At 70.3% G+C, this 115343-nt stretch carries 87 protein-coding genes and 1 tRNA gene (1 of these 88 running past the window's edge); 50 read left to right on the forward strand and 38 right to left on the reverse strand.

Going from position 1 to position 115343, the window contains the following annotated elements:
- Nucleotides 1-384, forward strand: a 384-nt coding sequence (locus tag AAHG03_RS07040; RefSeq protein WP_342149774.1) for an IS5 family transposase, incomplete at its 5' end; no start/stop codon positions are given.
- Nucleotides 385-614: 230 nt separating this feature from the next.
- Here AAHG03_RS07040 and AAHG03_RS07045 read toward each other — a convergent pair.
- Nucleotides 615-1964 carry a dicarboxylate/amino acid:cation symporter gene (locus AAHG03_RS07045; RefSeq protein ID WP_342149777.1) on the reverse strand — a complete coding sequence of 450 codons (1350 nt, stop codon included), beginning with the start codon at nt 1962-1964 and terminating at the stop codon, nt 615-617.
- Between the two features lie 304 nt (nt 1965-2268).
- Here AAHG03_RS07045 and AAHG03_RS07050 point away from each other — a divergent pair, with 304 nt between their 5' ends.
- Nucleotides 2269-4113 carry a sensor histidine kinase gene (locus AAHG03_RS07050; protein WP_342149778.1) on the forward strand — a complete coding sequence of 615 codons (1845 nt, stop codon included), beginning with the start codon at nt 2269-2271 and terminating at the stop codon, nt 4111-4113.
- The gene (locus AAHG03_RS07055) at nt 4110-5459 is read left to right on the forward strand and encodes a sigma-54-dependent transcriptional regulator (protein WP_342149779.1); all 1350 of its coding nucleotides are present in this window, start codon (nt 4110-4112) and stop codon (nt 5457-5459) included. Before AAHG03_RS07050 ends, AAHG03_RS07055 begins: the two co-directional genes overlap by 4 nt.
- Nucleotides 5460-5466: 7 nt before the next feature.
- Here AAHG03_RS07055 and AAHG03_RS07060 read toward each other — a convergent pair whose 3' ends face one another.
- The 6 genes from AAHG03_RS07060 to AAHG03_RS07085 form a co-directional block, all read right to left on the reverse strand.
- Nucleotides 5467-8475, reverse strand: coding sequence for a bifunctional diguanylate cyclase/phosphodiesterase (locus AAHG03_RS07060; RefSeq protein WP_342149781.1), 3009 nt, complete (start codon nt 8473-8475; stop codon nt 5467-5469).
- A gap of 181 nt (nt 8476-8656) precedes the next feature.
- On the reverse strand, nt 8657-10129 hold the full coding sequence (gatB, locus tag AAHG03_RS07065) for an Asp-tRNA(Asn)/Glu-tRNA(Gln) amidotransferase subunit GatB (RefSeq protein ID WP_342149782.1): 1473 nt from the start codon (nt 10127-10129) through the stop codon (nt 8657-8659).
- A gap of 295 nt (nt 10130-10424) precedes the next feature.
- Nucleotides 10425-11201 (reverse strand): class I SAM-dependent methyltransferase, encoded by a 777-nt coding sequence (locus AAHG03_RS07070; RefSeq protein WP_342149784.1) that lies wholly within the window; start codon nt 11199-11201, stop codon nt 10425-10427.
- Between the two features lie 237 nt (nt 11202-11438).
- Nucleotides 11439-12326 (reverse strand): cation diffusion facilitator family transporter, encoded by an 888-nt coding sequence (locus AAHG03_RS07075; protein WP_342149786.1) that lies wholly within the window; start codon nt 12324-12326, stop codon nt 11439-11441.
- Between the two features lie 88 nt (nt 12327-12414).
- Entirely contained in the window at nt 12415-12618 is a 204-nt protein-coding gene (locus AAHG03_RS07080; RefSeq protein ID WP_342149788.1) for a hypothetical protein, read from the reverse strand.
- Between the two features lie 12 nt (nt 12619-12630).
- On the reverse strand, nt 12631-12879 hold the full coding sequence (locus AAHG03_RS07085) for a hypothetical protein (protein WP_342149789.1): 249 nt from the start codon (nt 12877-12879) through the stop codon (nt 12631-12633).
- Between the two features lie 162 nt (nt 12880-13041).
- On the opposite strand from AAHG03_RS07085, the gene queA reads away from it, so the two are divergent.
- Both queA and tgt read left to right on the forward strand, forming a co-directional pair.
- Nucleotides 13042-14148, forward strand: coding sequence for a tRNA preQ1(34) S-adenosylmethionine ribosyltransferase-isomerase QueA (gene queA, locus AAHG03_RS07090; RefSeq protein ID WP_342149791.1), 1107 nt, complete (start codon nt 13042-13044; stop codon nt 14146-14148).
- 4 nt (nt 14149-14152) lie between these two features.
- Entirely contained in the window at nt 14153-15304 is a 1152-nt protein-coding gene (gene tgt / locus AAHG03_RS07095) for a tRNA guanosine(34) transglycosylase Tgt (RefSeq protein ID WP_342149792.1), read from the forward strand.
- A 58-nt stretch (nt 15305-15362) separates the two neighbouring features.
- Here the strand turns inward: tgt and AAHG03_RS07100 are convergent, their stop codons facing one another.
- Entirely contained in the window at nt 15363-15614 is a 252-nt protein-coding gene (locus AAHG03_RS07100) for a hypothetical protein (RefSeq protein ID WP_342149794.1), read from the reverse strand.
- Between the two features lie 254 nt (nt 15615-15868).
- On the opposite strand from AAHG03_RS07100, the gene AAHG03_RS07105 reads away from it, so the two are divergent.
- Nucleotides 15869-15944, forward strand: a tRNA-Lys gene (locus AAHG03_RS07105).
- A 114-nt stretch (nt 15945-16058) separates the two neighbouring features.
- On the opposite strand, the gene AAHG03_RS07110 is transcribed toward AAHG03_RS07105, so the two are convergent.
- Nucleotides 16059-17060: a helix-turn-helix domain-containing protein gene (locus AAHG03_RS07110; protein ID WP_342149796.1), complete on the reverse strand. Its 1002-nt coding sequence runs from the start codon at nt 17058-17060 to the stop codon at nt 16059-16061.
- A 360-nt stretch (nt 17061-17420) separates the two neighbouring features.
- Between AAHG03_RS07110 and AAHG03_RS07115 the strand changes: the two genes are divergently transcribed.
- Together AAHG03_RS07115 and AAHG03_RS07120 are read left to right on the forward strand one after the other, a co-directional pair.
- Nucleotides 17421-19031, forward strand: coding sequence for a Hint domain-containing protein (locus tag AAHG03_RS07115; protein ID WP_342149798.1), 1611 nt, complete (start codon nt 17421-17423; stop codon nt 19029-19031).
- 605 nt (nt 19032-19636) lie between these two features.
- Nucleotides 19637-20152 carry a sigma-70 family RNA polymerase sigma factor gene (locus AAHG03_RS07120; protein WP_342149799.1) on the forward strand — a complete coding sequence of 172 codons (516 nt, stop codon included), beginning with the start codon at nt 19637-19639 and terminating at the stop codon, nt 20150-20152.
- 7 nt (nt 20153-20159) lie between these two features.
- Here AAHG03_RS07120 and AAHG03_RS07125 read toward each other — a convergent pair whose 3' ends face one another.
- Nucleotides 20160-21806, reverse strand: coding sequence for a cyclic peptide export ABC transporter (locus AAHG03_RS07125; protein ID WP_342149800.1), 1647 nt, complete (start codon nt 21804-21806; stop codon nt 20160-20162).
- A gap of 220 nt (nt 21807-22026) precedes the next feature.
- Here AAHG03_RS07125 and AAHG03_RS07130 point away from each other — a divergent pair, with 220 nt between their 5' ends.
- From AAHG03_RS07130 to AAHG03_RS07175, 10 genes are all read left to right on the forward strand, one after another.
- Complete coding sequence (locus tag AAHG03_RS07130) at nt 22027-23889, forward strand: non-ribosomal peptide synthetase (protein WP_342149801.1); 1863 nt, start codon at nt 22027-22029, stop codon at nt 23887-23889.
- A gap of 2 nt (nt 23890-23891) precedes the next feature.
- Entirely contained in the window at nt 23892-32006 is an 8115-nt protein-coding gene (locus AAHG03_RS07135) for a non-ribosomal peptide synthetase (RefSeq protein ID WP_342149802.1), read from the forward strand.
- The gene (locus tag AAHG03_RS07140; RefSeq protein ID WP_342149803.1) at nt 32006-36646 is read left to right on the forward strand and encodes an amino acid adenylation domain-containing protein; all 4641 of its coding nucleotides are present in this window, start codon (nt 32006-32008) and stop codon (nt 36644-36646) included. The genes AAHG03_RS07135 and AAHG03_RS07140 overlap by 1 nt, the downstream gene beginning before the upstream one ends.
- Before the next feature lie 76 nt (nt 36647-36722).
- Nucleotides 36723-38006 carry a lysine N(6)-hydroxylase/L-ornithine N(5)-oxygenase family protein gene (locus AAHG03_RS07145; protein WP_342149804.1) on the forward strand — a complete coding sequence of 428 codons (1284 nt, stop codon included), beginning with the start codon at nt 36723-36725 and terminating at the stop codon, nt 38004-38006.
- A gap of 233 nt (nt 38007-38239) precedes the next feature.
- Nucleotides 38240-40537 (forward strand): TonB-dependent siderophore receptor, encoded by a 2298-nt coding sequence (locus AAHG03_RS07150; RefSeq protein ID WP_342149806.1) that lies wholly within the window; start codon nt 38240-38242, stop codon nt 40535-40537.
- Complete coding sequence (locus AAHG03_RS07155; protein WP_342149808.1) at nt 40531-41577, forward strand: GNAT family N-acetyltransferase; 1047 nt, start codon at nt 40531-40533, stop codon at nt 41575-41577. Before AAHG03_RS07150 ends, AAHG03_RS07155 begins: the two co-directional genes overlap by 7 nt.
- 291 nt (nt 41578-41868) lie before the next feature.
- Nucleotides 41869-42858: a Bug family tripartite tricarboxylate transporter substrate binding protein gene (locus tag AAHG03_RS07160; RefSeq protein ID WP_342149809.1), complete on the forward strand. Its 990-nt coding sequence runs from the start codon at nt 41869-41871 to the stop codon at nt 42856-42858.
- A 144-nt stretch (nt 42859-43002) separates the two neighbouring features.
- Nucleotides 43003-43668, forward strand: a complete 666-nt coding sequence (locus tag AAHG03_RS07165; protein WP_342149811.1) for a tripartite tricarboxylate transporter TctB family protein — start codon at nt 43003-43005, stop codon at nt 43666-43668.
- Between the two features lie 16 nt (nt 43669-43684).
- Nucleotides 43685-45190, forward strand: a complete 1506-nt coding sequence (locus tag AAHG03_RS07170) for a tripartite tricarboxylate transporter permease (RefSeq protein WP_342149813.1) — start codon at nt 43685-43687, stop codon at nt 45188-45190.
- Between the two features lie 103 nt (nt 45191-45293).
- A complete protein-coding gene (locus AAHG03_RS07175) occupies nt 45294-46265 on the forward strand; it encodes a tripartite tricarboxylate transporter substrate-binding protein (RefSeq protein WP_342149815.1) in 972 nt (323 codons plus the stop codon).
- Nucleotides 46266-46423: 158 nt separating this feature from the next.
- Here the strand turns inward: AAHG03_RS07175 and AAHG03_RS07180 are convergent, their stop codons facing one another.
- Complete coding sequence (locus AAHG03_RS07180) at nt 46424-46687, reverse strand: hypothetical protein (protein ID WP_342149816.1); 264 nt, start codon at nt 46685-46687, stop codon at nt 46424-46426.
- Between the two features lie 294 nt (nt 46688-46981).
- On the opposite strand from AAHG03_RS07180, the gene AAHG03_RS07185 reads away from it, so the two are divergent.
- A complete protein-coding gene (locus AAHG03_RS07185) occupies nt 46982-49087 on the forward strand; it encodes a GAF domain-containing hybrid sensor histidine kinase/response regulator (RefSeq protein WP_342149818.1) in 2106 nt (701 codons plus the stop codon).
- Between the two features lie 7 nt (nt 49088-49094).
- Here AAHG03_RS07185 and AAHG03_RS07190 read toward each other — a convergent pair whose 3' ends face one another.
- From AAHG03_RS07190 to AAHG03_RS07210, 5 genes are all read right to left on the reverse strand, one after another.
- On the reverse strand, nt 49095-49781 hold the full coding sequence (locus AAHG03_RS07190; protein WP_342149819.1) for a response regulator transcription factor: 687 nt from the start codon (nt 49779-49781) through the stop codon (nt 49095-49097).
- A gap of 160 nt (nt 49782-49941) precedes the next feature.
- Nucleotides 49942-50922 carry an FAD:protein FMN transferase gene (locus AAHG03_RS07195; protein ID WP_342149821.1) on the reverse strand — a complete coding sequence of 327 codons (981 nt, stop codon included), beginning with the start codon at nt 50920-50922 and terminating at the stop codon, nt 49942-49944.
- Nucleotides 50919-52979, reverse strand: coding sequence for a 4Fe-4S binding protein (locus tag AAHG03_RS07200; RefSeq protein WP_342149823.1), 2061 nt, complete (start codon nt 52977-52979; stop codon nt 50919-50921). The genes AAHG03_RS07195 and AAHG03_RS07200 overlap by 4 nt, the downstream gene beginning before the upstream one ends.
- Before the next feature lie 209 nt (nt 52980-53188).
- On the reverse strand, nt 53189-54199 hold the full coding sequence (locus AAHG03_RS07205) for a YVTN family beta-propeller repeat protein (protein ID WP_412759723.1): 1011 nt from the start codon (nt 54197-54199) through the stop codon (nt 53189-53191).
- Nucleotides 54196-55428 carry an ABC transporter substrate-binding protein gene (locus AAHG03_RS07210; protein WP_342149824.1) on the reverse strand — a complete coding sequence of 411 codons (1233 nt, stop codon included), beginning with the start codon at nt 55426-55428 and terminating at the stop codon, nt 54196-54198. The genes AAHG03_RS07205 and AAHG03_RS07210 overlap by 4 nt, the downstream gene beginning before the upstream one ends.
- A 234-nt stretch (nt 55429-55662) precedes the next feature.
- On the opposite strand from AAHG03_RS07210, the gene pedF reads away from it, so the two are divergent.
- The 3 genes from pedF (at nt 55663) to AAHG03_RS07225 (ending at nt 59262) form a co-directional block, all read left to right on the forward strand.
- Nucleotides 55663-56082, forward strand: coding sequence for a cytochrome c-550 PedF (gene pedF / locus AAHG03_RS07215; RefSeq protein ID WP_342149825.1), 420 nt, complete (start codon nt 55663-55665; stop codon nt 56080-56082).
- A gap of 2 nt (nt 56083-56084) precedes the next feature.
- Nucleotides 56085-56942, forward strand: coding sequence for a substrate-binding periplasmic protein (locus AAHG03_RS07220; RefSeq protein ID WP_342149826.1), 858 nt, complete (start codon nt 56085-56087; stop codon nt 56940-56942).
- A gap of 526 nt (nt 56943-57468) precedes the next feature.
- The gene (locus AAHG03_RS07225; protein ID WP_342149828.1) at nt 57469-59262 is read left to right on the forward strand and encodes a PQQ-dependent methanol/ethanol family dehydrogenase; all 1794 of its coding nucleotides are present in this window, start codon (nt 57469-57471) and stop codon (nt 59260-59262) included.
- 112 nt (nt 59263-59374) lie between these two features.
- Here AAHG03_RS07225 and AAHG03_RS07230 read toward each other — a convergent pair whose 3' ends face one another.
- The gene (locus tag AAHG03_RS07230; protein WP_342149829.1) at nt 59375-59602 is read right to left on the reverse strand and encodes a hypothetical protein; all 228 of its coding nucleotides are present in this window, start codon (nt 59600-59602) and stop codon (nt 59375-59377) included.
- Between the two features lie 567 nt (nt 59603-60169).
- Between AAHG03_RS07230 and AAHG03_RS07235 the strand changes: the two genes are divergently transcribed.
- Nucleotides 60170-61096 carry a LysR family transcriptional regulator gene (locus AAHG03_RS07235; RefSeq protein ID WP_342149831.1) on the forward strand — a complete coding sequence of 309 codons (927 nt, stop codon included), beginning with the start codon at nt 60170-60172 and terminating at the stop codon, nt 61094-61096.
- Between the two features lie 101 nt (nt 61097-61197).
- Here the strand turns inward: AAHG03_RS07235 and AAHG03_RS07240 are convergent, their stop codons facing one another.
- From AAHG03_RS07240 to AAHG03_RS07255, 4 genes are all read right to left on the reverse strand, one after another.
- Entirely contained in the window at nt 61198-62496 is a 1299-nt protein-coding gene (locus tag AAHG03_RS07240; protein ID WP_342149832.1) for a Hint domain-containing protein, read from the reverse strand.
- Nucleotides 62497-62782: 286 nt separating this feature from the next.
- On the reverse strand, nt 62783-65947 hold the full coding sequence (locus tag AAHG03_RS07245; protein ID WP_342149833.1) for an error-prone DNA polymerase: 3165 nt from the start codon (nt 65945-65947) through the stop codon (nt 62783-62785).
- A gap of 259 nt (nt 65948-66206) precedes the next feature.
- Nucleotides 66207-67718, reverse strand: a complete 1512-nt coding sequence (locus AAHG03_RS07250) for a DUF6504 family protein (RefSeq protein WP_342149835.1) — start codon at nt 67716-67718, stop codon at nt 66207-66209.
- Entirely contained in the window at nt 67630-68355 is a 726-nt protein-coding gene (locus AAHG03_RS07255) for an ImuA family protein (RefSeq protein ID WP_342150280.1), read from the reverse strand. The genes AAHG03_RS07250 and AAHG03_RS07255 overlap by 89 nt, the downstream gene beginning before the upstream one ends.
- Nucleotides 68356-69002: 647 nt before the next feature.
- Between AAHG03_RS07255 and AAHG03_RS07260 the strand changes: the two genes are divergently transcribed.
- Entirely contained in the window at nt 69003-69398 is a 396-nt protein-coding gene (locus AAHG03_RS07260) for a response regulator (protein ID WP_056242755.1), read from the forward strand.
- A gap of 305 nt (nt 69399-69703) precedes the next feature.
- On the opposite strand, the gene gyrA is transcribed toward AAHG03_RS07260, so the two are convergent.
- From gyrA to AAHG03_RS07275, 3 genes are all read right to left on the reverse strand, one after another.
- Nucleotides 69704-72451, reverse strand: a complete 2748-nt coding sequence (gene gyrA, locus AAHG03_RS07265) for a DNA gyrase subunit A (protein ID WP_342149836.1) — start codon at nt 72449-72451, stop codon at nt 69704-69706.
- A gap of 331 nt (nt 72452-72782) precedes the next feature.
- Complete coding sequence (mobA, locus tag AAHG03_RS07270; RefSeq protein ID WP_342149837.1) at nt 72783-73385, reverse strand: molybdenum cofactor guanylyltransferase MobA; 603 nt, start codon at nt 73383-73385, stop codon at nt 72783-72785.
- Nucleotides 73382-74500 (reverse strand): Mrp/NBP35 family ATP-binding protein, encoded by a 1119-nt coding sequence (locus AAHG03_RS07275; protein WP_342149839.1) that lies wholly within the window; start codon nt 74498-74500, stop codon nt 73382-73384. The genes mobA and AAHG03_RS07275 overlap by 4 nt, the downstream gene beginning before the upstream one ends.
- A 224-nt stretch (nt 74501-74724) precedes the next feature.
- Here AAHG03_RS07275 and AAHG03_RS07280 point away from each other — a divergent pair, with 224 nt between their 5' ends.
- The 9 genes from AAHG03_RS07280 (at nt 74725) to AAHG03_RS07320 (ending at nt 82060) form a co-directional block, all read left to right on the forward strand.
- On the forward strand, nt 74725-75228 hold the full coding sequence (locus tag AAHG03_RS07280) for a pyridoxamine 5'-phosphate oxidase family protein (RefSeq protein WP_342149841.1): 504 nt from the start codon (nt 74725-74727) through the stop codon (nt 75226-75228).
- A 145-nt stretch (nt 75229-75373) separates the two neighbouring features.
- On the forward strand, nt 75374-75622 hold the full coding sequence (locus AAHG03_RS07285; protein WP_342149844.1) for a hypothetical protein: 249 nt from the start codon (nt 75374-75376) through the stop codon (nt 75620-75622).
- Between the two features lie 59 nt (nt 75623-75681).
- A complete protein-coding gene (locus AAHG03_RS07290; protein WP_342149846.1) occupies nt 75682-76980 on the forward strand; it encodes a nicotinate phosphoribosyltransferase in 1299 nt (432 codons plus the stop codon).
- A 56-nt stretch (nt 76981-77036) separates the two neighbouring features.
- Nucleotides 77037-77540: a pantetheine-phosphate adenylyltransferase gene (coaD, locus tag AAHG03_RS07295; RefSeq protein ID WP_342149847.1), complete on the forward strand. Its 504-nt coding sequence runs from the start codon at nt 77037-77039 to the stop codon at nt 77538-77540.
- Nucleotides 77541-77563: 23 nt separating this feature from the next.
- Nucleotides 77564-78100 (forward strand): peptidylprolyl isomerase, encoded by a 537-nt coding sequence (locus AAHG03_RS07300; RefSeq protein WP_342149848.1) that lies wholly within the window; start codon nt 77564-77566, stop codon nt 78098-78100.
- 67 nt (nt 78101-78167) lie between these two features.
- Nucleotides 78168-78599: a hypothetical protein gene (locus AAHG03_RS07305; protein ID WP_342150281.1), complete on the forward strand. Its 432-nt coding sequence runs from the start codon at nt 78168-78170 to the stop codon at nt 78597-78599.
- A 2-nt stretch (nt 78600-78601) separates the two neighbouring features.
- Nucleotides 78602-79063 carry a peptidylprolyl isomerase gene (locus AAHG03_RS07310; RefSeq protein ID WP_342149849.1) on the forward strand — a complete coding sequence of 154 codons (462 nt, stop codon included), beginning with the start codon at nt 78602-78604 and terminating at the stop codon, nt 79061-79063.
- 89 nt (nt 79064-79152) lie between these two features.
- Nucleotides 79153-79920: a LamB/YcsF family protein gene (locus AAHG03_RS07315; RefSeq protein WP_342149851.1), complete on the forward strand. Its 768-nt coding sequence runs from the start codon at nt 79153-79155 to the stop codon at nt 79918-79920.
- A gap of 121 nt (nt 79921-80041) precedes the next feature.
- Nucleotides 80042-82060: an AI-2E family transporter gene (locus tag AAHG03_RS07320; protein ID WP_342149852.1), complete on the forward strand. Its 2019-nt coding sequence runs from the start codon at nt 80042-80044 to the stop codon at nt 82058-82060.
- Here the strand turns inward: AAHG03_RS07320 and AAHG03_RS07325 are convergent, their stop codons facing one another.
- Together AAHG03_RS07325 and AAHG03_RS07330 are read right to left on the reverse strand one after the other, a co-directional pair.
- Nucleotides 82061-84517: an APC family permease gene (locus AAHG03_RS07325; RefSeq protein WP_342149854.1), complete on the reverse strand. Its 2457-nt coding sequence runs from the start codon at nt 84515-84517 to the stop codon at nt 82061-82063.
- Nucleotides 84518-84627: 110 nt separating this feature from the next.
- On the reverse strand, nt 84628-85266 hold the full coding sequence (locus AAHG03_RS07330) for a hypothetical protein (RefSeq protein WP_342149855.1): 639 nt from the start codon (nt 85264-85266) through the stop codon (nt 84628-84630).
- 514 nt (nt 85267-85780) lie between these two features.
- Between AAHG03_RS07330 and hisN the strand changes: the two genes are divergently transcribed.
- Nucleotides 85781-86572 carry a histidinol-phosphatase gene (hisN, locus tag AAHG03_RS07335; protein WP_342149857.1) on the forward strand — a complete coding sequence of 264 codons (792 nt, stop codon included), beginning with the start codon at nt 85781-85783 and terminating at the stop codon, nt 86570-86572.
- An 8-nt stretch (nt 86573-86580) separates the two neighbouring features.
- Here hisN and AAHG03_RS07340 read toward each other — a convergent pair whose 3' ends face one another.
- Together AAHG03_RS07340 and AAHG03_RS07345 are read right to left on the reverse strand one after the other, a co-directional pair.
- Nucleotides 86581-88260, reverse strand: a complete 1680-nt coding sequence (locus AAHG03_RS07340; protein ID WP_342149858.1) for a methyl-accepting chemotaxis protein — start codon at nt 88258-88260, stop codon at nt 86581-86583.
- Nucleotides 88261-88469: 209 nt separating this feature from the next.
- Nucleotides 88470-89456: an alpha/beta hydrolase gene (locus tag AAHG03_RS07345; RefSeq protein WP_342149860.1), complete on the reverse strand. Its 987-nt coding sequence runs from the start codon at nt 89454-89456 to the stop codon at nt 88470-88472.
- 170 nt (nt 89457-89626) lie between these two features.
- On the opposite strand from AAHG03_RS07345, the gene AAHG03_RS07350 reads away from it, so the two are divergent.
- On the forward strand, nt 89627-90097 hold the full coding sequence (locus AAHG03_RS07350; RefSeq protein ID WP_342149862.1) for an Hsp20 family protein: 471 nt from the start codon (nt 89627-89629) through the stop codon (nt 90095-90097).
- A 234-nt stretch (nt 90098-90331) separates the two neighbouring features.
- Here the strand turns inward: AAHG03_RS07350 and AAHG03_RS07355 are convergent, their stop codons facing one another.
- Genes AAHG03_RS07355 through AAHG03_RS07365 form a run of 3 tightly spaced genes read right to left on the reverse strand, consistent with a single transcriptional unit; the run spans nt 90332 to nt 91554 of the window.
- Nucleotides 90332-90628, reverse strand: a complete 297-nt coding sequence (locus AAHG03_RS07355) for a hypothetical protein (protein ID WP_342149863.1) — start codon at nt 90626-90628, stop codon at nt 90332-90334.
- 46 nt (nt 90629-90674) lie between these two features.
- Nucleotides 90675-91079, reverse strand: coding sequence for a cupin domain-containing protein (locus AAHG03_RS07360; protein WP_342149865.1), 405 nt, complete (start codon nt 91077-91079; stop codon nt 90675-90677).
- Nucleotides 91080-91083: 4 nt separating this feature from the next.
- On the reverse strand, nt 91084-91554 hold the full coding sequence (locus AAHG03_RS07365; protein ID WP_342149867.1) for an RNA polymerase subunit sigma-70: 471 nt from the start codon (nt 91552-91554) through the stop codon (nt 91084-91086).
- A gap of 227 nt (nt 91555-91781) precedes the next feature.
- Here AAHG03_RS07365 and AAHG03_RS07370 point away from each other — a divergent pair, with 227 nt between their 5' ends.
- Nucleotides 91782-92651 carry a Kdo hydroxylase family protein gene (locus AAHG03_RS07370; protein ID WP_342149869.1) on the forward strand — a complete coding sequence of 290 codons (870 nt, stop codon included), beginning with the start codon at nt 91782-91784 and terminating at the stop codon, nt 92649-92651.
- A gap of 12 nt (nt 92652-92663) precedes the next feature.
- Here the strand turns inward: AAHG03_RS07370 and AAHG03_RS07375 are convergent, their stop codons facing one another.
- Entirely contained in the window at nt 92664-93791 is a 1128-nt protein-coding gene (locus AAHG03_RS07375) for an AI-2E family transporter (RefSeq protein WP_342149871.1), read from the reverse strand.
- Between the two features lie 82 nt (nt 93792-93873).
- On the reverse strand, nt 93874-94986 hold the full coding sequence (locus tag AAHG03_RS07380) for a GGDEF domain-containing protein (RefSeq protein WP_342149872.1): 1113 nt from the start codon (nt 94984-94986) through the stop codon (nt 93874-93876).
- A 271-nt stretch (nt 94987-95257) separates the two neighbouring features.
- Between AAHG03_RS07380 and AAHG03_RS07385 the strand changes: the two genes are divergently transcribed.
- The 7 genes from AAHG03_RS07385 to AAHG03_RS07415 all read left to right on the forward strand — a co-directional run bounded on the left by AAHG03_RS07385 (nt 95258) and on the right by AAHG03_RS07415 (nt 100552).
- Nucleotides 95258-95737 (forward strand): hypothetical protein, encoded by a 480-nt coding sequence (locus AAHG03_RS07385; RefSeq protein ID WP_342149873.1) that lies wholly within the window; start codon nt 95258-95260, stop codon nt 95735-95737.
- A gap of 528 nt (nt 95738-96265) precedes the next feature.
- Entirely contained in the window at nt 96266-96577 is a 312-nt protein-coding gene (locus tag AAHG03_RS07390) for an acyl carrier protein (RefSeq protein WP_342149875.1), read from the forward strand.
- Between the two features lie 16 nt (nt 96578-96593).
- The gene (locus tag AAHG03_RS07395) at nt 96594-97058 is read left to right on the forward strand and encodes a 3-hydroxyacyl-ACP dehydratase FabZ family protein (RefSeq protein ID WP_342149877.1); all 465 of its coding nucleotides are present in this window, start codon (nt 96594-96596) and stop codon (nt 97056-97058) included.
- Nucleotides 97055-98185, forward strand: coding sequence for a beta-ketoacyl-ACP synthase (locus AAHG03_RS07400; RefSeq protein ID WP_342149879.1), 1131 nt, complete (start codon nt 97055-97057; stop codon nt 98183-98185). The genes AAHG03_RS07395 and AAHG03_RS07400 overlap by 4 nt, the downstream gene beginning before the upstream one ends.
- Nucleotides 98186-98229: 44 nt before the next feature.
- Nucleotides 98230-99516 (forward strand): beta-ketoacyl-ACP synthase, encoded by a 1287-nt coding sequence (locus AAHG03_RS07405; protein ID WP_342149881.1) that lies wholly within the window; start codon nt 98230-98232, stop codon nt 99514-99516.
- The gene (locus AAHG03_RS07410; RefSeq protein ID WP_342149882.1) at nt 99513-100265 is read left to right on the forward strand and encodes an SDR family NAD(P)-dependent oxidoreductase; all 753 of its coding nucleotides are present in this window, start codon (nt 99513-99515) and stop codon (nt 100263-100265) included. The genes AAHG03_RS07405 and AAHG03_RS07410 overlap by 4 nt, the downstream gene beginning before the upstream one ends.
- A gap of 2 nt (nt 100266-100267) precedes the next feature.
- Nucleotides 100268-100552 carry an SH3 domain-containing protein gene (locus tag AAHG03_RS07415; protein ID WP_342149883.1) on the forward strand — a complete coding sequence of 95 codons (285 nt, stop codon included), beginning with the start codon at nt 100268-100270 and terminating at the stop codon, nt 100550-100552.
- On the opposite strand, the gene AAHG03_RS07420 is transcribed toward AAHG03_RS07415, so the two are convergent.
- A complete protein-coding gene (locus tag AAHG03_RS07420) occupies nt 100534-103752 on the reverse strand; it encodes a PAS domain S-box protein (protein WP_342149885.1) in 3219 nt (1072 codons plus the stop codon). The two genes, AAHG03_RS07415 and AAHG03_RS07420, sit on opposite strands and share 19 nt — an antisense overlap.
- 379 nt (nt 103753-104131) lie before the next feature.
- Here AAHG03_RS07420 and AAHG03_RS07425 point away from each other — a divergent pair, with 379 nt between their 5' ends.
- A complete protein-coding gene (locus AAHG03_RS07425) occupies nt 104132-105154 on the forward strand; it encodes a zinc-binding dehydrogenase (RefSeq protein WP_342149887.1) in 1023 nt (340 codons plus the stop codon).
- 201 nt (nt 105155-105355) lie between these two features.
- Here AAHG03_RS07425 and AAHG03_RS07430 read toward each other — a convergent pair whose 3' ends face one another.
- Genes AAHG03_RS07430 through AAHG03_RS07440 form a run of 3 tightly spaced genes read right to left on the reverse strand, consistent with a single transcriptional unit; the run spans nt 105356 to nt 106987 of the window.
- Nucleotides 105356-105796, reverse strand: coding sequence for a cupin domain-containing protein (locus AAHG03_RS07430; protein ID WP_342149888.1), 441 nt, complete (start codon nt 105794-105796; stop codon nt 105356-105358).
- A gap of 13 nt (nt 105797-105809) precedes the next feature.
- Nucleotides 105810-106634, reverse strand: a complete 825-nt coding sequence (locus AAHG03_RS07435) for a hypothetical protein (protein WP_342149889.1) — start codon at nt 106632-106634, stop codon at nt 105810-105812.
- Nucleotides 106635-106636: 2 nt separating this feature from the next.
- On the reverse strand, nt 106637-106987 hold the full coding sequence (locus tag AAHG03_RS07440) for a hypothetical protein (protein ID WP_342149890.1): 351 nt from the start codon (nt 106985-106987) through the stop codon (nt 106637-106639).
- 166 nt (nt 106988-107153) lie between these two features.
- Here AAHG03_RS07440 and AAHG03_RS07445 point away from each other — a divergent pair, with 166 nt between their 5' ends.
- On the forward strand, nt 107154-110096 hold the full coding sequence (locus tag AAHG03_RS07445) for a phosphoenolpyruvate carboxylase (protein ID WP_342149892.1): 2943 nt from the start codon (nt 107154-107156) through the stop codon (nt 110094-110096).
- Nucleotides 110097-110230: 134 nt separating this feature from the next.
- Here AAHG03_RS07445 and AAHG03_RS07450 read toward each other — a convergent pair whose 3' ends face one another.
- Entirely contained in the window at nt 110231-110476 is a 246-nt protein-coding gene (locus AAHG03_RS07450) for a hypothetical protein (RefSeq protein ID WP_342149894.1), read from the reverse strand.
- 215 nt (nt 110477-110691) lie between these two features.
- On the opposite strand from AAHG03_RS07450, the gene AAHG03_RS07455 reads away from it, so the two are divergent.
- The 5 genes from AAHG03_RS07455 to AAHG03_RS07475 all read left to right on the forward strand — a co-directional run.
- Nucleotides 110692-110898 carry a hypothetical protein gene (locus AAHG03_RS07455; protein WP_342149896.1) on the forward strand — a complete coding sequence of 69 codons (207 nt, stop codon included), beginning with the start codon at nt 110692-110694 and terminating at the stop codon, nt 110896-110898.
- Between the two features lie 11 nt (nt 110899-110909).
- On the forward strand, nt 110910-111266 hold the full coding sequence (locus tag AAHG03_RS07460; protein WP_342150282.1) for a hypothetical protein: 357 nt from the start codon (nt 110910-110912) through the stop codon (nt 111264-111266).
- 583 nt (nt 111267-111849) lie between these two features.
- The gene (locus tag AAHG03_RS07465; protein ID WP_091947650.1) at nt 111850-112326 is read left to right on the forward strand and encodes a (2Fe-2S)-binding protein; all 477 of its coding nucleotides are present in this window, start codon (nt 111850-111852) and stop codon (nt 112324-112326) included.
- Nucleotides 112323-114674: a xanthine dehydrogenase family protein molybdopterin-binding subunit gene (locus AAHG03_RS07470; RefSeq protein ID WP_342149897.1), complete on the forward strand. Its 2352-nt coding sequence runs from the start codon at nt 112323-112325 to the stop codon at nt 114672-114674. Before AAHG03_RS07465 ends, AAHG03_RS07470 begins: the two co-directional genes overlap by 4 nt.
- A gap of 302 nt (nt 114675-114976) precedes the next feature.
- Nucleotides 114977-115343, forward strand: the 5' portion of a protein-coding gene (locus AAHG03_RS07475; RefSeq protein WP_342149898.1) for a methyl-accepting chemotaxis protein. It continues 1304 nt past the right edge of the window; only the first 367 of its 1671 coding nucleotides appear in the window; it begins with the start codon at nt 114977-114979; its stop codon lies off the right edge, out of view.

Here is a 115343-nt window from a genome sequence, read left to right on the forward strand (position 1 = left end):
ATCCACGCGCTGGTGGATGCCGAGGGCCGGCCCATCGCGCTCAAGATCACGGAAGGCCAAGCGCACGACGGTCGAGCGGCCGACGACATGCTCGGCGATCTGGGACCGGGGCAGACCCTTCTGGGGGATCGCGCCTACGATAGCGACGCGCGGCGCGACCGTCTGGCCGAGCAAGGCGCCTGGGCCAACGTCAAGCCGATGCCCAACCGCAAGAACGTCCCTGCGTTCAGTGCCTTCCTTTACAAGTACCGCAATCGGGTCGAGCGGTTCTTCAGCAAAATTAAGCACTTCCGTGCGGTCGCGACCCGATACGACAAGGACCCGGAAAACTTCCTTGCCAGCGTCAAGCTCGCCGCCGTCCGCATCTGGCTTCGGATTTTATGAGTCCGCGACCTAGAGCATCGGCCCGAAAGGTGGATACCGGCTTTCGGAAAAAAGCCGATGGGGCACATAAAGTTAGACAATCGTCCTGGATTTCATATCCAGGGCGATTGTCTAGCCTCCGGGCGGCTCTCGGAAAACAGGAAACCGCGACAACCCTTCGGTTGCCGCGGCTCCCTCACGGACGGGGCGTAAGGCGTGGGACGGTACCCGCCCGGAGCTGGGTGAGCCCGTTACTCGGCGGGCTGGAGGGCGGGAACCGGGGCGACCGGGGCGTCCTCGATCGGCTTGCCGCCGAGCGCGGCGTGGAGCTTGGCCTCGTCGACCTCACCCTCCCAGCGGGCGACCACGATGCAGGCCACCGCGTTGCCGATGAAGTTGGTGAGCGCGCGGCACTCCGACATGAAGCGGTCGATGCCGAGGATCAGCGCCATGCCGACGACCGGCACGGAGGGGACCACCGCCAGCGTCGCGGCGAGCGTGATGAAGCCCGAGCCGGTGACGCCCGCCGCGCCCTTCGAGGAGAGCATGGCCACGAGGAGGAGGAGGATCTGCTCGCCGAAGGTGATCGGGGTGTCGGTGGCCTGGGCGATGAACAGCGCCGCCATCGTCATGTAGATGTTGGTGCCGTCGAGGTTGAACGAGTAGCCGGTGGGGACCACGAGGCCGACGACGGGGCGCGAGCAGCCGGCCTTCTCCATCTTCTCGATGAGGGTCGGCAGGGCGGACTCGGAGGACGAGGTGCCGAGCACCAGCATCAGCTCTTCCTTGATGTAGCGGATGAGCTTGACGATGGAGAAGCCGTTGTAGCGGGCGACGGCGCCGAGGACGACGAAGACGAAGATCGCGGAGGTCAGGTAGAAGGCGCCGACGAGGTAGGCAAGGTTGGCGAGCGAGGAGATGCCGTACTTGCCGATGGTGAAGGCCATCGCGCCGAAGGCGCCGATCGGGGCGACCTTCATGATGATGTTGACGACGCCGAACACGGCTTCCGACATGATCTTGATGATGTCGAGGACCGGCTTGCCGCGCTCGCCGAGGAAGGCGAGGCCGAAGCCGAACAGCACCGAGAAGAACAGCACCTGAAGGATCTCACCGCCCGCGAAGGCGCCGACGGCGGTCGTCGGGATGATGTTCATCAGGAAGTCGCCGATGTTCTGTTCCTTCGCCTTGCCGGCGTAGGTCGCGACCGCCTTGGGATCGAGCGAGTTCGGGTCGATGTGCAGGCCGTGGCCGGGCTGGAGCACGTTGGCGACGATGAGGCCGACGATGAGGGCCAGCGTCGAGAACGTGAGGAAGTAGGCCAGCGCCTTGCCGCCGACGCGGCCGACCTTCTCGAGGTTGGTCATGCCGGCGATGCCGGAGACCACCGTGAGGAAGATCACCGGGGCGATGATCATCTTGACGAGCTTGATGAAGGCGTCGCCGAGCGGCTTCATGTCGGCGCCGAGCTTCGGATAGAAGTGGCCGAGCGTGATGCCGATCGCGACGGCGACGAGCACTTGGAAATAGAGCGTGCGATAGATCGGCTTGGGGGCGGACGGCGCGTGCGGCGCGGTCAGCGGGGACGGAACAGTACCCATGGGGCATCTCCCTGCGAGAACGTGGATCGGTCGGTGGGGTGCCTGCGGTCCCGCTGGGAATCCTCGTCGGCGTCCACTCTTGGTTTTGGCCTTCCGGCTCGCAGCTCTGCGGTTCGGGCATGGCTGCGTTTCGGGATATGAATGGCAACCCGCGTGCCAGCTCCGCGAGGCTCGTAACTTTTTGCTAACTTCTTGAAATGAGACTTATTTTTCACATTCCGGCCGGACGCCGGAAACCGGCCTCTGCGGCTTTCCGCAAAGGTCCCCTGGATTCGTTCCGGGATTCCGCACGGGGGTCCGGGCGATGAGCGGACCCGCCTCCGGGGAGGTGCGACCGCGCACCGGCCTGTTCGTCATCGCCGGGCTCGTCGCCATGGCGCTCGCGGTGTGGCTCAGCGGTCGCGTGGCGGAGCGCCTCGCGCTGACCGACCTGCGGCGCACGGCGCAGTCGGCGCTGAGCCTTCAGGTCGCGGCGCTCTCGGCCGAGATGCAGCGCCAGAGCGCGCTGCCCCTGGCGCTCGCCACCGATCCCGAGATCGTGCGCGCGGTCGGCCCCTCGCCGGACAAGGCGCTGATCGACAGCGTCAATGGCCGGCTCAATCAGATCGCCCGCGCCACGGGGGCGACGGTGATCTACGTCATCCGCGCCGACGGCGTGACCCTGCTGGCGAGCAACGCGGGCGAGCCGCGCAGCTTCATCGGCGCCGACTACACCTTCCGCCGCTACTTCCGGGACGCGATGGCGACGGGCTCTGGCGCGCAGTTCGCCCTCGGCACCGTCAGCAAGCGCCCCGGCTTCTACCTCTCCCGGCGCCTGCCCGATTCCGCGGGCGTGGTCGTGGTCAAGATCGAGTTCGACGCGGTCGAGGCGGCGTGGCAGGCCGGGCACGAGAGCGTGTTCGTCACGGATGCCCGCGGCATCGTGCTGGTGGCGAGCGAGCTGTCCTGGCAATTCATGGCGCTCCACCGCCTCGACGCGGGCGAGCGCGCGCGCATCGCCGCCTCGCGCGATTTCGGCGACGCGCCGCTCGCGCCGCTGCCGATCTATCGGGACGAGGACGAGGAGGATCTCGTGCGCGTCGGCAACGGCGCGCGGCCCGCTTGGCCCGCCCTGATGCTCGACGCCGCCGTCCCCGACACATCGTGGCGGCTCCACACGCTGACCCCGATCGCCGCCGCGGTCGAGCGCGAGCGGGTGCAGGGGCGGATCATCGCCCTGCTCGCCACCGGGCTGGCCTGGGGCGCGCTCGCCACATGGCTCGCGCGGCAGCGGCGCATCCGCAACCGCCTTTCCGAGGAAGCCTCCCGCCGGGGCGAACTGGAGCGGCGCGTCGCCGAGCGGACGCAGGCGCTGAGCGACGCCAACCGGCAACTCGTCGCCGAGATGGAGGAGCGCCGCCGCTCCGAGGCCGAGCGCGAGCGGCTGGGACGCGAACTCGCCCAGGCCGGGCGGCTCGCCGCGCTCGGCCAGTTCGCCGCCAGCATGGCCCACGAGATCAACCAGCCGCTCGCGGCGATCCGGTCCTATGCCGACAACACCGCGATCCTCGTGCGGCGCGGGCGGATCGAGGACGCCGCCGAGAACGTCTCGGCCATCGGCCGCCTGACCGAGCGGATCGGCGGGCTGACGCGCCAGCTCAAGGGCTTCGCGCGACGCGCCTCGGGCCGGCGCGAGCCGGTGCGGCTCGCCGAGATCGTCCGCGGCAGCCTGGAAGTGCTGGGCGAGCGGGCGCGCGAATCCGGCATCCGCTTCGACGTGGCGGTGCCCGGCCCCGATGTGGCCGTGCTCGGCGACGGGCCGCGGCTGGAACAGGTCGTGGTCAACCTCGTGCAGAACGCCCTCGACGCCGTGACCGGGCGGCCCGACCCGTGGGTCCGGCTCGACGTGGAGGCGGACGGGGAGCGGGTGGTGCTGTCGGTGGCGGACAACGGCCCCGGCATTCCGGAGGCCGTCCGCGCGCAGGTGTTCGACGCCTTCTTCACCACCAAGGCCGATGGGCTTGGCCTCGGCCTCGCCATCTCCCGCGGCATCGTCGAGGAATGCAACGGCACCCTGAGCGTGACTTCGGGGGAGGGCGGCACGGTGTTCCGCATGGACCTTTTGCGCGCGGACGCGTTCGTGCGAGAGGCCGTGCAGGAGGTCTCATGAGCGTGATCGAACCATCCGAGCGCATCGTCTTCGTCGACGACGAGGAGGACGTGCGCCGGGCCAACCGCCAGAGCCTCGAACTCGACGGATTCGCTGTCGAGACCTTCGAGACGGCGGAAGCCGCGCTCGCCGCCATCCGGGCCGAGCCGCCGGGCGTCGTCGTCACCGACGTGCGCCTGCCCGGCCTCGACGGACGCGCCCTGTTCGAGCGGGTGCGGGCCGACGATCCCGATCTCCCGGTGATCCTCATCACCGGCCACGGCGACATCTCCATGGCGGTCGCGGCGATGCGCGGCGGCGCCTACGACTTTTTGGCCAAGCCCTATCCGGCGGAAAGCCTGATGGGTTCGGTGCGGCGCGCCCTCGACCACCGCCGCCTCGTTCTGGAGAACCGCCGCCTGCACGCGCGCCTCGACGCCGCGATCGAGGCGGACCCGGCCTTCCTCGGCATCTCGCCGGAGATCGTGGCGCTCCGCCGCCTCGTGCGCGACGTGGCGAGCGCCGACGTGGACGTGCTGGTGCTCGGCGAGACCGGCTCGGGCAAGGAGGTGGTGGCGAGCGCGCTCCATCGCTGGAGCCGGCGCTCGGCCAAGAACTTCGTGGCGATGAATTGCGGCGCGCTGCCCGACAGCGTGGTCGAGAGCGAGCTGTTCGGCCACGAGGCCGGCGCCTTCACCGGCGCCCTCAAGCGCCGGGTCGGGCGCATCGAGCACGCCCAAGGGGGCACGCTGTTTCTCGACGAGATCGAGAGCATGCCGCTGGCGCTTCAGGTGAAGCTGCTGCGGGTGCTGCAGGAGCGCGTGGTCGAGCCGCTCGGCACCAACGAGCGCCGGCCCGTGGACATGCGGGTCGTCTCGGCCACCAAGGTCGATCTCGGCCAGGAGGCCGCCGCGGGCTCGTTCCGCGACGACCTCTATCACCGCCTCAACGTGGTGAGCATCGCGATCCCGCCCCTGCGCGAGCGGCGCGAGGATATTTTTTTGCTGTTCCAGCACTTCTTGGCCCGCGCGGCGGCGCGCTTCGGGCGCGAGCCGCCGCCCGTCACGTCGGCGATGCGCGACCACCTCACCCGCCATTCCTGGCCCGGCAACGTGCGCGAACTCGACCATTTCGCCGAACGCTGCGCGCTGGGCCTCGCCGGCCAGCCCGCCGCGGACGCGCCCGCCCCGGCCACCGCGCTCACGCTGTCGGAGCAGGTGGAGCGGTTCGAGCGCGGCCTGATCCGCGAGGAGCTGATCATGGCCGGCGGCGACGTGCGCGGCGCGGCGGAATCGCTCGGCGTCCCGCGCAAGACGCTCTACGACAAGATCGCCCGCTACGGGCTGACCCCGACGGATTTTCGCTGAGGGAGGCTCACGCCGCCGCCACGCTCCGGCCCCGCATGAAGGCGCGGGCGTCCTCCGTGGCCATCGGGCGCGACAGCAGGAAACCCTGGACCTCGGTGCAGCCCTTGTGGCGCAGGCGGCCCAATTGTTCCTCGGTCTCGACGCCCTCCGCCGTGATGGTGGAGCCGAGCCGCTCGCCGATGCCGACGATGGCCCGCACGATCGCCGCCGCCACCGGGTTGTCGAGGTCACGCACGAAGGAGCGATCGACCTTGATCTTGTCGAAGGGGAACCGGCACAGGTAGCTCAAGCTGGAATAGCCAGTGCCGAAATCATCGAGCGCGATCCGCACGCCGAGCGCGCGCAGGCGGTGCAGGCAGCCGATCACGGCGTCGGAGTCCTGCATCAGCACGCTCTCGGTGATCTCCAACTCCAGCCGCCGGGCGGGCAGGCCGGAGGCGGCGAGCGCCCGGATCACCGCCTGCTCCAGCCCCTGCTTGCGGAACTGCACCGCCGAGACGTTGACCGCCACCCGCATCTCGCCGGGCCAGGACGCGGCCTCGCGGCAGGCCTCGTTGAGCGCCCAGGTGCCCATCGGCGCGATCAGCCCGGATTCCTCGGCGACCGGGATGAACTCGGCGGGCGAGACCGGCCCGCGCACCGGATGGTTCCAGCGCAGCAACGCCTCGAACCCGCTCGGGGCGCCGTCGGCCACCGCGAAGATCGGTTGGTAATGCAGGGCGAAGCCGCCGGTGCGCATCGCCTCGCGCAGGTCGAGTTCCATGAGGTTGCGGGTCGCGACCGCCGCGTCCATCCCGCGCTCGTAGAAGCGGAAGGTGTTCCGGCCCGAATCCTTGGCCCGGTAGAGGGCGATGTCGGCGTTCTTGAACAGGGTCTCGGGGCCGTCGCCGTCCTCGGGGCCGATGGCGATCCCGATCGACACGCCGATGGCCGCGCTCAAGCCGTCGAGATCGATCGGGCGGGCGAGCGAGGTGATGATGCGCCGCGCAACGGAAGCGATGCGGCGGGCCTCGTCGGGGTCGGCCAGGATGATGGCGAACTCGTCGCCGCCCAGGCGGGCCACCGTGTCGCCCTCGCGGAGCGCCGCCCCCAGCCGCTCGGCGACGACGCGCAGCAGCGCGTCGCCCGCCGGATGGCCGAAGGTGTCGTTGACCGCCTTGAACCGGTCGAGGTCGCAGCAGAGCACCGCCACCCGGCCGCCGCGGCGGCGGGCGTCGGCGATGGTGCGGCCGAGCACCTCCTGGAACAGGCGGCGGTTCGGCAGGCCGGTGAGGGTGTCGTGGCGGGCCATGTGCTCGACCAGCGCCTCGGCCCGCTTGCGCTCGGTGGCGTCGGCGACCGTGCCCTCGTAGCCCGCGGGCGCCCCGTCGGCGCCGGGGATGAGCCACGCGGTTTCCGAGACCCAGATCGTCTCTCCCCCTGCGTGGCGGCGCACCTCCGAGACGAAGTCCTCGACCCGCCCGTCGCGGTGCAGCCGATCGAGGAAGGCGGCGTGGCGCTCGGGGTCCACGTACCAGTCGTGGCCGAAGGCGGTCCCGGGAACGAGCAGGCCGCTTCCCTCGCCGTAGCCGTGCAGGCGCACCAGCGCCCGGTTCGCCTGGACGATGCCCCCGTCGAGGCCGGCGCGGTAGACGCCGATCACCGCGTTGTGGAACAGCGATTGGTAGTCGGCCTCCGCCGCGCGCAGCGCCGCCTCGCCCTTTCGGCGCTCGGTCACGTCGGTATAGGTGCAGACAGTGCCGCCCGATTTCGTCGGAGCGATGTTGATCTCGACGACGACGCCGTTAGGGCGGGTGCGCTCGTAGCGGCTGATGGGGGGACGCGGAGTGTCGCCCATGAGCCAGTCGCGCACCTCCGGCGGGGCGTTGCGGAACTCGCCGGATGCCGCCTGGAAGCGCAGCACGTCGGCGTAGCGGGCGCCCTCGTGCAGCACCGTGTCCGGCAGATCGAGCAAGGTGCGGGCGCGCTGGTTGTGGACGCGGATGCGGCCGTCGGGGTCGATCATCATCAGGCCCTGGCCCATCGCCTCCAGGGTCGTGCGCAGCAACTCGCCGGCCTCGCGCTGCTGGCGCTCGGAGCGGGCGAGGTCGGTCACGTCGAGGCAGACGCCGTAGAGGGCGGTCAGCCGGCCCGCATCGTCGTGCTGGGCGATGCCGTGGACCGTGACGATGCGCTCCTCGCCGTCGGGCCGGATCACACGAGAGCGGTGATCGTAGCCGCCGGTGTCCCCGGTGCCGCGCCCGGCCAGCGCCTCGTAGACGGCTTGGCGGACCCCGGCCCGGTCGTCGGAGTGGTAGAAGCCGATATGCTCGTCGAGGGGGAGGGGGCGCAGCCCGTCGTTGCGCCCGAAGATGCGGGCGATGCCGTCCGACCACGCGATGGTCCGGCGCCGCACGTCGATCCGCCAATAGCCGAAGCAGGCGGTGCGCTCGGCCATGGCGTGGGCGGCCTGCGTCACGCGCAGCGCCGCCTCCCGCTCGACGAGGCGCGCCTCGGCCGCCGCGCGCGCCCGCGCCTCGGCCTCGGCGGCGTAGCGGCGTTCGTGCAGCTGGAGATGGGCCTCGGCCAGCAGCGCCAGCTCCTGCAGCGCGCGCACCTGCGCCGCCGAGAAATCCGGCCGCGGCTCGAGGTCGATGACGCAGAACGTGCCGATGGTCCGCCCGGAGATCGAGCCGATCGCCACGCCGGCATAGAACCGCGCCTGCGGCGCCCCGACCACGAGCGGCGTGTGGGCGAAGCGGGAATCCTGCGTCAGGTCGGGCACCACCAGCGCCTGCCCGCGGGCGCGGCGGATGGTGTGGTTGCAGAAGGCGCTCTCGCGGTCGGCGCCGTCCTCCTCGACGCCGCAGCGGGCGCGAAACCAGAACCGGTCCTCGTCGATGAGCGGGATCAGAGCGATCGGCGTGCCGAACAGGTCGGACGCCGTCCGGCACAGGGCGTCGAGATGCTCCTGCGGGTTCGCATCGAGGATGGCCCCGCGCGGCGGGGGGAGGGCGTCGTGATCGAAGCTCTGCACCGGTTGGGCCCAATGTCTTCGCTCGACGCCCCGCGGCGAAGCCGAGACCGGCCCCGGCCCGAGACGTCGATACGAAGCGGACCATTCCAGCCGAGCGTTAACAATTCCAGCGCTTGAGGCGGCAAAAGAGTATCCAAAGCCGGCGGTTGTATCGTGCCGGGTCGACGAACGGTCGGGGATGTCACTCGATCCCCAGCTTCTCCTTCAACAGCGCGTTGACCGCCGCCGGGTTGGCCTTGCCGCCGGTGGCCTTCATGGTCTGGCCGACGAACCAGCCGAGCAGGGTGGGCTTGGCCCGCGCCTGCTCGACCTTGTCGGGGTTCTTGGCGATGATCTCGTCCACCGCCGCCTCGATGGCGCCGGTGTCGGTGACCTGCTTCATGCCGCGGGTTTCGACGATCTCCCGCGGGTCGCCGCCCTCGGACCAGACGATCTCGAACAGGTCCTTGGCGATCTTGCCGGAGATCACGCCCTCGCCGATGAGATCGACGATGCCCCCCAGCTGCTCGGCCGAGACCGGCGTGTCCTCGATCGAGCGGCCCTCCTTGTTGAGGCGCCCGAACAGCTCGTTGATCACCCAGTTGGCCGCGGCCTTGCCGTCGCGGCCCCGCGCCACCGCCTCGAAGTAGTCGGCGGAGGGGCGCTCGGCCACGAGCACGCCCGCGTCGTAGGCGGACAGGCCGTAATCCTTGACGAAGCGGGCCTTCTTGGCGTCCGGCAGCTCCGGCAGGCCCTCGGCCAAGGCATCGACATAGGCCTGATCGAATTCGAGCGGCAGCAGGTCCGGGTCGGGGAAGTAGCGGTAATCGTGCGCCTCTTCCTTCGAGCGCATGGAGCGGGTCTCGCCCTTGCCCGGATCGAACAGGCGCGTCTCCTGATCGATGCTGCCGCCGTCCTCAAGGATCGCGATCTGGCGGCGCGCCTCGACCTCGATGGCCTGGCCGATGAAGCGGATCGAGTTGACGTTCTTGATCTCGCAGCGGGTACCCAGGCCCTCGCCGGGGCGGCGCACCGAGACGTTCACGTCGGCGCGCAAGGAGCCCTTCTCCATGTCGCCGTCGCAGGTGCCGAGATAGCGCAGGATCGTGCGCAGCTTCGTCACGTAGGCCTTGGCCTCCTCCGACGAGCGAAGGTCCGGCCGTGACACGATCTCCATCAGGGCGACGCCCGAGCGGTTGAGATCGACGAAGCTCTTGGTCGGGTCCTGATCGTGCAGCGACTTGCCGGCGTCCTGCTCGAGATGCAGCCGCTCGATGCCCACCGTGATCGAGGCGCCGTCGGGCAGATCGACCAGCACCTCGCCCTCGCCGACGATCGGGTCCTTGTACTGCGAGATCTGGTAGCCCTGCGGCAGGTCCGGATAGAAGTAGTTCTTGCGGTCGAACACCGAGCGCAGGTGCACCTTGGCCTTCAGCCCGAGGCCGGTGCGCACGGCCTGGGCCACGCATTCCTCGTTGATCACCGGCAGCATGCCCGGCATCGCCGCATCGACCAGCGAGACGTGGTCGTTCGGCTCGGCCCCGAAGGCGGTCGCGGCGCCGGAGAACAGCTTCGAGCGGCTGGTGACCTGGGCGTGGATCTCCATGCCGATCACGACCTCCCAGTCGTGCAGGCCGCCCTTGATCAGTTTTTTGGGATCGACACGCTCGGTCATGCTGTCTTTTCGCGATTCTTCAGTGCCGCGGCGCCGATCGGGCGCCTCTCATAGGGAGTGTGTAGGAAGAGCGCGCCGGACGGGTCAAGCGATTGGGTGGAACCCCGAACACGGATCAGGGCCTGCACGCTCTCGCCACGCACGTCATTCCGGGGCCGCGGAGCGGAACCCGGAATCCACGACTGGCCGCGACGGTTCGATTGCGACCGGGCACCGCGCATCACGGGTGGATTCCGGGTTCGCTTCGCGCCCCGGAATGACGGTGCAGAATCCAGCGACCGACCCGGATCGTTCGTCAGTCCGGTTTTGCCGGCCGCCGCGCCGCCAGCGTCACCGCCGGCCCGTTCACGAAGTCCGGGTCGTCGGTGATGATCGTGGTCTCGCTCAGGCCGTGATGGGCGAGCACCCGGATCAGGTCGGGCAGCTCCATCCAGCGGGTCTTTTCGCGATTTCCCCCCCAGAAGGTCGCGAGCTTGCGGTCCTCGTAGGTCAACTCGTGCAGCGACAGCCGTAGGCCCTCGTGGTCGACCTGATGGCTGACGTGGCGGCGCAACCGCCGCTCCTCGCGAAAATAGTGGGTCCAGATGAAGATGCGGTCGGTGCGCGCGGCGGCGAGCCGGATCAGCTCCAGCGGGTCGAGCATGTGGTAGAGGATGCCGCAGCAGAAGATCAGGTCGTAGCGCGGCCCCGGCGCCTCCAGATGCCGGCTGACGTCGCCGAGCAGGAAGGTCGAGCGGTTCAGCCCGGCGATGTTCTTGACGATCAGCGACTTGAGGAAGGCCTCGGAGTTCGACTCGACCGCCGTGATGCTTTTCGCCCCCAGCGCCTCCAGCTGGCAGGTATGGGCGCCCTCCAGCGGCCCGAGTTCGAGCACGTCGTAGCCGTCGAACCGCCCGTTCACTCCGAGATGCGCGGCGGCCTGCCCCGGCCGCGGATCGGCGCGGAAGCCCGGCAGCCCGCCGGACGGCAGGCCCGGTGCCAGCTCCGACAGGTCGCTCGCCCAGCGGTCGGCGAACAGATCGGTCGCGTTGCGGTGGCTCGGCGTGGTGGTGACGAAGACGCGGCGGCTCATCGGAGCGTGCTCGGGAACCGGAGGGCCCGCGTCAAGTGCAAAGGTTTTGGGAGAGGGGGTTCGATGCGCGCCGCAAGGGGGCCTGCAGCCCGAATCCCAACCCACCCCCCGTCATTCCGGGGCCGCGCAGCGGAACCCGGAATCCACGACTGGCCGCGACGGTGACAACAGCCGAGCATCACGGGTGGATTCCGGGTTCGCTTCGCGCCCCGGAATGACGGTGGCGGCAAGCGGCCCTCAAATCACCGGCACCCCCCTGGCCTTCGCCTTGTCCCCCGGCTCGACGTGGATCACCACCACGGCGCCCTCGATCTCGGTCTCGATGGCGGTCTCCAGCCGGTCGCAGATCGCGTGCGATTCCTTCACCGTCATCTCGCCGGGCACGACGAGGTGGAAATCGATGAAGGTGGCGCTGCCGGCGTGGCGCGTGCGGACATCGTGGGCCTCCAGCGCGCCCTCGCTGTGGGTCGAGATCAGGCCGCGGATGCGGGCGATCATTTCGGGCGAGGCCGCCTGATCCATCAGGCCGTTCACCGAATCGCGCACCATGGTCCAGCCCGACCACAGGATATTGAGCGCCACCAGCCCGGCCACCACCGGATCGAGCACCGGCGTCCCGGTGACGGTGACGAGGCCGACGCCGACGAGCACGCCGCCCGAGGTCACCACGTCGGCGACGATGTGGCGGGCGTCCGCGATCAGCGCGGGCGAACGCAGCGTCCTTCCCTGGCGGAACAGCGCGAAGGCCCAGGCGGCGTTGATCGCGGTCGCCACCCCGTTGACCGCGAGGCCGAGCGCCGGCGCGTCGAGGGGCTTGGGGTCGAGGATGCCGTGATAGGCCTCGCGCAGGATCAGCACCGCCGCGACGATGACGAGCGCGCCCTCGATCACCGCGGAGAAGTACTCGGCCTTGTGGTGGCCGTAGGGATGCTCGTCGTCCGCGGGCTGTGCGGCGACGCGCACGGCCAGAAAGGCACAGGCCGCCGCTACGACGTTGATGATGCTCTCCAGCGCATCCGAGTAGAGCGCGAGGCTGCCGGTGAGCCAGTAGGCGACGAATTTGAGCGCCGTCACGACGACGCCCACGGCGGCGCTCGCGAGAGCGGCTTTCTCGGTCCGGGTCATGGCGGTTTTTTGGGTGTGGCGGGGTGCCACGCCCTTAAGGCCGGGCCTACGGGAAGGCCACGGCAAAGGTCTTAGCCCGGGCTATCGGTCAAGCCTCCGCCGGCAGGCGACCGCGGGCGACCTCCTTGGCGCGGGCGCGTTCGGCCATGTCGCGGGCTCGCTTGGCCCGCCGGGCGTAGCCGCGGGCGAGCCAGCCGAAGCCGGCGCGCTCCGCCAGCCCGTCGAAGCGGGCCGCCTCCTTCTCCCAGTAGCGCATCACCTGCGCGTCGAGCGTCTCGTGCGGGGTGCCCATCCAATCCTCTCCTCACGCCTCGGGGGCGGGCGGGGCCTGCGTCTCCTCCACGAGGAGCGCGTCGTCGTCGCCGAGGAACGAGCCCGCGCCGCGGTTCGGCAGCGGCTGGCCCGGCGTGCCGAACGGCGCGCTCGGATAGGCCTGCGCGAAGCGGCGGCGCGCGTCGGCTTCATCCTCGGCCTTGAGGCTGACCTGCGGCGTCTCCGGCAGCGGCCAGCGCGGATCGGCCGGATCGCGCGGGCGCAGGGCGTACCAGTTCATGTTCGATCCTCGTGCAGGGGCGGCGGATCAACGCGCGAGCCGCATCCAGGCTGCATCGCGCGATTTGCCTCCCGGGCCCATCCGCGGCAAAGCCGCTCCGTTCCCGTGCCGCATCGGCTTTTCCCCACAAGCCGGCGGCCATCTCGTCAGCCCGATGCTCCGATGCGCGTGGACCTGTTCGATTTCGATCTCCCGGAAGAGCGCATCGCGCTGCGCCCCGCGAGCCCGCGCGACGCGAGCCGCCTGCTCGTGGTGCGGCCGGGCGAGCCCCCGCTCGACCGCGGCGTGCGCGATCTCCCCGATCTGCTGGCTCCGGGCGACGTGCTGGTCTTCAACGACACCCGCGTGATCCCGGCCCGGCTCGCCGGCATCCGCCACCGCCCCGGCGGCACCGGCCAGCGCTGCGAGGCGATGCTCCACCTGCGCGAGGCCCCCGACCGCTGGCTTGCCTTCGCCCGGCCGGCCAAGCGCCTCGCGGTGGGCGACCGCATCCGCTTCGGCCCCGCGGGGGAGGGCGCGGGCGAGGTCTGCGGCATGACCGGCCTCACGGCCACCGTCGAGGCCAAGGGCGAGGGTGGCGAGGTCTCCCTGCGGTTCGATCTCGCCGGGCCGGCGCTCGACGAGGCGATCATGGCGCAAGGCGCCCTGCCGCTGCCGCCCTACATCGCGGGCAAGCGCGCCACCGACGCGCAGGACACCACCGACTACCAGACCGTCTACGCCCGCGAGCCCGGCGCCGTCGCTGCCCCCACCGCCGGCCTGCATTTTTCGGATTCCTTGCTGGCTGCCGTCGACCGGGCCGGGATCGGCCGCGCCCACGTCACGCTCCATGTCGGCGCGGGCACCTTCCTCCCCGTGAAGGCCGACGACACCGAACACCACCGCATGCACGCCGAGATCGGCACCCTCGACGCCGCCACCGCCGAGCGCCTCAATGCGGCACGCGCCGAGGGCGGCCGGGTCGTCGCGGTCGGCACCACGGCGCTGCGCCTCCTGGAGAGCGCCGCCGAGCCGGACGGCACGATCCGCCCGTTCACCGGCGCCACCGACATCTTCATCACGCCGGGCTACCGCTTCCGCGCGGTCGATGCCCTGGTGACGAACTTCCACCTGCCGCGCTCGACCCTGTTCATGCTGGTCAGCGCCTTCTCCGGCCTCGACACCATGCGCGCGGCCTACGCGCACGCGATCCGCGAGAGCTACCGCTTCTACTCCTACGGCGATGCGAGCCTGCTGTTTCCGGCCCCGCCCCCGCTCCGTGAGCCTTGAGACGATGACAGACCCGCGCTCGACCAGCCCCGATTTCCGCTTCGCGGTCCACGCCCGCGACGGGCAGGCCCGCACCGGCGCCATCTCGATGCCGCGGGGCACCATCCGCACGCCGGCCTTCATGCCGGTCGGCACGGCGGCGACCGTCAAGGCGATGTACCCGGAGCAGGTGCGGGAACTGGGCGCCGACGTGGTGCTCGGCAACACCTACCACCTGATGCTGCGCCCCGGCCCGGAGCGGATGGAGCGCCTGGGCGGGCTTCACAAGTTCATGCGCTGGGACGGCCCGATCCTCACCGATTCCGGCGGGTTTCAGGTGATGTCGCTTTCCGCCCTCCGGAAGATCGATGAGGACGGCGTCACCTTCCGCTCCCACGTCGACGGCTCGTCGCACCGGATGAGCCCGGAGCGCTCCATCGAGATTCAGGGGCTTCTGGGCTCCGACATCCAGATGCAGCTCGACGAATGCGTGCGGCTGCCCGCCGAGCGCCCGGCGATCGAGAAGGCGATGCACCTCTCCCTCCGCTGGGCCGAGCGCTGCCGCGTCGCCTTCGGCGAGCAGCCGGGCAAGGCGATGTTCGGCATCGTCCAGGGCGGCGATGTGCCGGAACTACGGATCGAGAGCGCGCGGGCGCTGACCGATCTCGGCCTGAAAGGTTACGCCATCGGCGGGCTGGCGGTGGGCGAGCCGCAGGCGGTGATGCTCGCCATGATCGAGACGGTGGAGCCCCACCTGCCCCAGACCAAGCCGCGCTACCTCATGGGCGTCGGCACGCCCGACGACCTGATGCAGTCGGTGATGCGCGGCATCGACATGTTCGATTGCGTGATGCCGACGCGGGCCGGCCGCCACGGCCTCGCCTATACCCGGCACGGCCGGATCAACCTGCGCAACGCCCGCCACGCCGAGGATGGGCGCCCGCTCGACGAGGCCTCCGACTGCCCGGCCGCCCGCGACTATTCCCGCGCCTATCTCCACCACCTCGTCCGCTCGGACGAGATCCTGGGGATGATGCTGCTGACGTGGAACAACCTCGCCTATTATCAGGCGCTGATGGCCGGCATGCGCGCGGCCATCACCCAGGGGCGGCTCGCCGACTTCGTCGGTGAGACGAAGGAGGGCTGGGCCCGCGCCGAGGCCGCCGAGAAGGTCTGAGCATCGGCCCAAAAGGTGAAAACCGGCTTGTTAGAGAAAGCCGATGCGGCACAAGGACTCAGCGCAGGTCGGCGCGCTTCTGCGCCTTGGTGTAGCTCGTGATCGCCGCCTGACAGCCGGGCGAGAGCTTGGCCTTGTTGGTCTTGAAGCAGGCGCGGACTTCCGCGCTGTCGGGGGCGAGGTCGCCGCAGAAGCTGAGGTAATCGCCGGTGCAGTGCTGCCGCAGGGCGTCGCGGTCGGCCGGCTGGCTCGGGGCGGCGAGCGCCGCGCCGGAGGTGAGGGCAAGCGCGAGAAGGGTGCGTCCGATCATCAAGTCGTCTCCTGCGCCCGGTCGCGCCGGGCCGCGGAGGATAGACGCTCCGATCTGGACGAGAGTGCGACCACAGCATGGCAGCGCCTCCGCCACCCCCACGCCATGCCCGGAACGCCGATCCCCGAGCCCGCAGCAGACCTCGCACGCCGCGTCTGTGGGCGCCCTCACGCTTCGTGTTGACCCTCCCGCCCCGACCCCCTATTGCGAGCCACGCACGACGCCACCCCGGCCCCGCCGAACGGCCCCCGTGCGAGCGCGTAGCTCAGTTGGTAGAGCAACGGACTTTTAATCTGTAGGTCCTGGGTTCGAGTCCCAGCGCGCTCACCACATTTCATCAGTCTACACGAAGATCTGTTTGGACGTTCAGCGTCGAGGTCCGCCCGGAGTTCGGCACCCGCGCTTCTCGACACAGCCTGGATTGCCCGGTCGAGGCCGCCCGCGCTACGGCGCGACCGCCCGCATCCATTCCGAAAACAGGTCCGCCTCCGCCGTGTCGGCGAACGTCTCGGCCACTGGGCCGGTGGCGGCGGCCAGCTCGCTCGGGCGCAGGCCGTAGGCCTGCCGGAACGAGCGGCTGAAGGCGGCGATGTCGGTGAAGCCGTAAGCATAGGCGATGTCGGAGACGCGGCGCCGCCCGCCCGCCTGCGCCAGAGCCGCGCGGGCGGCGTGCAGCCGGCGCGCGCGGATGTACTGCGCCACGCCGCCGACCTCGGAAAACAGCCGGTAGAGCACCGAGCGCGACACCCCGACCCGGCGGCAGATCGTGTCGGGCGAGAGGTCCGGTGCGCAAAGCCGGCGCTCGATGTGGCGCTTGCACCGCAGCAGCATCGTCGCCTCCCGGGAGCGGGCGGCTTCCGCCAGCGAGGCCCGCGTCGGCGCGAGGGTGGCGGCCAGCATCTGGGCCGTCGCGCGGGCCAGCCCCTCGCCCTGCGCGGGTGCGATCCGGCCGGCGTGGCTGACGAGGCCGTCCATATGCGCGGCAAGCAGGGCGCCCGGCGGCAGGACGGCGCCGTGATACGCCTCCGGCTCCGGCAGCCACGCGCTGACGAGATCGCGCGATAGGCTGAGGATCGCCGAATCCCGCTCCGCCGCCGCCCCCCGCTCGAACGGCTGCGACAGCACGTTGACCGTGATCGCGCCCGCCGGCACGTGCCGGTCGCCGTGCTCGGTGCGGGCGTCGAACGGCGCGCTCGTCCGGTGCAGCACGATATGGTCGAGTCCGTCCGCGCGGATGCGCCGCCGCGAGCGCTCCACCGTCTGGGGCGAGGCCGACATCGACCGCACGACCATCCGGTCGAGCGTCGTGGAGACCACCCGCGCCGAGAAGTTGTCTTTCGGCGCAGCGATATCGTGGGTCATCCCGAGAAGAGCCCGCCACGCCTCGAAGCGATGCTCGGGCGCGACCAGCTCCGTATCGAACGCGAATTGTGGAACCGTCGTCACCGGCGAGCGGCTTTCTCGGTGAGGTCTTGAGCGATCAGTCGGGGAAAGCCGGGGAAGCGTCAAGCGCTGCGTCTACCGAGTCGATCCGGCACCGCACAGCGTCGTTCGGATTGGGAATATCAGTACGATAGCAGACGAAGCCTCCGGGGTTCCTGTGGACGGGGCCCCGATCTCTGTGCCGAGCGTCCCAATCTTCGCATCCGGGCGTCGCGGCTCTGGTCCGCGATGCTCGATCGCGTAAGCAGCTTGGCAGGCGACACGGCGTTCATCCGCGCGCCGGCTCATCACCACGGGGGGAATCGCCGTCGATTCCCGGGCGAAACGAAGCGCACGCCAACGGCGGAGCGTCGGGGGATCATCATGGCCACGACCGAGAATTTCGACAGCGGGCAGCAGACCGGCTGGACCCTGACGGGCGGGGGCGCCGCCCCGGTCGATACGACGGCCGGCGACAGCTTCACCAACTTCCTCGGTCGCTTCAGCGGTTCGAACGGCAACGAAGCGGTCTCGAAGACCTACACCTTCACACCCTCGTCGAGCACGACGACGATCTCGTTCGATTTCTACAAGATCGACAGCTGGGATCAAGGTTTCTACGGCGGTAATGACACCTTCACAGTATTTCTCAATGGATCGGCGGCGTTCACCTTCGCGCCCAAAGGGTATTCGGGAAATGACAATGCGCCCGGGGGGAACGATAGTGCGAGTGGGACCTTTACGGCAGGCTCCCTGAACGGTACCTACACCGTCACATCGAGCGGCCAGGACTCGAACCTCGGGTTCGGCCAGCAGAGCGGCCAATATGCGCAGGCGTTCAAGGATCGCATCTACCAAGTCTCGCTGACTCTCGGCAACACGCCGACCTCGGTCAAGCTCGGTTTCGGCTCGACCATCGACAGCGACATCAACGACGAATCCTACGGCATCGACAACGTCACGACCGACGCCGTGTGCTTTGCTCGCGGCACGGCCATCCGCGTCGTGCGCGACGGGACCGAGCGCGATGTGGCGGTCGAGCATCTCCGAGTCGGGGACGCGGCGGTCACGACCTCCGGGCGCCGCCGCCCGATCCGCTGGATCGGCCATCGCACCCTGGCCTGCCGCGGCCGCCGGGACGCGATGCCCGTGCGCATCGCCGCGCATGCCTTCGGCGAGGGTCGCCCGGCCCGCGACCTCCTCATCTCGCCGGCCCACGCCCTCGCGGTCGATCTGCTCGGCGAGGTGCTGATCCCGGCCGTGCGCCTCGTCAACGGCACCACGATCACGCAGGAAGACAGCGAGACGGTGAGCTACTGGCACGTCGAACTCGACGGCCACGACATCCTGCTGGCCGAGGGGCTGCCCGCCGAGAGCTACCTCGATTGCGGCAACCGCCGCTTCTTCGCCAACGCCGAGGCCACCGACCTGACGGCCGTCCCCGACGCCCGCTCCGTGGGCCCGCTGCCGTTCTGCCGCCCGTTCCACGAGGCCGGCCCGCTGGTCGAGCTGGTGCGCGACCGCCTGCGGGCGCGCGCGGAAGCACTCGGCTGGACCACCGTCGAGGAGCCGTTCGCCGGGCTGCACCTCGTCGCCGACGACCGCGTGATCCGGCCCGACATCGTCGGACTGACCGCCCGCTTCGTCCTGCCAGCCGATGCCCGCGACGTGCGCCTCGTCTCCGAGTCGAGCGTACCGGCCGATGTCGTCCCGGGTGCGAGCGACCGGCGCCGCCTCGGCCTGCCGCTCGCCGCCCTGACCCTCGACGACGGCCTGACCGGCACCCGCCGCATCGCCCTCGACGACCCGCGCCTCGGCCAGGGCTTCCACGCCGTCGAGGGCGTCGCCCGCTGGACCGACGGTTCGGCCCGGCTCCCCGCCGAGCTGTGGGCGGGCTGCCGCGGCACGGTGTTCGTGCAGGTGCAGCTCGCCGGCCCGGCCCTGCCGCGCTGGGTCGCGCCGCCCGCAGCCGACGAGACCCGCCGCCGCGCTTGAGCCGGCGCCCGCGCAAATCATGACGGCCCCGCGCGAGCGGGGCCGTTTTGCTTTGGCCGGCAGGATCTCGCGAGACGGCAGAATCCGCCGGCCGGAGCGAGGTTTTCCCCACCACCCCCCTCATCCTGAGGTGCTGCGTCAGCAGCCTCGAAGGAGGGCTCCAGACGGCACTGCGATCCCTGGAACCTTCCTTCGAGGGCGCCGCTCCGCGTCGCCACCTCAGGATGAGGGTAGCGATCGAAAAAGGCCGACTGCGACCGCAACCGGTGTCCGCCCCGAGCGCGCAACCTGAGATGTGATAGAGAACCGGCCGCCGCGACGGATCGCCGGATCGTGTCCGCCGACCCGGTGCGCGGCTTGGACGCGCGCCCCGGCGGCAAGTGCCTGCCCGGACTGTCTTCTCGACCCAAGTTTACATTCGTTCCAATCGGACGTTCGATCTATAATAATTCCATCCTGCACCCTCTTAGAGGAGTCTTCGTTGTCGGCCTGCAAGTCCGGTGCTAAGGGCCCTGAGTATAGGCGCCGGCGTTACGCTTGGGCGTGGGCACATTTCATTGGACGGCGGGAGCTCGAACCCCCGCCACGGGCACGGCAGGAAAACGATGCCGACGAGAACGAAGGACGGGGCCTCCGCCGTCTTGCTGGAGGTGCTGCTCCGCCAGCGGTCCGAGCTGGTGGAGACGGCGCGGCGCGTGGTGCGCTGCGGCGCGCGGGCCGAGGACGTGGTGCAGGACGTCGCCCTCAAGGTCTGCCAGGACACGGTCTCGGCCGACATCGCCGACGCCGCCGGCTTCCTGCGCCGCATGGTCCGCAACGCCGCCATCGACGCGGTGCGCCAGTCCGGCCGCGAATGCCGCCGCAGCGCCCCCTCGGAGGCCGGCGATGCGGTACCCGCCCCCTGCGACTGCCCGCTGCGCCATCTCGAAGCGCGCCAGTCGCTCCGGCTGGCGATCCGGGCGCTCGACGAGGCCCCCGCCCGCACCCGCGCGGCGTTCCTCGCCCACCGGATCGAGGGCGTGCCGCAGAAGGACATCGCCGCCCGCGCCGGCGTCTCGCCGACGCTCGTCAACTTCATGATCCGCGACGCCACCGCGCTCTGCCGGGCCGCCGCGGTCTGAGCCTCGCTCACGCGCTGACCTGCGCCGCCGGCCTGACCCCGGCCTCGACCAGCCGGCCGTTCTCCAGCTTCACGCAGCGGTCGGCGACGTCGAAGTAGCGGTCGTCGTGGGAGATCGCCAGCACTGCTTTTCCGCGTGTCCGCAGTTCGGGGAGCAATCTCCGGTAGAACACTTCGCGGAAGGCCGGGTCCTGGTCGGCGGCCCACTCGTCGAACAGGTAGAACGGCCGGTCCTCCAGATAGGCGACGACCAGGGCGAGGCGCTTGCGCTGCCCCTGCGACAGGGCGCGCGTCGAGAGCACCCCGTTCGTCACCGAGACCTTATGGCTCAGCTCCAGCTTGGCGATCAGCGCGTTGGCCTGCGCGTCGAGCGCCGCGCCGACGCTCAGGCCGTCGAGCGTCGGAAACAGGTGAAAATCGCTGAAAACAGCCGAAAACAGCCGTCGCAATCGGGCACGATCGAGTTCGGTGATCGCCGTCCCGTCGAGCAGGATCGAGCCCGCATCCGGCCGGTAGAGCCCGGTCAGCACCTTGGCCAGCGTGGTCTTGCCGCTGCCGTTGCCGCCGATCAGGATCGTCACCTCGCCCGGCCGGAACGTCAGGTCGATCGGCCCGAGTTCGAAGATGCCGTCCTCGGATTCGCGGTAGTAGCGGTGGCGCACCCCGGCCAGCCGCAGTTCGCGAAAACCCGTGGCGGGCGAGCGGGTTAGCACCGGTTCCGGCTCGGCGACGGCGGCCATCAGCCGGTCGATCCGCCCCATCGACACCCGCGCCTGCTGGGCGTTCGGCAGGTTGTTCAGCAGCGCATCGAGCGGCATCATCAGGTAGAGGAACACCACGATCGAGCCCGCCGCGGAGAAGGTGCCGAAGGTCAGTACTCCGATCAGGGCATGCACCAGGAACAGCGCGACCCCGGCTGCCGCCACGTAGATGCGCAGACCCCGCAGGCGATGCGCCCGCACCTCCTCGATGCTGTGCTCCAGGGAGAGGCTGAGGAAGGCCTCGGAGCGCTCGCGGTTGAGCTTCAACTCCTTGGCGCCGCTGAACAATCCGTCGAAGTGCGAGAACAGCTCGTCCTGCGCCGTACCGGCCCGGTCGAGTTCCTTCAGCGCCCGCGCATGGCCGAGGTGGAACACCAGCGAGCCGCCGAGGATCGTCGCCAGAGCGAGCGCGAAGGCGGCGAGCGAGGTCCAGGCGAGATAGGTCAGGCAGCCCGCCACGATCACGGCATTCATGACGATGTTGGGAAAAGCCACGAGGAAGTCGGCGACCCGCGCGGCGTCGTCGGTCATCACCGACTGCACCCGCGACGCGCCGAGCCGCTCGACCCGGGCGAACTCGGCCGCCGCGACCCGCGCGGCCAGCGTCCGGCGGATGTCGAGCAGCACGCCCTCGCCGAGCCGCGCGAACAGCATCCCGCCGCCGACCCGCCCGGCCAGCCCCAGCAGGGCGGCGGCCGCAAAACCGGCGCCAAGCCATTGAGAATCATGGCGTCCGGCCAGCATCTCGTTGGCCGCCGCCACCATGCCGATGCCGGCCACCGCCGCCGCCAGACTAGCCCCCAGCGCCAGGATCAGCAGGTGACGCGGGCACTGCGCCAGGATGCGAAGGAGCGCGCTCCCTTTCGGGATCGCGTCCGAGGTCTCGGGTTGCATCGCCCCTCCGGCGGTCTTTTCGCCATCCAAGACGGATCGGGCGGAGAAGGATTTAGTCTTTTCGATTCGAAGCTGCCGCGCCGCGCGCCGAAAAACGGTGCCGCCCGCGCGACTTCGCTGCGTTTCCGATCGATCGCTCTAAATTTCCGGCCAGCCCGTCCGTCCTGCCGTCGAGAGGCCGGGCGACCGGCCGTTCCGGGAGCGGTCGCAGAGGATGGGCATGGCCACGGCACTGAGGCTGTTTTCCGCGCAGGCCGAGGACCCGGCCCCGCGGTTCGTGCCGGTGAGCGCCCGCGTCGCCGCGGTCGAAGGCCACCGCATCGCCCTCGTCCACGGCGACCGGCGCCTGACCTATGCCGAACTGAACGCCCGCGCCAACGCCCTCGCCCACGCCCTCATCCGGCGCGGCGTCGGACGTGAGGATCGCGTGGCGCTGCGGTTGACCCGCTCGCCCGACGCGTTCATCTCCATCCTCGCCGTGCTCAAAGCCGGTGCCGCCTACGTGCCCGTCGATCCGGAGGCCCCCCAGGAGCGCCGCGACACCGTCATTCGGCAGGCCGACGCGCGCCTCCTCCTCACCGACGCTCCCGGCGAGCCTCCTGCCGCCTGTACGACGCTCCGCCTCGACGACCCGGACGCCTTCGCCGGCCCCTCGCGAGAACCCGCAGTCGCGATCCATCCGGACCAGCTCGCCTACGTCATCTTCACTTCCGGCTCGACCGGCCAGCCCAAGGGCGTAGCCGTGACCCACGGGCCGCTTGCCATGCATGCCGAGGCGGTGGGCCGGCGCTACGCCCTCACCCGTGACGACCGGGTTCTCCATCTCATCGCCCTCTCTTTCGACGGTGCCACCGAAGGGTGGCTCGCCGCGCTGATCCACGGCGGACGCCTCGTCATCGGCGAGCCCCGCGGCTGGACCGCCGAGGACACCCTCGACGCCATCCGCCGGGAGGGCGTCACCGTCACCGGCATGTCGCCCGCTCTGCTGTCGAGCCTCGCCGAGGCGCATGCGCAATCCGGCGGCGGGCCGCTGCCGATGCGCTCGTGGACGGCGGGGGGCGAGGCGATCGGGATCGAGGCTTTCCAAGCCGTGCGCAGGGCGTTCGCGCCGGCCCGGATCATCAACGGCTACGGCCCGACCGAGACCGTCATCACGCCGCTGCTGCTGACGATCGATCCCGACACGCCGGTCTCCGCCTGGGACGGGGCCGACTGGCTACCGATCGGCACGCCGGTCGGCAGCCGCACCGCCTATGTGCTGGACGAGCGGCTGCAAGAGGTCGGCATCGGCGTACCTGGAGAACTCTTCATCGGCGGCGGGGGTCTCGCGCGCGGCTATGTCGGTGCTCCGGCCGAGACCGCGGCGCGCTTCGTGCCGGACCCGTTCGGGGCGCCCGGCGGACGGCTCTATCGCACCGGCGACCGGGTGGTCCGGCGCGCCGACGGCAGCTTGTCCTACCTCGGCCGTATCGACGCGCAGGTGAAAATCCGCGGCTTCCGCATCGAGCCGGGCGAAGTCGAGGCGCACCTGCTCGCCCATCCCCGCTGTCGCGAGGCGGCGGTGACGGCGATGCGGCGGGGCGAGGAGGCGCATCTCGTCGCCTACGTCGCCGGGCGCGGCGGGGAGGGAGCCGATTCTGGCCTCGCCGACGTCCTGTCCGCGCATCTCGCCGAGCGCCTTCCAGCCCACATGCGTCCGTCGCTGATCGTGGTGCTGCCGGCGCTGCCGCGTCTGGCGAGCGGCAAGCTCGACCGGGCGGGGCTGCCCGCGCCGGAATGGCGGGCGGGCACCTACGCGCCGCCGCAGGGGGCGACGGAAGAAGCGCTGTCGGGCCTGTGGTCCGCGCTGCTCGGCGTCGAGCGTGTCGGCCGGAACGACGGCTTCTTCGAGCGCGGCGGGCACTCGCTGCTCGCCGCCAAGCTCGTCCAGAGAATCCGCGAGGACTTCGGCGCCCATGTCGGCCTGCCGGCCTTCTACGCCGCGCCGACGCTGGCCGCGCTCGCCGCCCTGATCGACGACGCCGACGAGGCCCGCGCCCTCGCGGACGTCGATGCCCTGCTCGCCGAGTGGGAAGAGGCCTGACCATGTCCGCCGCCGCCGACCGCAACCCGAGCTGGGACGGGCTCGCCCGCCGCTTCGCCGCCCTGGCGCCGGAAAAACGCGCCGCCTTCCTCGACGCGCTGGATGCCCGCGGCATCGCCTTCGAGCGCCTGCCGATCATGCCGTTCGAAGGCGACGCGCCGGACCGGCTGGCGCTCGGCCAGCGCCGCCTGTGGTTCCTCTGGCAGCTGGAGCCGCAGAGCCACGCCTACAACCTCGGCGGCGCGCTCGGCCTCGACGGCCCGCTCGACGAGGCCGCGCTGCAACGCAGCCTCGACTGGCTGGTAGCCCGGCATGAGTCGCTGCGCACATCGTTCGAGCCGAGCCAGGACGGCGAGGCGCGCCCGGTGATCCACGATCCCGCGCCGGTCGCGCTCGCCCGCGCCGATGTCACCGACCGGCCCGCCGCCGAGTGCGAGGCCGCTGCCCGCGCCCTCGCCGAGGCCGGCGCCTGCGAACCGTTCGATCTCACCGCGGCGCTTCCGCTGCGATTCGGCCTCGTGCGGATCGCGCCTGAGCGGCACCTGCTCTGGCTCGCGATCCACCACATCGTTTCCGACGCGTGGTCGCTGCAGATCGTCGTCGGCGAGCTGTTTTCCGCCTATGCGGCCTTCCGCGAGGGCCGCATGCCGGCCCTGCCGCCCCTGCCGGTGCGCTACGCCGATTGGGCTGCGTGGCAGCGGGTGCGGCTGGAGGGCGGCGAACTCGCCCGCCAGCTCGAATGGTGGAAGCAGGCCCTCGGCACCGAGCACCCGCCGCTGGCGCTCCCGACCGACCGGCCGCGCCCCCCGATCCAGAGCTTTCGCGGGGCGCGCCACCGCTTCGCGCTCGATTCCAAGACCAGCCGCCAGGTGCGGGCACTCGCCCGCAGCGAGGGCGCGAGCCTGTTCATGGTGCTGCTGGCGGGCCTGCACGCGCTGCTCGCCCGGCTGACGGGCGAGGACGACATCCGCGTCGGTATCTCCAGCGCCAACCGGGTGCGGCCCGAAACCGAGCGGCTGCCGGGCTTCTTCGTCACCACCCAGGTGATCCGCGCCGAGGTCCGGCCCGCGACCCGGATGCGCGACCTGATCGCGAGCGTGAAGGCGACGACGCTCGCCGCCCAAGCGCGGGCCGACGTGCCGTTCGAAACGCTGGTGGACGCGCTGCAGCCGGAGCGGACGCTCAGCTTCAATCCGCTGTTCCAGGTGAAGTTCACGCAGCAGCTCGACTTCCCGCAGACGATCCGCGCCGGGGGGCTCACCGCGACGCCGACCGAACTCGTCGAGAACGCCACCCACTTCGATCTCAGCCTGGACGTCACCGACCGCGCGGACGGCATCGAGGCGGTGCTGACCTACGCCACCGACCTGTTCGACTCGACCTTCGCCGAGCGCTTCGCCCGCGCCTACACCGACCTGATCCGCCACGCCGCCAACCGGCCCGAGCGCCCGCTCGCCGAATGGGTGCCGGCCGAAGTTTCCCGGCTGTCGGGGGAGGCGGCCGACCTGCGGCATCCGGACGTGCTCGCCGCCTTCGCGGCCCGTGCCGCGGAAACGCCCGATGCGGTCGCCCTTCGGACGGGCGAGGCTTCGCTGACCTTCTCGGAGTTGGATGCCGCCGCGACCCGCCTCGCCCACGCGCTCCGTGCGGAGGGTCTGGGGCGCGAAGAAGTCGTGCCGGTGCTCGTCGGGCGCAGCCTCGATCTCGTGATCGCCGCGCTCGGCGTGATGCGGGCAGGCGGCGTCTACGCGCCGCTCGATCCGGCGCTGCCGGCCGAGCGCCTGCGCCGGCTCGCCGCCGACACGGGCGCCCGCCGCGTGCTGTTCGACGCCGAGGGCGAGGCCACTGCGGCCGGGCTCGGCCCGGCGCATCACGCCATCGACACCCTCGCGGCTCGCCCCTTGCCGACGGACGCGGCGCCGCATCCCGCCCCGCTGCCGGACCAGGGCGCCTACCTGATCTACACCTCGGGCTCGACCGGCGCGCCGAAGGGCGTGCTCGTGCCCCACCGGGCGATCGCCGCCTACACGCAGGCCATGCTGGCCCGGCTCGATCTGGCCGAAGATGCGAGCTTCGGCCTCGTCTCGACCCCCGCGGCCGATCTCGGCCACACCATGCTGTTCGGCGCCCTGGTTTCGGGCCGCACCCTCCACCTGATCGAGGCCGACGCCGCGTTCGACGCCGACCGCCTCGCCGACATCGTGCAGGCGCAGAAGATCGGCGTGTTGAAGCTGGTCCCGAGCCACCTCGAAGGGCTACTCGCGACGCCGCGGGCGAAGGACATCGTGCCGGAGACGGCGCTGATCCTCGGCGGCGAAGCCCTGCCCGCGGTGCTCGCCGCGCAGGTGCGCCGGCTGCGGCCGGGCTGCCGGGTGATCAACCATTACGGGCCGACCGAGACCACCGTCGGCGTGCTCTCCCACGAAGTCGGGGACGCGACCGAGGACGGCACCGTCCCGGTCGGGCGCCCGTTCGCCGGCGTCGAGGCGGCGATCCTCGACCGCCACCTCGCCCCGGTTCTGCCGGGCGCGGTCGGCGACCTCTATATCGGCGGCGACCAGCTCGCCCGCGGCTATCTCGGGCGCCCCGGCGCCACCGCCGAGCGCTTCGTGCCCGATCCGACCCGTCCGGGCCGCCGGCTCTACCGCACCGGCGACCGGGTCCGGCTCGACGGCGCGGGAAACATCCGGTTTCTCGGCCGCGGCGACGATCAGGTGAAGATCCGTGGCCACCGCGTCGAACTCGGCGAGGTCGCCGCGGCACTCCGCGCCCTGCCCGGCATCGAGACCGCCCACGTCGTCCTCGACCGCACCGAGGCCGGGCGGACGCGCCTCCTCGCCTACGTCACCGGCACGGCGGAGGCCGCGGCGAGTGCCCGCGAGGTGCTGGCCCGGACGCTGCCCGAGGCGATGGTGCCGAGCCACGTCCTGCACCTCCCAAAGATTCCGCTGACCGCCAACGGCAAGCTCGACCGAAAGGCGCTGCCGCAGCCGGAAGCCGTGTCGGCCGCACCGGCGCCGGCCCGCGACGGCGCCAGCCCGGCGGAGGGCGTGCTGGCCGAGATTTGGGCGGAGGTGCTGCGCCGCCCGACCATCGCCCCCGACGACAACTTCTTCGCGCTGGGCGGTGACTCGATCCTCAGCCTCCAGATCATCGCCCGCGCCAAGCGCCGCGGCTTCCGGCTGACGCCGAAGCAGGTGTTCGAGCACCAGACCGTGCGGACGCTCGCCGCCGTCGCCGTGCCGCTGACGCCGCCGGCCCCCGCCGCCGACGCGCCGAGCGCGGCCGAGCAAACGCTGTCCGCGATCTGGGCCGAAGTGCTGCGCCGCCCGGCCATCGGCCCTGACGACAACTTTTTTGCCCTGGGCGGCGACTCGATCCTGAGCCTTCAGATCATCGCCCGCGCCAAGCGCCGGGGTCTTCGCCTGACCCCGAAGCAGGTGTTCGAGCATCAGACCGTGCGGACGCTCGCCAAGGTGGCCGTCCCTCTGGCGCCGGTCGGGCAGGGCGCTCCGGCACAGCCCGCCGCGCCGCCCGCCCCATCCGACGCCGAGCGCATCTTGTCCGAAATCTGGGCGGAGGTTCTGCGCCGCCCCTCCGTCGGCCCCAACGACAACTTCTTCGCATTGGGCGGCGATTCGATCCTCAGCCTTCAGATCATCGCCCGCGCCAAGCGCCGCGGGCTGAAGCTGACGCCGAAGCTCGTGTTCCAGCACCAGACGGTCCGAACCCTCGCCGCGGTCGCGGCGCCGCTCGACGCCGCCCCGGCGCCGGCGCCTACCACGCCGCGCCCGGCCCTGAAGGAGGTGCCGCTGACGCCGATCCAGGCCGCCTTCCTGGCGCGCCCCGTGCCGAACCGCGGCCACTGGAACCAGTCGGTCCTGCTCGTTCCGCGCGACACCCTCGACGCCTCGGCGCTCGCCGCCGTTCTGGAAGCCCTGGTGGCTCGGCACGAGGCCCTGCGCCTGCGCGTCACGCCCCGCGGCGAGCGCTGGACGCAGGGCATCGCGCCGGCCGAAACAGCGCCCCTCCTCGACATCCGCGCGATCACCGACGCGGCCGAACTCGCCGCCGCCTGCGCGGCGACCCAGCGCGGCCTCGATATCAGTGCGGGCCCGCTGTTGCGGGCGCTGTTGGCGAATTGTTTCGACGGCAGCCAGCGCCTGCTACTCGCGATCCACCATCTCGCGGTGGACGGCGTGTCCTGGCGCATCCTGCTGGACGACCTCGCGCTCGGCCTCGATCAGCGTCGCCGCGGCGAGGCCATCGCGCTGCCCGCCCCCGAGACGAGGTTTTCGGATTACACCCGCGCCCTGCTGCTCCACGCCCATTCCGAGACGCTGCGCGACGAGGCGGACTACTGGCAGACAACCGCCGGCCCGGAAGCCCCGCCGAGCCCGACCCGGCTCGCCGACGCCCACCGCCTCGCCCGCACCCTCGACGCCGCCGCGACGCGGGCCGTGATGGAGACGGCCCCCGCCGCACTCGACGCACGCCCGCACGAAGTGATGGCGGCGGCCCTCGCGCAGACCCTCGCTGGGGATGCCTCGAGCGTCACCCTCTGGATGGAGGGCCACGGCCGCGATCCGTCCTTCGCGCCCACCGACCTCGACCGCACGGTCGGCTGGCTTACCAGCCTCTACCCCGTCCGCCTGCCGGTCCACGCGGACGCCGCGGCGCACGTCGCGCAGGTCCGCGACGCGCTGCGGGCGGTGCCGGAGGGCGGCGTCGGCTACGGGCTGCTCGCCCATCTCGCCGCGCCGGACCTGCGCGCGGCGGTGACGGCCCCGCGCGGGCCGGTGTTCAACTATCTCGGCCGGCTCGACGGCGCGATGGCCGGCGGCGCCTTCACCCTGGCCCCGGAAGGCGCCGGCCCCGAGCGCGACCCGGACGCACTGACGCTCGACCCGCTGCGGCTCGACGCCCGCCTGCGCGACGGGCGCCTCCACCTCGACTGGCAGTTCGACCCGGCCCGCCACGACGGGGCGGAAGCCGAGCGAATCGCAAACGCCTTCGAAGCCGCCCTGCGCCGCCTCGCGGACGCGGAGCCGGAAGCGCAAAGCTATCCGCTGACCCCGATGCAGCAGGGCCTGCTGTTCCACGCCCAGCTGGCGCCGGGCGACACGGCCTACGTCAACCTGCTCGCCGTCACCCTCGACGGGCTCGACCCGCAACAATTCCGCGCTGCGTGGCGCGGCGCGTTCGCCCGCCACGACATCCTGCGCTCGACCTTCCATGCCTGCGACGGCGCCGAGCCGGTGCAGGTGGTCCACCCGCAGGCCGAGCCGGCCTTCGAGGAGCACGATTGGCGCGGCCAGCCCAATCACGAGGCCCGCCTGATCCGCCTCAGCGACGCGGAGCGCGCCCGCGGCTTCGACCTCGCGGCAGCCCCGCCGATGCGCCTGATCCTGGTGCGGACGGGCGAGACGGCGTGGCGCTTCCTGTGGGTGCGCCACCACATCCTGCTCGACGGCTGGAGCTCGGCCCGGCTGCTCGCCGAGATCGCCGCGCGCTACCGCGGCGAGGCGCCGGAGGGCCCGGCCCCGCGCTTCCGCGACGCGGTGGCGTGGCTCGCCGCCCGCGACCGGACGGCAGACGAGGTTTTCTGGCGCGCGGAGTTGGCCGGCGTGGAGGAGCCGTTCCGCCTCTCGTCCGGCCGCGCCGGAGAACCGGGCCGCGCCCGGCACGACATCCGGCTCGATGCCGCACGCACCAAAACCCTGCGCGCCGCCGCGGGCGCCAAGCGCGTGACGCTCAGTACCCTGGTCCAGGCGGCCTGGGCGCTGGTGCTGGCCCGCCGCACCGGCCGCCCGGCCCTGTTCGGCGTCACCGTCGCGGGCCGGCCCGATGCGCTGCCTGGTTCTGATGCCATGCTCGGCCTGTTCATCAACACGCTGCCCGTCCTCAGCGAGCCGCGGCCCGATCTCGGGATCGGCGCCTACCTCGCGGCGTTGCAAGGCCAAAATCTGTCGCTGCGCGAACACGGCCACATCCCGCTGTTCGAGGTGCAGGCGCTGGCCGGCACCGGCGGCGAGGCCCTGTTCGACACGGTGCTGATCTTCGAGAACTACCCCGTCGATCCGGACCTGCGTGAACCCGCCCCCGGCACGCTCGCCTTCCGCGACCCGCGGGTCGACGAGGACACGCATTACCCGCTCACCGTCACCGTCGAGGCAGGCGAGACGGCCACCCTCGGGCTCGCCTACGCCACCGAGGCGTTTTCGCAGCGGCAAGTCGAAGGCATTGCCGCCGCATTCGAACGCGCGCTCACGGCCCTCGCGGCGGCGGACGATGCGGCGCCGCTCGGAAGCATCGCACTGACCGCGCCGGACGACCGCCCGACCGCGGGACCGGCCCCGGCCCCCTTCGTCCCGCTCGCGGCCCAATTGCGCGTCCAGGCCCAGGCCAATCCCGAAAGAATCGCGATCGAAGGCCCCGGCGGGCCGCTCGGCTACGCTGAATTCGACCGCCGCTCCGACGCGGTGGCGGCGCGCCTCGCGGCAGCCGGGGTGCGGCGCGGGGACCGCGTCGGCGTGCTGGTCGGGCGCGGGACCGGGATGGTGGTGGCGCTGCTGGGCACCCTGAAGGCGGGCGCGGCCTACGTGCCGCTCGATCCCGATTACCCCTCCGAGCGCCTCGCCTTCATGGCGCGGGATGCCGGGCTGGCCGCGCTCCTCATCGAGCCCGATCTGCGCGCCGACGCGCCCGCCGGCGCGTGGACGGTGCTCGATGTCGAGGGCGAGGCGAGCGGCCCGGTCCCGGACTTCACCCCGCACCCGGACGACCTCGCCTACCTCATCTACACCTCCGGCTCGACGGGGCGCCCCAAGGGTGTGATGGTCGGCCACGGCGCGCTGGCGAATCTTTTGGCCGCGTTCGCCGCGGAACTCGGAATCGGCGCTCGCGACCGGCTCGTCGCCGTCACTTCGCTCTCCTTCGACATCGCCGCCCTCGAACTGTTCCTGCCGCTCGGGGCGGGCGCCCGCCTCCACATCGCCGCGCGGACGGAGGCCGGGGACCCGCGCCGCCTCGCGGCACTTCTGGAGACGGCCGAAGCCACGATCCTCCAGGCGACCCCGGCGACGTGGCGCCAGCTTCGGGCGAGCGGATGGGCCGGGCGGCCCGGCCTGACCGCACTGTGCGGCGGCGAGGCGCTGCCGCCGGACCTCGCCGCGTGGCTGAACGCCCGCGTCGGCACCCTGTGGAACGTCTACGGGCCGACCGAGACGACGATCTGGTCGAGCGCCGGCCGCGTCGAGGCCGAGCCGCATCTCGGCCGCCCGCTCGCGGCCACCACGCTCCACGTCTTCGACGACGCGCTCCAGCCGGTGCCCGTGGGGGCGGCGGGCGAACTCTGGATCGGCGGCGCCGGCCTCGCCCGCGGCTATCACGGACGGCCGGGGCTCACCGCCGAGAGGTTCGCGCCCGATCCGTGGGGCACGCCCGGCGCCCGGATGTACCGCACCGGCGACCGCGTGCGCCGCCGCGCCGACGGCGGCCTCGACTACCTCCACCGCCTCGACCATCAGGTGAAGATCCGCGGCTACCGCATCGAGCCCGGCGAGATCGAGGCGGCGCTGACCGCCCACCCGTCCGTGCGCGAGGCCGCGGTGACGCCCGCCCCCGGCGGGGAGGGGCTCTTGGCCTACGCCGTCGCCGACGGCATTGGGCCCCAGGCCCTCCACGACCACCTCGCGGCCCGGCTCCCGGCGCATATGCGGCCGGGCGCGATCCTGATCCTAGACAGGTTGCCCCTGACGCCGAACGGCAAGCTCGACCGCGCCGCCCTGCCGCGGCCGGAGGCAAGCGCCACGACAGGCGCGGCGCCGGAGGGCGCGACCGAGACGGCACTCGCGGCGATCTGGGCCGACCTCCTGGGCGTGACCGGAATCGCCCGCGACGACCACTTCTTCCGGCTCGGCGGCCACTCGTTGACGGCGACCCGCATGGTCGCCCGGATCGAGACCGAACTCGGCCGGCGCGTGCCGCTGAAGGCGGTGTTCGAGGCGCCGACCCTGCGCGGCTTCGCGGTCGCGGTGGAGGCCGCGGGCGCGAGTGGCGCGGACGACGAAAAACTCGCGCGGGCCGATGCCCTGCTGGCGGAGCTCGACGCCTGATGAGCGCGCTCACCGACCGCCTGCGCACCCTCGCCGCGCGCCTCGCCGCCGCCCCGCCGGAGGAGCGGGCGGCCCTGCTCGCCCGTTTCGAGGCGGCCGGCATCGGCTTCGACGATCTGCCGGTGCCGCCGACCGATCCGCACAAGCCCGCGCCGGCCTCGGACGCGCAGCGCCGTCTCTATTTCCTGTGGCGGCTCGATCCATCGAGCGCGGCCTACGCGGTCGGCGGGGCGGTGCGCCTCACCGGCCCGCTCGACCGCGCCGCCCTGAAAGGCGCCCTCGACGGGCTCGTCGCCCGCCACGATGCGCTACGCACCCGCTTCCTCGAGGTGGAGGATGGCAGCGTGCTCCAGATCGCCGATCCGGCCGCGCCCTGCGCGCTCGCGGAGCACGAGTGCGAAGGTTCCGACGCCGAGACGGCGCTGCGCGCCCTCGTCCGCGCGACGGTGGAGCGGCCGTTCGATCTCGCCGCCGGCCCGCTGCTGCGCGTCGGCCTCGCCCGGCTCGGGCCCGACCGGCACGCCCTGATCCTGGCGCTGCATCACGCGATCTGCGACGCGTGGTCCCTCGGCGTGCTGACGCGCGAGATCGGCGCGGATTACGCCGCCCGCCTCGCCGGAAACCGCGAAGACATCCCGACTCCGCCGCTGCGCTTTTCCGATTGGGCGGCGTGGCAGGCGATCCGCCAGGAGACCGGCCGCGACGCCGAGGCGCTGGCTCGCGTCCGTGTCCGCCTCGCCGACGCACCGCGCGGCCTCGCCTTCCCCGAGCGCCTGCCCGCCGCGCCCCGCGAAGGCGGCCGGGCGCGGCGGGTGCCGCTGACGTTTCCGGCCTCGACGCAGGCCGCGCTCCACCGCCTCGCATCAGAGCGCGGCGTCACCCCGGTCGCCGTGACGCTCGCGGCCTTCGCGGTGTTCCTCGGGCGCGGCACCGGGCGGGACGACCTCTGCCTCGGCATGCCCGCGGCCAACCGCGAGGGGGCCGCGACCCACGGCGTCGTCGGCCCCTTCGTCAACACGCTGCCGCTGCGGCTGCGGCCCGCGCCCGCGCAGCCCTTCGCGGAAATCATCGAGACCGTCGCAATAACTCTGCGGCGGGGGATGGCCGAACAGGCGCTGCCGTTCGACCGCATCGCCGAAGGGCTCGGCGAGGCGGGCCGCAACCCTCTCGACGCGCTGTTCGCCTACGAGCGCGCCCCCGCGCCGCCGCGTTTCCCCGGCCTCGTCGCCGAGCCGATCCCGGCCCCCCCGGAGACGCCGAAATTCGATCTCGTCCTCGGCGTCGAGGAAGGGGAGGGCGGTGCGCTCGAAGGCGCCCTGATCCTGGCCGAGGCCCGCTTCCTGCCCGGGACGGCCGAGCGCTGGGCCGCCCGCTTCCTCGGCCTGCTCGGCGCCCTGCTGGCCGGGCCGGACGCGCCCTGCGGCGAGGCCCCGCTGCTGACGGACGAGGAGCGCGCGCTGCTTGCCGCGCAGCACCGGATGCCGCCGGCCCCGCCCTTCGTGCCGGTGAGCGCCCGCGTCGCCGCGGTGGAGGGCCACCGCATCGCCCTCGTCCACGGCGAACGGCGCCTGACCTATGCCGAGTTGAACGCCCGCGCCAACGCGCTGGCGCATGCCCTCATCCGCCGCGGCGTTTCTTGTGAGAGCCGCGTGGCCTTACGCGTGACCCGCTCGCCCGACGCATTCGTGGCCATCCTTGCCGTGCTTAAGGCCGGCGCGGCCTACGTGCCCGTCGATCCGGAAGCCCCGCTGGAGCGCCGCGACACCGTCATCCGGCAGGCCGACGCGCGCCTTCTCCTCACCGATGCCCCCGGCGAACCGCCCGCCGCCTGCCCGACGCTCCGCCTCGAAGACCCGGACGCCTTCGCCGGCCCGGCAAGCGAACCGGCCGTCGCGATCCACCCGGACCAGCTCGCCTACGTCATCTTTACCTCGGGCTCGACCGGCCAACCGAAGGGCGTCGCCGTCACCCACGGGCCGCTCGCCATGCACGCCGAAGCGGTCGGTGCCCGCTACGCCCTCACCCGCGACGACCGTGTGCTCCACCTCATCGCCCTGTCCTTCGACGGCGCCACCGAGGCGTGGCTCGCCGCCCTGTTCCACGGCGGATGCCTCGTCATCGGCGAGCCCCGCGGCTGGACCGCCGAGGACACGCTGGAGGCCATCCGCGCCGAGGGCGTCACCGTCACCGGCATGTCGCCCGCGCTGCTGTCGAGCCTCGCCGAGGCGCACGCGCGAGCCGGCGGCGGTCCGTTGCCGATGCGCTCGTGGACGGCGGGCGGCGAGGCGTTCGGGATCGAGGCGTTCCAGACTGTCCGAAACACCTTCGCACCGGCGCGGATCATCAACGGCTACGGTCCGACCGAGACCGTCATCACCCCGCTGCTGCTGACGATCGACCCCGACACCCCGGCCTCCGCCTGGGACGGCGCCGACTGGTTGCCTATCGGCACGCCGGTGGGCGCCCGCACCGCCTATGTGCTGGACGAACGGCTGCACGAAGTCGGCGTCGGCGTGCCGGGCGAGCTGTTCATCGGCGGCGAGGGCCTTGCCCGCGGCTATGTCGGCGCCCCCGCCGAGACCGCCGCGCGCTTCGTGCCCGACCCGTTCGGGGCGCCCGGCGGACGACTCTACCGCACCGGCGACCGAGTGGTGCGGCGGGCGGATGGCTCGCTGACCTATCTCGGCCGGCTCGACGCGCAGGTGAAGGTCCGCGGCTTCCGCATCGAGCCGGGCGAGGTCGAGGCGCACCTGCTCGCCCATCCGCGCTGCCGCGAGGCGGCGGTGACGGCGACGCGGCGGGGTGAGGAAGCCCATCTCGTCGCCTACGTCGCCGGGCGCGGCGGGGAGGGGGCCGATTCTGACCTCGCCGAGGTTCTCGCCGCGCATCTCGCCGAGCGTCTGCCGGCCCACATGCGCCCGTCGCTGATCGTGGTGCTGCCGGCGCTGCCGCGTCTGGCGAGCGGCAAGCTCGACCGGACCGGGCTGCCTACGCCTGAGTGGAAGGCAGGCGCCTACGAGCCGCCGCAGGGGGCGACGGAAGAGGCGCTGGCGCGTCTGTGGTCTGCCCTGCTCGCTGTCGAGCGCGTGGGCCGCGCCCAAACCTTCTTCGCGCTTGGCGGGCACTCGCTGCTCGCCGCCAAACTCGTCGCCCGCATCCGCGCCGAACTCGGGCGCGACCTGCCGCTGCGGGCGGTGTTCGAGGCCCCTAGCCTCGCCGCGCTCGCCGCCCGGATCGAGGCCGCACCTCCGGTCGCCAAAGGCTCCGGCGTCCCCCGCGCAGCGCACAAACAAAAGATTCCGGCGACCGACATGCAGGCCGCCCTGTGGCAGTGGCAGCGGCGCCATCCCGGTAGCGCCGCCTGGACCATTTTTGGGGCGATCCGCCTGTCCGGCCCCCTCGACACCGACGCGCTGCGGGCGAGCTTCGATCACGTCGCCGCCCGCCACGAGGCCCTGCGCACCACCTTCCGCGAGGGCGAGGCCGGGCTTGAGCTTCTGGTGCATCCGCCCGCGCCCGTCCGGATCGAGCGCCTCGACCTCACCGACCGCCTCCGCCGGGAGGCCGAGGCGCAGGCCCTCGCCTTCGCCCAGGGGGAGGCGGACCGCCCCTTCGACATGGCGGCGGATCGGCCTCTCCGCGTCGGCCTCGCCCGGATCGGCCGCCAGGACCACGTGCTGACGCTCGCCGTCCACCACGCCGCGGGCGACGGACGGGCGATGGCGCTGCTGCTCGACGAACTGGGCGCGGCCTACCGCGCCTTCGCGACGGGTAGCGAACCCGGCCTGCCCGAGCCGACGCGTCAGGCCACCGACTACGCCGCGTGGCGCCGGGCGCAGGACCGCAGCGCCGCCGCGGAGACCCGCCTCGCGCAGGCGCTGGAACGCCTGTCCGGTCCGTGGCAGCCCGATCCGGTGCCGACCGACCGGCCGCGCACGCCTGCGCTCGGCAGCCACGGCGCCCGTCTGCGCTTCGAACTCCCCGCCGCCACGGTGTCGCGCCTCGCCGACCGGGCGCGGGCGGTGAACGCGACGCTGCCGATGGCGACGCTGGCAGCGCTGAGCGTGGCGCTGCGCCGCCGCAGCGACCGCAACGCGCTCAGCCTCGGCCTCCTCGTCTCCGACCGCGGGCCGGCCGAGTTGGACGCGGTGGTCGGCTGCCTCGTCGCCACCGAGCTGACCGTGCTCGATGTCGATCCGCAAAAACCCTTCGACCAACTCCTGGCCTCTGTGCGCGACGAGCGCTTGGCCGCTCAGGATTCCGGGCCGGTGCCCTATGCCCGGCTCCTCGACGCGCTGCGGGAGCATGGCCTGCTCGACCGCGAGGGCGGCCCGTTCCAAGTGATGTTCAGCTACCTCCGCGCCGAGCCCGAGACGCCCGACTGGCTCGCGGGGCTCAAGGCGAGCGACCTCCCCGTCGAGTGCGCGGACGAATCCTACGAACTCGAATTCGACCTCAAGGAACGGCCCGACGGCAGCCTCGCGGTCTCAGTCGGCTACCTCACCGGCCTGTTCGACGCGGCGACCGTCGCCGCGCTCGCCGAGGACTTCGCCGCCGTCGTGGCGAGCGCCGCCCGCGATCCGGGCCGCCCGGTGGCGCGACTCTGGCCGCCGCCCGCCCTGCCGGGCGCAGCCGCCTGACGACCCAAAATTCAACGGGCGGCGCCATGAGGCGCCCCCCCGCGCGAAAAAACACAGCCGATTGAACGGGATGGACATGACCCACAAGGAGAAAGATCTGATCGGCATCGGCTTCGGGCCGGCCAACCTCGCGCTCGCCGTGGCGCTCGCCGAGATGCCCGGCGCCAAGCGGCTCGACTGGGGGTTTCTGGAGCGCCAGGACGGATTCCACTGGCACCGCGACATGCAGATCGAGGGCGCGACCGTCCAGATCTCCTTCCTCAAGGATCTGGCGACGCTGCGCGACCCGACGAGCCCGTTCACCTTCGTGAACTACCTGCACCACAAGGGCCGGCTGGAGAGCTTCATCAACCTCAAGCAGGACGCGCCGACGCGGGAGGAGTTCACCGATTACTTCCGCTGGGCGGCGGCCGCCTTCGAGGATCGCGTGAGCTACGGCGAGACCGTCGAGGCGGTGGAGCCGGTCACCCGCAACGGCACCGTCTCGCGCCTGCGGGTCGTCTCGCGCAACGCCGACGGCGCCCGCAGCGAGCGTCTGACCCGCGACCTCGTCGTCGCGGTCGGCGGGCGCCCGCGCATCCCGGACCTGTTCGATGGCCTGAGCGAGGACCGGATCGTCCACACCTCGACCTACCTGTCGCGGCGCGATGCGCGGATCGGTTCGCGCGGCCCCGTCCGCGTCGCGGTGATCGGCGGAGGGCAGAGCGCGGCGGAAGTCTTCTACGACGTCACCCAGCGCTTCCCCGAGGCGGAAGCGACGCTGATCCTGCGCGACCATGCCCTCCGCCCCGCCGACGACAGCCCCTTCGTCAACGAGGTGTTCGACGCCGCCTTCGTCGATGCGGTCCATGCGATGGAGGCGGAGGCGCGCCACAGCCTCATCGCCTCCATGCGCAACACCAACTACGCCGTGGTCAATCACGACCTGATCGAGCGCATCTACGCGATGCTCTACCGCCAGCGCGTCGCCGGCACCGAGCGGCACCGGGTGCTGTCGGGGCGCACCATCGAGGCCGCCCGCGAACGGGACGGCCTCGTCCTCGACCTGCGCGACGCGGTCGGCGGCGCTGTCACGAGCGAGGGCTTCGATGTCGCGATCCTGGCCACCGGCTACCGCCACGACGGCCATGAGCGGCTGCTCGCGGGCTTGAGCCCCGATCTCGGCGCGTTCGAGGTCGATCGGTTCTACCGGCTCAAGACGCCGGCAGCTTACACCTCGCGCATCTATCTCCAGGGTTGCAACGAGCGCAGCCACGGCCTGTCGGACACGCTGCTCTCGATCCTGCCGCTGCGGGCCTCCGAGATCGTCGGCGACCTCCTCTCCGGCCAGACCGGCCGTTCCCTCGCCTCCGCGGGCTGACTTCGTGTGGATGACCCGCCGTTGAGTTCCAGCATACCGTTGATTTCCGTGCCGGTGTGACGGTGCGGCCACAATTCGTAAGCTCATCCGGGATGGATCGGCAGTCTACTTGGAAGCTTTCAAAAGTAGAACGGTTCTAAAAATAATTCCATATTTGATGGCATGGATTGCATGTCAAGGCACGACCGAATAGCAAGCTAGACCATTGGACGATCTCTTCCTCGGGGGTGTTGATGCGTATCTCGGAACTGTGCCGGATGTCGGTGCTGTCCGCCGGCTCGGCGGCGTTGCTCGGCGCGGTCGGCCTCGTGGCGCCGCTCGGCGCGCTCGCCCAGGAATCGACCCGGCTCGACGAGATCTCGGTGGCGGGCGAGGGCGGCGGCACCGGCCGCCCCGGCGGCCGCGCCCCGGGCCGCAACGTCGTCTCGGTCTCCGGCGATCCGGAAGCCGGCGGCAAGGGCCCGGTCGAGGGCTACGTCGCCCGCACCAGCACTGCGGGCACCAAGACCGCCGCGCCGATCATCGAGACCCCGCAATCGATCACCGTCATCGGGCAAGACCGAATTCAGGTCCAGCAATCCACCAGCGCTTCGGAAGTCTTCCAGTACACGCCGGGCATCAACGCCGACACCTACGGCAACAACTCACGTTCCGACAGCTACATCACCATCCGCGGCCTGCCGGCGAACTTCTTTCAGGACAACCTGCGCCTGCCCTTGACCCGTCCCTATAGCGGCTACCGGGTCGATCCGTTCACCGTCGAGCGGATCGAAGTGCTGCGCGGTCCGGCCTCGGTCATCTACGGGCAAGGCGGCCCCGGCGGCACCATCAACTACGTCTCGAAGCGCCCGACTCCGGTGCCCTTCGCCAACGTCGAGATGCAGGTCGGCAACTTCGAGCAGCCGCGCGTCGGCGTCGATTTCGGCGGGGCGCTCAACGCGGACGGAACGCTGAGCTACCGCATGGTCGGCGTCGGCCAGAACACCCAGCTCAACGGCGGCAACCCCTTCACCGGCCAGCGCTTCGCGCTCGCGCCGTCGATCGCCTGGAAGCCCGACAACCAGACCTCGCTGATCGTGTTCGGCTCGGTGCTGCAGGACGACACGCATATCGACAGCGACTTCCTGCCGGCCCGCGGCACCGTGCTGCCGAATCCGAACGGACGCATCTCGCGCCGGCTCTGGACGGGAAACCTGAACTACGACAAGCAGATCCGCACGCAATACGCCATCGGCTACGAATTCGAGCACCGCTTCAACGACATCTTCGCCGTCCGTCAGAACCTGCGTTACGCGACCGTCGCCACGAGCATCAACACCGTCTACGGCACCGGCATCCCGCAATTCGCGGACGGTTTGTCGGAGGCCCAAAAGATCACCGCGCAGCGCACCATCGGTCGGAACGCCATCGGCGGAAACATCGGCGCCAGAACGCTGACGGTCGACAACCAGCTTCAGGCGGATTTCACCGTCGGCCCGACGAAGCACACCGTGCTGATGGGCGTCGATTACCTGAATCAGTTCGGTTACGACCGGCAGAGCTTCGCGCTGGGCGGTGCCCTCGATCTGTTCACCGGTGCCCGCGAGCCGATCGCCGGCCCGCTGGAGCTGTACCAGGATCAGCGGCAGACCGTTTCGCAGGTCGGCGCCTATTTCCAAGATCAGATCAAGTTCTTCGACAAGCTCGTGCTGACCGGCGGGTTCCGCTACGACGCCGCCGTCAGCAACTTCAAGGATCCGCTGACGGCAGGGATTTCGGGCGTATCGAACGATACGGCCCTGTCGCCGCGCGTCGGCGCCGTCTATCTCTTCGACAACGGATTGGCGCCCTACATCAGCTATTCAGAGTCGTTCACCGTCAATCCGGGCGCCGGTCGCCTTGGCAGAGAAAATGCCGGTCCCGGTGACGCCACGGGCCCGTTCCGCCCGAGCTTCGGCAAGCAGGAGGAGGTCGGCATCCGCTATCAGCCGCCGGGCCTGCCGATCCTGCTCAGCGCCGCCGCCTTCGACATCACGCAGACCAACGTCATCACGACGTTCGGAACCACGGGCTACGCGCAGGATCTGCGTTCGCGCGGATACGAAATGGAGGCGCTGGTCGACCTCGGAAACGGCTTCCGGATGATCGGCTCCTACACCCTTCAGGATGTACGCGTGATCGGCAGTGAGGATTTTCCATCGGATGTCGGCCTGCGTCCGACGGCGGTGCCGGATCGCATCGGTTCGCTCTGGGGTGATTACACCTTCCTGACCGGAGATCTGCGCGGTCTGCGCATCGGTGCGGGCCTGCGCTACACCGGCGCCTCCTACGGCGGCGTCGATGTGACCGACGCGAACAATCCTCTGGTCGTCCGGTCGCCGGAATTCTTCCTCGTCGATGCCGGCATCTCCTACGCCTACGAGAACTGGCGCTTCTCTCTCAACATCCGCAATCTCGCCGACCGGAAGTACATCGCCACCTGCAGCGACCCGACTTCCTGCTTCTACGGCCAGGAGCGCAAGGTCATCGTCGGAGCGGGTTACACGTGGTGAGTGCTTTGGATCAGGACACCTTGCCCTTCACCCTCGTCCTCGCCGACGGGCGAAAGATTTTCGCCGAGGTCGAGGACGAGCGGGCCCGCATCGTCGTGGAAGGATCCGGCGCGCTGGTCCTGGCGCGCCCCGAGCGGCACGTCTTCGCGGCCATCGACGGCTTCGAGGAGGGCCTGCCGCCGGAAGCCCTGCTGCCACTGCTGGCCCACGTCTTCGCCCGGCGCCCGAAGGTCGAGGCGGCTGAGATCACTCTGCCGGCCTCGCAGGCCTGGGCCCGCGAGGCGATCCGGGCCGGCGTGGTCTCGGGCGTAGAGCCGGGGGAGGGGGGCCTGCGGCTGACCGCGCAGCGCGGCGCGTTCTGGCAGCATCCCGACCTGTGGCTGAAGGGCCGGGCCAGCGGATCGACGCCGCTGACTTACGTGATGAGCGGCGACAAGCGCCACCCGAAGCGTCCAGTGAAGCCGGTCGGCGAGGTCTACCGGCGCCACATGCCGCGCTTCAAGGCGGATTTCTCCATTCGCGCCGTCGATATCGAGGGCGACCTCGACACCATCAACCGCTGGATGAACCTCGACAGCGTCGCCGCCTTCTGGAACGAGCGCGGCGACCACGACCATCACCGCAAGTACCTCTCGACGGTCGCCGCCGACCCGCACATGGGCAGCTTCGTCGGCTGCTTCGACGACGCGCCGTTCGCCTATTTCGAGATCTACTGGGCCAAGGAAGACCGGGTCTCGCCGTTCTACGACGTGCACAATTACGACCGCGGCCTGCATCTCCTCGTCGGCGACCCGCGCCATCAGGGGCCGGGCAAGGTCGAGGCGTGGTTCCGCGCCGTGCTCCACTACATGTTCCTCGACGATTCCCGGACCTATCGGGTGATCGGCGATCCCCGCATCGATCACGTGCGCTGGATCGAGTACATGCAGGGTCAGGGCTTCGTGCGGCTCAAGGAGTTCGACCTCCCGCACAAGCGCTCGGAACTGATCTTCATCGAGCGCGAGACCTTCTTCGGCCCGCCCCATTCCGGGCCGGCCTGACGGCACGTCTTTTTCAATCGCCCAATCCCGTCGATGATGACATTCAGCATCGATCGTCCGTGCACAAGGAGACGAGGCCTGTCGACGGCCCTCGTCGGCGAGAGGCACTGAACAGGATCGTCGATCCTGTTGTGGACAGCCCGGAGACGGGTCGATTTATGTTGCGACTCCACAAGTCTGTTGCATATCGCCGCCGCGCACGGCTTGCGCGGCGCGCCGTTCCCCTCCCTTCATGCGGGGGCGTGCCGCCTCGAACCGGCGCGCCAAGACAATGATTCGGGAGGATTTTGGATGGGTCTCTTCACCCTGTCGCGCCGGGCGCTCGTCGTCGGCGGGATGATCGCCGCCGCGCTGCCGTTCGACGCGCAAGCGCAGGCGCCGGCTTATCCGACACGGCCCATCACCCTCGTGGTTCCCTTCGCCGCGGGCGGCTCGACCGACGTGGTCGGGCGCCTCGTCGCGCAGAAGATGTCGGAGATCCTCGGCCAGCAGGTCGTGGTCGAGAACGTGGTCGGCGCAGGTGGCAACGTCGGCGCGGCGCGCGTGGCCAAGGCCGAGCCCGACGGCTACACCATCCTCATGGGCACGGTCGCGACGCACGCGCTGAACCCGCTCATCCTCAAGCGCAAGCCCTACGACCCGGTCACCGATTTCAGCCCCGTGGCCCTGCTTGCCGTCGTGCCGAACGTGCTCGTGGTCAACCCGAACCTGCCGGCCAAGAACGTGCAGGAGCTGATCGCCCTGCTGAAGGCCGACCCGACCAAGTACAACTACGCCTCCTCGGGCGTCGGCACGCCGCTCCACCTCTCGGGCGAGCTGTTCAAGAGCCTCGCCGACGTGAAGATGCAGCACATCCCCTATCGCGGCTCCGGCCCGGCGCTGAACGACGTGGTCGCCGGTCAGGTGCCGATCCAGTTCGACAACCTCCCCTCGGCCTCCGAATTCATCAAGGCCGGCAGCCTGCGGGCGCTCGCCGTGACGACGAAGGAGCGCGCGCCCTCCTTCCCCGACGTGCCGACCATCGCGGAATCGGGCCTCCCGGCCTACGAGACCTACACGTGGAACGCGCTGTTTGCGCCGCCCAAGACCCCGAAGCCGATCATCGACGTCCTCAACGCCGCCGCCGTCAAGGCGCTGGCCGATCCGGGGCTGGCCGAGCGGATGAAGGGCTTCAGCGCCAAGGTCACGCCCTCGACGCCCGAGGCGCTGGCCGAACACGTCAAGTCCGAGATCGCCCGCTGGACCCCGGTGGTCAAGGAAGCCGGCATCCAGGCCGACTGATCCGGAAGGCATGCACGGCCGGGCAAGGCCCGCCGTGGATCACCGCCAAAAGACATCATTAGAGGCACGACGCGTCCGCTGCGCCGTGCCAGAACGCCGAAAAAGCCGCCCTCGACGGCGGCACCGAACTCGGAGGAATCAGGAATGGACGCGCCCCTCGACGGCACGTCGTCGCGCCGCGGTCCGGTGCGGGCACCGCAGAGTCTGGTCGCCGGCCTCGGCCTGATCGGACTCGGGTTGTTCGGCATCTGGGCGGGCAGCGACCTCGATTACGGCTCGCTCCGCGTCATCGGCCCCGGCCTGATGCCGTTCTGGCTCTCCGTCGGCGTCGGCCTCTGCGGGCTCGCGCTCGCGATCTCCGGCTTCACCCATGACGGCGCCCCGCTGCAGGCGTTCACGCTCCGCGGCCCCGTCGTCATCACCCTGGCGATCATCGCCTTCGCGGTCACGATCCGCCCCTTCGCGATCGGCGGCATCACCACGCCGGGCCTCGGCCTCATCGTTGCCGGCCCGCTGGCCATCATCATCGCGGGTTATGCCGGCACCGAGGCGCGCTTCCTCGAACTGCTGACGCTGGCCCTGTTCCTCACGGCGGGCTGCATGCTGCTGTTCGGCGACATGCTGAACCTGCCGATCCCGATCTTCCCGACGGCGGTCGTCCAGGCGATGACCGGCGTCCTGCCGGCCCGCACGATGCTGCGGATCGCCGCCGGCGCCCTGGCGCTCGCCGGTTTGGGTCTCCTCCTCGTCCAACGTCGCTCGAGCCGGCGCGAACCCATCGAGGTCGCGCGCCACTCCCTGACCACCTGATCTCGGAGCGGCTCCCGTGGCGGACCTTCTCAACAATCTGGGCCTCGGCTTCTCGGTCGCTCTCGGCCTCCAGAACATCGCCCTGTGCTTCCTCGGCTGCCTCGTCGGCACGCTGATCGGCGTTCTGCCCGGCGTCGGGCCGATCGCCACCATCGCGATGCTCCTGCCGATCACCTTCGGGCTCGATCCGGTCGGCGCTCTCATCATGCTCGCCGGCATCTATTACGGCGCGCAGTACGGCGGCTCGACCACCGCGATCCTCGTCAACATCCCCGGCGAGGCGACTTCGGTCGTCACCACGCTCGACGGCCACCAGATGGCCCGCCAGGGCAAGGCCGGCATCGCGCTCGGCACCGCGGCCATCGCCTCGTTCTTCGCCGGCACGGTCGCGACCCTGCTGATCGCCGCGCTGGGCGCGCCGCTCACCAAGCTCGCCCTGATCTTCGGTCCGGCCGAGTACTTCGCCCTGATGGTGATGGGTCTGGCCTTCGCGGTCGTGCTCGCCCACGGCTCGGTGCTCAAGGCGGTGGCGATGATCCTCGTCGGCGTGCTGTTCGCGGTGGTCGGCACCGACCTCGAGACCGGCCAGGAGCGGATGACCTTCGGCTTCTCGTTCCTCACCGACGGCGTCGACTTCTCGGTGCTGGCGATGGGCCTGTTCGGCATCGCCGAGATCCTGCGCAACCTCGACCAGACCGAGACCCGCGACGTGGTGCGCGAGCGCATCGGCCGGCTGCTGCCGGGCCTCGCCGACCTCAAGCAGGCGCTGCCCGCGACGTTGCGCGGGACCGCCATCGGCGCGACGCTGGGCATCCTGCCGGGCAACGGCGCCGTGCTCGGGCCGTTCGCCGCCTACACGATCGAGAAGAAGATCGCCAAGGACCCGCGCCGCTTCGGCCGCGGCGCCATCGAGGGCGTGGCCGGCCCTGAGAGCGCCAACAACGCGGGCGCGCAGACCGCCTTCATCCCGCTGCTGACGCTCGGCATCCCGCCGAACGCCGTGATGGCCCTGATGGTCGGCGCCATGACGATCCACGGCATCATCCCCGGCCCCGGTGTGATGACCAAGAGCCCCGACCTGTTCTGGGGCATGATCGCCTCGATGTGGATCGGCAACCTGATGCTGCTGGTCATCAACCTGCCGCTCGTCGGCGTCTGGGTGCGCCTGTTGAAGGTGCCCTACCGGCTGATGTTCCCGGCGATCCTGATGTTCTGCTCGGTCGGCATCTACTCGATCAACTCGGTCCCGACCGACGTGATGCTGATCGGCTTCTTCGGGCTGATGGGCTACCTGCTGATCAAGTTCGGCTTCGAGCCGGCTCCGCTGCTGCTCGGCTTCGTCCTCGGCAAGCTGATGGAGGAATACCTGCGCCGTTCGCTCACGCTCTCGCGCGGCGATCCGATGGTGTTCCTGGAGCGGCCGGTCAGCGCGGTGCTGTTCATCATCGCCTTCGCGATCCTCGCCGCGGCGCTGCTGCCGTCGCTGCGAAAGAGCCGCGACGAAGTCTTCACCGAGGCCTGATTCGACAGGATTAAAGCTGCGGCGGCTTTCGTTCCTAAGGGACGCGCCGCCGCGGCCGAGCGTTTCGTTCACAAAGACACCAAGATCAAACAGGGGGAATACCGTGAAAAAGGCTCTCGCGTTCGGGCTACTGGCCGCTCTGACCGCCGCCACCGCCCAGGCCGATTCCTATCCGCAGCGGCCGATCACCATGGTGGTCCCGTTCGCCGCCGGCGGCCCGACCGACATCGTCGCCCGCATCGTCGCCGACCCGATGTCGAAGGCGCTCGGCCAGCAGGTGGTGATCGAGAACGTCGCCGGGGCCGGCGGCACCACCGGCATCACCCGCGCCGCGCAGGCCACGCCCGACGGCTACACCATCATGATGGGCCACATGGGCACGCACGGCGCGGCGCCGGCCCTGTTCAAGGGTCTAAAATATGACCCGGCCTCCAGCTTCGACCCGATCGGCATGGCCGCCGGCACGCCCATCGTCATCGTCGCCAAGAAGGCCTTCCCGGCCCCCGACCTGAAGAGCTTCGTCGAGGCGGTGAAGGCGGGCGGCGCCTCGATCAACCAGGCGCATGCCGGCGTCGGCTCGGTCTCGCACTCGACCGGCGTGCTGTTCGATTCGCAGATCGGCGCCAAGCCGACGCTCGTGGTCTATCGCGGCACCGGCCCGGCGCTGAACGACCTCATGGCCGGTCAGGTCGACTTCATGACCGACCAGATCGTCAACGTCGCCACGCAGATCAACGGCGGCACGATCAAGGCCTACGCGATCGCCACGCCCGAGCGGAACCCGAGCCTGCCCGACGTGCCGACCACCAAGGAAGCCGGTCTGCCGGGCTACGAGGTCAGCGCCTGGAACGCGGTGTTCGCCCCCAAGGGCCTGCCCGAGGACGTGCGCAAGAAGCTCGTCGCTGCCCTCGACGCGGCGCTGAAGGACCCGAACGCCAAGAAGCGCATCCTCGAACTCGGCGGCACCGTGCCGAAGGACGGCGAGGCCGGCCCGGCCGCCCTGCAGAAGCTCGTCGAGAGCGAGGTCGCCCGCTGGACCCCGGTGCTGCGCAGCGCCGTCGAGGGCAACCAGTAACCCCACCCCCGTCATTCCGGGGCCGCGCCAGCGGAACCCGGAATCCACCCGTGATGCGGGATGCCCGGCTGTAGCCGCACCGTGGCGGCCAGTCGTGGATTCCGGGTTCTCGCCTTCGGCGAGCCCCGGAATGACGGGCTCGATGATTTTTTTGCGTTCTACGGCCGGCGGCACCGCGGCGGGCCGTCGCCCGCCAGCGAGGCCGGGACCACGCGCCCGCCCGCCGCCGTGCAGGCGTCGCGGAACGGCTTTTCCGGGCGGTGGAAACCCCAGATCGCGATCATCGGCGCCACCATCAGGAACACGGTCGCGCCCATGATGAAGGCCGGGAACCAGCCCGGCATCCGCCGCGGCGGCTCCGGCCGGATCGGCGTCGGCGGGGCCAGGAAGGCCAGGAGGAGCAGTCCGTCGAGGGCGCTCATCGGTCGATCCCTGCCAGCGTGCCGTGGGATATCGGGGAAACCCCGATAGTCGGTTCCCGGCGGCGGCGCATCAACCTGGGGCGGCTGCCGCGACTTGCCGCACGCGCTCCCTTTCGGTTCCAGGAGATTACGGCGACAGGCGAAAAACGCCTTTCCCGAAAGTGTGATGATCGCCGCGCCACCGCATGGATTAAACAGGCTTCAACCGGTCGATGCGAAGCTTCCCGCGTCGAGGATCGGATCGACGCACGTAGGCCTTGATCGCCGCGTGCGCCCTTGAGGCGCTGGATCGGTATGGTCGCCACTCCGCCGAACGAGCCGGAACGGATCGCCGCGCTCCAGGCGCTCGGCATCCTCGGGACCGCGCCCGAGCCGCATTTCGACGCGGTCTGCCGCACCGCCGCCGCCCTGTTCTCGGTGCCGATCGCCACGGTCGCCCTGCTCGATGCCGACGACCTCTGGTTCAAGGCCAAATGCGGGATCGAGGCCGAGGGCGCGCCGCGCGACGTGGCCTTCTGCGCCCACACCATCCTGTCGGATGCCGGCCTCGTCATCGAGGACACGCGGGCCGACCCGCTGTTTGCCGACAACCCGCTGGTCACGCGCGAGCCCCACATCCGCTTCTACGCGGGCGCGCCGCTGATCCTGCGGCCGGGGGTGCGGATCGGGACGCTCTGCCTGATGGACCGGCAGCCGCGCGCCTTCGGGCCGCAGGACCGCGAGCGGCTGCGCGATCTCGCCACGGTCGTCGTCGCGCATTTGCGCCTCTACGAGCAGCAGGCGGAGCGGGCGCGGGCTGCCGATGACCGGAACGCGGCGATCCTCGGTCAGCTCGCCGAGGGCGTCATCGTCGCCGACGCGGCGGGCGGGCTCACCTTCGTCAACGAAGCGGCGGCCGCGATCCACGGCGTCGCCCGGCTCGATATCGCGCCGGAGCGCTACAGCGAGACCTACCATCTCTTCACCGAGGACGGCCGGCCCTATCCGACCGGCGAATTGCCGCTCGTGCGCGCGGTCGCGGGTGAGCGGGTGGAGGATGCGCGCTGGCGCATCCACCGGCCCGACGGCTCGCGGGTGCTGGCGGTCGGCACCGCCCAGCCGCTGCGCGGCGCCGACGGGCGGCAGGTCGGCGCCGTGCTGACGGTGCGCGACGATACCGCCCGCGATTCCGCCGAGCGGGCCCTGCGCGACCTCAACGCGACTTTGGCCGAGCGCGTCGCCGAGCGCACGGCGGAACTCGACGCCGCCCGCGTCCAGGCCGAGGCGGCGAGCCGCGCCAAGACCGATTTCCTGGCCTCCATGAGCCACGAGATCCGCACGCCGCTCAACGGCATGCTCGGCTACACCGACCTCCTGCTCGACGATCCCACCCTCGGTCACGGCGCCCGCCTCCACGCCGAGCGCGTCCGCTCCGCCGGCTCGGCGCTGCTGACCATCGTCGATGACATCCTGGACTTCTCGCAGATCGAGGCGGGCCGGATCGAACTGAGGCCCACGCCCTTCGCCCTGGCTCCGCTCGCGGAGGAAGCCGCCGCGATCGTGCGCCCCAGCGCCGAGCAGAAGGGTTTGAGCCTGACGGTCGAGATCGGCCCCGGCCTCCCCGGTGCCGTCCTCGGCGACCGCGACCGGCTGCGGCAGGTGCTGCTCAACCTCCTCAACAACGCGGTGAAGTTCACCCGCCGCGGCGACGTCACCCTTCTGCTGGAAGCCGGCAGCGACGAGCGAATCGGCTTCTCGGTGCGCGACACCGGCATCGGCATCCCGGCGGCCAAGCAGCATCTGCTGTTCGAGCGTTTCAGCCAGATCGACGGCACGATCCGGCGCGCGTTCGGCGGCACCGGGCTCGGGCTCGCCATCTCGAAGCGGCTCGTGGAGCTGATGGGCGGCACGATCGGGCTCACCAGCGAGCCCGATATCGGATCGACCTTCCGAGTCGAGGTTCCGCTGCCCGCCGCGGCCCTGCCGGCGCCGGTCGCCCCCGCAGCGGAGCGGCTGGGCCGTCCCGGCTGCCGGGTGCTGCTGGTCGAGGACGTGTTTCTGAATCAGGAACTCGGCCGCGCCGTGCTCGAACTCGGCGGCCACGCCGTCGATGTCGCGTCGAGCGGGGCCGAGGCGATCCAGGCGGTGGCCGAGCGCGCCTACGATCTCGTGCTGATGGACATTCAGATGCCGGGCATGGACGGGATGACCGCCACCCGCTGCATCCGTGCGCTGGGCGGCCCGGCGGCCGAGGTGCCGATCGTCGCGATGACGGCGAATGTCCTGCCGCACCAGATGTCGGACTATCTCGCTGCCGGCATGCAGGGCCATATCGGCAAGCCGTTCAAGCGCGAGGCACTGCTCGCCACCGTCGAGCGCTGGGCGCGGAGCGGGCGGGCTGATCCGGCGCGCTGCGCCTGAAAGCTCGTCAGGTCCGCCCCAGCGCCCGTGCGCCGAGCGCGGCGGCGGCGGCGCGGTTGGCGACGCCGAGTGCGCGCAGCAGGGCGGCGACGTGGACCTTCACCGTGCCCTCGCCGAGCGCCAGGGTGCGGGCGATCTCCTTGTTGGAGCGGCCGTCCACGATCAGTTCGAGCACGTCGCGCTGGCGCCGGGTCAGCGAGGCCGCGGGCACGTCGCCGGGCTCCCGCGGCACCGGGGGCGGCGCGCTGCCGGGGCCGGGGATGTCGGCCAGGAACGGCGGCACGTAGATCGCGCCGCTCAGAATGACTTCGAGCGCGCTCACCACCTCCGGCGGCGGCAGGGTCTTGGGCACGTAGCCGTGGCTGCCGGCGGCGAGCGCGGTCAGGATGTCCTCCCGGTCGGTCGAGCCCGAGAGGATCGCGGCCTTCACCGCCGGAAAACACTCGCGCACGGCGCTGAGCGAGGCGGCGCCGGCCATGCCGGGCATGCGCAGGTCGAACAGGGCGAGGCTCGCCTCCGGCGTCTCGGCCAGCGCCGCCAGCGCCTCGTCGAGGGAGCCGGTCTCGACCACGCGGGCGAAGCCGAGGCGGCGTACCAGCAGGGTCGTCAGGGCGAGGCGGAAGAACGCGTCGTCGTCGGCGACGACGGCGACGGGCCCGCCGGCGGGCGACGGTGAGGCGGAGGCGCTGGACATCCTGACCGGGGTTTCGCGTGGCGAGGCTCGGTCGCGCCCGCGCGGCGGGCCCTTAGGCGGACACCGCAACGCGGCTCGACCGCGGGATACGGAGACTATCCTACATCAATCGCGCGCGCGTCATCGCCACGGTCGCGAGAATGTGCGGTGTGCGTCACCATCAGAGCTTGGCTGTGAAGCGGGCGCCACACCCTTCATAGAGCCGCACCAGCGCCGCGCCCGCCGCCTCGCCCATCACGAAGGCCGCGGTGGAGAGGCCGTCGGCCAAGAGCCCGCTCGGCGCCGTCACGGTGACCCGCGACAGCGCGGTCGGCGAGAGGCCGGTGGCCGGATCGAAGATGTGGTGGTCGCGCCGGTCGGGCGAGAACACGGTGGCATCGTCGCCGGAGGTGGCGGCGAAGCCCGCGAACGGGGCGATGATGTCGGAGGGCGCGTCGCCGTGCGCGCCGAGACCGAGCCGCCAGGGCGTGCCGTCGGCGTGCGCTCCCGTGGCCGCGAACTCGCCGGTATCGACGAAGGCGTCCGCGATGCCGTGGGCAGCGAGCGCCGCCATCACCCGGTCGGCGGCGAAGCCCTGGATCAGGCCGTTGAGAGTGAGGCCCATGCGGGCTTGCGTGAAGCGGATGGCGGATTCGTCGGCCGCGACGTGGTGCCAGCCGATCCGCGTCACGGCCTCGGCGCGCGCCTGCGGCCCCGGCCGCTCGCCCTTCGCGGCGCTTTCGGACCAAAGCGTCCAGAGCGGCTGGACCGTGGGATCGAAGGCGCCGCCGCTGCGCTCGGCCAGCGTCAGGGCAAAGTGCAGCATCGTCAGGAGCAGCGGGTCGGGGGCGTCGAGCCGGCCGTCGCGGTTGAGCCGCGACAGGGCGCTGTCGGACCGGTAGAGGCTGCCCGCCGCCTCGACCGCGTGGATCGCCGCGAAGGCGTCGCGGAAGGCGGGCTCGAACGCGGCTTCGCGCTCCGCCACCAGGGTGAGCGACACCGTGGTGCCGAAGGCGAGCCCGGCCCGCGTCGCGGTCCGGCGTCCGCGGCTCTCGGCCAGCGCCCGGAACGCCGCGGGTCCGGTCGCGAGCGCCGCCAGCGCGCCGAGGCCGCCGAGTAGCGCGCGGCGCCGCTCGGGCGCGGGGCGAAGGGGCAGGTTCATTCGGCGGCCACGGGCTGCGGGGCGAGGCGCTTGCCGCGCTTGGCCGCGATCACCTGCGGCACGCATTGGGCCGGATCGCGGATGATCGTGACGCAATCCATGCACTGGAAGCACTCGGGATAATCGATCCGGCCGGACGGCTCGATGGCGCCGTATCTGCAGCGCACCTTGCAGAGCTGGCACGGCGAGCCGCATTCCGCGCGCCGGGGAATCCAGTCGAGCAGCCGCAGGCGCCCGGCCAGCGCGAGGCTGGCCCCGAGCGGGCAGAGATACCGACAAAACCCCTTGTAGACGAAGAGGTTGAGGACGAGGAGCCCCACCGCGTAGAGTACGAACGGCCACGAGCGGACGAAGTAAAGGGTGATCGCCGTCTTGAACGGCTCGACTTCCGAGAACGTGTCGGCGAGCGGCGAGCCGAGCGCCGCGGCGAGCAGGATCGCAGCGAGGACGAGATACTTCACCTGCCGCAACGCCCGGTCGAGGCGAGGCGGCACGGTGACTTGGCGGATGCGCAGGGGCTTGGCGAGGAACGCGCAAAACTCCTGCAACGCACCGAACGGGCAGAGCCAGCCGCAGAAGGTGCCCCGGCCCCAGACCACCAGCGTCACCAGCACGAAGCCCCAGAGCACGAGCGAGGGCGGATCGTAGAGCAGGAAGCCGAAATCACCGGTGTGGACCAGCGCGCGGACCGCGCCGACGAGGGTGACGATCGAGAGCTGCGCCTGGGCGTACCAGCCGATGAAGCCCAGCGTGAAGGCGAGGAAGCCGAGGCGGAACAGTGAGAACGGGCGTCCCTTCGCCACCAGCGCGTCCTGCCGGGCAAGCACCGGCACGAGGAGGGCGAGGCTCGCCGCGATGATCCCGAGCTCCCATCCGCGGGCGCGCCAGGAATCGGTCCAGCTCGGACCATCGTCCGGCACCTCGCGGGTGAACAGATCGGGCGGCAGGCGGTATTCGGTCGCGATCTCGCGGGCGACCTTTTCCGGGAAGATCTGGCCGCGTTCGCGCGTCACCTTCACCGAGAGCGACCAGGGGGCGGAGGGGTCGAAGCCTGCGGCATCGCCGATCTTCAGGAGGGTCCAGGGGCCGGCGGGGAGATCGGGGGCGAGGTCGCGCCGCTCCCAGGCCGCGTCGCGGGCGTTCACCGTGAGGCCGCCCTGCTGGATCGTCAGACGGTCGGGCACCGAGCCCAGCACGAAGTCGTCCGGCAGCGGGCTCCAGCGGCCCGAACTCACCACCAGCACGGCATGGGCGCCGGGTCCGATCTCGCGCAGCAGCCGGGCATGGGCTGCCTCGCCGAGGAGCGCGCGGCCGATGGTGGGGACGTTGAGATAGGCGACGGTCAATTCCGAAAAGGGCTCGTCCGGCGCGCCCGGATCGGGATCGCTCAGGCCGGTGCCGGCAAAGGCGGCATCGACTTCTGCGGGTGTGATGCGCCAGAGCTTCACCCAGCCGCGCCGTTCCAGTTCGGCGAGGCTCAGCGGCTCATAGTCGAGCTTGGCCTCGACCCGCAGGCCGGTGTTGACCGCGCCGAAGCCGAGCTTTTCCCGCGCCACCGCCAGCGAGGCCGCGAGCATCGTCTCGTTGATCACGCGGGTCGAGGCGGTGGCCATCGAGATGCCGTCGACGGTGGTGGCGGGCGAGGCCCCGCTGCCCCGCGCGTTCGGCCGTCCGACCCGGATCGGCTGGCGGGCCGAGAGGCCGACATACTGCTCGACGAAGGCGAACAGCGGCTCCGAGCCCAGCCCTTCGAGGAAGACCGGTTCGTGGTGCGAAATCACCCGGGCATCGCGAAACGTGCCGTCGGGGGCGAGCGCGATCAGGAGGTTCGGGGCGGTGCCGCCGAAGCCGGGGATGCGGGCGAAATCGATCGATTCGAACGCGTAGGCGACGATTTCGTAGGAGCCAGCCTCCTGTTTGAGGATCGGCCAGACCGGGATGCGCTCGTCGCGCTCGCCGACGACGAGGGGCGGGGGGAAGTTTTTTTCCAGGCCGGCACGGCCGAGGGTGCCGGCGTGCGCGGGGAGGGTGAGGAGCAGCGCCGCGAAAATGCTCACGAAGAAAAAGCGCAGAGCTGCGCGCGCATCCCTCCCCCCTCTGCGGGGGAGGGTGGCCCCCGAAGGGGGTCGGGAGAGGGGAACCCGGCTTCCGGAGAATCCCCGACGAGGGCGGCCAAGCGGAGCCGTGGTTCCCCTCTCCCGCCCGCTCCGCGGGCACCCTCCCCCGCGGAGGGGGGAGGGTTGGGTGGGGTGGCACCCTGTGTGGGTCACTCCCCAGCCCCTGCCGAGCGCACGCCCGCCACCGGCCGCACCGCGGCGCCCCAGGGGTAGCGGCCGACCTTGATGCTGCGGATCGCCTTGAGGCTCACCGCATCGATCACCGTCACGTCGCCCGACACCCCGTTCGTCGTCACCAGCCGCTCGCCGCCGGGCAGAGCCGCGACGTGCCAGACCCGCCGGCCGACGAGGATGTAGCTTTTGACCTTGAAGCTCTCGGTATCGACCACCGCGACCCGGTCGGACGGCCCCAGCGCCACGAAGGCGCTGCGCCCGTCCTCCGCGAGCGCGATGCCCACCGGCTGGATGCGGTCACCCGAGATTCCCTTGATCTCGAACCCGATGGTCTCGACCACTTGGCGGGTCGCGACGTCGATCACCGCGACCGTGCCGCCGATCTCGGAGGAGACCCAGAGCCGCTTGCCGTCACGGGTGAACTCGGCGTGGCGCGGGCGCTGGCCGACGGGGGTGGCGTCGGTCGCCTGGAGCGTTTCGGTGTCGATCCAGTGGACCATGTTGGTGGTCTCAGAGGTCGTGACCGCGAGCTTACCGTCGGGGCTCACCGCCATGCCCTCGGGCTCGATGCCGACATCGATCTGCGCCAGGACCTTGCGGGTGTCGGCATCGACGACCGTGGTGGTGGCGTTGTTCTCGTTGGCGATGAAGAGCGTCTTGCCGTCGGGCGCGAGCGAGAACTGCTCCGGGTCCTCGCCCGAGGGCAGGTCGTGCAGCAGCTGGCCGGTGTCGGGGTCGATCACCTGCACGGCGTCGGAATCGCTGGCGCAGACGAACAGGCGCCGACCGTCCTTCGAGAAGGTGAGCCCGCGCGGGCGCCGGCCCACGGGGAAGGTGCGGGTCACCTCCCAGGTCGCCGAATCGATCACCGAGACGGTGTTGTCGCGCTCGTTCGAGACATAGACTTGGTGCGCCTGGACCTCGTGCGCCTGCGCGCCGAGCGGCATCAACAGCGCCGCACCGACAAAAAATCGAAAAAGAATCATGGGGTGCCTCCGAAGGCGCGGCAGGCGCTCTCGGGCTCGTCGAGACCGAGGGTGTCGAGTTCGGTGTGCCGGTGCAGGAAGCCCTCGACCGGGGCGGCGGCGACCACGGCGCCGGGCCAGAGCACGAAGACCGGCTGGCGCAGTTGCCCGTTCCAGGGGCGGAAGCTGAGCGCCCGGCCCTTGAAGCCGCCGACCTCGAACTTCTTCGAGAGGAGGAGGTCGCGGATGGCGTTTCCGTCGCTCGACTTGAGCTGCGTCGCGGCCTCGGTCACCGCGTGCACCGCCATCCAGCCGGCCCAGTCCACCGCGCCCATCGGGCGGCCTGCGAGCTTGGCGAAGCGGCCCTGCAGCTGCACCGCGGCCCAGGCCTCGACCGGGCGACCCCAGGCGGTCGGCGTCAGCCCTTGCGTGCCGACCACGGGGCGGGGCGAGGCGGTGTTGTAGACGAGGTTGGCCCCGAACTCGGCCCGCTCGTCGGCCACCGCCACCACGTCGTGCTCGGGGCCGCGGGTGATGACGGCGAATTCCTTCAGCGCGGAATCGCGCAGGTCGGCGCCGCGGGCGTCGAAGCTCGTCTCGGCAACGATCCGGGCGCCGAATTTTTTTGCACTCTTACGGAGAGCGTCAGCGTAGAGGGCGTCGTCCGCGCCGGGGCCGGAGACCAGCAGCAGGCGGTTCCAGCGCTTGTAGAGCAGGAACTGCGCCAGCGCGTCGGTGAGCATGTCGCGCGAGGGCAGCACGTGCAGCAGCCGGGCGCGGCAGTCGCGATCGCGCAGGCGTACGTCCGGCGCGCCGACATTGAGCAGCACGGATTCGCGGGTCTCCGGCGCGTCGGCGATGGCCAGAAGGTCGTCGGCGGGGGCGTTGACGACGAGGAAGCGCAGGGGGCCGCTCTCACGCGCGAGTGTCGCCAGCGCTGTCGGCAGGTCGGCACCGGGCTCCACCACCGTGGATTTCAGGGCGAAGGACAGGCCGACGAAGCGACCGGTGGCGTTGCCGTCGCGCAAACCCAGTTCGGCCCCGCGCAAACCTTCGTCGGCGGGGATCGGCGGCTCGTTGTTGAGCGGGGTCGGGCGCTCCACCCGGCGCTCGACGTAGTGGATCGTGAGCGGCGGGTTCGCCAGCGCCGGGGCGGCGGCCAGCAGCGCGCAGGCCGTCAGCAGGGCCCGCAGCGCATGCCGGCCGAAGCCCCTCGGGCCGCCGTCGATGAGATCGGCGCGTGTCGGCATCCTGCCCCGAACGGTTCCACCCTGGATTTTGGGGCAAGCATAGGCGCGGGGCTTACGGCGCCGATATTGGACCAAGGTCGCAGCCGCGGCGGCGGCTTCGTCGTACCAAAGCACAATGGGGCGTCTCCGGCCCGCTCGATACCATGGCGCATAATCGAGGAGCGCGGGCCAAGACTTGCCCCGCCTCCCGCACAACGCGCCGCCTCTCGGGGCAGGCCAGGGAGCGAGACGGACATGACCACACGGATTCGGCTGGCCGGCGGGCTGCTGCTCGGCCTCGTGCTCGTAGGGGGCGCCTTCGCCCACGGCGACGTGCAGCCCCAGCCCGTCAACACCGATGGGCTCGAATCGCTGGGCAAGGACTGGAAGGAAGAGAACCCCTATCGCGGCAACGAGAAGGCGGTCGCGATCGGCGATTCCGGCTACAACCAGAACTGCGCCCGCTGCCACGGCCTGCAGATGATTTCCGGCGGCCTCGCCCCGGACCTGCGCTACTTGCCCGTCGGCAAGGAGGGCGACGAGTACTTCGTCGAGCGGATGAAGCACGGCGCCGTCATCAACGGCGTGACCAAGATGCCGGCCTTCGACGGCATCCTCTCGCAGGAAGCCATGTGGGCGATCCGCACCTACCTCGAAGCCAAGCACGAAGAGTAGCCGTGTCGCGCTCCCTCACCCGGCGCGGCGCGCTCGCCGGCCTCGCGGCGCTCGCAAGCTGCCCCGCCTTCGCCCGTCCCCTCGACGAGGTGAGCGCGGACGGCACCCTGCGGGTCGCGCTCTACGCCGAGAACGCGCCGTTCTCGGACCTGCGCGACGGGAAGCCCGTCGGCATCGACGTGGACGTGGCGCAGGCGCTCGCCGAGGCGCTGAAGCTCAAGCTCGACCTGCGCCTCGTGGACGCGGGCGAGAACGTCGACGGCGATTTCCGCCTCAACCTGTGGCGGGGGGATCTCGCCGGCTCGCGGCTCGCCGACCTGATGCTGCACGTGCCGAACGACAAGCTGCTCGGCATCCGCAACGAGCAGGTGTTTCTGGTGCGCCCCTATTTCGAGCAGCGCCTCGCCTTCGCCTGGGCGCGCGACAAGATGGAGGGGTTTTCGAGCTTCCCCGACATCGAGGACAAACAGATCGCGGTCGAGGGCGCCAGCGCCTCCGATCTCCAGATCCTGATGGCCGAGAACGGGCGCTACCGGAACAACCTCAAACATTTTCGGAATTTCGACGAAGCCGCCAAGGCGTTCTTGTCCGGCGAGACCGCGATCCTGGCCGGCACGCGTCCGGCGATCGAGGCGGCTCTGTTCGAGGCCAAAGTCGGGCCGGATCGCTTCCCCGTGGTCGAGATCGCGCTCGGCGGGCTCGTGAAGACGAGTTGGGAACTGGGCGGGGCAGTCCGCTCCGATTCGCGCGACCTCGGCTACGCGGTGGGCGAGGCGCTTGGCGCCATGGCGGAGGACGGGCGGCTGAAGGCGATCTGCGCGCGGTATGGGGTGACCTACGCAGCACCGAAGGGGTTTTGAAAGGCGTGCCGCGCTGACGCGCATCCCCTCTCCCCGCACGCGGGGAGAGGGCTTCATGCCCCCTCGCGGGGGCATGAAGCGAGGCGGCAGCCGAAGGTGAGGGGGCGTTTCCGAAGGAGTCTCTTTCGTAATCGCCCCCTCACCCCCGCTACCGCTTGTCGCGACGACGACGGGGTCGGCGCGACCCTCTCCCCGCGTGCGGGGAGAGGGGAGCACGGCTTCCACAGCGACCCGTCCGGAAGATTATGATGTCGCCCCGTCGCGGGGCTTCGGGTCATCGGAAGGCCTCGGGCTGCGCTTCGCGCGTGGTCCGAGGCTTTTTCGCGTGCGGCCCTTGCGACGTCGACTGTAGAAATCAGCCGGACTTCTACATCGAAAACAATTTGCTGCGCTGCAAAATCCTTATCTTGGACTTATGGCCAATAACCACGCCGCCCGCGCCTGGATAGCTTGCCGAACGTGGGAAGCCGTTCGAGAGACCGAGACAAGGTCCGCCGGCCGCCCGTTCAGATCAGGAGGAAGTGCGATGAAGGTGCGTGACCGGTTCCTCGCGGCCGTGGGGGCTGCGGCGCTCCTCGCGGGCGCTTACCCTGCGCTCGCGGCGCCCGAGGCAAAGAACGACAAGGCGTCCGCCGGCGTCAGCAACGAGGCGATCCTCAACGACGCCAAGACCCCCGACGACGTCGTCACCTACGGCCTCGGCCTCCAGGCGCAGCGCTACTCGCCGCTGAAGGCCATCAACAAGGAGACGATCCAGGGCCTCGTGCCCGCCTACTCGTTCTCGTTCGGCGGCGAGAAGCAGCGCGGCCAGGAGAGCCAGGCGCTGATCAAGGACGGCGTGATCTACGTCACCGGCTCGTATTCGCGCATGTACGCGGTCGATTCCCGCACCGGCGAGAAGCTGTGGGAATACAACGCCCGCCTGCCCGAGGGCATCCTGCCCTGCTGCGACGTGGTGAACCGCGGCGCGGCGCTCTACAAGGACAAGGTCTATTTCGGCACGCTCGACGCCAAGCTCGTCGCGCTCGACGCCAAGACCGGCAAGGTCGTGTGGCGCAAGGACATCGACGACTTCAAGGCCGGCTACAGCTACACCGCCGCCCCCTTGATCGTGAACGGCAAGATCATCACCGGCGTGTCGGGCGGCGAGTTCGGCATCGTCGGCCGAGTCGAGGCCCGCGACGCCGAGACCGGCGAGGTCATCTGGAAGCGCCCCGTCATCGAGGGCCATATGGGCGAGCTGAACGGCAAGCCCTCCACGATGACCGGCAAGGTCAACGAGACCTGGCCGGGCGATATGTGGAAGTACGGCGGCGGCGCCACCTGGCTCGGCGGCACCTACGACGCCGAGACCAACCTCCTGTACTTCGGCACCGGCAACCCGGGCCCGTGGAACTCGGCCCTGCGCCCCGGCGACAACAAGTGGTCGGCCTCGCGCATCGCGCTCAACCCCGACAACGGCGAGATCGTATGGGGCTTCCAGACCACGCCGCACGACGGCTGGGACTTCGACGGCGTGAACGAGTTCGTGCCGTTCGATCTCCAGAAGGACGGCAAGACCGTCAAGGCCGGCGCCACCGCCGACCGCAACGGCTTCTTCTACGTCCTCGACCGCGCCAACGGGAAGTTCATCTCGGCCTCGCCGTTCGTCGAGAAGATCAACTGGGCCAAGGGCATCGATAAGGACGGCCGCCCGATCTACGACGACGCGTTCCGCCCCGGCGACCCGTCGAAGTCGGAGGACGGCAAGAAGGGCAAGTCCGTGTTCGCGGTGCCGAGCTTCCTCGGCGGCAAGAACTGGATGCCGATCGGCTACAGCCCCGACACCAAGCTGTTCTACGTCCCCTCGAACGAGTGGGGCATGGACATCTGGAACGAGCCGGTGAACTACAAGAAGGGCGCCGCCTATCTCGGCGCCGGCTTCACCATCAAGCCGGTCTTCGAGGATCATATCGGTTCGCTGAAGGCGATCGACCCGGCCACCGGCAAGGTGGTGTGGAACTACAAGAACAAGGCTCCGCTCTGGGGCGGCGTGCTCACCACCGGCGGCAACCTCGTCTTCACCGGCACGCCGGAGGGCTTCCTGAAGGCCTTCGACGCCAAGACCGGCGAAGAGGTGTGGAAGTTCCAGGTCGGCACCGGCGTGGTCTCCTCGCCGATCACCTGGGAGCAGGACGGCGAGCAGTGGATCGGCGTCGCGGCCGGCTGGGGCGGCGCGGTCCCGCTCTGGGGCGGCGAGGTGGCCAAGTCCACCGCCGGCATCAACCAGGGCGGCAGCTTCTGGGCGTTCAAGCTGCCCAAGAAGATGGCCGCGCGCTGATCGGGTCGGGCCGGCCCCCTCGGGGGTCGGCCTTCAGGAACGGGTGACGAAAAAGCCCCGGAGCGGTCCACCGCTCCGGGGCTTTTTCGATTCGCTCGAACATCGGCAAGCTTCAAGCGGCGGCCTCGGCACGGCGGGAGGCCTCCCAGCCCGCCAGCGCCCGCTCGCGCGCCTCGTAGGCGAGCCGCAGCAGGCTGTGGGGGCGCCCCTGCGCCTCGGGGCAAAGCGCCAGATCGGGATCGTCGGCGCGCCGGTCGAGGAGGCGCGCTGCCTCGGTCCGCCAGATGGCGTCGGCGGCGGCGAACAGGATTTCCAAGCTCCGCGGGCAGTTCTGGTACAAGGCACCGACTCTCTTCGAAACGTGCTCCGCCGATTTTCGAAGGGCGAGACACAGGACTGAGGGGGATTATCTGCCCATTCTCAGGGCAATCCCCAACAAGTGTTATCGAGTAACAATCGGCAGAGCCGGCTGTTCTGGTCAAGGCTTTGCCGCGCCGATCAGGCCCGCGCCAGCCGTCTCACTACGCACATCCTCGCGAGCAGAGGGAAAAGCCGGCCTATTGCGCGCGAAATCCGAAAGAACCTTCTCAAAAACGCATCATTACAAAGGGAAGGTGTTTTCGGGGTGGTGGGAGTTTCCGCGGGTGGTATTGAAACAACAAAAATCATCATACGTTGACGAAGCGTCGTTCGGCCTCGGCCGGGCCAAAAATCACAAATGTTTAAAAGCACTCTCGCCTCTCAGCCGTTCCGCCGCCGTTGAGTCTCTGCGGATGTGCGTTTCGTTTGTTCGTGACGACCTTCGAACGTGCCTTGCGGGACTTTCGATCGACGCTGTGCTCTCGGACCGAGACGCGCGGAGGCAGTCCACGGGAGGCACCCAGCATTTGGAGCGGATCGCTCAGGCATGCCCCACCCCCAAGTCTTGCGCGACATGGCCCTGTTCGTCGAAGTGGCCAAGCGGCGAAGTTTCAGCCAAGCCGCACTCGTCCTGGGGATGCCGGTCTCCTCGCTGTCGCGGCGAATCACCGTGTTCGAGACGGCGATCGGTCTGCGCCTGCTCGACCGCACCACCCGCCGCCTGACGCTGACCTCCTACGGCGAGGCCTATTTCGCCCAGGCGATGCGCCTCGTGGAGGAGGCGCAGCAGGCCTACGACGACATCATGGCGGAGGCGAAGGGGCCGAGCGGCCTGCTCAAGATCGCCGTGCCCGCCGACGGATGGGTCAACGAGCACCTGTCGGGCATCGTCTCGGACTTCGCCAACGGCAACGAGCATGTCCGGATCCAGCTCGGCCTCGGCCACGGGCCGGTCGATCTGATGGACGAGCGCTACGATCTGGCGCTCGCGGTCGAGACGCCGCGCGAGACCTCGCTGATCGTGCGCAAGGTGGCCGAACTCGCCAACGGCATCTTCGCCGCCCCGTCCTATCTCGAGGACTGGGGCCGGCCGATGAGCCCGCCCGATCTTTCCGAACACAACGTCCTCGTCGCCATGCAACCGACGAACTGGTCGTTCGTCCGCGGTGAGGAGGCCGCCTCCACCGCAGTCTCGGGTCAGATCGGCTGCAATTCGCCGGGCCTGATGCGTACCTTCGCTCTCGCCGGTCACGGGTTATTCGCCGCGAGCCTCAGCGCCGTCCGGCCCGACCTCGCCAGCGGCGCGTTGGAGCAGGTGATGGCGGATTGGACGCTCCAGCCGACGCCGCTCTACATCGTGACGACCTCGCGGCTGTTGCCGGCCAAGGTGCGCAGCTTCATCGACTTCGCCACACGCCGCCTCTCGGTCCTGTCCGACGCCGTCGAGGCGCCGGTGCGGGAGGCGGCGGGGTAGGACGCCCGCAAACGGCGAGGCCGCCCCGGATTCGGCATCCGGGGCGGCGTTCACTGTCTTCGCGAAGGGGCTCGGGTTGCCCCGAGCCCGTCGTTCCGCCCTCAGGCGACGAGCCGCAGCTCCGCCTTGCCGCCGGCGCGACCATGATCGACCCAGCGCGGCAGGGCCGGGGCGGCGAGGTCGATGCGCAGGAAGAACTCGTCGCGGCAGCCCTGCCACAGCGAGGCCGGCACGCGTGCCCGCGCCGTCGTCCAACGGTGCCCCTCACCCGCCGCATGGAAGCCGTCGACCAGCTCGGCGCTGTCGGCCTGCAGGGTCCGGCGCACGCTCAGGCCGTCGTCGGCGGTCAGGGCGGCGAGGCAGAGGCCGAGCGCCCGGTCGTCGGCGCTGCGGCCGAGATGGGCCGGCACGCTGGTCTCGCATTCGAGCCAGACCTCGCGGGCGTCGGCGGGCAGGCGGACGCGGGCGCTGAGGCCCTGACTCTCCGGCTGCACGATCTGCCCATCGGCCACGATCCGCAACTCGGCGAACGGCGTTTCGACCAGGGCCCAGCCGAGGGTCTCGGCCCGGTCGCTCAGGCGCTCGCGCACGGCATCCACCAGGGGGCCGCCCTCGTGCAGCGGACGGCAGAACGCTTCCCGGCCGCTCGGACGCATGTCGGGCGCCGCGTTGAGGTCGGTCACGGGTGCATCGTCGAAGAAGGCACGGTTGCCGCACTCGATGTAGCTCTCGCTCGGCAGGCCTTCCGCAAGCAGGATATCGTGACTGTCGAGTTCGATATGCCAGTAGGTGATCTCCTCGACCGCGACCTGCGTGATCGTGGTGCCGTTGATGAGGCGGCAGGCCGGGACCAGCACTTCGCCGAGGATATTGATGCAGATCGCGTGGGCCGGCGAGACGAGCAGGTCGCGGGCAGGCCGGCCATCGCCGAAGGCGTCGCGGGCGATGCGCACCGGCAGGACCTGAGTGAGATCGGCGCGGCCCGCGCAATCGATGGTGCGACGACCGAGCCAGCGGATCGGCCGGTGCGCGCCCGACGCGGTCAGGACCGTGTCGCCGACGCTCAGCTCCTCGACCCGCACCTCGCCCTTCGGCGTGCGGATGCGCGTGCCGGAGGCGAAGCAGACGATGGTCGGGCTGTCGGGCGCGGTGGTGGTGAGGGTGGTGTTGACGGGCGTGACGACGTTGGCGAGCGGCACGCTGCCGTTGCTCACCGCCACCGCGACCGGCGTCGGCAGGCCCGTCACCGTCACGCTGAAGTAATAGACCGGCTCGACCACGCCGTTCGGCTGGCTGAAGCCGATATAGGTGCCGGGCAGGCCGGCGCCGACGATGCCGCCGATGTTGAGATCGACCGCGACCGGCGAGCCGGGCTTATCGATCGCGCCGTTGATCGTCACGCTCGAAGCACCGCTGGCCACGCTTGTGCCAGTAAAACTGCCCAGAGCAACAGCTCCGAGCGTAGCGTGATTGGCACCGAACGACGTATTGACGAAATTCTCAGACATTTACGGTCCCCTTGCGCCGTCAAATCTCAGTCAGGGGATGAGTAACGTTTTATTAGCCATAGTATATCGGCCAATACCCAAAACATCTTCCATTACGCAGCGCGAATGTTTGGGAGGCAGTTTCCACAGGCGTTTTCGCAAAATGTTGCCTGTTGCGCGTCGGCAACAACCCGAATCGTCAGCGGAAGTTGCGCGACCGCACCGGCAGGCGTGTGCCTCGTGCCGGCTCCGAAGCGCCTTCCTGCTCGATGCGGCCCAAGAGATCGGAGCGGTCGAACAGATCGGCGGCGATGAGGTGGACGACCACGCCGACCCGCTGCACCCGGCCGCGGCAGGCCATCAGCCGGGCAGCGAGCACGGTGCGGCGGGCGCGCTCGAACAGGTCGGGGCGCACGATCAGGTTGGCGATGCCGGTCTCGTCCTCCAACGTCAGGAACATCGTGCCCTTGGCCGAGCCCGGCCGCTGGCGCATCAGCACGAGGCCGCAGACCGTGAGCCGCGTCCCGTCGCGGGCCTCGGCCAACCGGGCGCAGGGCCGGGCGCCCAAATCCGTCAGCGTGTCGCGCAGGAAGCTCAGCGGATGAGCCCGCAGGCTGAGGCCCTTGGCGCGGTAATCGGCCACCACTTCGCCGCCCGCGCTCAGCGGCGGCAGGACGACCGGCGGCTCGGCGATGGCGGGCTCGGCCGAGCCCCCTTGCTCCGAATCGTTTCGGGCCGCGGCGGCGAAGAGCGGCAGCGCGGCCGGCACCAGAGCGCGCACCGCCCAGGCGGCCTCCCGCCGGTTCAGGCCGAGCGAGCGGAACGCGTCGGCCCGCACGAGGCAGGCGAGCGAGGCGGTGGGCAGGCCGGTGCGCTCCGACAACGCGGCGAGCGTCAAGAATTTCTGCGATTCCCGCGCCGCGACCAGACGCGACCCGTCGCGCTCAGGGAAGCCGCCGACGAGGCGCAGGCCCAGCCGCACCGCAAAAAGCCCATCCTCGACCCGCTCCAGGGTGCAGTCCCACTGCGAAAAATTCACGTCGATGGGATGGATCGGGACGCCGTGTTCGCGGGCGTCGCGCACGATCTGGGCGGGGGCGTAGAAACCCATCGGCTGCGCGTTCAGCAGGGCGGCGCAAAAAACGTCCGGGTGGTGGCACTTCAGGTAGGACGAGGCGTAGGCGAGCAGGGCGAAGGAGGCCGCGTGGCTCTCCGGGAAACCGTAGGAGCCGAAGCCTTCGAGCTGGCGGAAGGTGCGCTCGGCGAAGTCGCGGGCGTAGCCGTTGGCGACCATCCCCTCGATCAGCCGCCCCTGGAAGCGGTGGACGCCCCCCGTCATCTTGAAGGTCGCCATGGAGCGGCGCAGTTCGTCGGCCTCCGCCGCGGTGAAGCCGGCGCCGACCATGGCGACCTGCATCGCCTGCTCCTGGAACAGCGGCACGCCGAGCGTCTTTTCGAGGACTCTTTTCAGCTCGGGCGTCGGATAGGTGACCTTTTCGTGCCCCTCACGGCGGCGGAGATAAGGGTGAACCATGTCGCCCTGGATCGGGCCGGGGCGCACCAGGGCCACCTCGATCACGAGGTCGTAGAACTTCTTCGGCTTCATCCGCGGCAGCATCGCCATCTGCGCGCGGCTCTCGATCTGAAAGACGCCGACCGTGTCGGCCCGCCGGATCATCGCGAAGGTGGCGGGATCGTCCTGCGGGATCGCGGCGAGGTCGAGGGTTTCCCCCTTGGCGTCCTTCAGGAGGCCGAAGGCCCGGCGCAGGCAGCCGAGCATGCCGAGGCCGAGCACGTCGACCTTCATGAACTTGAGGGCGTCGATGTCGTCCTTGTCCCACTCGATGACCTGACGGTTCTCCATCGCGGCGGGCTCGACCGGCACCAGTTCGTCGAGGCGGTCGAGAGTCAGCACGAAGCCGCCGGGATGCTGCGACAGGTGGCGCGGCGTGCCGATCAGCTCGCGGGCGATCTCCAGGGTGAGGCGCAGGCGCCGGTCGGAGGCGTCGAGGCCGAGCGCCTTCAGCTCCCGCTCGCCCGCGCCCTCGCCGCCCCAGGGCCAAGTCAGCCGGTTGAGCGCGCCGGTCACTTCTTCCGGCAGCCCCAGCACCTTGCCGACCTCGCGCAACGCCCCGCGGGCGCGGTAGCGGCTGACGACGGCGGTGAGCGCGGCGCGGTGGCGGCCGTAGGTGTCGAAGATCCACTGGATCACCTGCTCGCGCCGCTCGTGCTCGAAATCGACGTCGATGTCGGGCGGCTCGCGCCGGGCGTCGGAGACGAAGCGCTCGAACAGCAGGCTGCCCTGCACGGGGTCGATGGCGGTGATGCCCAGGCAGTAGCAGACCGCGGAATTGGCCGCCGAGCCGCGCCCCTGGCACAGGATCTTTTGCGATTCGGCGTAGGCCACGATGGCGTGGACGGTGAGGAAGTAGGGGGCGTAGCCGAGCCGGGCGATCAGGCCGAGTTCGTGGACGAGTTGGCGCGCTACCGCCTCCGGCACGCCGTCCGGATAGCGCCGCTCGGCCCCGGCCCAGGTCAGGAGTTCGAGCCGCTCCCGCGCGCTCCGGCCGTCCGCGCCGGATTCGGCGGGGTATTCGTAGGCGAGGTCGTCGAGCGAGAAGCGGCAGGCCTGCGCGATCTCGCCTGCACGCGCCAGCGCCTCGGGGAAGCGGGCGAACAGGCGCGCGGTCTCCTCCGGGGCTTTCAGGAAGCGGTCGGCGTGGCGCTCCTTGAGGAAGCCCGCCCGCTCGATGGTGACGCCCAGCCGAATGCAGGTCGCCACGTCCTGCAACCGGCGCCGCTGGCGGGCGTGGTAGAGGATGTCGCCGGTGGCGACGAGGGGCACCCGCGCCCGCCGGGCGGCCTCGGCCAGGGTGTCGAGCCGCGCGGCGTCGTCGGGCCGGAAGCGGCGGGTGAGGGCGCAGGAGGCGCGGGCGCCGAACAGGGTTTTCAAGCGGGCCAGTTCGTCCCCGAGGCGCGGATCGGTATGCTCCGCCAGCAAAATGGCAAAAAACCCCTCCTGCCACGCCTCGACGTCCCGCCACGTCAGCACGCAGCGTCCCTTGCCGCCCCGCGCCTTGCCGAGGCTGAGCAGCCGGCACAGCCGGCCATAGGCCGCCCGGTCGGTGGGATAGACGAGGAGCGGGGCCGCATCCTTCAGATCGAGCCGGCAGCCGACGACGAGGCGCACCCCCGTGACCTTCGCCGCCTGATGCGCCCGCACCATCCCGGCGAGCGAGCCGTGGTCGGTCACGCCCAACGCCGGGATGCCGAGCAGGCTGGCCGCGGCGAACAGCTCCTCCGGGCTCGACGCGCCGCGCAGGAAGGAGAAGTGGGTGGTGACATGGAGTTCGGGGATGCTCACCGGGCGCCCCGCTGGGGGCGGTGGCTTCCGTAAAAGCGGTTCTCAGCGAACAGGACGAAGCGCTTCTCCTCCCCCTTGTGGGGAGGAGGTAGGAGGTGGGGGTGGCTCAGGATGGATCGCCGAGCCCCATCCGGCACCACCCCCACCCCGAACCCCTCCCCACAAGGGGGAGGGGACCCGTGCTCAAGCTTCGTCCGACAGCCCGACCGGGATGCCGCCCCATTGCCACCAGGCCCGACGGCGAAAAACCCAAAAAAACTCACGCCTCGCCGAGCCCATGCAGCCACCAGCGGCCCTCGGCCTCCATCGGCCCATCGCGAAATAGCCAGAAGCGCTCGCCGCCTTCCGTCTCGACCCGGTAATAGTCGCGGACCCGATCGGCCTCGTCGTCGGCGACCCACCATTCGCTTAAGATTCGCTCCGGCCCGTCGGCGCGGGCGATGCGGTGGCGGGCGCCGCGCCAGACGAAGAACAGCGGCGGCGCGTCGGGAATCTCGGCCATCGCCGTGACGGGCTCGGGGGCGTCGAGGAGGCGGGCCGGGCGCGGCAGGTCGGCGGGCCAGAGCGCGCCAGAGGGGGCGCTGAGCGGGGCGACGCGGCGCACGGCGCACTCGGGCAGGTCGCTCTCGACGGGAGCGAGCCGGTAGACCCGCTCCGGCCCGAGACGCATCCGCAGGGTGTCGATGAGCGCGGCGAGGTCGGCGATGGCCGGGCCCTGCCCGAGGACCGCGCCCGAGAGCTGGCGCTCGGCCAGGGGCTCGGTGCGGGAGGCGGTCAGAGTCATCTCCTCGATGCCGAAACCGGGATCGATCCGCGGCAGGCGCTCCGTGAGGAGGCGGGCGAGATGAGCGGCGTCGCGGCTGCCCCGCGCGGTGCCGACGCGGATCGCCTGATCGAGGCGATCGACCCGGCGGAACACGAGGTCGAGCCGGCGCGCCCCGAGCCCGGCCCGCTCCAGATCGGGCACCAGCCGGGCGCAGAGGTCGGCGACGACGTTTTTCAGCACCTCCGGGCTCCCGATCGGCTCGGCGAAGCGCGCGGCGGCCTGCGGCACGTCGGGGGCGGTGAGGAAGGCGAGCGGTTCGGGCTCGGCGCCGAGCGCCCGGTCGAGCCGCAGCAGCGGCTCGGGGCCGAAGCGGCGGCGCAAGGGGGCGCGGGGCGCGCTCATCAGGCCGCCGACCCGCTCGATGCCGACCTCGCGGAGCGCCGCGACGATCTCCGGCGACAGGCGCAGGGCCGCGACCGGCAGCGGCGCCAGGGCGGTGGCCAGCCCGCCCGGCGGCACGATCCCGCCCGGCCCGAACCGGGCGAGCGCCCAGGCGCCGCCGGGGGTGTCGGCGAGCGCGATGCGTGCGGACAGGCCGGTGCGCTCCAGCCGCGCGAAAAGGTCGGCGATCAGCGCCACCTCGCCACCCATGAGATGGGCGGCGCCCGCGATGTCGATCAGCAGGCCGTCGGGGGAATCGAGGGCGACGAGGGGGGCGTAGCGCAGGCACCAGAGCCCGAGCCGCGCGAGCGCCGCCGCGTCGGCGTCGGGCTCGGCGGGGACGAGATGCAGGCCCGGCACCATCGCCATGGCTTGGGCCGCCGCCATGCCGGGGCGCAGGCCGGCGCGCCGGGCGGCAGCGTCGATCCCGGCCAGCACCCGGCGGGGGCCGTCCTGGCGCACGGTCGCCAGCGGCTCACCGAAGGGCGGCACGGCGGAGGGCGCGCTCCGGCGCAGCCGGTCGGTCGGCCAGGACGGCAGGCACAGCGAGACGACCCTGCGCATCGCAGGCCTCCACGATCCACGAGCCCGGCGCCCCGCCGCGGCAGCGCTGCAGGTCGAGCCGCCAGCGGGGGCGGCCGAGATGACGATTCGTGTCCGTGTCGGACGGGGCCGGGCTGACCCGCCAGCGGGTGCGGGCGGCCGTCGATTCCGGCTCGACCGCCTCGCCCGCGCAGACCCGGTGCAGCACCAAAGCGGTCACGCCCGAGCCTTCGGCCGCGAGTTGGAGCCGGCGCGAGGGCGTCAGCGCCATGCGGGTCAGCTCGCCGACGACGCCGGCCAGCCCGCGATGGCGCAGGCCTTCTTCCATCGCGGGCAGCACCTCGGCGTCGCGCCACGTCTCGCAATAGACCACCCGGTCGGGATGGAGCCCGACGCGGGCGAGCGCCGGGGCGAACAGGTCGCGGCTGTGCAGGCACCACAGCACCGGCCCGTCGATCCGGGCCAGGATGCCGCCCGCGAACAGCACGGCCGACGCCGCGTAGCGCCCCCGCGGCCCGCCCTCGTGGATCTGGTGCAGAGCGCCGAGCGCCAGCCCGCCGCCGGGCAGGGCCTGATCGAGGCCAGGGGCTCCGAACGGCAGCACCGCGCGGTCCGTGCGGGGCGTCGGCTCGGCGAGCCGGCGCAGCTCGGCCAGGATGTTTTTGGTCTTTGCCGGGGGAGGGCGGATCGGTCTCTGGCTCGTTGAAGCAGGACCACCGTGTTGAGGCCCCCACAAGCGAAAAGGATTGGGCGTCTCTCCTCCCCCTTGCGGGGAGGAGGGAGGAGGTGGGGGTGGTTCAGGAGGAACCAGAGCGGTGCCTTCTGCCTGACCCCCACCCCTGACCCCTCCCCGCAAGGGAGAGGGGACCCGCGTCATGTCCTGCCGGGCCGCGGCAACCTTCAAGTCGGGCAAGAGGGCAGGGGGCATGGACCGGACTGGGTTGCGAGATCGGGATTAGAACAAAGAGTGAACACGCCGGAGCCGCATCCGGTCAACCGCTCAAGCTCCGTCCTCCCTGTTGAAAATGCGGATTTTATTCCGTGCGCAGGCTTGACCTTCAGCGCGGCCCCGCGACTCGCCCGAAGCCCTGCGCGCGGCGCGGGCAATCGACGCAGGCACCCGCCAAAAGCGCATGCGGGCCGTGTACCCATGCAACAAATCCGGCCGCTGTTGCCGTCGAACGACAGACCTTTGCGCGCGCCGACCTATCGTGTCTCAGTGCCAGAGACGTGATCGGGGTTTATCGTCTCACGCGGGCCTGACGCCCGCATTCCCCGGTTCGGGCTCGCAACTGTGCCAGGGCCATGAGTGACGCACGACCCACGGGCCGCAAGCCCGTCATTCTCGTCGTCGAGGATGAGCCCGACGAGCGCTACCTCGCGGCCGAACTCCTCGAGGAGAAGGGTTTCGAGGTGATCGAGGCCGAGACGGCCGAGCGCGCCCTCGAGATCCTGCGCCAGCGCGGCGACCGGATCGACGTGGTGTTTTCCGATGTCCGCACCCCGGGCACGATCGGGGGGTTCGAACTCGCCCGCATCATCGGCGTGACGTGGCCGCGCATCCGCATGCTGCTGACCTCGGGCGACGCGGGCGACCAGCCGAGCGACCTGCGCGTCACCGCGACCTTCATGCCGAAACCCTGGCGCGCGCCGGAGATCCTGACATGGCTGGAAGAGGCCGCGGGCCTGCGCGAGTCCTGAAACGCTTCAGGTCGATCGCTTCGGAGTGACGCGCATCCCCTCACCCCGCCATGCGGGGAGAGGGCCGCGACGACCCCGTCGTCGTCGCGGCGAGGCGGCAGCCGAAGGTGAGGGGGCGGTTCCGGAGGAATCTCTTCCGTCGAGGCCCCCTCACCGCCGCTTCGCTTCCTGTAGAGACGACGAGGTCCCTACAGGCCTCTCCCCCGACAGATCCTGGGCTTACCCAGGATCTGCAAGCAGGAACCAAAGTCGGGCAGGCCCGACTTTGAGCGGGGAGAGGGGGGAACCAGCTGGTCCCGATGCGATCAGTCCGACGCCACCCCTGCGGCCGCGTCCTCGCCGCCCTCGTCCTCGCCCTCGATGTGCTCGACCGAGACCACGCGCTCGGCCTTGTCGGTGTTGAACACCGTCACGCCCTGCGAGGCGCGGCCGACGATGCGGATGTCGTCCACCGGCACGCGGATGAGCTGGCCGGCATTGGTCACCAGCATGATCTGGTCCGAGGCCTCCACGGGGAAGGAGGCGACGAGGTTGCCGTTGCGGGCGTTGACCCGCATCGCCGTGATGCCCTTTCCGCCGCGGCCCGAGGTTCGGTACTCGTAGGCCGAGGATCGCTTGCCGAAGCCGTTCTCCGACAGGGTGAGGACGAATTGTTGGGCCCCCCCCAACGCGGCGTAGCGCTCCTGCGACAGGGCGGCGGCCTCGGTCCCAGCTTCCTCGGCATCGGCATCGCTGCCCTCGGGTGAGGTATCGCCGATCACGGCACGCTGCATCTTGAGGAAGGCCACGCGCTCCTCGGGCGACGCCTCGACGTGGTTGAGGATCGCCATCGAGATGACCTTGTCGTCCTTGGCGAGGTTGATGCCGCGCACGCCGGTGGAATCGCGGCCCTTGAACACGCGCACGTCCTCGACGGGGAAGCGGATGCACTGACCGAGCGCGGTGGTCAGCAGCACGTTCTGCTCGGGCCGGCAGATCTCGACATGGACGATGTGGTCGCCCGGATCGAGCTTCATCGCGATCTTGCCGTTGCGGTTCACGGTCGTGAAGTCCGACAGCTTGTTGCGGCGCACGTTGCCGGAGGCGGTGGCGAACATCACGTCGAGGCTGTCCCAGGACGATTCGTCCTCGGGCAGCGGCATGATGGTCGAGATGCGCTCGCCTTGGTTCTGCAGGTGCAGGATGTTGACGAGCGCCTTGCCGCGGGCATTCGGCGCGGCGATGGGCAGGCGCCAGACCTTCTCCTTGTAGGCCTGCCCCTGGTCGGAGAAGAACAAGACCGGGGTGTGCGTGCTCGCAACGAACAGGCGGGTGACGAAATCCTCGTCGCGGGTCGCCATGCCGGACCGGCCCTTGCCGCCGCGCTTCTGCGCCCGGTAGGTCGAGAGTGGCACGCGCTTGACGTAGCCGGCGTGGGACACGGTCACGACCATGTCCTCGCGGGCGATCAGGTCCTCGTCCTCGACGCTCGAATCCGAATCGACGATCTCGGTCTTGCGTGGCGTCGCGAACAGCTCGCGGACCTCCGCCAGCTCGCCCTTGACGATGGCCTGGATGCGGGCGCGGGAGCGCAGGATGTCGAGATAGTCGGCGATCTCGTCGGCCAGCTTCTTCAGTTCGTCGCCGATCTCGTCGCGGCCCAGAGCCGTCAGGCGCTGGAGGCGAAGATCGAGGATGGCGCGGGCCTGGGTCTCGGACAGGCGGTAGGTGCCGTCATCCGCCACGCGATGGCGCGGGTCGTCCACGAGCGCGATCAGCGGGGCGATGTCGTGGGCAGGCCAGTCGCGGGCCATCAGGGCCTCGCGCGCCGTGTTCGGGTCCGGCGAGGTGCGGATCAGGCGGATCACCTCGTCGATGTTGGCGACCGCGATGGCCAGACCGCACAACACGTGGGCGCGCTCGCGCGCCTTGTTGAGCAGGAACTTGGTGCGCCGGGAGACGACCTCTTCGCGGAAGTCGTTGAAGGCCTGGAGCAGGTCCTTCAGGTTCATGAGTTCGGGGCGCCCGCCGTTCAGCGCCACCATGTTGGCACCGAACGAGGTCTGGAGCGGGGTGTAGCGGTAGAGCTGGTTCAGCACGACGTCGGCGATGGCGTCGCGCTTGAGTTCCACCACGATGCGCATGCCGTCGCGGTCGGATTCGTCGCGAAGGTCGGAGATGCCCTCTAACCGCTTCTCCTTCACCAGCTCGGCGATTTTTTCGATGAGCGTCGCCTTGTTCACCTGATACGGGATCTCGGTGAAGATCAGCGCCTCGCGCTCCTTGCGCAGTTCCTCCGTATGCGAGCGCGCCCGCATGATGATCGAGCCGCGGCCCGTGGTGTAGGCCTGCCGCGTGCCGGACCGGCCGAGGATCAGGCCGCCGGTGGGGAAATCGGGGCCCGGCACGATCTCGTTGAGGCCCTCGATGGTGAGGGCCGGATCGTCCATCAGCGCGATGCAGGCATCGACGAGTTCGCCGAGATTGTGCGGCGGGATGTTGGTCGCCATGCCGACCGCGATGCCGCCCGCGCCGTTGACCAAGAGGTTCGGGAAGCGCGCCGGGAGGACCGTCGGCTCCTCGCGGGAATCGTCATAGTTCGACTGGAAGTCGACGGTGTTCTTGTCGATGTCGGTGAGCAGAGAGATCGCGGGCTTGGCGAGCCTCGACTCGGTGTAGCGCATGGCCGCCGGCGGATCGCCGTCGACCGAGCCGAAATTGCCCTGCCCGTCGATGAGCATGAGGCGCATGGAAAAGTCCTGCGCCATGCGCACCAGCGCGTCGTAGATCGATTGGTCGCCGTGCGGGTGGTAGAGACCGATCACGTCGCCGACGATGCGGGCCGACTTGACGTATTTGCGCTCCGGCAGGTGCCCCGACTCGAAGGCCGAGTAGAGGATGCGCCGATGCACCGGCTTCAGGCCGTCGCGCGCGTCCGGCAGCGCCCGGCTCACGATCACGCTCATGGCGTAATCGAGATAGGACCGGCGCATCTCGTCGGTGATGGAAACGGGCTTGATGTCGGTGGCCGGCGGCGGCGCGCCCGTGCCGGTCGGATCGTTGTCGTCTGCCAACGTCGCTCTCTCAGTTCTCGTCGATGCGCCCGCGGCTCGTCACCGGCGGGCGGATGAGATGACCGGGACGATCATCCCGCAACCCACCCTCATCCCCTTCACACCCTCATCCTGAGGTGCCGGAGCGCAGCGGAGGCCTCGAAGGAGGGCTCCAGATGTCGCTGCGATCCCTGGAGCGCTCCTTCGGGGCCGCTTCGCGGCACTTCAGGATGAGGGGAATGGATAGGATAGGCCACACGCGACCAAAGGCCGTCGTTTCAGTTACTTAAATATGAAATGCGGGGCTTTCACACAACAGCGGAGCGCCCGCGATCCCCGTTTTGCGGGTGGATCACTGCGCCCGCGTCAAAAGAACCTCCGCCGCCGCCAGATCCTCCGGCGCGTTGAGGTTCAGGAACGGATCGACCGGCTCCACCGGCCAGGACACCACATCCGCCCCGTGGCGCTCGATGAAGCCGCCGACGCGGCGCTCGCCGGCCGTCAGCCACGCCCGCAGGTCGTCGCGCAAAGCCACCGGCCAGAGCGCAGAAGTGAAGTGGCGCCGCTCGCCCGAGGCCGCGAGCGCGATCGGGCTCGTTCCGGCGGCAGTCAGGCGCGCCACGTAATCGGTGGGCAGGAACGGCGCGTCGCCCGGTACGCTGGCAACGTGGGTCACGCCCATTTCCGCGGCGGCTTCGAGCCCGGCCAGGAGGCCGGCGAGCGGGCCGGGATTGTCCGGTACCGTGTCGGGCAGGATCGAACCCGAGAACACGGTGCGGAACCGCTCCGGGTCGCCGTTGGCGCTGAGCGCCAGCCGGCCCCCGCATTGCGGTCCGAGCCGCTCGGCGACGCGCTCCAGCAGGGTGCGGCCGGCCAGAACCTTGAGCGGCTTGTCGCCGCCGCCCATACGCCGCGACAGGCCGCCGGCCAGGATCAGGCCGAGAACCGGACTCACTCGATGACGATCTTGGGCGCCGCCCGGCCGACGGGCGCGCCGGTGAGGTTGCCCCACAGCTTCTCGGCGATGCCCCGATAGACCTTGGCTTGCGGCCCGTCCGGATCGGTCGCGACCACGGGGCGGCCGGCATCCGAGGTCTCGCGGATCGCCATGGTGAGCGGGATCTCGCCGAGGAACGGCACCTCCAGCCGCTCGGCCTCGTGGCGGGCGCCGCCATGGCCGAAGATGGCCGAGGCCGTGCCGCAATGCGGGCAGATGAACGTCGCCATGTTCTCGATCACGCCGAGGATCGGCACCGAGACCTTGCGGAACATCGTCACGCCGCGCCGCGCGTCGATGAGCGCGAGATCCTGCGGCGTCGAGACGATCACGGCGCCCGACAGCGGCGTCGCCTGGGCCATGGTGAGCTGCGCGTCGCCGGTGCCGGGCGGCATGTCGACGACGAGCACGTCGAGATCGCCCCAGGCGACGTCGCGCAGCATCTGCGTGATGGCCGACTGCACCATCGGCCCGCGCCAGATCATCGCCGATTCCGGCTCGATCAGGAACCCGATCGACATCGCCTTCAGGCCGTAGGCCTCCATCGGCTCCAGCACCCGGCCCTCGATCACCCGCGGCTTGCCTGACAAACCGAGGAGCTTCGGCACCGAGGGGCCGTAGATGTCGGCGTCCAGCAGGCCGACCTTGAGCCCCTGTGCCCGCAGGGCGAGGGCGAGGTTGCAGGCGGTGGTGGATTTGCCGACGCCGCCTTTGCCCGAGGCCACCGCCACGATGTGGCGCACGCCCGGAAGGGAGTTGCCCTGGCGCGGCGGCACCGGGGCGGCGCCCGGCTGGCGCGGCGCGCCGGGGCCGGGGGCGTTGGGCCGCTCGGAGGTGAGGCTCGCCAGCACGCTCGACACGCCGGGCAGCGCCAGCACCCGCCCCTCCGCCTCGCGACGGATCGGCTCGAACCGCTCGGCCTCGCTCGGATCGACCGAGATCGAGAACATCACGCGGTTGCCCGCATCGATCACCACCTGCGACAGGCGGCCGGAGCCGGGCAGCGTGGGGCCGCCGCTCGCGAGCGTGACGGTCGAGAGCGCGCTGAGCACGTCGTCGCGGGTGATGGCCAAGGGGAAGCTCCGTCGAGCGGTTCTTTGAACTCTTGTCCATCTAACCGCGCTTGCCGGAAACACCAGTCCGAAGACGATTTCCGCGCCGCCGCAGGCCACATCCGCGCAGGGCGCCCCTGAACCAACCCCGGCCTCGCTCGTTGTCGAGGCAATCTCGCCGGGATCGCGCGAAGCGCGCGCCGTCCTGATGCGCACGCAATTGTCTGAGTTGGAGAAGGCCCCCCATGCACCAGGGCAACCATCGCGACCACGAGGGCGCGAAGAAGCTCTTCGAGCTGACCAAGGACATCAAGGTCGCGATGCTGACCACCGCCGATCAGGCCGGCACGCTCAACAGCCGTCCGATGTGGAACAACGACATCGACGAGAACGGCGACATCTGGTTCTTCACCAAGCTGCATTCGCCCAAGACCGCCGAGATCAGCCGCGACAACCAGGTGAACCTCGCCTATTCCGATCCGTCGAGCCAGACCTACGTCTCGATCGCCGGCAAGGCCGAGGTGATCCGCGATCAGGCGCTGATCGACGAGAAGTGGCAGGAAAGCCTCAAGACGTGGTTCCCCAACGGCAAGAACGACCCCGAGGTCGGCCTGATCCGCATCCACCCGGAGCAGGGCGAGTACTGGGACAGCCCGTCCTCGACGATGGTCCATCTCTACGGCTACGTGAAGGCCACGCTGACCGGCGAGAGCCCGAAGACCGAGACCAAGAAGGTCAACCTCGCGTAAGCACTCCGGCAGTCTGAAAGTTTTGGACAAGCACTCCCACCCCGCTGGTGGGGGTGCTTTTTGCGTTGCGAGCGAGCACCTTAAAATCTAGCGTTGCTGTTGGAACGGCTCCATTAGAGCCTCCAAACTGGGTTTGAAACAACCTATGCGCCGCTTCGTCGTCGATCTTCTTGATTTTCTGTGCTTGGCCCTGATCGTTCTCGCGACGGTGCTCTGTTTTCTTGGCGGCGCTTTCGGCCCGAACGGCAACGTCGTTTTGGGCATGCTGGCTGCAATGGCTGCCTTCATCACAACCTCCGTGGCGATGGGAGCCATCCTTGCAATCACCGAGATAGCCAAGAACTCCCGGCGTATGGTTGCCTTGATGGAGCAGAGTGTTCCCCCGCGTCGTTGATTGGCCAATCGATTCCGGTCAAGGTTGCCCTGCTCTCAGAGAGGAAGCGCCCAAGGCCCATGCCCGACCTCGCGACACGGGTCTACAACCACAACTTCCGCATCGATCCGATCGTCCGCTCGCTGCTCGACACGGATTTCTACAAGCTGCTGATGGTGCAGATGATCTTCCGCCGTCACCGCGACGTGCGGGCGAGCTTCGCCATCCAGAACCGCTCGGTGCGGGTGCGCGTCGGCGACGAGATCGATCTCGGGGAACTGCGCGAACAGCTCGACCACGCCCGCACGCTCCGCCTCAGCCGGGGCGAATCGACATGGCTGCGCGGCAACACCTTCTACGGCAAGCGCCAGATCCTCTCCTCGGACTTCATGGCGTGGTTCGAGGGGTTTCGGCTGCCCGATTACGAGTTGGAAGCCCGCGACGGGCAGGTGGCGCTGACCTTCCACGGCCCCTGGGTCGAGACCACGCTGTGGGAGGTGCCGGCACTCGCGATCCTCAACGAGCTGCGCTCGCGCGCGGTGCTGCGGGATATGGGCAAATTCGAGCTGCAGGTACTCTACGCCCGCGCCATGACCCGCGTGTGGGAGAAGATCGAGCGGCTGAAGCGCCTGCCCGATCTCTCCATCGCGGATTTCGGCACGCGGCGGCGCCACGGCTTCCTGTGGCAGGACTGGTGCGTGCAGGCGATGAACGAGGGGTTGGACCCAAAAAACTTCCTCGGCACCTCGAACTGCCTGATCGCTCAGCGCCGCGAAGTCGAGGCGGTCGGCACCAACGCCCACGAATTGCCGATGGTCTACGCGGCGCTGGCCGGCGACGACGACGCGGCCCTGGCCGCCGCGCCCTACGCGGTGCTGGCCGACTGGCAGCAGGATTACGAGGGCAACCTGCTGGTGATCCTGCCCGACACCTACGGCACCTCCGGATTCCTGGACAACGCCCCCGACTGGCTCACCGCCTGGACCGGCATCCGCATCGATTCGAAGGACCCGATCGAGGGCGGCGAGGAGGCCCTGGCCTTCTGGCGCGCCCGAGGCTGCGACCCGCGCGAAAAGCTCGCGATTTTTTCCGACGGCCTCGACATCGAGGACATCGAGCGCATCCACGCCCATTTCCACGGCCGGATGCGGATCGGCTACGGCTGGGGCACCCGGCTCACCAACGATTTCCGCGGGCTGGTGCCGGACGGGCGGCTCGATCCGATCTCGGTGGTGTGCAAGGTGATCTCGGCCGAGGGGCGCCCGACCGTGAAGCTCTCGGACAACCCGAGCAAGGCGCAGGGGCCGGAGGCGGAAGTCGCCCGCTACAAGCGGGTGTTCGGCGTCGGCGAGCAGGCGGCGCTGCCGGTCTCGGTCTGAGGCACCCGTCACCCGGCGGTTCCGTTCGCGGCCAAAATGCTCTAGGCCCCTTTCCCGTGACGACCCGCACCGCGCTCTACGCCGGATCGTTCGATCCGGTCACCAACGGCCACCTCGACGTGGTCCGCCAAGCCTGTCGCCTCGTGCCGCGGCTGGTGCTGGCCATCGGCGTGCATCCGGGCAAGGCGCCTTTGTTCTCTGCGGACGAGCGCGCCGACCTGCTGCGCGAGACCTGCGGGCCGCTGGCCGCCGCCGAAGGCACGGAGTTGGAGGTCGTCACCTTCGACGACCTCGCGGTCTCGGCGGCGCGCCGCTGCGGCGCCGGCCTGTTCATCCGCGGCCTGCGCGACGGCACCGACCTCGATTACGAGATGCAGCTCGCCGGCATGAACGGCGCCATGGCGCCCGAGGTCCAGACCGTGTTCCTGCCGGCCTCCACCGGCGTGCGGCCGATCACCGCGACGCTGGTCCGCCAGATCGCCGCCATGGGCGGCGACGTCACCCCTTTCGTGCCGCCGGCCGTCGCCGCGCGGCTCTCGGCGCGCTTTGCCAAAGCTTGAAACCCAACGGAGCCCAGCCCCGCATGAACCGCCGCCACGCCGTCCTCGGCCTCGCCCTCAGCGCGACTCTCGCCTTCGCCGCCCCCGCGCTCGCGGGCGAGAACACCGTCAACCTCGAGACCAAGGACGGGAAGATCACGATCGAGCTGCGGCCCGAGATCGCGCCGAAGCACGTCAAGCAGCTTAAGACGCTGATTAGCCAAGGCTTCTACGACGGCCTGAAGTTCCACCGCGTCATCGACGGCTTCATGGTCCAGACCGGCGATCCGAAGGGCAACGGCACCGGCGGCTCGTCGCTGCCGAACATCCCGGCGGAGTTCTCCTCGGCCCCGTTCAAGCGCGGCACCGTCGGCATGGCCCGCTCGGGCGATCCGAACTCGGCCAACTCCCAGTTCTTCATCTGCCTGGGCGACGCGGACTTCCTCAACAACAACTACACCGTCGTCGGCGTCGTGACGTCGGGCATGGACGTGGTCGACAAGATCAAGAAGGGCTCCAAGTCGAACAACGGTTCGGTGCAGGACCCGGACAAGATCGTGAAGATGACGCTGGCGAAATGACGCGTCGCGGAGGCACGCCATAAGGGCCCCGGCCCCTCGGGCCGCCTTGCTGGCCCTCGCCCTGCTTCTGCCGGGCGGGGCCAATGCGCTCGGGTCGCTTGAACCCTGGCGCTCGCTGCCGCAAACCCTGAGAGGCACGCTGCGGGTCCCGCTGCTGGCGGGCGAGACCGGGCCGGGCCCGGTCGATACCCTCAAGGAGCTGTTTCCGGCGCTCGCCGCCTGCTGGGAGGCGCCCGAGGGGCTGGCCAAGTTCGAGCGCACCGAGATCACGGCGCGCCTCGCGCTGCGCCGGGACGGCTCGGTGATCGGCACGCCGCGGATCACCTTCTCGAAGACGCCGGGCGACGAACGGGCTCGGGACATCCTGATCCGGGCGACGCTCGACGCGATCGCCCGCTGCACGCCGGTCCGGCTCACGCCGGCCTTGGGCGGTGCCATCGCGGGGCGCCCCCTGGCGCTGCGCTTCATCTACGACGGACCCAGAGGACAGGGAATCTGACAATGGCCGACACCAACGAGACGATCGTCCTCGAGACGACTAAGGGCCGCGTCGTCATCGCGCTGCGCCCCGACCTCGCCCCGAACCATGTCGAGCGCATCAAGACGCTGGCGGGCCAGGGCTTCTACGATGGCGTGCCGTTCCACCGCGTCATCGACGGATTCATGGCCCAGACCGGCGACCCGACCGGCACCGGTTCGGGCGGCTCGGAGCTGCCGGACCTGAACGCCGAGTTCAACGCCGAGCCGCACGTGCGCGGCACCTGCTCGATGGCCCGCACCAACTTCCCGCACTCGGCCAACTCGCAGTTCTTCATCTGCTTCTCGGACGCCCGCTTCCTCGACCGCCAGTACACGGTGTGGGGCAAGGTGATCGAGGGCATGGACGTGGTCGACACGATCAAGCGCGGCGAGCCCGTGCGCGATCCCGACCGGATCGTGAAGGCCACCGTCGCCGCCGCCTGACGAATGACCGGGCGGGGCTTGAAAACCCCGCCCGGCTCCGGCCTTCTGAAGGGCATGTCTCGCCCTTCGCCCTATCCCGGTCCGGCCGCGTGAGCGCCCGCATCGACCTCAACGCCGATCTCGGCGAGGGCTTCGGGCCCTGGCGCATGGGCGACGACGCCGCTCTCCTCGACATCGTCACCTCGGCCAACGTCGCCTGCGGCTTTCACGCGGGCGATCCCGACATCATGGTCGAGACCGCCGCCGTCGCGAAGGCGCGGGGCGTCGCCATCGGGGCCCATCCGGGTTTTCACGATCTGCGCGGGTTCGGCCGGCTGCGCATTCAGGAAAGTCCGCAGCGCATTGAGCGCGACATCGCCTATCAGATCGGTGCGCTTCAGGCCTGCGCGGCGCTGGCCGGCGCCCGCGTCACCCACGTGAAGGCGCACGGGGCGCTCGCCAACCTTTCGAACGAGGACGACGCCGTCGCCGACGCGCTGGCCCGCGCGGTCGCGGGCGTCGACCGCGATCTCGTCCTCATGGTGATGCCGGGCCTGCCCGCCGAGCGGGCGGGCGAGCGCGCCGGCCTGCGGCTGATGCGCGAGGTCTACGCCGACCGGGGTTATTCCGGAGATGGCACGCTCATGCCGCGCTCCATGCCGGGGGCCGTCATCCACGATGCCGGGGGGGCAGCGGATAGGGTCGTCCGCATGGTGTCCGAGGGCGCCGTGTTCACGGCGGACAACCGAAGAATCCCGGTGGCGATCGATACGGTCTGCGTCCACGGCGACAACCCGGCGGCGCTCACGATGGCGCGGGCGGTGCGCACCGAACTCGAAGCGGCGGGTTTCATCCTGAAGCCATTCGCGGAGCCGTGACGGGCCATGCCGCATTGCGGCATGGCCCGAGGGATCGAAACGGCCTCGCTCACGGTTTCTTGAGCGGCGGCGCCCCATGGGACGTGGCCGTGCGTGGCAGCGTCGGGACATCCGGGCCGATATGAAAAGATTCACCTCCGGCGACGGCTTCGTCGTCCCGCCCCGGCCCACCCGGATCGCCGCCGCCGAGACGCCGGGCGCTCCGCTCGCCTCCTCCATGGTGGTGTTCGCGATCATCGTCGCGGGCTTATATCTCGGCCGCGAGGTGCTGATCCCCATCGCCATCGCGGTGCTGCTGTCCTTCGTGCTCGGGCCGCTGGTGAACCTGCTGCGGCGGTTGCGGCTTCCCCGCTTCGCCGCGGTGCTGGCGGCCGTGCTGTTCGCCTCCGGGATCATCGGTGGGCTCTCCGCCGTCATCGGCGTGCAGGTCGCCGACCTCGTGCAGGACGTGCCGCGCTACCAGCACACGATCGAGCGCAAGGTGCAGGGTCTGCGCGAGGGCTCGCTCGGCCGGACGATGGATTACATCGCCAACATGAACCGGGCGATCCACCAGGGCGGCGAGGAAGAGAAGAAGCCCGAGCCGGCCAAGCCCGAAAATTCCTCCAAAGCCAATCCGCCCAAGGCGGAGCCGCCCAAGCCCATCATCGTGCAGGTGGAGGAGCGCCGCCCGAGCCCGCTCGAACTCGCCACGACCGTCCTCTCCCCCGTGATGCAGCCGCTCGCCACCGCGGGCATCGTCGTCGTCGTGCTGCTGTTCGTGCTGATGCAGCGGGAGGACCTGCGCGACCGGCTGATCCGGCTCGCCGGCTCCAGCGACCTCCATCGCACCACGGTGGCGATGGACGACGCGGCGCGGCGGCTGTCGCGCTACTTCCTCGGCCAGCTCGCCCTCAACACCGCCTTCGGCGTCGTGATCGGCCTCGGGCTGTGGATCATCGGCGTGCCCAACCCCGTGCTGTGGGCGATCTTCTCCGCGATGATGCGGTTCGTGCCGTATATCGGCGCCGTCCTCTCGGCGATCCTGCCGCTGGCGCTCGCCGCCGCGGTCGATCCCGGCTGGGGCATGATGCTGGCGACCCTGATCCTGTTCGCGGTGATCGAGCCGCTGGTCGGCCACGTGATCGAGCCGCTGGTCTACGGCCACTCGACCGGGCTCTCGCCGTTCTCGGTGCTGATCTCGGCCCTGTTCTGGACCTGGCTGTGGGGGCCCGTCGGCCTGCTGCTCTCGACGCCGCTCACCGTCTGCCTCGTCGTGCTCGGGCGCCACGTCGACCGGCTCGAATTTTTGGACGTGCTGTTCAGCAACCGCCCGGCCCTGACCCCGGTCGAGAACTTCTATCAGCGCATGCTCGCCGACGATCCCGAGGAGGCGCAGGAGCATGCGGAGATGATCCTGCAGGAATGCTCGCTCTCGGCCTATTACGACGACGTGGTGCTCAAAGGCCTCGAACTCGCCGCCCGCGACGCGGCGCGCGGCGTGCTGACCCCGGACCAGAAGGCCGACATCCGCACCTCGATCACGGCGCTGGTCGAGGATCTGGAGGCGCGCGAGGACGGTCTGCCGGAGCGAAGCAAGACATCCAAGCTGATCCCGCCGACGGAGGGCGACATCGCCTGCTCGTCCGAGCCGATCCCCGATCCGTCCCCGGACGACCTGCCCGACGCATGGCGCCGGGAGGGAGCGGTGCTGCTCGTGGCGGGCCGCGGCTTCCTCGACGGGGCGGCGACGGCCATCGCCGACCAGTTGCTGCGCAAGCGCGGCTTCGGCACGCGGCAGGTGCCGTTCGCCGAAGTGGCCCGCGTGCGCCTCGACGCCTGGGACCCCGGCACGCCGCAGGCCGTCTGCGTGATCTCGCTGGCGCTCTCGGGCGAGCCGGCCCATCTGAGCCGCCTCGTCGGTCGCCTGCGGCGCAAGCTCGACGCCGTGCCGCTGGTGGCCGGCCTGTGGCGCCTCGACGAGCCGATACTGTCCGACGAGACGATGCGGGCCAAGCTCGGCGCCGACGACCACGTCACCTCCCTGCGCGACCTCGTCGAGACCGTGCTGACGCTCGCCCGCAGCGGCGGAACCGTGGTGGAGCCCGTGCGCCGAGGGGCCGCGGTCCCGCCGCGTCAGGCGTTGCCGGAGGCGGTGTGATCAGGGCGAGTTGGCTGCCTTGATCAATTCCTCGAAGCGCTCGATGTTCTTCGAATGACAGAGCTGGTTGTCGAGGTAGGATTGCACCGCACCGGATAACCACCAACTCATGGACAGAGACTTGATACGATCCGCAGGCTTCTCTGCGCCTGCCGATCGCTCGATCGGCAGGAGAGAACAAGTTGTCTTATCGTCGTGTGAAGTGGCCTTGTCGTAGACGCGGAACGATATCAGCCGGCTCGGCTCCTTCTTGGCGTCGCGGCCTTTGTCCAGCGCATCCGAGGTCGCGTTGAAGGCCTCGGCCGCGTGACCATCCCTCGTCCCCACAAGTGCGCCGAAGGGAGCCGTGAAGGTTGCGTGCCAAGACTCCAAGAGCTTATCCCGGCTCGGGACGCCTTGCCCCTCGCCCGTTTCGGAAATCGGCGTATTCGTTATATGAACGATGACCGGCTTAAGGCCCTCCAAATCGCCGCCCAACTCGGAGATGGCTTGGGCGAGTTCGCGGGCCGTCGTCAAACCTTCGTTCTCGAAGTAGCCGCCATCCACAAGCATATCGACCAGACTTCCCGTTTTTGGGGGTGTCGCTCCCGACGATGTGAGGCCGCCGCCCCCGCATTTTGCCTCTTCCGGAGAGCAGGGACGCCGGATGCCGGCCTGAGGCGAGATGATGGGGAAGCGGGCGCTGACGACAGCACTCGTCGAGAGGCGGAACGCCTGCTGGGGTGGAACCGCATCGGGCGCGGTTTTTTCGTCCGAGCATCTATTTGGCCGGCGATCTGGCTGGTCGTAAGTCTCGAACAGGTCCACGGCCGCGCGGAACAGGCGCTTCTCGCTTTGTCCGTTACATTGGAACGGGAGGAGATCGGAGACGATGGACCGGCGCCCGTCTCGTGCAGATGTCGTATTGAGGAGGAGCAGGGGCGTCCACCGGTCTTGCGCCCCTGTGAAATCGCCGAGCGCACGCCTCAAGCCGACATCCCCCGTCTTCGAATCCGACGGTACGACGGCCTCGTAGTGCTCTTCGATCGCTTCCTCCAGAAGGACGGCACGATCCTTCATCTTAAGATGGTGGAGCGGAAAGCCGAACAGGTCGCGGAATACGAGGCCGACGAAGGGTCGCGACAGGAAGTCGCCCGACGTGAGGATTTGGAGGCACTCCTTCCAAGTATATGGCCCCTTGGATCGTTCGGAAGATTTAAACCACGACGGTTGCACATGCATGCAGGGAGCCGCCTTGCCCCCACCCGAATCGTCGAGGGCGGCTCGGATGGCGGCCGCTCCAACAGCCCCACCGGAGACGCCGGAGATTGCAAATAGACGATGTCGCAGATCGATCCGGTCGTCATCGAGCATCGCGCCAACAACAGACGCGCTGAAGAACGCCGCACGACTCGCACCTCCAGCGCTCGCGATGATGATGGGTTGCGCCGTGCATTCGCCTTGTGAGGTGCCGCAATTGCCTTTTTTCCATCGTCTCACGGCGTCGGCCAGTTGGCTGCGGGAGACTCGGTCGGCTGAGGCACCGGTGAGCGGACGCAGATCGTGGAACGTTGCCGACAGACCTCCGGTGAGGATGGCGAAGCCGAGGATGGGAGCTGCGATGAACGGGAAACGATAGCGGTGCGAGAGCATCGACAGGAAGCCGAGCAGGACGACCGGAAGACTCAGCACGAACACGACGAAGACGGCCCGCGGAGCCAGCCACTCGATCCAATCCGGCCAAACCAGCAAAGCGATCCAGATGCCGACAAGTGCGATCATGAGCAGGATCGATGCGGCGTCCAAAGCGCCGGGCTTACGATGTGCCGAGGTTTTTGCACCCAACGCCGGAGCACGGCGAAAGAACCAGAACGGCTCGCTTTCAATAAGCAGGTCTTGATCTCGGCCCCAAACGAATTCGCTTAGATAGGTCGGCCAGCTTTGGTAACGGGTATTTGAGTCAACGAAGGCGCGTCGCAGAACGATGTAGCCGCCGTAGGACAGGAGCACGACAGCTGCGTACCCAAGTAGGCGGAACGGAGTCTTCAAACCGAGTACGTCTTCGATCGGCCGGATATCGATGGCAGCTTGGACGACCCCGTACAATACCGATACAATACAAAGGAGTCCCAAAAGGCGTGGAACCCAAGCTGCTGCGAGCCGATAGCGGTCGCGAGCCGAACGCAGGTCGCGATCATGTGGTGGCCAAGCCCCATCACGAATCGCCCAGGCCTGCTGCTCGAGCGCTTTGCGAGCGACATAGTGAACGATGATCGCCCATCCGAGCACCAGACCAAAATATACAGACGAGTAAAGATTGTACGATTCCCGTTCAAGAAAGAGATCGCGCGCGGGCTCTGCAAGTAAAAATAGCATCAAAGCCAAAAATGCACTCGTTGCACTGACGCGACAGACCCATATAACCTTCGTCCAGCGAGTCAAAAAATCCCAAATTTGCAGCAATATCCTCACCAACATCGCTAATTCCTCGCAGCTGAAGTTTCGTCAAAAAATTATTGGACGCATTTATTACTCGCTGGGCTTTAACACTCCGCTCCGACGCCGTGCGGTAATGCTCTGTCGCCTCGTCATAAGCTCGGCGATGTCGAGAAGCGCAGACCTCTTGTCAGAACCTGGCGACAGAAGGTCGGCGTCAGCAATTGGTTGTCGGTTAGGGGGATTCGGCTCTGGTCATGCTGGCTGATACAAGCGACCATCATCGCCGAGAAGGTGGCCCGCTTCTGCGCCGTCGCGTCGAGGGCGCCGTCGGGTTTGGCGACCAGGGCGACCAGCAGCGTCCCGTACTGGCTCAAGATCATCGAGTAGGCATCGTGCCCGATGACGCCGTTGGCGTAAGCTTGACAGGCCGCGTAGAGACCGTCGCGCAGCGCCAGAACCGCGGAACTCCGGCCCGCGAGTTGTGTCACCTTCTCGGTCTGCGTGAAGTCGCCGGAGAGCTTACCCGTTCCCTTTTTCTCGATGGAGACGTCCGCCTCCGCCTTACCGGTGCGACCGAACTCCACCGCATAATCCGGGCTCGGCTCGGTGCAGACGATGGGCAAAAGAGATCCGCCGGGGCCCGGACGGGGCCGCTCCGTCACCAGCCTCAAATTGCCGGTCGTTGCCAATGTCGTCGAAGTCCCGAACTGCAATTGGGTGACTTTCGCACTGGGCGTATCGCAGGCCGACACGAGACATGCCAAAGCAATCGACAGAAATACGCGCATATTGACCCCGCTGCCATTTATTTTATGATTTATTACTTCACGTACGAGTATTCGACAGTACCCGTTTTAGCAAAGCATGTCGGGAACCATAGGGCGGCCGCTGCGCGCGTGCAATAAAAAATTAAACGATTGCTGTGGAGTGGCAACGGAAATGTTTCGGCGACGGAATCGCCATCGACGCATACTGACTTGGAGCATAAATGAAATCGTAATCACAATTCTATGTTAAATATTGAAATATATCAAATGACATTCGCTGCAGAGACTATTCCGAAATTTATCTTTTAAATAATTTTGCTGGCAAAACGCGTTCGAAGGTTCGATATTTCGACTGGCCTCGCGCGACGTTGCTTCAGGTCGGAGTTGCCGTCGGCGCAGGCTGATCCGCCCGGGCAAAGCGTCCTTCACGATCACGGGTCGGGCTAACGACGCGCTTCGATTCGAGGGCGGACCGGGTTGACGCGGCGGCCTCGCGGCGGCTTCGTTGAGGCGGCAGCAGGAGGCCGTCCCTTCGATGAGCGTCGTCGATCTCGCCCGGTTCATGGAAGACCTCGCCATCCAGTCCGGAGCGGCGATCCTGCCGTTCTTCCGGGCGCATTTCGGCCTGGACGACAAGTCCCACGGCACCGGCCACGCCTTCGACCCCGTCACCGAGGCCGACCGCGCCGCGGAAGTGGTGATGCGGCGGATGATCCAGGACCGGTTTCCCGGCCACGGCATCCTGGGCGAGGAGTTCGGCGCCGAGCGGACCGATGCCGAATGCGTCTGGGTGCTCGACCCCATCGACGGCACCCGCGCCTTCATTGCCGGCCTGCCGACCTGGGGCACGCTGATCGGCCTGACGCACCACGGCGCGGCGGTGCGCGGGCTGATGCACCAGCCCTACCTGCAAGAGCGCTTCCTCGGCGACGGCAAGTCTGCCACCGTGCGCAGCCCCAAGGGCGAGCGCCCGCTCCACACTCGCCGCTGCGACGCGCTGTCGAGCGCGATCCTCGCCACCACCGATCCGCGCCTGTTCGCGGAGGGCGAGGAGGGCGAGCGCTACCGCGCGGTCGAGGGCGCGGTGAAGATGTCGCGCTATGGGGCGGATTGCTACGCCTATTGCATGCTCGCGGCGGGCCAGATCGACCTCGTGGTGGAAGCGGGCCTGAAGCCCTACGACATCGTCGCGCTGATCCCGATCGTCGAAGGCGCGGGCGGCGTCGTCACCGCCTGGGACGGCGGCCCGGCCACCGGCGGCGGGCGGATCGTGGCCGCGGGCAGCCCGCGCCTGCACGAGGCGGCGCTGAAGCGGCTCGACCCGTAGGCGCCGTCTCAGGCGGCGTGGACGCGGCTCAGGAAGGTCTCGATCGCGCTGCGGAGATCGTGCGAGCCGGCATTCACCCGAAGCGCGCTGCCGCGGACCTGATCGGCCAGCGCCTCGCCGGAGGCCGCCGCCTCCTGCACCTCGCCGATGCTCTCGGAGACGGTGCGCACGTCGGTCGCCGCCCGGGCGATGGCGCCGGCGATCTCCTGGCTCGCCTGCCCCTGCTGCTCGGCCGCCACCGCGACGTCGGCGGCGATCTCGTTCATCTGCGCGATGGTGCGGCCGATGGAGCCGATCGCCGCGACGGTGCCGTCGGCCGCCGACTGGATCGCGGCGACCTGCCCGGTGATCCGGTCGGTCGCCGCCGCGGTCTGGCCGGCCAGCGCCTTCACCTCGGCGGCCACCACCGCGAAGCCGCGGCCCGCGGCCCCCGCCCGCGCCGCCTCGATGGTGGCGTTGAGGGCGAGCAGGTTGGTCTGCTCGGCCACGCTGCGGATCAGCGTGACGACGAGATCGATCTCGCCCGCCGCCCGCGACAGCGACGCCACCACGCTCTCGAGCCGCTGCGTGTCCGTCATGGCGAGCGTGGCGATCTCGCTGGTGTGGCGCACCCGCTCCTCGATGATGCGGGCGGAACTCGACAATTCCTCCGCCGCGCTGGCGACGCCGTGGACGAGGCCCGCCGACTGGTTCGAGGCCGCCGCGACCCGGGCCGCCTGCGCGGTGGTGTTGCCGGCGGCCTCCGAGAGGGCGTCGGCGGCGCCCTGCATCGTCGCGGCGAAGCCCGCGAGGTCGGCCACCGTGCGGCCGGTCTCGGCCTCGAAATCCTGCGTCGCCGCGGCGAGGCGGCGCGCGCGGGCCGCGTCCCCGGCGCCCCGCGCCTCGGCATCCGCCGCGAGCGCCCGCTTCTCGATCAGGTCGGCGCGGAACGCCTCGATCGCCCGGGCCATCTCGCCGACCTCGTCGCTGCGGGTCGTAAAGGGAACGGACAGGTCGAGGCGGGCGGCGGCGAGGTCGCGCATCGTCGCCCGCAGGCGGTCGAGGGGGCGCCGGACCTGCGTGGCGATGATCCAGAAGGCGGCGGCCAGCCCGATCACCAGCGCCAGCGCGGGCGCGCCGACCAGCGTCAGCGTCGCCTGCCGCTCGGCCTCGGCCGCATGCTGGCGCTGCACGCCGAGACGGGCGAGCACCTCGCGCCCGACCCGGTTGATCTCGGCGACCATGCGCTCGCGATTCTTCACCGTCGCCTCGTCGGTCGCCTGGATCAGGGCGGCCTTGGGCGAGAGCGTCAGGCCCATCTCCGCGGTCTCGGTCTGGTAGGCCAGAAACTCCTTGACCGCGAGATCGAGGCGGCGCTTGCGCTCCGGGCTGAGCTGCCCTTCGGTCGCGGCGAGGAACGGTCCGCGGGCCTGCTCGACCTCGGAGAGCGCCTCCTGCAACGCCGCGAGGTGGGTCTGGGCCTCACCCGTATCGCCCGCGGAGTAGAGGGCCGTCGCCCGCACCACCGCGTGCTCGATCGCGTGGGCCAGCGTGCGGGCCTGGAGGGCTGCGTCCCACACCGCCTCGGTCGCGGCAGCGCGCTGGCGCGCCTGCTCGGATTGGCGCAGCGCGAAGGCCGAGATGCCGACGGCAACGAGGCCGAGCAGGCCGACGACGACCGCGAGCTTGTGCCCGAGGGTGATGCGCATCGCAGTTCCGCGAGATCGTTGAGGTTCGCGAAAAGCTTTGCGCGGGGCGCGCTTACCCGAAGTTTAAATCGAGCCGGCAAACCGGCGAGACCTCAAGCCGAAGTGATCCGCATACGCAAAACCTTGGCAACAACGCAGAACGATATTTCCTCAAGCCTTCGCTCTACGCTGTGAGCCGGCGTTTTGATTCCGCCAAAGCCTGTCCTCACTCAGGCAACGGCCCGGGCCTGCGCGGACGTGCCTTCCGCCGGGAGCGCCTGCCCCGGCACGAACGCGTCGAACGCCGCCCAGAAATCGGCCCGCACCGCGTCGCATTCGGTCAGGATCTCGTGGCGGGCGCCGGGGAGCACGATGAGGTGGCCGGTCTTGAGGCGGGCGGCGAACCGCTCGATGGCCGGGGTGCTGCACACCGGGTCGGCGCCGGCGGCGACGATGAGGCAGGGGATGCGGATGCGCCGGACCGTGGCGGGCTTGGCCAGCGTCTGCATTGCCCGGAAGGCCGAGGCGAGCCACGCGATGGACGGATCGCCGACCGCGCCCGCGCCGACGACGCGGGCGGCCTCCGCGTTGCGCGCGTAGCGGGCCGGATCGGTCGAGAGGCGGTTGCCCGCGAACGGCTTCGTCGCGAGCGAGTGCGGCTTGCCGAACGGGATGTAGCAGCGCCCGAGCCCGAGCCGGTGCAGTCCGCGCGCGAGCACCGAGACGCCCGCGGGCCAGCGCACCATGCGGATCGCCAGCATCGGCGCGACGGTGACGAGGCGGCGGAACGGCAGCCAGCCCTCCGCCGCGCCGGTGAGCGCCACCGCGCCGCCCATGGAATGGGCGAGCGCGAAATGCGGCTCGGGCATGGAGGGCACCATCACCTGCTCGACCACCGCCAGCAGATCGAGCCGGTAATCGTCGAAGTGGCGGACATGGCCCTTGTGGGCGTCGCGCACCTGCCGGCCGGAATCCCCCTGGCCGCGCCAATCGAAGGCGACGACGCAGAAGCCGCGGGCGCGCAGTTCCGCAATCGTCTCGTAGTACTTCTCGATGAACTCGGCCCGGCCCTGAAGCAGGCAGACCGTGCCCTTCACGGTCCGCGTGGTCGGGCGCCACGTCGCGGCGCGCAACGGCACGCCGTCGGCGGTCTCGACCGGCACGAGGCGGGCGCCCGGCGGGACGGGCAGGCCGGGGATGGGGCGCAGCGTCAGCACGTGCAGATCATCCCCGCGGTTCGATCGCAAAATCTTCGAATCCGCACTCTTGCGCGGTTTTTCCGCCCCACCAATATCACGGATGCGCCGGCCGATACGGCGGCGCGAAGGTCCGGCCCTCGGGCGGACCCGACCATACACAGCATGTTGCTTCTTTCGGAGGATATGTGATGCGTCAGTTCGATCTGGCTCCCCTGTACCGTTCCACCGTCGGCTTCGACCGCCTCTTCGCGGCTCTCGACGGGTTCGTGAGCGCCGAGCAGGCCCCGACCTACCCGCCCTACAACATCGAGCGCACCGCCGAGAACGTCTACCGCGTGACGGTGGCCGTGGCCGGCTTCACCGAGGCCGACCTCTCGATTGAGGTGAAGGAGAATGCGCTGACCATCAAGGGTGAGCGCCAGCAGGCCGAGAACAAGGCCGAAATCCTGCACCAGGGCATCGCCGCCCGCGCCTTCGAGCGCCGCTTCCAGCTCGCCGACCACGTCCAGGTGACGGGCGCCAGCCTGGAGAACGGCCTCCTCCACGTCGATCTCGTCCGCGAGGTTCCGGAGGCGAAGAAGCCGCGCCGCATCGAGATCGCCAGCCGCGCCTCGAGCCAGCCGGTGATCGAGGGCAAGGTCCACCAGCAGGCCGCGTAATCTCAGCGGTCACCCGTTCAGGGGAGCGCCCCGGCCGAAAGGCCGGGGCGTTTTCGTTCGTGGCTATTTGCCCTTCCTCCAACCCACCCCCCTCATCCTGAGTTGCTGCGAAGCAGCCTCGAAGGAGGGCTCCAGTCTGCGCGCGTCCCCTGGGGCCCTCCTTCGAGGGCGCCGCTGCGCGCCGCCACCTCAGGATGAGGGGGTTGGATGGGAGTTAAGTACCTCCAAAATAAATCAAAAATCCCCGAAGCGGTCGTTGCGGCTCGGCTCGTAGCAGGTGAAGCCGACGAAGCAGGCCGGGGTGTCGCGGGCGGGGACGAAGGCGCGGCGGCCGATCTCGGTGGGCTCGCAGAAATTGCGGTCGCGCACGAAGCGGTCGTAGGTCTGGCCGCCAGTGCCGAGCACGGCCGCGCCCTGGCGCAGCACCACGTTGCGGGCCTGGGCGCAGGTCATGTCCACGGTCGAGGGGCGCTGCGCGGCGGCGGGGACGAGGCCGGCGGCGAGCAGGGCGGCGGCGAGGGCGAGGCGCATCGGGAGTGTCCGGAGGAGAGCGAATTGCCCTCTCAACGGGCAGCCCTCACGGATGTATCCCGTCGAGGTGGGGCATCAGAACGACGCTCTCCTGCTCGTTCGGATCGGTGCGGGCGATGATCGCCGTGCAGGGCTCGCTCGGACTCGGGTTGTAGGGCAGGTGCGGCACGCCCGCCGGGATGTAGAGGTAGTCGCCGGGCTTCAGTTCGGCGTGATGCTCCAACGCTTCGCCCCACCACATCCGCGAGGTGCCGCTGAGCGCGTAGATCGCGGTCTCGTGGCCCTCGTGCTTGTGCGCCTTGGCCCGCGCGCCGGGCGGGATCGTCACCATCTGCAGGTGGAGGCCGGTCGCGCCCGCCGATTCCGCCGAGATGCCGGGGGCGTAGAGCAGCGCCTGCTTGCCGGTGAAGGTCTCGCCCGGCCGCACCACCCGGCAGACGGGCGCGCTCATCGTCTCACAGGTCCCCGAAGGCGAACTGGCCCTGCGGCGCGGGCTTGCGCGGGGCGGTCTTCGCCCCCGCCTTGGCACCGGACTTCGCCGTCGTCTGCCCGGCCGACTTGCCGATGACCCGCGTCGGGCGCGGCTTCGGGTCGGCGCGCATACGGGCCTTGGCCCTGTCGCGGGCGACCGCCTCAGGAGCGTGCGGATCGTCGTCGAGCCATTTGCCGCGCTTCAACACCTCGTTGACCCGGCCCTGGTTGACCCCGACCTTGAAGGCGATCTCCTGCTGGGTCATGCCGGTGGCGGCGTGCAACTCCTGAATCTGGCGGGCGAGTTCGGGCGTCATCTTCTGGCCGGTGAGGCGGCGAGCCGGGCGGATGGTGCGGGTCTGCCGGTCGCGCTCGCGCAGGCGCTCCAGCAGGGCGAGCGCCATGTGCATGCCGTGCTCGCGCAGGGCCTCCTCGAACTCCTTCAGCGTCGCCATGGCCGGCTCCTCGCCCGATCCCGAAACGGGCCCGTCGGCGAAACGCCGCGCGTGTACCCGAAGTTGCCGGCCAAGAGACGCGCGCGCAGGCGGCGTGGCAAGGGGTAAAACGCGAACACGGGCGTCTTTCCACTGTGCGAAGGTGCTGCGACCCCGCCGGCTTGGCACCCCCCGCCGCGCTCGGCTAAACCGCTGGCGATACTGGATCGCGCGAGAGCCGTTTCGACATGATCAGCCCCATCCTCCCGGTCTCCCGCAGCGAGGCGAATCCGGGGGCACCCGGCCTCGTCGAGGCGCTGGAGAGCGGCTCGGTGCTGGTGTTTCGCGACCTCGACTTCCCCCTCGACGCGTTCGAGCGACGCTTCGTCGAGCGCCCGTTCGCCGACGGCAAGGCCAAGAACGTCTCGATCCGCAATGAGACCGCCGAGTTGCGGGGCGCCGCGGGCAGCGACGAGGAGCAGGAGCGCCTGCGCGCCCTGCTGGTGCGCTACCGCCGCTTCGCCGAAGAGCTAATCGCCACCTACCTCCCGGCCTATGCCGGCAAGGTAAACCTCGCCGGCACCTCCTACCGGCCGTTCGACGTCGACAAGCGCAAGCTGAGCTGGCGGCGCGACGACACGCGCATGCATGTCGATGCCTTCCCCTCGAACCCGATCGGCGAGCGGCGCATCCTGCGCATCTTCCGCAACATCAACGCCGAGGGGCAGCCGCGCCACTGGCGCGTCGGCGAGGCATTCGGCGACATGGCGGAGAAGTTCCTGCCCAAGCTGCCGGGCTATTCCGGCCTCTCGGCGAGCCTGCTCGCGGCGCTCAAGATCACCAAGGCCAAGCGCTCGGAATACGACCACCTGATGCTGCACCTGCACGACGCCCTGAAGCGCGACCTCGATTATCAGGCGAAGGCGCCGCAGGCGGACGTGCACTTCCAGCCCGGCGAGACCTGGGTGACGTTTTCCGACCTCGTGATGCACGGCGCGATGGGCGGCCGCTACATGCTGGAGCAGACCGGCTACCTCGCCGTCGCCGACCAGGCCGACCCGGACAAGGCGCCGCAGCGGATTCTGGCGAAGAAGCTCGGGCGCCCGCTCAAGCACTGAGCGTCCGCGGGGTCAGCCACGGGCCACGGGCGCGTCGTTGGTCCCGGTAAAATCCCGCCACAGCAGGATCAGCGCGGCCATCACCGCCGGTCCGACGAACAGGCCGACGAGCCCGAAGGTCTCGACGCCGCCGAGGATGCCGAGCAGCACCCACAGGAACGGCAACTGCGTGGTGCCGCCGATCAGCGCCGGCCGCACGAAGTGGTCGGCGACGAACGTGATGACGAGGCCCGCCACCACGACGACGATGGCCGGCACCACCGCCCCCTTGGCCACCAGCAGCAGCGCCGCGAGCCCGAAGGCGACGGGGGCGCCGAACGGGATCATCGCGGCGACCGCGGTGAAGGCCCCGAGCAGCACCGGGTGCGGCACGCCCGCGAAATAGTAGACGATCCCGAGCAGCACGCCCTCGCCGAGCCCGACCAGCACGAGGCCATCGACGGTGCCGTGGACGGATGCCGCCATCTGCCGGGCGATCCGCTCGCCGTGCGGTCCGAACAGGCGCCGGCTCGCGGTGAGCACCCGACCCGCCAGGGTCCGCCCGTCGCGGAACAGGAAGAACATGGCGAGCAGGCAGAACGCCACCAGCACGATCCGGTGGACGATGCCGCGGCCGACATTGCGGCCGAGATCGCGGTTCGAGGCGGTGTTGAGCCGCTCGGTGAGTTCGTGCGCCCAGCCGGCATGCGCCAGATGCGCGTTCCACCAATCGCTCACGGCCTGCGCGCCGTAGGGCAGATGGGCGACGAAATTCGGCACCGGGATGCCGTTGCGCTCGGCCTCGCGGGCATAGGCCAGCACGTCGTGCGCCTCGCGCAGGGCCTCGACCGCGAGCGCCACCACCGGCAGCAGCAGGGCCAGCGCCACAAGCCCGGTGAACAGCGCCGGCCAGAGGATGTTGTGCCGCCCCGGCGGAGAGAATCTGAGCGCCCGCTCGTAGAGCGGCCAAAGGGCGACCGCGAGCACCACCGCCCAGACCAGCGCACGCAGAAAGTCCGACAGGATGTAGAGGCCGAGCCCCAGGAGCCCGATGGCCAGGGCGGCGCGGCAGAGACCTTGCGTCCGCTCGCTCTCGGGAGCGGACGGGGTGAAGGGCCGCGGCCCCGTTTGATTTTTTGGGGGCGTAATTTTGGGGGGCATTTTCGCCGCCTCGCTCGGCTCGTCACCGCAACGGTGGCGGGGGCCAAGTATGGCGGTCGACCCAGCGGTCCAGCCCTGTGGCTCAGGCGGCGCGGTCGCGTCCCTGCGCCTTGGCGCGATAGAGCGCGGCATCGGCCCGCTCGATGCCTTGCGCAAAATCCCGGTCGCCGGGCTCGATTCCGGCGACGCCGAGGCTGATCGTGCAGGGCGGCAGGTCCGGCAGGCGGCGCAGCCTGCGGCCGAGCGCGTGGCGGACCTCGTCGGCGAGCGCGCTCGCCTCGGCCCGGCTCGCCTCGGGCAGCACCATCACGAATTCGTCACCGCCCAGTCGGGCGATCTCGGCGTGTGCCGGCAGCACGGCGCGGACGCTCTCGACCAGCGTGGTCAGCACACGGTCGCCGACGCCGTGGCCGTGCTGATCGTTGATCGCTTTGAAGTGATCGATGTCGAGCACGATCACGGCGTTCCCCGGCCGGAGCAGGCGGGGCCCGAGCGCGGCGAGGCCGGCCCGGTTCCAGGCGCCGGTCAGCGGATCGCGCGCGGCCGCCTCGCGTAAGCACGCCTGCGCCCGCTCGCCCGGCATGGCGAGCAGGCCGAGATTGAGCACGGGGAGCAACAGAGGGTCGGCGAGCATCGGGAGCAGCGCCGCCATGTTCACCGCCGCCGCCCCGAACCCTTCCGCCGCGATGGCCGCGAGGAAGACCGGGATGAAGCCGAACAAGGCCGCCCCGGCGATGCGCCGTCCCGGCGCCTCGACGTTGCGCTGCCCGAAGACGAGGAGACCGCCGACCAGCGCCATCGTCAGCAGGCTGCCGCAGGTGCCGCCGATCCGGGCCGGGGCGCTGTCGATGCCGAAGAGCTGCGCCGGCAGGCCGTAGCCGAAACCGGAGGCCAGCATCGGCAGAAGCAGCCAGGGTGGGAACGGCGCCCGCCCGTCGAAGCACCGCACGCCGGTGAGCACCGCGAGCGTGCTCGCCGAGAGCAGGGCGTAGAGCAGGCCGTCCTCGACCGGCGTGTGACCCGAGACGTTGAAGCCCAGGATCACCAGGGTGTAGAGCAGCGAGCCCGCGCCCCAATGCAGGAAATAGCTCTCGTCGCGCCGCCCGACCCAGAGGCAGGCGAACACCCCGAAGAAGGCGAGGCTCGCCAGCATGCTGCACAGGCGCAGGGTCTGGATGTCCGGCAGATCGGGCATGGACCGGGACGCGAACCCTTGGCGAAAACAGTACCGAATCGGCCGGGATCGCATCCTGGCGGCAAGACCTTAAAGAATGGCCCCCGTCGCGGCCGTGGCAAAACTGCCGCTCGCTCCGGCTTCGTCGGTCGCGTCTGCCCCTCCGCGGTTTGCGAACAATCGGAACAGATTGCGAACAAGCCCTTGACCGCGTCGGCGCGCGGGGCCACTGTTCATGGAACGTTCCAGACCCGATTCGCCCCTTCACGCGGCGCCCAGGTAGGAGGTTTCCATGCTCGAGATCGGCTTCGACGGCGATACCTTTGAGCGGACCGAGGACGCGGTGCGGCCGGCCCCGGTGCGCCCGAGCGTCGATCCGGACTGGCGCCTGCGCGAGGATGGGCTCGAGCACAGGGGCACCGGCTACTTCATCGCCCGCGAGGAGATCGATTATCGCCGGGGCGACGGTCTGTGGACGTGGCCGATGCAGCTCGCCGAGAAGGCGTGGTGCGCGCCGACCGGCTTCCGCCGCTCGTTCCTCGCCGCGCTCGACCGCTACGGCATCGCCCCCGACGCGGAACTGGCCCGCTCCTTCGCGGTCGGCTTCGGCCTCTACGATCCCGGCCAGCGCAAGCACGACGGCTTCGTCGCTCTGGGCGATCTGGTGCGGCCCCGCAGCCCCGAGCGCAAGCGCGCCGCGGCGGCCGAGCCCCGCCGCCCCACCCGCGACCGCCCTCGCACCGAGCCGCGGGCGCTGGCCCACGCGACCTGATATTTTGAAGGTCGAGCACTCCGGCCTGCCGCTTCACGCCGTCATTGCGAGGCGGAGCCGAAGCAATCCAGGGCTCCGCACCGTCCAGAGAAGCCCAGACGGAGCCGTTTCGTCGGCGCGGTCTCGCGCCTTCTCTGAGAAGGTCGCGCTCTGGATTGCTTCGGCTTCGCCTCGCAATGACGGAGCGGCATCTTTCAAGACGTCGAGCCAAGCCCATCGCTTGCAGAAGGAACGGCCGTATGGCCCGGTGCGAAGAGCGCCGCGCGCAGCGGCCTCGGCTACGCCGAGGCGTCTAGCGGAGCGAGAAGCTAAAGTCGCGGACGCGGCTGCCGGCGCCTGAGGCAAGCGGGAAAGAGAGAGAGTTGCCGGGCCTCGGCTGTCTCGTGTAAGGGGTCGCGATCTTTTTAAGAGCGTCATCGGGAACCGGCGGCGACGCGTGAAGCCGCCGACCGGGTCGGGCGCCGTGGGGGCGTGCCGCGCGACGGGTCGGCGACGCCGGACACGAGAACGAGAAAGCGGCGAGCCTCCATGTCCCCTGCCTCCCTATCGAACGAGACCGCCACCTTCGACCGCGTCGCGGACATCATCGCCGACACGGCGGACATCCCGCGCGACAAGATCACGCCCGAGAGCCACGCCATCGACGATCTCGGCATCGACTCGCTTGCCTTCCTCGACATCGCCTTCGCGGTCGACAAGGCGTTCGGCATCAAGCTGCCGCTGGAACGGTGGACCCAGGAAGTGAACGAGGGCAAGGTCCCGGCCGAGGAGTACTTCGTCCTCAAGAACCTGTGCGCCCGCATCGACGGTCTCGTCGCCGAGAAGGCCGCCAAGGCCTGAGCGGGGAACGCCCGCCATGCGGCTCGAATATTTCGAGATGATCGACCACGTGGTGCGGCTCGACCGCGCCGCCGGTCGCATCGAGGCGCGGGCCGTGGTGCCCGAGGCCAGCCCCGTCTTCGAGGGGCATTTCCCCGGCCATCCGCTGGTGCCGGGCGTGCTCCTGACCGAGACCATGGCGCAGGCCTCGGGCTATCTCGTGCTCGCCCATCTCGATTTCGCGCTGATGCCGTTCCTGATGGCGGTGGACAAGGCGCGGTTCCGCTCCTTCGTCGGCCCCGGCGCCGCCCTCGACATCGAGGCGAGCCTGGAGCACGACGGCTCCGGCTATGCCGTGACCAAGGCCGCCATCCGCCACGAGGGCAAGGCGATCTGCGACGCGGAGCTGCGCTTCCGCACCATGCCGTTTCCGCCCGGGCTCGACGCGCTCATGCGCGAGCGCATGCGCGGCGTCGGCCTCATCGACGGGACCGTGGAATGAAGCGTGACGTCGTCGTCACCGGCATCGGCCTCGTCTCCTGCGCGGGCGAGGGGATCGAGGCGCATCTCGCGGCCTTCGCCTCGAAGGCGGCGCCGCGGACGGACGCCGAGACCTTCGCGCCGTATCCGGTGCATCCCGTCGTCCCCCTCACCTTCGACGCCCAGATCCCGAAAAAATCGGACCAGCGGCAGATGGAGCCGTGGCAGCGGCTTGGCGTCTACGCCGCCGGGCTCGCCCTCGATTCGACGGGGGTGAAGAATGACCCGGCGTTCAAGGCCGCGCTCCAGCTCGTCGTCGCGGCGGGCGGGGGTGAGCGCGACTACGCGGTGGACGGCGCGATCCTGTCGGGGCTGCGCGAGGCGGCCGATCCCGGCGCGTTCCTCAACGAGCGGCTGCTGAACGACCTGCGGCCGACGCTGTTTCTGGCGCAGCTCTCGAACCTGCTCGCGGGCAACATCAGCATCGTCCACGGCGTCACGGGGGCCTCGCGCACCTTCATGGGCGAGGAGGCCTGCGGGGTCGATGCCCTGCGCATCGCCCACGCCCGCGTCGCCTCGGGGCAGATCGACACGATCATGGTCGGCTCGTCCTACAACGCCGAGCGGCCGGACGTGATGGTCGTCCACGAGTTGGGCGGCTTCCTCGCCAAGCCCGTCTACCGGCCGGTGTTCGAGCGCCACGAGGACAACGGCGGCTTCGTGCTCGGCAGCGCCGCCGCCTTCCTCGTGCTGGAGGCGGCCGAGCATGCGGCTTCCCGCGGCGCCCGGGCGCTCGCCCGGCTGATGCCGGTCGCCAACGACCGCGTGACGCGGGCGCCCGGCACCGTCTCGGCGAGCCTGACCCGGCTGATCGGCGAGGCGGGCGTCGCGCGGCCGGACGTTGTGCTGTCGGGCGCGACCGGCCTCGCCGACCTCGCCGCGGAAGAACTCGCCGGCATCCGCGCGGCTTTTCCCGAGGCGGACATCCGCGCCACCGGCGACCTCGTCGGCCATCCGATGGAGGTGGCGGCGCCGTTCGGCGCGGCGCTCGCCGCCGCCCTCTGCGCCGCCGGCTCGGCGAGCGAAGTCGCGGTCACCTCGGTCGGCCATCGCCGGGGCGAGGGCGTGATCCGCGTGCTGGCCGCCTGATCGCCCGGGATGCGGACGCGGCGAAAATCTGATTGAAGGCCCGGATGGCACAGTCCCGCTCCTCGTCCACCCACGACGCGCAAGGCCGGCCCCTCGTCGCGGTGACCGGCCTCGGCATCGTCACCTCGCTCGGCCAGGGCGCGTCCGAGAACTGGGAGGCGCTCACCGCGGGCCGCTCCGGCATCCGCGCGATCCGCCGCTTCCCGACCGAGGGCCTGCGCACCCGCATCGCCGGCACCGTCGATTTCCTCGACACCGATCCGCTGGTCGCTCCGCTCCTGTCGGAACGCTTCGCCACCGTCGCGGCGGACGAGGCCGTGGCGCAATCGGGCATCGGCGCGTCCTTCCCCGGCGCGCTATTCGTGGCGGTGCCGCCGGTCGAGATGGAGTGGCCCCAGCGCGAGGCGCTGGCCGCCGCCGCGGGCTCGAACGAGGGGGCGATCACCTATTCAGAGCTGCAGCGGGCGGCGGCGAGCCGGCGGTTCGATTCCTGGCACGACCTGTTCATCTTCGGCACCGTCGCCGACCGCCTCGCCGACCGCTTCGGCACGAAGGGCTCGCCGATCTCGCTCTCGACCGCCTGCTCGTCGGGCGCGACCGCGATCCAGCTCGGCGTCGAGGCGATCCGCCGGGGCGAGATGGACGCGGCGCTCTGCATCGGCACCGACGGCTCGGTGAACCCGGAATCGCTGATCCGCTTCTCGCTGCTCTCGGCGCTCTCGACCCAGAACGACCCGCCGGAGGCCGCCTCCAAGCCGTTCTCGAAGAACCGCGACGGCTTCGTGATGGGCGAGGGCGCCGCCGCCCTGGTGCTGGAGAGCGCCGAATCCGCCCGCGCGCGGGGCGCCGACATCCTCGGCTACGTGCTCGGCTGCGGCGAGAAGGGCGACGGCTTCCACCGCACCCGCTCCAGCCCGGACGGCGCCCCGGTGATCGCAGCGATGCGGGCGGCGCTCTCCGATGCGGGCGTCGAGCCGGAGGCGATCGATCACGTCAACGCTCACGGCACCTCGACGCCGGAGAACGACAAGATGGAGGCGCTGGGCTGCTCGGCCGTGTTCGGCGAGCGGGTGGCGCGGCTGCCGATCTCGTCGAACAAGTCGATGATCGGCCACACCCTGACGGCGGCCGGCGCCATCGAGGCGGTGGTCTCGCTGCTGACGATCCGCAACGGGCGCATCCCGCCGACCATCAACTACGCCGTGCCCGACCCCGCGCTGATGCTCGACGTGGTCGACAGGACCCGCGACGTGCGGATCTCGCGGGTCTTGTCGAACTCGTTCGGCTTCGGCGGGCAGAACACCTGCCTCGTTCTGGGAGACGAGCCGTGAGCCGCCCCGTCCTCGTCGTCGGCGGCGCCTCGGGCCTCGGCGCCGCCACCGTCCGCGCCCTGGCGCGGGCCGGCCACGACGTCACCTTCACCTACCGCTCCTCCGCCGCGAAGGCCGAGGCGCTCGCCGCCGAACTGGCGGAGGCGTACCCCGAGCGAACCTTAACCGCGCGCTCCCTCGACCTGTCCGACCGTGACGCCGTCGAGGCGTTCTGCGACGCGATCGAAGGCGAGGGGTTCTACGGCTACGTCCACAATGCCGGCCAGTCGGCGGACGCGCTCGCGGCGATGCTCGACCGGGACCGCGCCGAAGAAGCGATGCAGGTCAACTTCTGGTCGCTGACCCGGATCGCCAAGGCGCTGGTGCGCGGCATGATCCGGGCGCGCACGGGGCGCATCGTCGCCATCGGCTCGGTCGCCGCGCTCCAGGCGAACGCCGGCAACGCCGCCTACGCCGCTACCAAGGGCGCGCTGATCGCCTATTGCCGGACGCTCGCCGTTGAATCGGCCAAGCGCGGGGTGACGGTCAACGTGATCGCGCCGGGCTTCATCGACACCGAGATGCTGGCCGCCTACGCCGCCCACCGCGCCGGCATCGAGCGGCAGATCCCCCTCGGGCGTTTCGCCGCGCCGGACGAGGTCGCGGCGCTGGCCGCCTTCCTGATGGGGGAGGGCGGTGCCTACATCACGGGCGCGGTGCTGCCCGTCGACGGCGGGTTGACCGCGATGATGGGCATTCACCGAACCTGACCATGCGCTTGCCTCTGTCGGCTCTCGCCGTGCTCCTGTTGCTCGCTGCGGCGAACCCGGCTTCCGCGGCCGAGCCGTTCCGCGTCGAGGGTCTCCCGCGCGACGACAGCCTGACGATCCGCGAGACCCCGGACGGCAGCGCCCCGGCGCTCGGCCAGATCCCGGTCGGCCGCCGCGTCGTCGGCTTCGGCTGCACCAACGACACGCCGAGCGGGCTGACATGGTGCCGGGTCAAGTTCGGCCGCACCATCGGCTGGGCGCGCCGGCGCTACCTCACGCCGGACTGAACGGGCGCCACGCCGAGCAGCCGCGCCAGGGTGGCGACGACCCGGCGCAGCTCCACCGGTTTCACGAGGCGCGGCACCTCGGCGAGGTCCGGCGGCAGCGTCAGCGCCTCGTGGCCGGTGACGAACGCGAACGGCACGCCGCGGGCGGCGAGCGCGCGGGCCAGGACGAAGGAGAGCCGGCCGCCGAGATCGATGTCGACGACCGCGCCGGTGGGCGCCGCGCGGCCGAGGCCGTCGAGGGCCGCCGCCTCGCCGGCATAGGGGCCGAGCACCGTGGCGCCGACGGCCTCCAGCGCCCGCGCGGTGTCGCCCGCGAGGTAGAACTCGTCCTCGGCGATCAGGATGCGCTGGCCGCCGAGATCGGCCTCGCCGCGCAGGTCGAGGCTGCCGCCGAACACCGTCGCGAGGTGCGGCGCCTGCGTCTCGAGGATGCTGGCGCCGGCCGTGAGCGGGAATTCGAGGAGGCAGCGGGCGCCGCCCGGCGTCAGCTCGATCCGGCCGCGCCCGCTCAGCTCGTACGGGATCATCCCCTCGATCAGCTCGCTGCCGAAGCCGCGGCGGCTCTGCGCGTCGGCGGCTGGGGCCGGGCCGCCGCTCTCGATCCAGAGGAAGCTCAGCCACGGGCCGTCCCGGCGGTCGGTCCGGCGCCAGCGCACCGAGACCCGGCCGCGCGGGTCCGAGAGCGCCCCGTGCTTGAGGGCGTTGGTGGTGAGTTCGTGGACCGCGAGCGTCAGCACCTCGGCGGCCTTGGGCGCCAGCTCGATCGCGGGGCCGGCGAGGTCGTACTGGTCGTCGTGCTCGGCCTGGGCGCCGATCTCGTCGCGCAGGATCGCCGCAATCGCGACGCCCGCATCGGGTGCGCGGGTGAGGCGGCTCTGGACGCGGGCGAGCGTCACGAGGCGGGCGCCGACGAGTTCGGCATAAGCGGCCACACTCTCGGCCCGCTCGCCGGAGCGCATCACGATGGAGCGGATCAGCGCCATGATGTTGCGCACCCTGTGCTGCAACTCCGCCAGTAGCACCCGCTGATGGTGCTCGGCCTGGCGCATCTCGGTCACGTCGCTGGTGATGCCGCCGATGCGCCGCACCCGGCCGTCCTCGTCGAACAGCGGGAAGCCGTGATTGCGGATGCAGCGGAACGAGCCGTCCGAGGGCCGCAGGATGCGGAACTCGTAGACCACCGCCTCGCCGCCGCGCACGCGCTCCATCTCGGCGAAGGTCCGGGCGCGGTCCTCGGGCACGATGTGGGCAGCCCAGAGCCGGGCGTCGCCGAGGATGTCCGCCTCGGACAGGCCGTAGATCGCCCGCAGGGCCGGGCTCGCGAATTCCGAGGCGAAGGTCGCCGCGTCGGTGATCCACAGCACGTCGGAGGAGGCTTCCGCGAACTGGCGGAAGCGCGCCTCGCTCTCGCGCAGGCGCAATGCCCTGCGTTGGCTCAGGAGCGCGTGACGGATCGCCGGGGCGAGCGCCTCGGCCGCCTCGCGGTCCTCCGGCCGGTAGCCGCCGGGACGGCCGGCGAGCCCGATCACGCCGACGACGGCCTCGCCCTCCACCAGCGGCACGGTGAGGATCGCGTCGGACGGGGCGCGCTCGCTCGCCTCGGGGCCGCGCATCGCCGGATCGTGCTGGCGGCGGATCGCGCGCTCCAGCGCGGTCATCGTCTCCGGCTCGGGCCCCTCGATCGTCGCGAGGGTGACGAGCCGGCCCGGCCCGGACTCGGTCATGGCGACGAGGCCGGCGGGGCTCGCGGTGAGGTCGGCCGCGACGCCGAGCGCGATGCGGCCGAGGTCTTCCACGGACGCCGCGCTCAAGGTGGCGCTGAAGATGCGGTTGATCCCCCGAAGAACCCTGTTGTTGCGCGTCAGGCGTTCCTCCGCCTCGCGCCGCTCGGTGATGTCGATGGAGATGCCGACGAACCGATTTTCGCCGAGCGGCCGCCCGGAATGGGTCATCCAGCGCGGCTGTCCATCAGCCCGGATCACCCTCGCCTCGTAGAGAAGGGGCCGGCGCCGAGCGAAGGCATCGCGATAGGCGGCGGCATACCCTTCGCGGTCATCGGGATGGACGAAGCGTTCCCAGCCCTCGTTCACCACACTCTCCAGGGTGGTGCCGAAGAAGTTGAGGTAGAACTCGTTGACGTAGACGTTGCCGGTCGGGTCCGTGTCCCAGATCAGCACCGGCGCGGCGTTGGCCATGGTGCGCAGCCGGGCCTCGGCGTCGCGGGCCAGGGTCTCGGCCCGCGCCCGCTCGATCGCCGCCCAGATGCGCTCGCCCGTCTCGGTGACGATGGCGACCTCCGCTTCGCGCCAAGCATGCGGCCTTCCGCACGTCACACTGAAGATGCCGACCAAGTCGCCGTGCTTGACCAGCGGGACGGCGATCCAGGCGGCGACGCCAGTCTCAGTAAGGCGGAACTTCTTCGATTCGGGAACGAGGTCGGTGCTCTGCGCGTCCTCGACCACAACCGGCCGACCCTGCCGGTAGAGCGGAACGACCCAATCGATCGTGTCGAGGGAGAAGGTGCCGACGAAGGGGGGTACGCCGCGAGCATGATCTTGCTCAATCACCGCGACGCCCTTCGCCTCGTGGATCGCCAAGTAAAAGGTATGGTCGGTTTCGAGATACTCACCGAGCAGACGGCACGCCTCGCCCTGGATCGCGGCTGGGTCAGCCAGAGGGCGCAGGGTGTCGGAAAGCCGGAGGAGGTAAGCCTTTTGTGTCTCGCGAATATGCAATGACTGCTCAGCGAGAACACCCTCAGTCGTCTCGAATCCGGTGATATAGACTCCGACGACGGTGCCGTCCTCGTCCCTGAGCGGCGTCCAGCTTCCGGTGAACCAGCCGAACGGATGGCCGGGCCGGCTCGGCGTCTCGAAGTACTGGTTGGTGTAATGGATCGGGCGACCGGCCAGCGTGGCGGCGATCATCGCCTCGATCCCCTGACCCTGCCAGATATCGGGGAAGCTGCAACCGAGCGCCGGGTGACGCTTGCCCAGGAAGGACGCACCGGTGTCGTTGTAGAGCATCGTCAGGGCCGGACCCCAGACGAGAACCGTGAATTGGGGCGAGCCGATCATCAGATCGACGGTCGTCTTCAGGCTCTGCGGCCAATGCGCGGACGGCCCGAGCGGGGTGGACGACCAGTCGAAGGTCCGGATGCGCTCGGCCATCTCGCCGGAGCCGTGAGGCCAGCCCGTCATCGCGTCTCACATCGCCCCGCCGGCATGCCGTGCCCGCCGCCTTTCCGAATCGCCACGCCGTCGCCCTGGAGCAATCGGCAGCGGCCGCTTTTATCGAAGCGCCGCGCAGATCGCACCGGAAACCGTCCCTGCTCTCTTTCGTTTCCGTGCCGCCGTTGTTTTCGGATCGATGTTTCAATATCCGCGATAATGTACGGAGCCGTACAATCTCCGTGCCATAAACTTTTGCACTGCAATAGAGATGCGGCCGGCCGGGACGCCGTCGCGGGCGGCCGGTCGAGCGGCCGGACCTTGGGCGGATTGAGCCGGGGTCGGTTTCGAACGATAAGCCGACCGTCCGGTTCGCCGGGACCATCGACGGCCAACGAGATCGATCCCCATGCAAGCCCTCCAGCTGTTCGGCGACCGCGACCTGCGCCTGACCGAGGTCGAGCCGCCGCCCGCGCCGGGCCCCGGCGAGGTGCAGATCCGCATCCGCGCGGTCGGCCTGAACTTCATCGACGTGTGGGGCTTCCGCGGCATGGCCTTCGCCAAGCGCAAGCTGCCGCTGACGGTGGGGGCCGAGGCCGCGGGCGAGATCGCGGCGCTGGGCGAGGGCGTCGAGGGTCTGAAGGTCGGCGATGGGGTCGTGCCCTACGGCGCCATGACCTGCGGGAAATGCCGCGCCTGTCGCGAGGGCCGCGACAACCTCTGCGAGGACGTCTCCGGCGTGATGGGCTTCCATCTCGACGGGTTCAGCCGCGAACTGGTCAATATGCCGGCCCGGCTCGTGGTGAAGGCGCCGCCGAACGTCGAGGCCGTGCAGGCGGCCTGCGCGGGCATCGCCTTCGGCACGGTCCAGCACATGCTGTTCGACAACGCGAAACTAGAGCCCGGCGAGTCGATCCTGGTCCATGCCGGCGGTTCCGGCATCGGCACGGCGGCGATCAAGATGGCCAAGGCCATCGGCTGCACCGTCTACACAACGGTCGGCGACGACCAGAAGGGCGAGAAGGCCCGGGCGCTCGGCGCCGACCACGTCGTCAACTACCGCGAGGAGCGGTTCGAGGGCGAGGTGCGGCGCCTGACCAAGCGCAAGGGCGTGGACGTGGTGTTCGAGCATGTCGGCGCCGAGACGTGGAACGGCTCGCTGCTCTGCCTCAAGCGCGGCGGGCGCCTCGTCACCTGCGGCTCCACCTCGGGCGTCTCGACCCAGATGAACCTGATGCAGCTGTTTCAGCAGCAATACCGCATCTTCGGCTCGTTCGGCTGTCGGCTGGCCAACATGCGCGACAGCCTCGACAAGATGGCCACCGGCCTGACGCCCGTCATCGACACCGTGCTGCCGCTGGCCGACTTCGCCCGGGGGCTGGAGCGGCTGGAATCGCGCAAGGTGTTCGGGAAGATCATCGTGACGATCTAAAGATCGTGACGCTCTGAGCGTCGGCTCCACCCGCCTGTCCCACCCGCCCCCTCATCCTGAGGTGCCCGCGTCAGCGGGCCTCGAAGGAGGGCTCCAACCAGCCGCGCGATCCCCGGAGCCCTCCTTCGAGGCTTCGCTTCGCTCGCACCTCAGGATGAGGGGGAGGGGTGGATCGACGGGCTGAAAGGCCGTCCGCCCGGCTCAGCGCCGCGGCGTCGGGCGCCAGTCCGGCGGAGCCATCTCGAAGCCTGAGAAATCGAAGCCGGGGGAGACGGTGCAGCTCACCAGCGTCCAGGCGCCGAGGCTGGTCGCCGTCTGCCAGTGACCGGCCGGCACCACGATCTGCGGGCGCTGGCCGCGCAGCAGGTCGGGGCCGAGGTGGTGGGCCGAGGCGTCGTGGCCGTTGGGGCTGAGCGTGATCACCATCGGCGCGCCCGCGTGCCACAGCCAGATCTCGGCGGCATCGACCCGGTGCCACGCCGAGGTCTCGCCGACGCCGAGCAGGTAGTAGATCGCCGTGCCGACCGAGCGGTCCTCGACCTCACGCGGATCACGGTACGTCTCGCGGTAATGGCCGCCTTCCGGGTGGGGCGTCAGCCCCAGCGCGTCGATCACCTGGGTCGCGGTCAGGCTGTCGGCCATGTCTCATCCTCGGTCACGGAATCGCCCCCTGCGGCAGGGGCACGGCCGGCCGGGGCGCGGCCTCGGGGCGCGGCTCGGCCCGCCGCGCCGGGCGGGTGTCCTTCGTGGTGTCCTTGGCCGTCTCCTTGGCCGCTTCCGGCGCGGGGGCGTCGGGCGCGGTACGGCGGGGCTTCGGCGCAGCGAGCGTCTTGGCCGCCGGCGCCGTGCCGCAGGCGCGGAAGCTGAAGGCCGCGAGGATGTCGCCGGAATCCGACAGGATCGGCAGCGCGTCGGGGAGCGCGATCAGCGCGGCGTCCCAGCGGATCGCACCGCCGATCACGCCCTCCAGCACCGCCGGCCCGGCGCCGCGGCGCAGCGACTGCAAGTCCGGCCCGTAGGCGGTGGCGACCTTGCCGCCGATCACCACCTGCAGCACGCGGGTCGTGTCCGGCGTCAGCGGGCGCAGCGGGTTGTCGATGGTGATGAGGCCCGAGCGGGTCACCCACAGCTCGACGGCGCCCGGAGTCTTGCCGGTGTTCGCGGTCCCTTCGTAGCGCACCGCCTCGCCCTTCTCGCAGACGACCGACGACGCGGCGTTGAGGGCGATCGTGGGCGGGGCCGGCGCCAGCGGGACGGACGGGTTCGGCGGCGCGGGATCAGTGGTGGGCTTCTCCTCCGCCGGTTTCTCGGCGGCCTTCTCGGCCGGCTTGGGCTTCGGCTTCGGGCGTGGCTTCGGCTTGCGCGGCGCGGGCGCGGCCTCGCCGGGCGCCTCCGGGGCGGGCTCGGCGTCCTGCGCCGCGACCGGGCAGGCCCAGGCCGCCAGCAGCGTCAGGCCGGCGGCGCAAACGTGACGGCGCATCCTCATCCGGCCTGTCTCCGGGAGCCGGCCTGCTCCGGCTCGGCCGCGTGGGCGCGGTCCATCAGGCGGTTCAGTTCGGCGTCGAGCGTGCGGGAATCGATGGTCTTGAAGTCGATCGCCTTGAGGTCAGGGGCCCGGTCGAGCGCCCTCGCGTCCAGTACCGGCGCGGCGCGGTCGATCGGGCTGTGGCTGTCGGGCGTCAGCTTGCGGATCGTGCCCGCCTCGTCGTCGGCCCAATCCTCTTCCTGCGGCAGCATCAGCCGCGTGCGACGCTCAGCCCAAAAAAACCCCACCATGAGGACGCAGCCGATCACGGTCGCCGCGACGGCGGCCAGGACAACGAGGTTTTCCATACAGAACCGACCCTAGACCGGATCGGCCCGCCATGCACCCCGCTCAATGCCGCGCGCCGAGAACGCCGCCCGATAACTCGGGAACGGTCCTTGCGTCGCCGGCCCGAACGGTGAGAACCGGCTGCGCGGGCTCAACGTCGCCGGCCGCTCACGTCAGGGATGCTCGATGCCGCTCGAAGACCACCATTCCGGCTCGCCCGCGCTCGATGCCAAGGACGGCGCGCCGCCGACCTCCGGCCTACCCGGCGCCGACCTCGAACGCACGCTCCTCGACCTCGTGGCCAGGAGCCGCGAGCAGGCGAGCGAGGACCCGTTCCGCAACCCCGTGCTTGCGGTGACGCTGGCGATCACCCGCCGCCTCGACCGCGAGGAGATCGGCGAGGGCGACCTCGACACGCTGCTCGCCACGCTCCGCCGCCGGGCGCTGACCGAGCGGACGGCGCGGCTGCGCCGCTATGTCGGCCTCGACGGCGGGGAGAAGGGCGAGGAAGCGGGCACGCTCGCCGACCTCGCCGGGCGTCTCGTCGCCTCGGTGCCGCGCGGCGCCTCCGATTTCGACGTGCTGCGCGAGCGCGTCGGCCGCACGGGCTTCGCCGCGGTGTTCACCGCGCATCCGACCTTCGGCATGCCCCGCACGGTCGCCGAGATGATCGCCCGCGCCGCCTCGCTGCCGGAGGAAGACGCCCGCGCGCCGATCCTCGGCGAGGCCGCCGCCCGCTCCAGCCGGCCCGATCCGGGCATCAGCCTGGACGACGAGTTCGAGCAGGCGTGTGTGGCCGCCAACAACGGCCGCGCCGCCATCGACAGCTTCAACGACGCCTTGCTGGAGGCGGCGCGCCAACGCTGGCCGGACCGCTGGACCGAACTGGTCCCGAAGCCCTTGGCCATCGCCAGCTGGGTCGGCTGCGACACCGACGGGCGCACCGATATCGGCTGGTGGGACACGGTGCGCTACCGCCTGATCTCGAAGCGCATGCAGTTCGACCGCATCCTGCGCGACCTGCCCGACGTGCCCGCCGCGGGCGTCGTGCGCGACCTCGTCCAGGGCGCCCGCGCCGCGGTCGAGCGCCAGCTCGCGGGCGCGCCGCTGCTCGGCACCAAGCCCTCGCTCGAAACCGTCCACCGCTTCGCGCTCGCCCTCATCATCGAGCGCGAGCGGGCGCAGACCGATGCCGGGCCGCTGCTCGCCGGGCTCGCCTCGGCCATCGGCTCGGCGACCTCCGACGCGGATCGCCGCGCCATCGCGGTCCTGCGCTCCGGCGTCGCCGCGCACGGCCTGTCGAACGCGCTGCCGCATTTCCGGCTCAACGCCAGCCAGATCCACAACGCGGTGCGCCGCGTCATCGATCTCGAAGGCGAGCCGACCGACGCCGCGCAGCGCCGCTCGCATCTGGCCGCGATCAACACGCTTCTGAACGACGTGCGTCCGGTGCCGGTCGATTTCGGCGCGCTCGCCGCCGAGCGGGCCTCGGCCGCGCGGCTGATGATGACGATCACGCAGATCCTCAAGCATGTCGACGGCACCCATCCGGTGCGCTTCCTCATCGCCGAGACCGAGACCGGCTACACGCTGCTCGCTGCCCTCTGGCTCGCCCGCCATTACGGCATCTCGGACAAGGTCGAGATCACCCCGCTGTTCGAGACCGCGAGCGCGCTCGAACAGGGCATCCGCGTCCTCGACGATGCGCTGCGCAACCCGCACTGGCGCGCCCACCTGAAACGGCTCGGGCGGCTCTCGGTGCAGTTCGGCTACTCGGATTCCGGGCGCTATGTCGGTCAGCTCGCCGCGACCTTCTGGATCGAGCGCCTGCGCCTGCGCATCACCGAGCTGATGACCCAGAACGGGCTGTCGGACATCGAACTCGTCATCTTCGACACCCACGGCGAATCGATCGGCCGCGGCGCCCATCCGACTTCGCTGCGCGACCGCCTCGCCTACCTCGCGCCGGAGGATGCCCGCCGCCGCAACGCCGAGGCCGGGATCAGGGTGCGGCTCGAATCGAGCTTCCAGGGCTCGGACGGCTACCTGATGTTCGGCACGCCCCAACTCGCCGACGCCTCGGTGGCGCGCATCGCCGAGCACCTGTTCGCCGACGCGCTCACCGAGGACGACGCCTTCGACGATTACGCGCTGAGCGACGGCAAGGCCGCCGACCCCGCCGCCGACCCGATCTACGAGGAGAAGGATTTCGCCGCCGAGTTCTTCCGCTCCGTGCGGCAGGACATGGAGGCGCTGGTCGATGATCGCGGCTATGCGGCGATGCTCGGCACCTTCGGCCCCAGCCTGATCGACCGCACCGGCTCGCGCCCCGTCGCCCGCCAGTCGGATTCCGGCGGCCCCGCGGCGATCACCCATCCGCGGCAGATGCGGGCGATCCCCAACAACGCGATCCTGCAGCAGCTCGGCTTCCTCGCGAACTCGCTGCACGGCGTCGGCCGCGCGGCGCACCGCGCGCCCGAGACCTTCCGGCACATGCGCGGCTCGTCCGTCCGCTTCGCCCGCGCCTTCCGGCTGGTGCAGCACGCGGCCGCTGTCGGCGATCTCGACGTGCTGCGCGCCTATATCGACACCCTCGATCCGGCGGTGTGGCTGGAGCGCGCCCGCCGCACCCGCCGCGAGGGCCGGCGCGAGGAGCTGATGACGGTGGCGGCCGCGCTGGAGCGCCTGAGCCTCGCCCCCGACCTGCGCCGCCTGTTCGGCCGGCTCACCCGCGACTGGCTCCATCTCCAGGCCGCGGCCCCGGACCTCACCGTGATGTCGGCGCGCCTCACGCTGCTCCACGCGATCCGGCTGGCGCTCATCCACCGCATCTGGTTCCTGGCCGCCCACATCCCGGCCTTCCGGCCCCAGGCGGGGCTCACCCGCGAGATGCTGATGGAGCGCTTCCTGCGCCTCGACATCGACGGGTGCTTAAAAATCCTCGACGAGATCTATCCCGTCGCCCCCGATCCGACGCTCGGCCTCAACTTCGGCGAGCCGCCCGGCCCGCGCGACGTCGGCACCTACGAGGCCGAGCACACCACTCTGTTCGGGCCGATCCGCCGGATGTTCGAGCGGGTGCGGGAGATTTCGGGCATCATCCAGCACGAGGTCGGGGCGTTCGGATGATCTACCCATCGTCATTCCGGGGCTCGCCGCAGGCGAGAACCCGGAATCCACCCGTGATGTGCGGCATCACGCGGCGTCGCGGCCAGTCGTGGATTCCGGGTTCGATTCGCGCCCCGGAATGACGGTAGCGGCGGTCAATGCCGCATGATGCTCTCGATGCCGGCATCCGGCTCGACCTTGCCGGCGAAGCGCGACAGGCGCGCCAGGCTGGGCTCGGCGAGGCCGCCCGCGTTGGCGTAGGTCGCGAGCGCGAAGCTCACGAGGAACTCGGCCTCCTCGTGGGTCATCGCCCGGCCGCTGAGCGTGCTGGCGGCGCCGCGCACGGCGAGGACGGCTTGGCGGAAGGCGGGATCGTTCTTCAGTTCGTCCAGGCGACTCATCGGGCGTCCTCGGGGCCGTGTCTCGTTGGGGTCGGCATCGTGCCGAGCTGTGCGGCGTTTCAGGTGAACTCCGTCCGAACGAAATCGTCGCGCCGCCGCCGGTTCCACCGCCCGATCCGAAAGCCTCGCCTGTCCGCCCCTCGCCGCCCCTCGCCGCCCCTCGCCGCGCCTGCGCCGAGCGGTAGATGAAGGGGAGCAAAGGGGAGGGCCGAGCCATGGACGCGAACGAAGGGGCGGGGACCGCGCAGGACGTCACGCAGGATCCCGTCTACGCCGAGGGCCGCACGGCGGCCGAGCGCCGCGAGGGCGCGGACAAGAATCCCCACTCGGCCGGCTCGGCGGAGTACCGCCGCTGGGCCGACGGCCACGCCTCGGTCACCGCCCCCGACGCCATCGCCGACGACCTCGCCGACTTCGCCTGATGGGGGGCGCCATGCGCGTGCTGGAGACCCCGGACGGCCGCTACATCGTCGTCCACGGCCGGCTGTGGCGCCGCCATCGCCCGGACCTCGAACCGGTGCGCCGCGACCGGCTCATCCGCGAGCTGATGGACGCCCGCCGCGGCGTGCGCGCCGCCAAGCGTTCCGGCGAGGCCGAGGCCCTGCGCGCCGCCCGCGACGCGGTCGATGCCGCCAAGCACGGGCTCGGCGAGCGCGGCCCCGTCTGGTGGACCGACGGCGCACCCGACCTCAACCGGCGCATGGTCGCCAACACGCCCTATGCCGCGTGGTATGCGGGCCTGCCGGAGGCAGCCAAGGCCGATCCGGACCGGCGGAAGGGTTCGGGTTAGGGACTCGACGCGTCCACCTTCCACGCCGTCATTCCGGGGCCGCGCAGCGGAACCCGGAATCCACCCGTGATGCGCGGTGCCCGGTCCCAGTCGAACCGGCGAGGCCAGTCGTGGATTCCGGGTTCGCCTACGGCGCCCCGGAATGACGGCGTGGTTTGTTGAAAAGGCCGACGAGCACCTCGCCGCAACCTCGAGGGTGCCTCTCCCCCACCCGCCCATGTGCGCGAACGCACAGACCGCCCTGCCCAAACCGCCCGAACCCGCCCCACGGCCCGATCTGGGGCGAAGCGACGGCTTGGGACGATTGTCAGCCCCGGCCGTTTTCGACTAATTCCAGATTATGCATGCAGGCGGGGCCTCGACCGGTCCCGGACCGGGCGCGTCCCGGCCGTCCTGACATTCAAGAGCCGGGCGGACGCGTTCTCACGCGCCGCGCCAAACCGGCCGCCACGGCATCGGACCGCCCGCCGGATCGGCGCCCGGTCCGGCACGGCAACCCATGGGGACGGACAGTCACGAGCGGCTTTTCGCCGGGCCCGAGGCTCGCGCGAAAAACCCCATCCTGAAACGGCAGATGGCAGCGATGATAAAACTGACGGTCAACGGAGCCGAACGCAGCTTCGACGGCGATCCCGAGATGCCGTTGCTGTGGTACCTGCGCGACGAACTCGGCCTCACCGGCACGAAGTTCGGCTGCGGCATCGCCCAGTGCGGCGCCTGCACGGTCCATATCGGCGGCACCGCCGCGCGGGCCTGCATCACCCCGGTCTCCGGCGCCGAAGGCCAGGAGATCGTCACGATCGAAGGGCTCTCGCCCGACGGCAACCACCCGGTCCAGACCGCGTGGCGCGACCTCAACGTCGCCCAGTGCGGCTACTGCCAGACCGGCCAGATCATGCAGGCGGCGGCCCTCTTGAAGGACACGCCCAAGCCCACCGATCAGCAGATCGACGAGACCATGAGCGGCAACATCTGCCGCTGCGGCACCTATCCGCGCATCCGCGCCGCGATCCACCAGGCCGCCGGCAACGCGCCCGCCAACAAGGGAGAGCGCCTGTGATTCACGAAGCCAAGCTGATGGCCGAAACCGCCGCGTCGCAGAACGCCGCCAGCCCCGTAACAATCGACAACTTCAGCCGCCGCGGCGTCCTCGGCGGCATGGGCGCCCTCGTGCTTGCCCTCTCGCTGACCGACCGGGCGAAGGCGGACGAGGGCCAGACGGAAGAGCAGAAAGCCAAGAAGTTCGGCGCCGACGGCATGCCGAACGGCTGGCGCGACGATCCCAAGATCTTCGTGGCCATCGCGCGTGACGGCACGGTGACGGTGACCAACCATCGCTCCGAGATGGGCACCGGGGTTCGCACCTCCATCGCCTTCACGGTCGCCGACGAGTTGGAGGCCGACTGGTCGAAGGTGAAGGTGGTCCAGGCCTGGGGCGACGAGAAGCGCTTCGGCAACCAGGACACCGACGGCTCGCGCTCGCTCCGCCACTTCTTCCAGCACTTCCGCCATGTCGGTGCGGCGGCGAAGCTCATGCTGATCCAGGCCGCGGCCAAGCAGTGGGGCGTGCCGGCGAACGAAGTGACGGCGGAGAACCACGTCCTCACCCACGCCAAGTCGGGCCGCAAGCTCGGTTACGGCGATGTCGCCGAGGCCGCCGCCGCCCTGCCGGTGCCGGCCCGCGAGAGCGTGTCGCTCAAGAAACCGGAAGCCTTCCGCTACATCGGCAAGGGCAAGGTCGGCCTGATCGACAACCACGACATCACGACCGGCAAGGCGATCTACGCCCTCGACGTGAAGCTCGACGGGATGCTCTACGCCGTGGTCGCCCGCCCGGCGGTCTACGGCGGCAAGGTGACGTCCTACGACGATTCCGCGACCCTCAAGGTCCCCGGCGTCATCAAGACCGTGAAGATCGAGGGCGGCGAGATCCCGTCCGAGTTCATGCCGCTCGGCGGCATCGCGGTCATCGCCAAGAACACCTGGGCGGCGATGAAGGGCCGCGAGGCCCTGAAGGTCACCTGGGACGACGGCCCGAACGCCGGCTACGACACCGACGCCTTCCGCAAGGAGCTGGAGGCCGCCGCGCGCAAGCCCGGCAAGGTGGTCCGCACCTCCGGCGATGTGGACGCCGCGATGAAGACGGCCAAGACCAAGGTCGAGGCCGAGTACTTCGTCCCCCACCTCGTCCAGGCCCCGATGGAGAACCCGGCAGCGGTCGCCCGCGTCAAGGACGGCGCCTGCGAGGCCTGGGCCTGCACGCAGGGGCCGCAGGCGGCGCATGACCGCCTCGTCAAGCGCCTCAATCTCCCCGCCGACAAGGTGCGGGTGAACGTGACGCTGCTCGGCGGCGGCTTCGGCCGCAAGTCCAAGCCCGACTACGTGGTCGAGGCGGCGCTCTGCTCGCAGGCCGTCGACGGCGCGCCGGTCAAGCTTGTCTGGACGCGTGAGGACGACATCCAGCACAGCTACTACCACACCATCTCGGTGGAGCGGATCGAGGCGGGCCTCGACGACAAGGGCATGCCGGTGGCGTGGCTGCACCGCTCGGTGGCGCCGACGATCGGCTCGATCTTCGCGCCCGATCCCAAGCACGAGTTGCCGTTCGAACTCGGGATGGGTCTCGTCAACAACCCGTTCGACCTGAAGAACATCCGGCTGGAGAACCCGGAGGCCGCCGCCCATACCCGGATCGGCTGGTTCCGCTCGGTCTCGAACATCCCGCACGCCTTCGCGATCCAGTCCTTCGTGGCCGAACTCGCCCACGCGGCGGGTCGCGACCCGAAGGACTACCTGCTCGACCTCATCGGCCCGGCTCGCAAGATCGATCCGACCGAGATCGGCGACGTGTGGAACTACGGCGAGGACCCGAAGCGCTACCCCGTCGATACCGGGCGCCTGCGCGGCGTGATCGAGGCGGTGGCCAAGGGTGCCGGCTGGGGCCGCAAGCTGGAGAAGGGCCGGGGACTCGGCATCGCCGGCCACTACAGCTTCGTCACCTACACCGCGGTCGCGGCCGAGGTGGAGGTCGATGCCAAGGGTCAGGTGAAGGTCCACGCCGTCGACATCGCCGTCGATTGCGGGCCGCAAGTGAACCCGGAGCGCATCCGCTCGCAGATGGAAGGCGCGGTGGTGATGGGGATGGGCCTCGCGCTCACCTCCAAGATCACCTTCAAGAACGGCCGCGCCGAGCAGTCGAACTACGACACCTACGAGATCACCCGCATCGACGCCGCCCCGAAGGTGGTGCGCGTGCATCTCGTCCCGACCGGCACCTGGGACGGTCCGCTCGGCGGCGTCGGCGAGCCCGGCGTGCCCCCGGTGGCGCCGGCCATCGCCAACGCGGTCTTCGCCGCCACCGGCCGCCGGGTGCGCGAGCTGCCGCTGCGCGACCAGCTCAGCAGCTGATCGATTCCCGATCCTGGCCTCACCGCCGGGATCGGCCCCGTGCGACAGGCGCCCCCGGACGCGATCCGCCGAGCCTTTACGAGGTTCGGTGCACCGCATCCGGGGGCGTTTTTTGTATTCATCGCCCGTCGCGCCCGCCCGCGAAGACGGGAGCGAGCCGGCACGATGACAGAGGAGGCAGGAGCGTAACTCCGTTAACGGGCCCTCAATCGCGGAAACTTATTTCACGGACGATCAACGCGTCGTCGGTTCGATTGGGTCTCCACCGAAATCCGGCGACGCGAGAACGAGGAAACGCCTTGATGCTGCCCGTCACGATCAAGAGCCGTCTGATCGTCATGCTCTCGTTCATGGGTCTGCTGCTCCTGGTCTCCACGGGCCTCGGCGGCCTCGCCCTGGTCTGGAGCAACGCCAGCCTGAAGACGACCTACGACGACCGGCTCGTGCCGCTGAGCCAGTTCCTGACGATGCGCGACCTGTGCGACCGTATCCTCGACACCTCCCGCGGCGCGGTCGAGGGGCGGAGCACCCCGAAGGCGGCGGCGCAGACGATCGAGCGCAGCCTCGCCGACCTGCGCCGGACCTGGGACGAGTACCTCGCCACGCACCTGACCGAGGACGAGAAGCGCCTCGCCGACACCATGGGCGGCCACATCGCGCGCAACGGCA

It is taken from the genome of Methylorubrum subtropicum (assembly GCF_038442325.1).
GTDB lineage: Bacteria > Pseudomonadota > Alphaproteobacteria > Rhizobiales > Beijerinckiaceae > Methylobacterium > Methylobacterium subtropicum.

What these genes read in the sequence shown, in the direction of transcription:
- AAHG03_RS07135 (WP_342149802.1), top strand. Translation starts at nt 23,892, where the DNA reads ATGTCCGCCGCCGCCGACCGCAACCCGAGCTGGGACGGGCTCGCCCGC.
- AAHG03_RS07195 (WP_342149821.1), bottom strand. Translation starts at nt 50,922, where the DNA reads ATGAACCTGCCCCTTCGCCCCGCGCCCGAGCGGCGCCGCGCGCTACTC.
- AAHG03_RS07445 (WP_342149892.1), top strand. Translation starts at nt 107,154, where the DNA reads ATGCCGCTCGAAGACCACCATTCCGGCTCGCCCGCGCTCGATGCCAAG.
- AAHG03_RS07080 (WP_342149788.1), bottom strand. Translation starts at nt 12,618, where the DNA reads ATGGGCACCCCGCACGAGACGCTCGACGCGCAGGTGATGCGCTACTGG.
- AAHG03_RS07350 (WP_342149862.1), top strand. Translation starts at nt 89,627, where the DNA reads ATGCGTCAGTTCGATCTGGCTCCCCTGTACCGTTCCACCGTCGGCTTC.
- AAHG03_RS07130 (WP_342149801.1), top strand. Translation starts at nt 22,027, where the DNA reads ATGGCCACGGCACTGAGGCTGTTTTCCGCGCAGGCCGAGGACCCGGCC.
- AAHG03_RS07225 (WP_342149828.1), top strand. Translation starts at nt 57,469, where the DNA reads ATGAAGGTGCGTGACCGGTTCCTCGCGGCCGTGGGGGCTGCGGCGCTC.
- AAHG03_RS07355 (WP_342149863.1), bottom strand. Translation starts at nt 90,628, where the DNA reads ATGCGCCTCGCCCTCGCCGCCGCCCTGCTCGCCGCCGGCCTCGTCCCC.
- AAHG03_RS07055 (WP_342149779.1), top strand. Translation starts at nt 4,110, where the DNA reads ATGAGCGTGATCGAACCATCCGAGCGCATCGTCTTCGTCGACGACGAG.
- AAHG03_RS07165 (WP_342149811.1), top strand. Translation starts at nt 43,003, where the DNA reads ATGGACGCGCCCCTCGACGGCACGTCGTCGCGCCGCGGTCCGGTGCGG.
- AAHG03_RS07115 (WP_342149798.1), top strand. Translation starts at nt 17,421, where the DNA reads ATGGCCACGACCGAGAATTTCGACAGCGGGCAGCAGACCGGCTGGACC.
- AAHG03_RS07455 (WP_342149896.1), top strand. Translation starts at nt 110,692, where the DNA reads ATGGACGCGAACGAAGGGGCGGGGACCGCGCAGGACGTCACGCAGGAT.
- AAHG03_RS07280 (WP_342149841.1), top strand. Translation starts at nt 74,725, where the DNA reads ATGCACCAGGGCAACCATCGCGACCACGAGGGCGCGAAGAAGCTCTTC.
- AAHG03_RS07290 (WP_342149846.1), top strand. Translation starts at nt 75,682, where the DNA reads ATGCCCGACCTCGCGACACGGGTCTACAACCACAACTTCCGCATCGAT.
- AAHG03_RS07285 (WP_342149844.1), top strand. Translation starts at nt 75,374, where the DNA reads ATGCGCCGCTTCGTCGTCGATCTTCTTGATTTTCTGTGCTTGGCCCTG.
- AAHG03_RS07190 (WP_342149819.1), bottom strand. Translation starts at nt 49,781, where the DNA reads ATGTCCAGCGCCTCCGCCTCACCGTCGCCCGCCGGCGGGCCCGTCGCC.
- AAHG03_RS07140 (WP_342149803.1), top strand. Translation starts at nt 32,006, where the DNA reads ATGAGCGCGCTCACCGACCGCCTGCGCACCCTCGCCGCGCGCCTCGCC.
- gatB (WP_342149782.1), bottom strand. Translation starts at nt 10,129, where the DNA reads ATGACCGAGCGTGTCGATCCCAAAAAACTGATCAAGGGCGGCCTGCAC.
- tgt (WP_342149792.1), top strand. Translation starts at nt 14,153, where the DNA reads ATGACAGACCCGCGCTCGACCAGCCCCGATTTCCGCTTCGCGGTCCAC.
- AAHG03_RS07160 (WP_342149809.1), top strand. Translation starts at nt 41,869, where the DNA reads ATGGGTCTCTTCACCCTGTCGCGCCGGGCGCTCGTCGTCGGCGGGATG.
- AAHG03_RS07100 (WP_342149794.1), bottom strand. Translation starts at nt 15,614, where the DNA reads ATGATCGGACGCACCCTTCTCGCGCTTGCCCTCACCTCCGGCGCGGCG.
- AAHG03_RS07310 (WP_342149849.1), top strand. Translation starts at nt 78,602, where the DNA reads ATGGCCGACACCAACGAGACGATCGTCCTCGAGACGACTAAGGGCCGC.
- AAHG03_RS07320 (WP_342149852.1), top strand. Translation starts at nt 80,042, where the DNA reads ATGAAAAGATTCACCTCCGGCGACGGCTTCGTCGTCCCGCCCCGGCCC.
- queA (WP_342149791.1), top strand. Translation starts at nt 13,042, where the DNA reads ATGCGCGTGGACCTGTTCGATTTCGATCTCCCGGAAGAGCGCATCGCG.
- AAHG03_RS07325 (WP_342149854.1), bottom strand. Translation starts at nt 84,517, where the DNA reads ATGTTGGTGAGGATATTGCTGCAAATTTGGGATTTTTTGACTCGCTGG.
- AAHG03_RS07070 (WP_342149784.1), bottom strand. Translation starts at nt 11,201, where the DNA reads ATGAGCCGCCGCGTCTTCGTCACCACCACGCCGAGCCACCGCAACGCG.
- AAHG03_RS07465 (WP_091947650.1), top strand. Translation starts at nt 111,850, where the DNA reads ATGATAAAACTGACGGTCAACGGAGCCGAACGCAGCTTCGACGGCGAT.
- AAHG03_RS07150 (WP_342149806.1), top strand. Translation starts at nt 38,240, where the DNA reads ATGCGTATCTCGGAACTGTGCCGGATGTCGGTGCTGTCCGCCGGCTCG.
- AAHG03_RS07450 (WP_342149894.1), bottom strand. Translation starts at nt 110,476, where the DNA reads ATGAGTCGCCTGGACGAACTGAAGAACGATCCCGCCTTCCGCCAAGCC.
- AAHG03_RS07185 (WP_342149818.1), top strand. Translation starts at nt 46,982, where the DNA reads ATGGTCGCCACTCCGCCGAACGAGCCGGAACGGATCGCCGCGCTCCAG.
- AAHG03_RS07440 (WP_342149890.1), bottom strand. Translation starts at nt 106,987, where the DNA reads ATGGAAAACCTCGTTGTCCTGGCCGCCGTCGCGGCGACCGTGATCGGC.
- AAHG03_RS07360 (WP_342149865.1), bottom strand. Translation starts at nt 91,079, where the DNA reads ATGAGCGCGCCCGTCTGCCGGGTGGTGCGGCCGGGCGAGACCTTCACC.
- AAHG03_RS07385 (WP_342149873.1), top strand. Translation starts at nt 95,258, where the DNA reads ATGCTCGAGATCGGCTTCGACGGCGATACCTTTGAGCGGACCGAGGAC.
- AAHG03_RS07235 (WP_342149831.1), top strand. Translation starts at nt 60,170, where the DNA reads ATGCCCCACCCCCAAGTCTTGCGCGACATGGCCCTGTTCGTCGAAGTG.
- AAHG03_RS07370 (WP_342149869.1), top strand. Translation starts at nt 91,782, where the DNA reads ATGATCAGCCCCATCCTCCCGGTCTCCCGCAGCGAGGCGAATCCGGGG.
- AAHG03_RS07050 (WP_342149778.1), top strand. Translation starts at nt 2,269, where the DNA reads ATGAGCGGACCCGCCTCCGGGGAGGTGCGACCGCGCACCGGCCTGTTC.
- AAHG03_RS07145 (WP_342149804.1), top strand. Translation starts at nt 36,723, where the DNA reads ATGACCCACAAGGAGAAAGATCTGATCGGCATCGGCTTCGGGCCGGCC.
- AAHG03_RS07330 (WP_342149855.1), bottom strand. Translation starts at nt 85,266, where the DNA reads ATGCGCGTATTTCTGTCGATTGCTTTGGCATGTCTCGTGTCGGCCTGC.
- AAHG03_RS07300 (WP_342149848.1), top strand. Translation starts at nt 77,564, where the DNA reads ATGAACCGCCGCCACGCCGTCCTCGGCCTCGCCCTCAGCGCGACTCTC.
- AAHG03_RS07120 (WP_342149799.1), top strand. Translation starts at nt 19,637, where the DNA reads ATGCCGACGAGAACGAAGGACGGGGCCTCCGCCGTCTTGCTGGAGGTG.
- AAHG03_RS07405 (WP_342149881.1), top strand. Translation starts at nt 98,230, where the DNA reads ATGGCACAGTCCCGCTCCTCGTCCACCCACGACGCGCAAGGCCGGCCC.
- AAHG03_RS07365 (WP_342149867.1), bottom strand. Translation starts at nt 91,554, where the DNA reads ATGGCGACGCTGAAGGAGTTCGAGGAGGCCCTGCGCGAGCACGGCATG.
- AAHG03_RS07205 (WP_412759723.1), bottom strand. Translation starts at nt 54,199, where the DNA reads ATGATTCTTTTTCGATTTTTTGTCGGTGCGGCGCTGTTGATGCCGCTC.
- AAHG03_RS07415 (WP_342149883.1), top strand. Translation starts at nt 100,268, where the DNA reads ATGCGCTTGCCTCTGTCGGCTCTCGCCGTGCTCCTGTTGCTCGCTGCG.
- AAHG03_RS07250 (WP_342149835.1), bottom strand. Translation starts at nt 67,718, where the DNA reads ATGCGCAGGGTCGTCTCGCTGTGCCTGCCGTCCTGGCCGACCGACCGG.
- AAHG03_RS07210 (WP_342149824.1), bottom strand. Translation starts at nt 55,428, where the DNA reads ATGCCGACACGCGCCGATCTCATCGACGGCGGCCCGAGGGGCTTCGGC.
- AAHG03_RS07395 (WP_342149877.1), top strand. Translation starts at nt 96,594, where the DNA reads ATGCGGCTCGAATATTTCGAGATGATCGACCACGTGGTGCGGCTCGAC.
- AAHG03_RS07435 (WP_342149889.1), bottom strand. Translation starts at nt 106,634, where the DNA reads ATGCGCCGTCACGTTTGCGCCGCCGGCCTGACGCTGCTGGCGGCCTGG.
- AAHG03_RS07125 (WP_342149800.1), bottom strand. Translation starts at nt 21,806, where the DNA reads ATGCAACCCGAGACCTCGGACGCGATCCCGAAAGGGAGCGCGCTCCTT.
- AAHG03_RS07045 (WP_342149777.1), bottom strand. Translation starts at nt 1,964, where the DNA reads ATGGGTACTGTTCCGTCCCCGCTGACCGCGCCGCACGCGCCGTCCGCC.
- AAHG03_RS07075 (WP_342149786.1), bottom strand. Translation starts at nt 12,326, where the DNA reads ATGACCCGGACCGAGAAAGCCGCTCTCGCGAGCGCCGCCGTGGGCGTC.
- AAHG03_RS07425 (WP_342149887.1), top strand. Translation starts at nt 104,132, where the DNA reads ATGCAAGCCCTCCAGCTGTTCGGCGACCGCGACCTGCGCCTGACCGAG.
- AAHG03_RS07390 (WP_342149875.1), top strand. Translation starts at nt 96,266, where the DNA reads ATGTCCCCTGCCTCCCTATCGAACGAGACCGCCACCTTCGACCGCGTC.
- hisN (WP_342149857.1), top strand. Translation starts at nt 85,781, where the DNA reads ATGAGCGTCGTCGATCTCGCCCGGTTCATGGAAGACCTCGCCATCCAG.
- AAHG03_RS07400 (WP_342149879.1), top strand. Translation starts at nt 97,055, where the DNA reads ATGAAGCGTGACGTCGTCGTCACCGGCATCGGCCTCGTCTCCTGCGCG.
- AAHG03_RS07375 (WP_342149871.1), bottom strand. Translation starts at nt 93,791, where the DNA reads ATGCCCCCCAAAATTACGCCCCCAAAAAATCAAACGGGGCCGCGGCCC.
- AAHG03_RS07430 (WP_342149888.1), bottom strand. Translation starts at nt 105,796, where the DNA reads ATGGCCGACAGCCTGACCGCGACCCAGGTGATCGACGCGCTGGGGCTG.
- pedF (WP_342149825.1), top strand. Translation starts at nt 55,663, where the DNA reads ATGACCACACGGATTCGGCTGGCCGGCGGGCTGCTGCTCGGCCTCGTG.
- AAHG03_RS07260 (WP_056242755.1), top strand. Translation starts at nt 69,003, where the DNA reads ATGAGTGACGCACGACCCACGGGCCGCAAGCCCGTCATTCTCGTCGTC.
- AAHG03_RS07420 (WP_342149885.1), bottom strand. Translation starts at nt 103,752, where the DNA reads ATGACGGGCTGGCCTCACGGCTCCGGCGAGATGGCCGAGCGCATCCGG.
- AAHG03_RS07380 (WP_342149872.1), bottom strand. Translation starts at nt 94,986, where the DNA reads ATGCCCGATCTGCCGGACATCCAGACCCTGCGCCTGTGCAGCATGCTG.
- AAHG03_RS07085 (WP_342149789.1), bottom strand. Translation starts at nt 12,879, where the DNA reads ATGAACTGGTACGCCCTGCGCCCGCGCGATCCGGCCGATCCGCGCTGG.
- AAHG03_RS07340 (WP_342149858.1), bottom strand. Translation starts at nt 88,260, where the DNA reads ATGCGCATCACCCTCGGGCACAAGCTCGCGGTCGTCGTCGGCCTGCTC.
- AAHG03_RS07180 (WP_342149816.1), bottom strand. Translation starts at nt 46,687, where the DNA reads ATGAGCGCCCTCGACGGACTGCTCCTCCTGGCCTTCCTGGCCCCGCCG.
- AAHG03_RS07460 (WP_342150282.1), top strand. Translation starts at nt 110,910, where the DNA reads ATGCGCGTGCTGGAGACCCCGGACGGCCGCTACATCGTCGTCCACGGC.